This is a genomic window from Vibrio sp. 05-20-BW147 (assembly GCF_013369385.1).
GTDB classification, from domain to species: domain Bacteria; phylum Pseudomonadota; class Gammaproteobacteria; order Enterobacterales; family Vibrionaceae; genus Vibrio; species Vibrio floridensis.
Genome location: NZ_SZTO01000002.1, coordinates 173,014 through 288,356 on the forward strand (window position 1 = coordinate 173,014; position 115,343 = coordinate 288,356).

The following is a 115,343-nucleotide window of genomic DNA, read 5'->3' on the forward strand; positions in this document are numbered from 1 at the left end:
GATTTAAGGTTTTTTAGAACCTAGAACCTAGAACCTAGAACCTAGAACCTAGAACCTAGAACCTAGAACCTAGAACCTAGAACCTAGAACCTAGAACCTAGAACCTAGAACCTAGAACCTAGAACCTAGTTTTTCCCTTGGCTCTTACCCACAACATTTCTTAAATTTCTTACCGCTTCCACAGATACACGGATCGTTGCGGCCCACTTTCAAACTACTGACAGATTGATTTAACCGCGGATCTTGCTCTGGCTCTTCTTCCGGAAAGGTGCCATCAATGTAATACCAAAGCCCGTCTTCTTTCACAAAGCGTGAGCGTTCGGTCATACAGTAGCGTTTGCCGTCTTCATCAAAGTAAGCGTTGAACTCAACAAAGCCTTCATTTTCGTTGCCGCCTGCTTCTGCTTTGACCACTTCAAGCTTGCACCAATCATTCTCAATGGATTCCGCGATGCCTTCGCGCTGTTCTTCGGCATGGCAGCTTGGGTGGTAGGTATTCACCACGTAATCGACCAAGCCCAATACGTGGGCACTGTAACGAGAACGCATCAGTTGTTCCGGTGTGATCACATCGGCGTGGTGCTTATGGGCAATTTCACAACACAAAGCATAGGTACGGTTTGATCCGCAAGGGCAAGAAGCAGCCATAAATTGAAATCTCAGCAAATAAAGCGATAAAACAAACAACCCCACTGTTGTGGGGTTGTTTGTCATTATAACGAGTTACGGTGTCTGCGACAGCAATTCTTGTGTCCAAGCCGTCGCCTCACTGTACGCCTTGCAGATTTGCTCTTCAGAAATCCCTAACAGTCGTTGGTAATCGTTAGCTTTCTCCCAGTCAGCTTGTTCGTAGGCGATAACCATCGAAAGAATCGAACCGAGGTGTCCGTCTCTTTGGCTTAATGCGAGTTTGATTTCTTCATCGACAGGAATATCAATGATGATATCGGCCAACGGTTGATCGAGTAGAGAATCCAAAAGTGAAAACAACCCAGTGAGAAACGCTTGCCCAGGATCATATTTGGTAGAAGTGTAACCGAGAGTCAGTTCACAAGCTCGAGCTCTTTGAACGGCTAACGAATAAAGAGAATCGGGTTTATCTTCATGAACTGACGCTACAGCGACCAGTGAAATAAAGCGTCTTAGCTTCTCTTCCCCCATGTAGATCAATGCTTGGCGGAATGATTTAATTTTGGAAGTTAGCGTGTACCCAGAGTTTACATAGGTCATCAACTTGTAGGATAACGTGACATCAATGGAAAACAAGCGCTCAACTTCATTGAAATCGATTGGCTCGTCGGCAATCTCTTTGCACAGTTGCACGACCGTTAAAAAAGAAGGGTTAATTCTTCTCTTTTGAATCATTTCGGGGCGACTAAAGAAGTACCCTTGAAAGTAATCAAATCCAGCTTTGATCGCCTGCTCAAATTCTTGGTAAGTTTCCACCTTTTCCGCTAAGAACTTGATTTTTAGTTTTTTTAGTGACTGAATGAACAGAGCCGCTTTTTCAATCGGAACGATGCGAATATCAAACTTAATGATATGAATATAGGGCAAAAACCGTTTCCAAGCGCGATTTGGGACAAAGTCGTCTAATGCAATACGATAGCCTGCCTTATGAAGTTTGATGATCGCTTCGTAGAGCTCATCGGTAGGCTCACAATCTTCCAAAATCTCTATGACCAGGCTCTCTTTAGGAAAAAGAATGGGTACTAAATTTATCAAGCTTTGATAAGGAAAATTAACAAACCCGAGCTTGTTACCCAAAGTGCTGTAATGAGTCGAAAGAAAGTGATCTGAAAGTAAACGGCTCGTGGCGAGTTCGGGCTCTACTTCTGGAAAGGTGTTTTTGGGGCCATCGCGAAACAGCAATTCATAACCAATGGTTTTTTTGTTTTGATCAAGAATGGGTTGTCTGGCAACGTAGGAATACTTCAATTTGCTGGACTCTGTTCTGTTAACGTGCTTTAGATTTGATGATAGCGACTTTTTCTAAAATATCTATATCGAATGTGGCGGATTGCTAGTGATGTTGTATTAATAATTTACTCACTAAAAAAAGAACGCTGTTCTAACGAAAAATGATCACTAGTTACTTTTAAAACAGAACCTTGTGAATACCAATCGCCTAAAACGATGCGAGTTTTTTCGCCATCTTCGTTGCGAATTTGATGAATGTTGGGGCGATGAGTGTGTCCATGTATCATCAAGTTGACGCAAAACTGAGACATTACTCGTTCAACTTCTATTGGATTGACATCCATGATCTCGAGAGTTTTGTGCTGCTTGTCATCACGAACACCGGACTGTACTTTGGCAACGATGCGCTTTTTTACAAACCAAGGAATGCGTTTGAAAATCCACTGCAGCCAGGGCTTATGTACGGTCTTGCGAAACTCTTGGTATTTGTGATCATCGATACAGAGTGTGTCGCCATGAAGAATGACGGTTTTTTGCCCGTAGAGTTCGATGGTGCAGACGTCGTCTAGCAGAGTCATCCCTGTTTCTTGGCAAAATCGTTCGCCTAATAAAAAGTCACGATTGCCTTGAATGAAAAAAACTGGAACACCTTTCGCCGTGAGGGCTTTAAACTCGCTGCGAATCTCTTGGGCAAATGGGGTGCTGTCCTCATCGCCAATCCAAAACTCAAAAAGATCGCCTAGCACGTAGAGAGCGTCTGCATATATGGCTTCATCGCGCATAAATCGTACAAAACAATTCGTAATATCAGGGCGAGAAGGTGTTAGGTGTAAATCTGAAATAAAAAGTGTCGTCATAGAAACAAGGGGAGGCACTGCCTCCCCATACCTATTTTAATTAGGATAACGAGTATCAATATTACTCTTCAATAGTCGCGCCAGTAATGACAACGTCTTCAAGTGGTACGTCTTGATGCATACCGTAAGAACCTGTGCTAACACCTTTGATTTTGTTAACCACTTCCATGCCTTCAACAACTTCACCAAACACACAGTAACCCCAGCCATCACGGCTCTCGCTACGGAAGTCAAGGAATGTGTTGTTGTTCACGTTGATGAAAAACTGTGAGCTAGCAGAGTGTGGATCCATAGTACGAGCCATCGCGATAGAACCGACTTTGTTGCTTAGGCCGTTGTTCGCTTCGTTTTTGATTGGCGCGCGAGTTGGTTTCTCACGCAGGCCAGACTCCATACCACCGCCTTGGATCATAAAACCATCGATAACACGGTGGAAAACGGTGTTGTCGTAAAAGCCATCGCGGCAGTATTGAAGAAAGTTTGCGCTCGTTTCTGGTGCTTTTTCTGCATTTAGCTCAATCTTGATGTCACCAAAATTTGTGTGAAGGGTGATCATGCTGTTTTCCTTTGTGCTGTTTTGTTTAAAGTCAGAATTCTAGCCTAAGTTCAGGCTCATGCAAAACGAAGGACTAAGCAAATTACGCTTTTGTGTTGGAAGTTTAGTCGATTATCGTTTTTCAGCGGAATTGTTATTACCTAAAAACATTGTAGTTGGTATACTGCCGTTTCATTTTAGTTCAATCAATATACAGATAGAGATCATGTTGAAGATATATAACACACTGACAAGACAGAAAGAGGAATTCAAACCAATCACAGCCGGTAAAGTCGGTATGTATGTCTGTGGAGTTACCATTTACGATCTCTGTCACATCGGTCATGGCCGTACATTTGTCTCTTTTGACGTCGTATCTCGTTACTTGCGTTATTTAGGCTACGACCTGACGTTTGTGCGCAACATTACCGATATCGATGACAAAATCATCAAACGTGCCGCGGAAAATGGTGAAAGCTGTGAATCACTGACTGAACGTTTGATCGGTGAAATGCACGCTGACTTCGATGCGCTAAACATGAAACGCCCAGATGTGGAACCGCGTGCAACGCAATACATTCAAGAAATCATTGAGTTAGTGGAAAGACTGATTGAACGCGGTTTCGCGTATGTCGCCGACAACGGCGACGTGATGTTTGAAGTCAATAAATTTGACGAATACGGCAAGCTTTCTAAGCAAGACCTTGACCAGCTTCAAGCAGGCGCGCGCGTCGATGTAGAAACAGCAAAACGCTGCCCGCTGGATTTCGTGTTGTGGAAAATGTCCAAGCCGGGTGAGCCTACATGGGAATCACCATGGGGACCTGGTCGTCCTGGTTGGCACATCGAATGTTCGGCAATGAACTCGTCCATTCTTGGTAATCATTTTGATATTCACGGTGGCGGCTCTGATCTTCAGTTCCCGCACCACGAAAACGAAATTGCTCAGTCGTGCTGCGCCCATGACACTCAGTATGTGAATACTTGGATGCACAGCGGTATGGTGATGGTCGACAAAGAGAAGATGTCTAAGTCTCTAGGTAACTTCTTCACTATTCGCGATGTGTTAGGTCACTATGATGCGGAAACCGTACGTTACTTCCTAATGTCAGGTCACTACCGCAGTCAGCTTAACTACAGCGAAGAAAATCTCAACCAAGCTCGCGCGTCACTAGAGCGCTTATACACTTCTCTGCGTGGTTTGGATTTCTCGGCTGCGCCAGCAGGTGGTGAAGAGTATGTGTCACGCTTTACCGCAGCAATGAACGACGATTTCAACACGCCGGAAGCCTATTCCGTGTTGTTTGATATGGCGCGTGAGATCAACCGTTTGAAAACGGAAGATCTGGCCAACGCCAGTGCTTTAGGTGCCTTGATGCGTGAGCTTGCGGACGTGATCGGTATTCTTCATCAAGATCCAGACGCGTTTTTGAAAGGTGACGCGGGCAATGATGATGAAGTGGCAGAAATTGAAGCGTTGATCAAACTGCGTAACGATTCTCGTGCGGCGAAAGATTGGGCAAACGCGGATATGGCGCGCGATAAGCTGAACGAGATGGGTATCGTACTTGAAGATGGCCCTGAAGGAACAACGTGGCGTCGCAAGTAATTGCATCTTTTTAAAGGGCTGTTGATTCAGCCCTTTTCTTTATATTTTTACATTTTCCAATTTTACTTAGGTAGTGCTCTGTGGCTCAGATGTATTTCTATTACTCAGCGATGAACGCGGGTAAATCAACGACTCTTCTTCAGTCTTCTTTCAACTATCAAGAGCGTGGTATGACGCCCGTTATTTTTACCGCGGCTTTAGATGATCGCTATGGTATTGGTAAAGTCAGTTCACGAATTGGTTTGCAAGCCGAAGCGCAATTGTTTAAAGCAGACACCAATCTCTATCAAGAGATCGCTGCTCTGAATGAAGTGGAGAAACGCCATTGCATTTTGGTGGATGAGTGCCAATTCTTATCGAAAGAGCAAGTGTATCAGTTAACGGAAGTGGTCGATAAGCTGCACATTCCTGTATTGTGTTACGGACTTCGTACGGATTTTCTTGGTGAGCTGTTTGAAGGCAGCAAATACCTCCTTTCTTGGGCTGATAAATTGGTCGAGCTAAAAACCATTTGTCATTGTGGACGCAAAGCCAATATGGTTATCCGCACCGACGAGCACGGAAATGCAATTAAAGAAGGCGACCAAGTGGCGATTGGCGGGAACGATCGTTACGTGTCAGTCTGTCGTCAACACTACAAAGAAGCGCTGGGTAAATAACGGGTTCTTTGAGTAACCCTACCGACAAGAATGCAATGAAGCCACTCACATCATGTGCAGTGGCTTTTTTTCGTTGGTTACTGCATTAAACACTGCGTTAAATAAGCAGCGAAGTGAGCTTTTCTCGGATATATTGGTAAGCGGTTTCAACGTCATCGGGCAGCGGTTGTTCGGTTTGGAAGCCTTTTGCTGGATAACGTTTAATGCGCTCAAAGTCCTCGAGAAGCGCTTCAAGCACCAACATTAGAGGCATCTCTTCATTGATGTAATCAAAGAAGGCCTCTCCGGTGGAGCTCACCAACAGGTGTGAGTAAGGCCCCTGCCATTGTTTCTCGAACGTCGCGAGGGCGCGTCTTTCCATAAAGGGTTTTTGGACCAAAATAAACGACTCAAACGCCAATCCCTTTTCGAGCAAAAGTTGCTCGGAAAAACAGACATTTTCGCCACTATTAGAGGATTTTGTTTCGAGTAAGATGACTTCCGCAGGCACGCCTGATGCTTTGGCGAGCTCGGCAAAAATCTCTGCTTCGCTTTTTTCAAATAGCCCTTCAGTGAAACGTCCCTCACCACCAGAAAAAAGGATATAGGGCGCGTACCCTTGTTTGTACAAATTCGCAGCATGTTCAGCCACTCGAAGATCGTTACTGCACATCACGAGCAAGCAATCGACGGGGGTTAAGCGATGCTGCAATTGCATGTATTGCCAGAGCAGTTCAATTTGACGGAAAAGTTTCATAAAGCATCCAGCGTTGATTGATATTGAAATTGAAAACCAGATTGCAGCAACTTATCCACCACAATACGTTTGTCTTCAACGGCGACAACGGGTGGGAAATCAATGTCGAATTGTGCAGATTCAAGCGCCGCTTGATAGAAGGTCGCTTTATCGACCGTCGTTGGCGTTGAGACGTTGAGCACTTGCTGGTCGACAGCACTAAGCGCAAACAAAAGTGCATTGATTGCATCGTCAAGATGAAGCATGTTAGCGGGCGCACGGCTGCTAATTTGTTTTAGATGAGGGACGAAGCGGGCAGGGTGGCGATTAGGCCCAAAGAGTCCGCTCAACCGTAAGATGGTAAAGTTTTTGCCTGAATCTAGCAGTGATTGCTCTGCTTGCAACATCACGCGTGCTTTGTCACTGAATAAGTCGCTCTCGCTGTTTGCCTTAGCGAGTGTTGCGTCGTCTTCCCTCATCTCGACGGATTGATTTGGGTAAACCGTCGTCGAGCTGACCATAATGACTTTTTGTACTGCGCTATCTTTGATGCCGTCGACGATCTTTTGCCACTGATTGGCATATTCTTCACCGCTACCTTTTCGAAAACCGGGAGGGAAACTGCCAACAACAATATCGATGGCATTGTTGTCCACGAGCTCTCGCACCTTCTTTGCGGCATCATCATTGGCGAGATCGAGTACGGCTTTGCTTTCTTGCGCCAAAGGAACTTCACGAAGGCTGTCTGTAGAGCGTCGAGTGACAATCACCTGATGTTTTAACGCGGACAATTGTTGAGCAAAAGGTAAACCCAGCCAACCGGCTCCAATGACCAATATCTTTTTCATCGCTATTTCCCAAATAAGTTACGCAGCAATCTACGCGTTTCTAAATGCACTGGATCAGAGTGCCATTTCTGATGTTGTATCACATCGATATTGGCTTGCCAGCCAAATTGCAACTGAGGATTTTGTATTTTCACCAAGCCGTGTTGTTCTGCGCCAATAAGGTGCTCTGGTAGCAGACACCAGCCGAAGCCAGCTTTTGCCATCTCTAACAGCATAAAATAGTTATCAGCGTACCAAACGTCAGGGCCAAAGGCTTGATTCAGAGAGCTGAACTGAGCGTTCTTAGATCGTATGACCAATTGCCGATGCAGCTTGAGTTGGTCGCTATGCGTTAATGACATCGAAGCCAAAGGATGTTCAGTGGACACGAACACATCAAAAGCAACCGCTCCTAAGCTTGAGAAATCGATGGTCGATGGCAGTACGGTTTCACTCAAAATGATGCCGGTAGTCGCGCGCCCAGATTCCACCAACTCAATAATATCGGGGCTTGAAGCCGTTAAACACTCGATTTGTAGCTCTGGAAATGACGCCTCCAAGGTACGAAAAACGTGTGGCAACGTTAAAAGCGGTACACCTTCGTCGACGGCAAGAATCAGTTGCGACGCGCGCGGTTCAAATAGCGAACTGGCTTTATTAGAGAATCTCTCCAACTGTTCCAGAGTTGCTTTTGCGTAAGGGAGAAGTGCTAAACCTGACGAATTGAGTACAGGGTATCGCCCTGTGCGATCAAAAAGAGCCACCCCGCAATCAAGCTCCATATTCATAATATGTTGGCTGATGACCGATTGCGCTTTACCAAGCGCCCTCGCAGCGGCAGAAAAGGAGCCTTTTTCTGAGGTAGTGACGAATGCTTGTAGTTGCTCAATAGTAAACATATCGCTTTTATAGATGGTATCTAACTTTTGTGTATCTTAATGGTAGATAGAATGTGTGTGATTGAAAAGCATCAGTAAGAGGTTTTGTGATGACACAAGGTGAACGACTTTTTCATGCCGTGGCGTTTGAACTTTTGGCATTGGCGATTATTGTACCAGCGACATCTTTGATGACTGGAAAAGGGGCTTCGGCACTGGCTATTGTAGGGATCGGGCTGAGTATCTTTACCGTCATTTGGAATTACATCTATAACCAATATTTTGATCAATGGTTTGGTGAGAATCGAGCAGAGAGAGGATTAAAAATGCGTCTTTTGCATACGCTCGGATTTGAGGGAGGGCTCATCTTTATTACCATTCCAGTGATCTCTTGGTTCCTCAGCATCTCGATATTACAAGCCTTGCTGCTGGAAGCGGGTTTTTTGCTCTTTTTCCTAGTTTACGCGACGGGGTTTAATTGGTTTTATGACCGCGTTCAACCCTATCAACGGGTGAATGCCTTATTTTCTCGCTAGACAATGCTCTGCGGGGTTCGCAATATTCAACAGTGTGTTGTTAGCACGCTCCGTCACCTAGCTAGAGAAACAAAAAGACTCGCTTTTGAATAAACCAAAAGCGAGTCTTTATTATTCTCAGTCAGTTGCGCTAAAGCATTATGCGCTTAATACTCTCAATGTTTTTTCTGCGTGCTCTGCTACTTCAATACCTTCGTCAGTGAGGTAGCCTCCGTCGATTTGAGTACATAGGCCTTTATCAAATAGACGTTTTACCGCAGCTTGAGTCGATTCCGCCGCATCTTTGTGCACTTTTATCCCTGTTGCTGCGCTGCTCAAATCAAATTGCAGTAATAGGTTCATTTCAGCTAAGTGTTCTTCTGTAAATTTCATACTCATACTCCGACAAATCGTTTTGTTTCAACTTAGTATGCTTACCCAGCAGTTACAATCATAAAGAGTAAGAATTGTTAGCTAGACAATGATTTGCTCTTTTTCTAACCAGATGAATGTGGTTTTTCGATAAGAAACGCTGTTTTATTATTCTCACAATCAATACAAAGTATTAATCTCAAGACATTTGTAATATATTTAGACGTCTATTCAAGATTACAGGGTGTACGAAAACGCCCGTTTACTATCAATTTTTTGCGAGTGCTTCATTTCTTCATGTTTCGCCTGCTGGCTTTAGAAGCATCGAGGGGGAAAAAACACTTGCGCGTCAATGAGCTAGTTTTAGAAGGAAACAAATGATGAACAAATTTAAGATGGCACTGGTTACATCAATGGTGCTTTCGATGGTTGGCTGTCAATCGACTCCTGATGAAAAGGTGAGCGAAGCAACCACCAATGTTGTCGCAGAAAATACAGCCACCCCATTTGCGGGAATCCAAACGTCTTACCAACAGTGGCAAGAAACACTAAAGCAAAGTGCTGAGTTGGCGATCTATGCGCCAGAAAATTTCAAGGACATGAACTCTGCGTGGAAGGAACTGAGTGAAATTTACGCTAAGTTGGAAAAAGAGCCAGAACTTGCTGGTAAAAGTCATTCACTGTTTTCAGGTGAAACTTATGCACAAGCGTATCAAGAGCAACTTAAGCTCGTTGAGCAAAACCATGCTGCCTTGCAGAGCCTGAAGTTGAAAGCAGATGTGATTCTGGCTGACTCGATTGCTCAGATGGACTATCTAAAAGAGATTAATGCGGCGGACCACTACGCCTCCGATTACAACAAGGTGCTACAACAATACAAGAAACTGTTCGCCTATGTTGTGGTTGATGAACTTGATGAAGCGCAAGAAAAACAAGTGGCGTTTTTGAACACGGCGAAACAGCTAGAAGTGAAGGTCATCCATAAAACGCTGATTCTTCCACTGAAGCAAGAACTGACCACGCTAAAGAAAGAAGACTTTAACGAAGTGGCGCCAGTGAGTTTTGCAACGGCAGAAAATGTAGTCAATATCGCCGCCAATATTGCTCAAACGAATCCTCGTGACAAAGCCGCGATTGAGCTGGCTGTTGCAAATGCGAAGTTCGAAATCGAACACGTTAAGCAAGTCACGCATCAGGTGAAGTTGTTGGCTTCTGTTGAAGATGATGCTTTTGAAAACTCAGTTTTAGAAATTGAAAATAAGCTGCTCGCCATCTCTAAAGCAGTTGATGGTTCTGATTACCGTGATGTGATGTTGAGAGAACAAAGCGAGAAGATTCTTGACAGCGTGAAACGCATGCACGAAGCAAACAAAACTACCGATTTGTCTCAGCAGGTGACGGAGCTTAATAGCAAAGTGAAAGTGCTTGAAACCAAGTCGGCGGAGCAGAAAGCAGCATTGGAAAAAGCCAATCAACGTGAGTTGGCGTTAAATGCCCACATTGAACGTGAAGCTGCGCATATCAAGAGCTTGGAAGAGTTGGTCGCGAATCTGAAACTTCAGTTAGCGGCAAAAGATCAGCCTGCGTCTACTGTGGAACAGGCAGAGCCAGTGCAAGAGGGGACAGCATTAGAAGAGCAAGCTCCTCAAGTAGAAGAGGCAGCCCCTAAAGCCGAAGCGATTGAAACTGAAGAAGCAGCAAGCGCCGTTGAGGCGAGTAGCGAAACCGCAGCGCCAGAAACGCAGCCAGAGAATGCAGCAGAATAACCTCAGAGCTTCGCTAACACTAATCCCAAAAATGCCTCAACCATATGAGGCATTTTTGTTTCTATGGTTTGCTAAAATACGTTTGGATATAAGGTGTTGGCGAGCCATTCTTAATGCCAGCACAGAAACTGAAAGCAGAAAATGCGAATAGGTTGTCGCAATCTGGTTTTTTACATCAACTCACTAAAACAACATTTTTTGTAAACATAAAAAATACCCCTTGAAAAACTCTGGAAAAGGAGAGATTATCCGCGCCACTCGAAATTGTTTCCAAATGTTACTTTGCAATGAACTTCAATCAATTTGACTCGCTACTACCACCACAGGCCGCGGAAAGAGCGGCAGAGATCGGTGAAGGGAAAGCGACCAAGGATCCGGTTAAATCATTTTTACTTGCTATTTCGGCAGGTATTCACATTGGTATCGCCTTTGTTTTCTATACCACAGTGACCACTGGCGCAGTGGATCTTCCTTGGGGCATTACGCGCTTAATTGGTGGCTTGGCATTTAGCTTAGGCTTAATCCTTGTTGTTGTGACTGGTGGTGAACTGTTTACGAGTTCAGTGCTGACCTTAGTTGCACGTGCCAGCGGTAAAATCTCTTGGCGTGTTCTGATCAAAAACTGGTTTGTGGTTTATGTCGGTAACTTGGTTGGCGCCATTTTGCTGGTGGTTTGCATGTTGATCACTAAGCAGTACATGTTTGACCATGGACAGGTTGGCCTAAACGCGATGGCGATTTCACAGCATAAGATGCACCACAGCTTTTTCTCTGCTGTAGCTTTAGGCATCATGTGTAATGTGCTGGTTTGTATCGCTGTGTGGATGACGTTTAGCGGTCGTACACTAACGGATAAAATTGCCGTGATGATTCTTCCTGTTGCGATGTTTGTCTCGGCAGGTTTTGAGCACTGTATTGCCAATATGTTCCAAGTGCCGATGGCGATTGGTATCAAAAATTTTGCCCCTGCTGAATTTTGGCAAATGACGGGTGCCAACATTGCCGATTACGCCGACCTGAACATGATGGACTTTCTGCTGAATAACCTATTGCCCGTTACGCTTGGCAATATCATCGGTGGTGGTGTGTTTGTTGGCATGTGGTATTGGTTAATCTACCTGCGCGATTAATCGCTGAGTGACACTATTCACCGCGATTCTTAGATAACTAAAAAGCAGACGTTAAGTCTGCTTTTTTCGCTTTTCATACCATATAGAAATCACTTGAGCTTGATGAGAACTCTGTTGGTTGCGGAGGCAACTCAAAGGGCATATCAATTAGCCACTCTCGACAATCTTGCTGCAGCTCATCGTGGTATTGCGGTGAATAGTCCATATTCTTCCTCTCCGTCGGATGCCTAATAGGTAAGTTACGTCTCAATCATGACGGCCGTGTTACGAACTTCCTGCGTTTTTAAGACACCAACAGATCGGCACCGAACGAGGTTATCCACATTTTCTGTGGATAACCTGTCGTAAAGTTCGTGGGTATCTTATTTCGGCTAAAAATGATTAGAAAAGAGGCGGTTAGAAAAAGAGAGTAAACTGCTCATTTTGTATCCTGAGTGTTTATTTTCACTCGCCCATTTCTATCTAAACAGCGATGTAGCACCAGCTCTAAAGTGATGACAACAGAAAGGGCGAGGGTGACAAAAATCGCGATCATAATGATCAGTTGATATTTAATCGCCACCATCGGACTTGCGCCCCCCAAGATTTGTCCTGTCATCATGCCAGGTAATGTGACCAGCCCTGTCGCCGCCATTGAGGCAAGAATAGGAGCAAAAGATTTTTGCATCGTTTGCCTAACAAACAGAAGTGACGCATAACGTGGCGATGCACCGAGGGCGATCGCAGCTTCGTATTCATTGCTTCGATTGCGATAGCAATCAAACAGATTTTGCAAAGCGACAATATTGCCACTTAAGCTGTTGCCCAGCAGCATACCAGCCAAAGGAATCATATATTGCGTGTGATACCAAGGTGTTGGCACGATGATGCCAACAAGCAACACTGAGAGTATTGGCAACATACCTCCAGCGAGCCCGAATAAGGTAGGAAAGAGTAGCTGACTTTGTGGCAAGTGGGCTTTGCTGACAATAGAAGAAGCGCCAACGGTGAGCATCACCAATAACCAAATTACATTGATGCGCCAGTCATTTAGGGTAAACAGATACTCCAAATAGAAGCCCACTAAAATCAGTTGCAGTGCCATACGGCCAACACTCAGTAGGGCTTCTTTCGCGATCGCCAGCTGATAGAAGTGGCTAATGAATAGCGGGATAACAAGGAGGCTGGAAAACGCCAAGAGTGCCTCCCAAGTGAGATCAATAACCGATTCCATACCCATCTCTTTCCATTGGTCATATCGGGATTGAAACGAATCTGAGGTGATATGGGAAGGCGTCTGATTCGATTTCTTGTCAGAAGTCACACTGCGTAAATCACGAATGGTGAGTCGCAGCGTATGTATTTCTTGAGTTGCTTGTTTGCTTAAATGTTGAACGGTTTTTGCATTAAGAGGGCCACTTTAGACTGCTATTTTGCTCCTTTGGCATTCACATTGTGGTAACAATAAAATCACATAATCATCATGCGGATTGTTTTATTTTTGAGAGAATAAGAATCAGTCCAGCTAAAAAATATCACTTTGCTAGCATTTGTGTTATGTGGTTGTTTTGTTTTTAACAATAATGCAAAGGACTTATTTCTTCACATCTATTCACAAATTTACACATGAAATATCAATCCGACACATCTCTGGATGAGCTCAAAAAAGTGTTGAATAACAAGGGTAGGGCGTCGGGAATTGATTGAACCATACATTGTGTATGGTCTAACATTTTGCATTAGATAGTGTTAAAAGTTTCATCCTGTTGGGGTGAGGCAACTGAAATTACTAAATACAAAATAGGCAAATGTATGAGTGATGTTAACAAAATTGAGAGTACTGAAAAGCGCTCATTGGAGTGGAAATCTTTCCTCTTCATTACCGTCGTCCTCTTTCCAATCTTGAGTGTGGCGTTCGTTGGTGGATATGGCTTCATCGTTTGGATGTTGCAGGTTTTCTTCTTCGGACCTCCAGGTGCTCACGGCATGTAAGCCTGTGAACTTACCTCCACACTTTTGAAAAGATTTTAAGAGAGCAGACAATGAAATCATTGATCATTAAATTGTGGCGTACTGTAACGCGCCCAGCAGTTCATATCAGCCTTGGTGTGCTGACCGTGGGCGGCTTCATTGCCGGTGTGATTTTCTGGGGTGGTTTTAATACCGCGCTCGAAGCAACCAACACCGAAGAGTTTTGTGTTAGTTGTCACACCATGCGTGACAACGTGTACCAAGAATTGCAAGAGACGGTGCACTGGAAAAACCACTCAGGTGTTCGCGCGACCTGTCCTGACTGCCACGTACCCCACAACTGGACGGACAAAATTGCACGTAAAATGCAGGCGTCTAAAGAAGTTTTTGCGCAAGTATTTGGCAACTACGATGAACCGGGCGTTTTCGAAGCTCGCCGTATCGAGCTAGCAAAACACGAATGGGATCGCTTCTCAGCCAACAAATCCCTTGAATGTAAAAACTGTCATAACTACGACTCGATGGATTTCGAGCAAATGTCTCCAACAGCTCGCATCCAAATGAAGCAAGCGGCAGAGAAAGATCAAAGCTGTGTTGACTGTCACAAAGGTATCGCACACAAACTACCAGCAGGTATGGATAGCATTGGCGGCATCGTGGGTGACCTAGAGCAGATGGCATCCAATACCGATTACTCTGTGGGTAAAGAGCTCGTGAGTGTTCGTCACTTACCAATCTACTTTGATGCACAAGGTCAAACCGAAGCGGGTCTATTGAACCCTGCGTCTACCGTAAAAGTATTGGAAGACAAAGGCGATTATGTCGAAATCGAGATCGACGGCTGGCGTAAAGCAAAAGGCTTTGGTCGTGTAATCCAAGAAGATTTCGGCAAGAACATCGCAGTGGCTTCGCTACTAAAAGAAGCGTCTATGGATGACAAGATTGTCACCACTGGTGAAGAGAAAGTGGATGAGCTGACTGGTCTTCCATGGGAAAAAGTGGCCGCGAAAGTGTGGATCAAGAAAGAGTCAATGCTGAACGACATCAACCCAGTGTGGGAAAAATCTCGTGAAGCATACAAAACAAACTGTTCAGTGTGTCACACGCAACCAGCAGAAGCGCACTTCGATGCCAATACTTGGCCAGGTATGTTTGACGGCATGCTAGCGTTCGTGAACCTTGATACGGATAGCGAAGCACTGATCTTGAAATATCTACAGAAGCACTCTTCAGATTATGCTGAAGGTCATCACTAATAAGCATTGGATGGAGTAATTTAAATGGCTATTACAAGAAGAAGTTTTCTTAAGGGCGTAGCAACGACAAGTGCTGCCTCTGTTATCGGTCCTAGCTTATTGGCGTCGGCTTCTGCAAACGCAGTAGAAACAACAGGAACTTGGAAAGTATCTGGTTCTCACTGGGGCGCGTTCCGCGCCCACATCTACGCGGGTAAAGTTCAAGAGATCAAACCGATAGAGCTAGACCAAAACCCAACTGAGATGCTAAACGGCATCAAAGGCATCATCTACAGCCCTTCACGTGTGCGTTACCCAATGGTGCGCCTTGACTGGCTGAAAAAACACAAGTACAGCGCAGATACGCGCGGTAACAACCGTTTTGTACGTGTGACTTGGGATGAAGCGCTGGATCTGTTCTACCGTGAGCTAGAGCGCGTACAAAAAGAGTACGGCCCTTGGGCGCTACACGCAGGCCAAACAGGTTGGAACCAAACCGGTTCATTCAACAACTGTACTGCACATATGCAGCGCGCTGTGGGCATGCACGGTAACTACATCACCAAAGTTGGTGACTACTCAACCGGTGCCGGTCAAACGATTCTGCCATACGTGCTAGGTTCTACCGAAGTATACGCACAAGGCACGTCTTGGTCTGAGATTTTAGAAAACGCAGACAACATTATTCTTTGGGCGAACGACCCAGTGAAAAACCTACAAGTGGGTTGGAACTGTGAAACGCATGAATCTTACGCTTACCTTGCGCAACTAAAAGAGAAAGTGGCCAAAGGCGAGATCAACGTGATTTCGGTTGACCCAGTTAAGAACAAAACACAGCGTTACCTAGAGAACGATCATCTGTATGTCAACCCAATGACAGATGTACCGTTTATGTTGGCGATTGCACACGTTCTCTACACTGAAAACCTATACGATAAGAAGTTCATCGAAACTTACTGTCTTGGCTTTGAAGAGTTCATCAACTACGTTCAAGGCAAAACTAAGGACAAAGTTGAGAAAACACCAGAATGGGCTGCGCCTATTTGTGGCGTGAAAGCGGACAAAATCCGTGAATTTGCCCGCATGCTTGTGAAAGGTCGCACTCAGATCCTGATGGGTTGGTGTATCCAACGTCAAGAGCACGGTGAACAGCCTTACTGGGCAGCAGCGGTTGTTGCGGCAATGATCGGTCAAATCGGCTTGCCTGGCGGTGGTATCTCTTATGGTCACCACTACTCAAGTATCGGTGTGCCTTCAACCGGTTTTGCTGGCCCTGGTGGTTTCCCTCGTAACCTTGATGCAGGCATGAAACCTAAGTGGGACAACAATGACTTCAATGGTTACAGCCGTACTATCCCTGTTGCGCGTTGGATCGACTGTCTGCTAGAGCCAGGCAAAGAGATCAACTACAACGGTGGCAAAGTGAAGCTGCCAGACTTCAAGATGATGGTCATTTCGGGTTGTAACCCATGGCACCACCATCAAGATCGCAACCGCATGAAGCAAGCGTTCCAGAAACTACAAACTGTTGTGACGATCGACTTCGCGTGGACAGCGACGTGTCGCTTCTCAGACATCGTGCTACCAGCATGTACCCAGTGGGAACGCAATGACATCGACGTATACGGTTCATACTCAAGCCGTGGTTTGATTGCGATGCACCGTTTGGTGGATCCACTGTTCCAATCTAAGCCAGACTTCCAAATCATGAAGGAATTGACTGAGCGCTTTGGCCGCAGTGAAGAATACTCTCGCGGTATGAGTGAAATGGATTGGATTCGCAGCCTATACAACGATTGTAAGAAATCGAACGAAGGCAAATTTGAGATGCCAGAGTTTGATGAGTTCTGGGAGAAGAGCGTACTGGACTTCGGCCAAGGTCAACCTTGGGTTCGTCACGCGGACTTCCGTCAAGACCCTGAAATCAACCCACTGGGTACACCTTCAGGTTTTATCGAGATCACGTCTCGTAAGATCGGTCGTTACGGTTATGAACACTGTCAAGAGCACCCAATGTGGTTCGAAAAATCAGAACGTTCACACGGCGGACCAGGTTCAGACAAACATCCGTTCTGGTTGCAATCTTGTCACCCAGACAAACGCCTGCACTCTCAGATGTGTGAATCTGAAGAGTTCCGTGCGACTTACGCAGTAAAAGGTCGTGAGCCAGTCTACATCAACCCACTTGATGCAAGAGCAAAAGGCATCAAAGAGGGTGATTTGGTACGCGTGTTTAATGACCGTGGTCAGCTTCTTGCTGGTGCTGTGCTAACGGACAGCTACCCACGTGGCGTGATTCGTATCGAAGAAGGCGCGTGGTACGGCCCGCTTAACGAGAAAGTGGGCGCAATCGACACATATGGTGATCCAAACACACTGACTCAAGACATCGGCTCTTCTGAATTGGCACAGGCAACTTCTGCGAACACCTGTATCGTAGACTTCGAGAAGTTTACCGGCAAAGTTCCACCAGTCACCTCATTTGGTGGTCCAATCGAAGTCGCGTAATCGCAGCTTGATAATGAACGAGAAAAGGTCTGGCATACATGCCGGACCTTTTTTTTGTTTCGATAACGCAAAAATAGAATTATCCATTACATATTCCTTCGAGCTCCTTCCCACAAATTATTTTCTTCTAGCGAATTACGCTCGCTGTTTTGTCGTTTTCCATATGATCTCAACTGGATGTACTCAATAAAGTGGGGCTATGGCTCAAAGAGTCGCGCTGCTATTGGTTTTGTGCGGTTTTCGTTAGGGTCTTTTTCGTCAGGAGCAAATACCATGTTTTGGCCATTTAAAAAATATGATGTTGAGATGTCTCCAGAAGTGCATGGGGTGATCACGCTTGAAGGAGTGCCACAGGAAGGGATGACGGTTGTTCGAGAGTTGTTTTACGAAGGGTATAGCTAAGGGAGAACGGTTGTTGATGAGACTCAAACCAATGAACAAGCGGGAGTTTTCTTTTCCCTCTATAACCATTCGTTCGAAATTGCCAGGAGATATTTTTGGCGGAAGCTTAAAAGTCTATCAGCAAATTAGTGTTGAATATCAAAGTGAGAAAAAAGAGAGTTGGAGTGCTTGGGCTCCAATAGAAGGAGCCAAGTCACTGCGTTGGATGTTGACTCATTTTCGCTGTGAGCTATCGCATTCGAAGCGCATTCACGAAGTCGATATCTCTCCTATAGAAGAAAGGCGTGTGCCTGTTCACTCCATTGGCGACTGGAACAGTCCGAGCATAAACACATAGGTATATGATCAAAGTACCGATACCTATATACGTTATAAGAAGACGCCGCAGTCCTAGAAACGTATATCTAATGCTAAACAAAGAGTTAAATTAGACGCTGAGTAATTGGTTGGCCTGTATGCTTTGTGAGCGTTTTGGTGCGGTTTTTTTCGCTTGTATTTGGTGGGGTGTCATTGAAAGTGATTAAAACTGAAAATTTATATGCTGATTTTAGATTTATACTTTTTTGTGAATTATTGGCTGTTTTTGTGATTGCGTTCGCTAAAAATACAGTTAATCGATTAAATAGAGCGCGTTTTTCATTGTTTTTTAGAAAAATTTCCTTGCCCTAGTGGTTGTAATTTATATCTATTTGTAATGTTTTATTAGGAAAGTTTTGTCTTTGAGAATAATTTCGCCGCAACGGCTGACGCTTACGGGCTAAGTCGAGTGGTGAAAAAATCTATAAAATTGATAGGACAAAATAAAAATGAAAAAAACAGTATTAGCGGTGGCGCTATCTCTTGTTGCTGGTTCTGCGATCGCAGCAGACGTAAACCAAAACGTTTCTGAGCGTGCTCGTGAGTCAATGATCGACCTAATCCTTTCTGGCGAAGAATTCTCTGTTGGTGGTCAAGTGGCTGTCGGTGGTGAGTACCTAGAAGGTCGTAAAGTAAACGGCGAGAAAAAAGAATTTCACAACTACGATGTAACTGGTTTTGATCTATTCATCAACTACCAAAAAGGCAACGTAATCGGTCAGTTTGCAGGTGAATTCGATCTAGCTGAAAACTACTCTTCAATGGATGCTAAATTCTCTGTGATCGACACTTGGGTTGGTTACAAAACCGGTTTTGGCGTAGCGTCTATCGGTTACGCAAACGACTCTGCTCTTGATGCAGTAGACGGCGCAGCGGATCTAACTATCGAGTACGGTGCATCTGCATCTGACGCTTCTGACGTAAACCAAGTGATCAAATTTGAAGGCATGAAAGAAGGCTTCAAATACGGCATCGCTTACTACGGTGACCGCGAAGCAGACGCATCTGGTCAACGTGGTTTCAACGGCTATGTTGGTTTCAAAAATGAACAGTTCCAAGTTAACGCGGGTTACGAGAAGAACGACGAGAAAGCTGGTGGCACTGACATCGAGCAAATCTACCTAGTGAACGGTGTGGTGACTTTCGGTGATCTAGCGATCGGCGCGAATGTTGCGAACCACGAGCGTTTCAACGGTGATGAGTCTATGCTTTACAGTGCATCTGCAGGCTACACAATCGACAAGCTATACCTAGCTATCGGTTACGCAAATCAAGAAGCATACGAATCAAATGGCGTAGATTCAGAGTGGACTAACTTCGGTGGTTCTTACCAGTTCACTAACAAGCTGTCTGCACTTGTTGACATCAAAGTTGATCTGTCTGATGACAATAACAGCGATGATCTAGCAGCATTCTTCAAAGTTGCTTACGACTTCTAAGAACTTCCTTAGCAATTTATGGCCTGCATTGCGGGCCATTTAAAGCAGGACGCTTTTTTGGCGATAATCCACTGCCTTTTCTTTGACCCTCAGGATTCGAGGGTCTTTTCGTTTTCACACCAAGCGGATACTCTTTTCGCGATACCACTCACTTTTGCTGCTTTGTTTTGATCCCTAATGGGACTGTTTCTCAGTTTGTTGCGCACTCTTTCGCAAGAGGGAAGGTGACAAAAATGCATAATTTGATGGATGATAAACTGCGGATCTCGAACAAAGTCCTCGTAGTGAACCGTCAACGATTTTACTTTTGTTCGTGCGATTTCCTCCTCGGTGGTTTTCAGGATTTTACTCAGTTGAAATGCGGTGCTGCATACCGGGTCGTGACGAATTTGCTGATAGGTTTCGAGTTCGTGGTTGCTGTAGGCACCCCGCCACCACAGCTGATGTAACCCCTGTGCTTGCCAAAATGGCACCTTGAGCAGTGAATTGACGGTGGCGACGGGCTCGCGAACGACATTAATAAACAACGCATCTGGGAATATACTGGACAAATACTCCACACGTCCTGGGCCAGTAAATTTCATTGCTAAACGCGGTTTGCCTTGCGCTCGCAAATGCTGATTTAAATAACGACGAATCCGTTGTTTCTCCTCTGCACTGGCTCTCTGGTGAAGCAAAAATTCCCGGCTAAAATCGATCTCATCACGAGTGATCTTTTGCCACAAAGGCCATGCCTCAGCGGGTCTGGGTAGCAAGTTATTGAGCGGTAACGTGTGATTAAGCTGCGCTTTTTCGCCGGATACGTACCAAAGCGAGTTATTGGTGAGTCGGGTGAGCCAAGCCAGTGATGGTAGAGACGGAAACCACTCGCAGTAGTTGTCTGGCCAGCCTAGGCTATGATGAGCCATGACAAACTCAGAAATAACGGTCGACCCTGAACGGCCGGGACCGATAAAAATGATCGGCGCTGACAATCGTGTGTGATGATTGGGTTTGCTTGTCATCATGCTATCGTCCCATCTTAGTGTCGGTTTTGTGCTTGCTTTTTGGTTGTACGCAAAGCTTGTGCCAAGCAGAATTTTTATAAATAACAATTCGTTAGAGAAAATTGACTCTTCGGCGTTGAGTTATTCTCAATTTGATAGGCAATTTGAAAATCTTTGCCAGCAAATCGTGATGAAGATAACGATTTGTAGTGCTGCTATTGACTGATAATACAAGAAAAACACAGTGAGCAGATTTCATGAAAAGCCCTTATACCTTAGGCAATCACATCCTTTTCGAGGTGAATGATGATGAACTGGAAGTGACGATAAATAACAATGAAGTTCACTTCTGCTATCACGGTATGCACAACCGTATCATCGATGATCGATTTGAACTTTTTCGTACTCCTTTCCATTTTGAAGCTCAGGCTCAGCTCTTGGGGGACGGGTTTCAAATGTTGGCGCAGACCACAGGCACTCGAGACCAAGTGATCGACATCGGTCGTTGTCCTGACAATAACCCACAATATCGCCTTTATTCACAGCATGCGCCTAAGCGTTACTACAATTACTTAGTGATTGAGGAATCACAAGGTTACACCTTGTTTGGTTTTACCTCATGTCGGCGCTTCGCGGGCTATTTTGAGCTGGAACAGGCGGGTAACCACTGGCATGTTGTCGCTTATCTTGATGGCGAACAGACGGAAATCCAAGATTGGGAAACCAATACGCTGGAATCTGTGGTGCTGTTGGAAGGCGCGTCTTTGTCTGAGCTCTATGCTGAGTTTGCGCAACATATTGCGCTTCATCATCCGATCAGAGCAGGGGTGGAGCAGAATTCGCCAGTAGGTTGGTGTTCTTGGTATGCCTATTATGCCGATGTGAGCCAGCAAAATATTTTAGCGAATGTCGAGCAGATGCAGGGCAGCTTAGAGGCGCTGGAGTGGGTCTTACTTGATGATGGCTATCAGGCCTTTATGGGCGATTGGCTGACTCCTTCTGACAAGTTTTCAGGGGGAGTCAAACAACTGATTGCACAGATTCGTGCGAGTGGCAAAAAACCAGCGATTTGGTTGGCGCCTTTTATTGCTCAGCCTGAATCAGAGATCTTTCGTAAGCATCCCGAATGGTTTGTTAAACATCAGGATGGCTCACTGCTAAAAGCAGAGGACATCACTTATGGCGGTTGGCGCTGTACACCTTGGTATATCCTTGATACATCACATCCTGAAGTGCAGGAGCACCTAACTCATGTAGTAAAAACCATGCGAGAAGAGTGGGGTGTAGAGCTCTTTAAATTGGACGCTAACTATTGGGGAGCGCTAAAAGGGCAGCGTTACCAAAAAGGCATAACAGGTGTTGAAGCGTATCGACTCGGGATGGATGCGATCGCTCAAGGAGCGGGCGAAGCGTGGCTACTTGGTTGTAACGCGCCAATGTGGCCCTCTTTAGGATTGGTTGATGCCATGCGCGTTTCGGATGACGTTGAGCGCCACGCACATCGCTTCGAACAAACTGCCAAAGAGACCTTCTACCGCAGTTGGCAGCATCGAAAACTGTGGCAGATTGATCCTGATTGCGCAACGTTCACTTCGCTACCTAACCAAGGTGCGCAAAGGCAAGAATATGAATTTCACCGCAATGTCCTACTTGCGTGTGGCGGGCTGCTGCTGTCGGGCGATCCACTTCCTGAGATCACGCCATTCGCCAAATCTTGTCTTGCCAAATTGATGGTTCGTCAAAAGCACAATCAGAATGCGGCGAAATTTACTGCGTTCAGTCTCAACCACGCCTTCTTGAAACTGACCGAGAAAAACGATCTGCACTGTTTGTTCAATTATGACGGCCAGCAAGACAAAGAGTTTACGTTGATCTCTGATACGCCAGTGCATTGGTACGACTACTGGACACAAGAACGTTTAAGTGATGAGCCTTGCCAGTTGTTTGTGACCCAATTAAATCCGGGCTTGAATTCCAAAGCCATCGTCACAGCGTAAGCGCGCTTAGTCGTAAGCATATCCAGACAAGAGCCTCACTTTATAGAGGCTCTTTTCCGTTGAGATGATGGGGTGTTTGACGGTTGTTTGCTTTGTACAAACTAATATTCAAACAGGAAGAAATAACCATAACCCACAATAAAAGCCGGAATGGCAGAGTAAATCGTCGCGACCAAGGCCGCTTTCGGTGCCATTGCAATGGCAGGGAAGAGCGCGTCACCATCGTTTGAAATCGCGTTGGCGAGCTGCGCGGAGAGCGGAGCAGCACCGGAGAGATATAAGCTGGTCATGAGAATTTGTGGCCCGCATCCGGGCAACATTCCCACGACAACCCCGATGAGTGGCATCCATACGCCCCATCCTGAGAAAGTCGCCTGTAGATTCAGCCCAGAAAAATAGCGAGTCAGTTCAAAGGCGAGAAAGGCCAAAATCACCCAAGCACTGACGAAATTCGTGTCTTGGGCGGCTTTTTGAATCGGATGGGAGTCGATGATCTTTTCGTCTTCAGAGACGGCGGATTGATAGCTGCCGAACTCTTTGGTCAATGCCCAAAGGAACATGCTGGTGACGGCGAAAATCGCGCCCATCCATTCGATGGTGTTTTCCTCAAGACCAAACAGCAAATTCACATCCACTTGAAACGAACCAAGCAGAGCGAGGCCCGCGGCAGGTATCAGAAGCCATTTCCAAAATGCGCCTTGCAAGTTAATGGCTCGCTGTTCAAATGGGGTATGTGCGTCTTGCTTGTTTTGGCAACAATGTGGTCGGTTAGGTTCATCGCTCACTTTGGGCCGTAAAAAATCGTCGCCATGGAGTGCGTTCACCACCATGCCAGAAAGGGTTCCTACCGCAATGCCCAACGCAATAACGCCGAGTCCAGTCACGGGTTTGGCGGCAAGCAGCAGAAAGGCAGCGTCGCCCATGGTTGAGGTTAGCACGGCGACAATCGCTCCAAAGCCAACTCGGCCGCTGATGAATTGCGTTGTGACAACAATGGCGCCGCCACAACCGGGCAGAGCGCCAAGTAAAGCGGCAAAAAAGACTTGGTAGTGGCGTGATGCGCGATAAAGTTGTGTCACTCGATTGGTGCGCGACATAAAGCCAGACAAATAGTGGTAAATGGCAAGCGTGGCCGCGACGTAACAAGAAACCGCCCAGAAAGAGTCAGAGAGAGTCGTCACGGTGATTTGTCGAGTCGTGTCACTAAGCAGCAACACCAAAAGTGCAACAGGCAACACCAACCGTTTATGAGCGAGACGAAACTGCGTCGGTTGCAGCAACGGGTGCGTTGAGCTAAAAAATTTCGTTGCGTTCATTGTTGTCTCTAATGCAAATAAGAATGATTATCATTATATGAAAGTGAGAATTATTCGCAATAGCGAGAGGTCACTTTTCTTGATGTCAAATCCGCTCATTTCAGGTAAAGTATGCCCCTTTGTGAGCAACCCTGCTTTTTGGTTAAGCAGGAATAACGAGACTTGGATAGGAAAGATAATGATTCTAGTTGTAGGTCATAAAAACCCAGACAGTGACAGTATTTGTAGTGCCATCGTAGCCACTGAGCTGCTAAAAGCGCGTGGCGTTGAAGCGATGCCGATTCGTCAAGGCGAAATCAACCGCGAAACACAGCACATTCTTGAAGTGGCTGGTGCAGAGGTTCCTGAGCTACGTACATCAGTAGCCGGTGAAACGGTGTGGTTGGTGGATTACTCAGATCTTGCGCAAGCGCCTGATGATATCGCTGAAGCTGAAGTTGCGGGTATCGTTGACCATCACCGTCTTGGTGACGTCATGACCGTAAACCCAATGGAAGCATGGATCTGGCCTGTTGGTTGTACTAACACCGTTCTGTTCAACATGTTTAAGATTGAAGGTCACGCGATCTCTGAAAAAATCGCTAAGCTAATGATGTCTGCAATCCTGTCTGACACCGTAGGTTTTGCTTCTCCAACTTGTACGCAAAAAGATAAAGATGCAGTAGCAGAGCTTGCGCAAATTGCCGGTGTTACTGATATTGATGCGTTCACTAAAGATCTACTGATCGCGAAAACAAACATTGAAGGTCTGTCTGCTGCACAGCTTGTAGAGAAAGATCTGAAAGGTTACCCATTCAATGGTCGTGACGTGGTTGTAGGCCAAGTTGAACTGGCAACGCTTGAGCAAGTAGATGGCATGATCGAAGCACTAGAAGCAGACCTACAACGTCGTTGTGACGAAGATGGCCTTGCGTTTGCTGCTGTTATGCTCACTGACATCACGACAGCATGGACTCGCTTGATCTACAAAGGTGAGTGGTCAGACAAACTGGCTAAGCATGAAAAAGATGGCCTGCTGATGATGGAAAACACGCTAAGTCGTAAGAAGCAAGGCTGGCCTTGGCTTCAAGTTGAGCTTGCGTAATCAGTCGCACAGAGTGAAAGAGTCTCGCTGGTACTCGATGAGACTTTGCACCATAATGGAAACGCCCATTTGCCACGGCAAGTGGGCGTTTTTAATTAAATGTCGCCAAAAGGCAAAAGTGGAGAGGCGCAATGACCACACCATTATCCCAAGATCAAATTCGTACTATTAATAGTTACGATCAAGAGCAGCGTTTACGTTACTGCGTGAAGGAAATTGTCGCCCAGCGCCAAGTATGGATCCTCACTGATGAGCATGGCTGCGTAATGCTCAACAGCGAAGAGGAAGAGTGCGTACCGGTTTGGCCAAATAAAGAGTTTGCCGAAGAGTGGGCCACGGGCGATTGGCAAGAGTGCCAAGCGGAATCGATCTCGCTAAACAAGTGGCACAGCCGCTGGACTCGTGGCTTAGAAGACGACGAGCTATCGGTTGTCGTGTTTCCGAGCATTAATGAGGAAGGGGTGGTGCTGTTCCCTGATGAGTTTGACTTTGAACTGAAAAAACAGGCGGCGAAGAGATAAAACGCTCTGGTCAATCACAGAACATAACGGTGCGATTCAGCGCCGTTTTTTTATCGCCGTATAGCAATTTAACGGCTTTGAACCGCTTAACGATCAATACCCAATAAACTGAAACAGCTCGGTTTGCGTCGCGACATCGACGGATTGAGATAAGGTGCCGTTGTCGGCGAAACGCGTGAGCAGTGTACTTAGCACTGGTTTGACTTCCGCCTCCGACATACCGGCTTTAATCTCCGGTTGATAAAGCAACTTGAGTAGAACGATATCGAGTGGTGAGAGTAACTCTTCTGGGGAATTGTCATTAAAAATAGAAGGGTAAGCCTGATCTGAATCGTTAGGCAGGCCAAGAACCTGCGTGACTTCTTCCACAATACAAGCGACTAATTTGCCGTGCTCGCGTGCTTTGTCGACAGGAATAACAATCGCAGCGTAATAGATGGCACTTTGGCGAGTTTTAAAACCCGCTTTGCAAACCGCGCTGCCCAGATTGTTGGCAGATTTGCGTCCCATGAGACGTTTGACTTCACTTTGATAGCTCGATTCTTGGGTGAACACCCAAACAACGTTGGCTTGCGCTTTGTCGCTGGTGGTCTCAATTGAGAGGCCTGTGATGGCGGACAAATCACGCAGGTGCATTTTTAATAGCGATGCATGCAGCGCTTTATCTGCGACCTGATGCTCAACGTACACACGTATCGGCGTGTGCCATTTGCGAACTTTTTTTTCCCCTGGGCTATATTCATTGCGCAATGCCACTTGAATGAATGCGTTGCTGACGAAGGCGGGTTGAAGCCACGTTTTCTCCACTGCATGAGTGCCCGATGTCAAAAGCAGGAGAGCAATGCCAATCAGTGGTTTCACCCAAATGTTATTCATGCATTGCTCCTTGCTTCGCTGACTATTTTCTCATCACGCTGACAGATGGCTTCTACTAGTAGTGAGAAGGGGTTTTGTAGAAATGGTTTTCGACCAAGCGTTGTGTAAGAGGATGCTGTGGATCGCTCAACACGATTTGCGTATCTCCAGATTCCACCACTTCTCCATCATGCATCACCATCACTTTATCGGTGATGTGTTTAACGATACCGATGTGTTGTGATACGTAGACAAACGATACGCCCATCTCTTCTTGCAGTTCTAAAAAGAGGTTGATGATTTGTGAGCGCATTGCCATGTCTAAGCCGTTTAGCGCTTCGTCGGCAACGATGATAGAGGGTTGTAGAATCAAGGCTCGTGCTAAGCAGACACGCTGTTTTTGCCCGGTTGCCAGCATTTGCGGATAAAAATAGGCGTGTTCGGGTAACAGGCCAACCCGCAATAGCGTGTCTTTAACCCGTTTTAGACGTGCTTCTGGTGGCATATTGGTGTTTCGCTTGAGTGGACCTTCCAAAATACGCCCGATTTGAATACGTGGATTCAACGAGGTGTTGGGATCTTGGAAAATCATCCGAATCAGTTTGCAGCGCGTGGCGTAATCTCGGTGCTCGAGTCGCTCGCCGTTGACACGAATTTCGCCAGAAGTCGGTTCCACCATGCCCGCCAGCATACGGGCTAGTGTTGATTTCCCTGAACCATTTTGGCCAATAAAACCAATGGTTTGACCCGCTTCGAGCGTAAAGCTGACCGGTTTGACCGCTTGTTGTACTCTGCGTTTAAACAAGCCCGAACGCGTGACAAAGTTCTTGGATAGGTTCTCTACCTCTAACAAGGCACTCATGAATCTTTCTCCGTGTTAAGAGGGAAATGACAGCTAAACTTATGATTTTTAATGCGGCGTGCATAAGGGATCTCCACACACTGGCGCTGTGCATAAGGGCAGCGTGGCCCCAAACGGCAGCCAATAGGCAAATGCTGCAATGGCGGGATCGACCCCGGTAGAGACTGCAACTTTTGTTTGTGAGGAATCCAGTGGCTAAAATCAGGCATCGCTTTCAATAGCGCAGCGGTGTATGGGTGCTTTGGCGCCTCCAAAATACTATCTGTATCAGCAGACTCTACTGATTGCCCACAGTACATTACCGTAATACGGTTAGCCCATTGGGTAATATTGGTTAAGTCGTGGCCGATGAGCAGAATCGTGGTGTTGTTCAACTGATTCATGCGACTTAGCAAACGCAGAATCTGGTTCTGAGTGATTGGATCTAAGTCATTAGTGGGTTCATCGGCAATCAAGAGCTTAGGTGCGGTGGCTATTGCCATCGCAATCATCACTTTTTGACATTCACCATCTGTAAGCTCATAAGGATAGCTCTTCATTAAGCGTACATGGTCTTTAATCCCAACTTTGTGGAGAAGGGCAATGGCGCGTTTCTTACGCCATTTGAAACGTTCCCACCATTTTCCGTCAAAAGTGCGTGATGGAATCGATTCAATCAACTGCTTACCCACTTCTTCAGACGGGTCAAGACAGGTGGATGGCTCTTGGAAAATCATTGCGATGTCGCGAGCAATGACTCGTCGACGCTCACTTGGCGTGAGTTGCAGCAGATCAATGTTGCCCAATCGCATACGGTCGGCGGTGACTTTCCAGTTGTCTTTACATACCCCAACGATGGCTTTGGCGACTAAGCTTTTACCCGAGCCTGATTCGCCAACGAGACCGCGAATTTCACCTTCATTTAGCGTGAGGCTCATGCGGTCAACGGCTTTTACTAAGCCTTGCGGTGTCTCAATTTCGATCGTCAAATGACGAATATCCAATAACGGCATTATTCAATCCCCGCATTGAGTGCTCGGCGTACGCCATCACCGACAAGGTTGATAACGATAACGGTAAACATAATGGATAAACCAGGCAGTGTTACGGTCCAAGGCGCGAGATAGATCAGCTCCACGGAATCGCCAAGAATTGCGCCCCATTCGGTGCTTGGTGCTTGTGCCCCCAACCCCAGAAAGCCAAGCGCGGTGATGTCTAATATGGCCACAGAAAGGGCTAAAGTAATCTCAGTGGCAATGACAATCAGCACATTGGGTAAAATCGAGTTCCAAAGCAGGTAAAAGTTGTTGGCGCCATCAAGGCGTGCCGCCATCACGTAGTCTTTCTCAACTTCAGTATGCACTGCAATATAAACCGAACGAATAAAACGCGGAATAAGCGCAAGCCCAACGGCCAACAACACGGTGAATTCACCCACACCAAAGAACGCGACAAAGATGATCGCCAAAAGCAGTGATGGAATGGACATGACCGTATCCAGTAAGTGGTTCAACGTACTGGAAAGAAGTCCGCGTGTCATCCCGGCAAGAACACCGATAAAGCAGCCAATGATGGCGGCAATGGCGGTGATGATGATCGCGGCGCCTAAAGTGGGTTGAGCTCCCATAATCAGTCGCGAGAGGATGTCTCGGCCCAAATCATCAGTACCAAGAAAGTACTCAACTGTTCCTGCAGGGCTCCATGATGGCGGTACCAGCAATTGCGCGGTTTGCTGCTGAGGATCATGTGGAACCAACCAAGGTGCGCTGATGGTAACCAGCAACAACAAGATCAAACACCACAATCCAAACATGGCGAGATTATTATTGCGGAAACTACGCCAAAAGCGCTCAAATTGAGTCGGAATATGCTCTTCCTGGTAAACACTATCGGTTAGCATACCATTCCTTCCTTACCAGTGGATTGATGATTGCGCCAATCAGATCCGACAAAATGTTGGCTGTGAGTACTAACGTCGCTACGACCATCACTCCCGCTTGAATCGACACGTAATCGCGATTAGAGAGCGCATCTAATAGCCAACGACCAATACCCGGCCAGTTAAAAATCGATTCTGTGATGATAGCCAGTGTTAACATGCTAGAAAGCTGTACGCCAACTTTAGGGATAATAGGTGGGATGGCGTTACGTAACACATGCTGAGTGACAATTTCACGGGTAGTCAAACCTTTAATTCGAGCGGCGCGAATATAGTTTTTGCTCATCACATCTGCGACCGAGGCTCTCATCAATCCGATCACTTGTGTGGTTGGCGCCAGCGCCAAGACCAAACAGGGCAGCACCATATGCTCAATGACGCTCTGCAGTGCATGAGCTTTGTAAGGCCCTTTAGCAAGAAACGCATCGATGATGGCAAAACCAGTTACGTGTTTGATTTCATAAAGTAGGTCATAGCGCCCAGAGACAGGAAATATCTCGAAATGGAGAGAGAACACCATCAGCATCAATAGTGCGACCCAAAAGAGCGGGGCTGAGTAGCCAGACATGGAGACAAAAGAGATGGTGGTATCGACCCACTTGCCTTGCTTCATGCCCGCAATCGTGCCAAAGGGGATACCAATAAGCAGCGCGACCAAAAAGGCAAAGAAACACAACTCTAGGGTGGCAGGGAAAACAACGGCGAGTTCATCATAGATTGCAACGCCATTTTTACTCACGCCAAAGTTTAACTGTGCCAGCTCAGAAAGATAGATAGACCAACCATGCCAATAATCTGCTTGAGCCCATACCGATTCTGGGTCTAAGCGTAAGATCGAAAAACCAACCATGGTTAAAATGGCCAGTGTAATTACAAATAGATTTAAGCGTCGTACTGTATACCAAAACATCAGTAAACTCTCTCTACACTGTCAAATGGTTGGGAGTTAAATGGGCTGGATTTAAAGCCAATCAACGATTTGTCGTGAGCTCTGAACTGAACGCCGTGTGCCAATGGAATCACTGGAAATTCTTCATTGAGAATGTTCTGTGCTTGGCGATATAAGTTTAGGCGATATCGACTTTTCTCTGTTTCCAACGCCAAATCGAGTAAGAAATCGAAGTCGCTGTTGCACCACATGGCTACGTTAATCCCCGCTCTTTCAGAGCTGCAAGAAAGCAGTGGGCGTAAGAAGTTATCCGGATCGCCTGTGTCGCCAACCCACCCAGTGAGAGACAAATCACCTTGAGAATGATCAACGGTTACGCGCTCGGTTCGTTCATCAGTGATCAGAATCAGTTCAATGCCGATATCAGCCAAGTTAGACTGAATCAGTTCGGCGGTTTTACGTGGACTTGGATTATAAACACGTGGTTCGAGTGGTACCCACATAGTAAGTGATAAGCCTTGCTCGTACCCAGCTTCACGCATTAGCGCAAGTGCATAGTTACGATCAAAGCGCACTTTGACACTGTCTTTTTGGTATGCCCAAGAGTTCGGTGGCAGCAAGGTGTACGCCTTTGTTCCTGTTCCATAGTAGACGGAGTCGAGGATATTTTGTCGGTTGATCGCGAGGTTCAACGCTTGGCGCACACGCACATCTTTTAGTGCAGAATGGCTGGTATTGATGGCGATAAACGCCACATTCATCGCCGGCGTTGCCGTCAGTTCCATATTGGGGTTGTTTTCAATAATCGGGATCTGGCTGGAGATGGGTGAGCGCAACACATCGCACTCGTTACGCAGTAGTTTGGCAAGCGTGCCCGTACCACGTTGTGAAATATCGAAAACCACTTGTTCCATTTTTACCGGGTTCCGCCAATAGCCTTCGTGGCGACGCAAACGAACCAAATCGTTGATCTGATATTCCTCCAATAAAAATGGGCCACTGCCAACGGGATACATATCGATACGCTCTTTTGTATCGGCAGCCGCCAACTGATTCGCATACTCCGCAGAAAGAATGACCGAATGGGTGGTAGCGAGGTTGGATAAGAAAGCAAAATTGGGACGGCTGAGCGTAAATTTTACTTGGCGATCGGAGATCGCGACAACATCCACAAGTAAGTTGGCTAAATCGATGCCCGCAAACCAAGGGTAGTGACCACCACCGACGAGGTGGAAAGGATGAGATGGGTCGATAATTCGACGAAAACTGAAAACAACATCTTCTGCGTTTAACTGACGGGTCGGGGCGAACCATGCTGTGGTTTGAAAAGTGACATTTTTGCGTAGGGTAAACGTGTATTCTGTACCTGTTTTATTGACCTTCCAACTTTCAGCAAGGCTCGGAATGGGCTGATGTGTTTGTGGATCAAGCGTTAAAAGGGTATCGAAAATCTGCGGGCTCAGTGTATCTGCCGTAATACCGCTATCAATCAACTGAGGGTTGAAGGTTTTAAGATTGCTTTGCCCACAAAAAACAAAGCCAGTTTGGCGTACTTCTTTGTGGTCAATGTCTTTGCCACACCCGGTTAATAAGCTAAAGCCTAATAATCCCAATGTGAGTTGTATTAGTGTTTTCATAAAATGAAACGTATCGTATGAATGTACGCCTTTGTCAGCGCCAAAAGATCCGGCTAATTTACCATTTAATTTACCTTGCTCCAAACAGAAATTCGTTTTTCAGCAAAGCGTTAAGTAAGCGTATTTTCTTTGAATTAAGTGTAACACCTTGCCGACAAATTGCTGGTGGACCTAGGTCTAGTTTTGTCCGACCAAAGCGTATTTTCTCACCATACCTCGGAACTGGTGATAGCTGAGCCCTAAAAGATCGGCGGCTTGGCGCTGGTTGAATTTACTGGCTTCCAAGGCTTGATTGAGTAGCTTGATGTCTTGCTCTTCCTGCCACTGTTTGTAATCAATGGGAAACGAAATCTCGGTCGTTGCTGGCGGAGAGACTTGATCGTTGCTTGTTGAACTTGAAGCAGTACTTGATGCATTCGGTTGCTCTTGTTCGGCCTTTTCGCTCTCCCATCCGGTAGCGAAGGGATTAAAAATCAATTCATCAATCGGATCTGGGTTCAGGCCGTGACGATAAATGGCACGTTCCACCACGTTTTTCAGCTCTCGAACGTTGCCCGGCCAGCGATACGCAATCAGTTGTGAACTCGCATGGGACGTGAAGCCAACAAAGTAATCGAGTTTGAGTTCGCGGCACATTTTTATCGCGTAGTGCTCGGCGAGCAACAAAATGTCCTCTTGGCGCTCTCGTAATGGCGGTAGCGTAATGACATCAAACGCGAGTCGGTCGAGCAAGTCAGCGCGAAACTGACCTTCTTCGGCCATTTTTACCAGATCCGCATTGGTCGCACACACCAAGCGAACGTCCGCGGTCAGTGGCTGATGGCCACCCACGCGCTCATACTCACCGTATTCGATCACTCGTAACAATTTTTCTTGTACCATCAAAGGCGCAGTGGCCAGCTCATCAAGAAACAGGGTACCGCCTTCTGCACGTTCAAATCGCCCCTTATGTTTCCCCTTTGAGCCCGTAAAAGAACCGGATTCATGGCCAAACAACTCGGAGTCGATTAAACCTTCAGACAAGGTGGCACAGTTGAGAGAGAGTAGGGGCTTATCCCAACGTTTAGACAGGTAATGCAAGCGCTGAGCGATCAGTTCTTTACCTGTGCCTCGCTCACCAATGATCAAGATTGGACGCTCAATCGGTGCCAGTTTTGACACTTTGTCGAGGACAGACAGAAAGGCAGGTGATTCTCCGATCAAGTTTTGCTTCATAAGTTCCTTCTTAGTGAGCGTTTGGGAAACAAAATTGGTTAAATTCACCAATATTTGGTGAAAATCATCATAGCATAGGCTCGGTGAGAGACAAGTTGAATTCTATTTTATTGAAAAATAAAGAAAATCAACTTTGGCATGCTTCTTGTTATAACGTTAATAACTAGAACACTGACTGAGTGCATTTTTAGACAAAAGCACGATATCGAGACTAATAGAGGAGTTCCATCATGGGTATTTTTTCTCGTTTTGCAGACATCATCAATTCCAATATCAGTGCGCTGCTGGATAAAGCAGAAGATCCGGAAAAAATGATTCGTCTCATCATTCAAGAAATGGAAGACACGCTGGTCGAAGTGCGTACCAACTCGGCGAAAGCCATTGCGGATAAAAAAGAGCTCGCTCGTAAAGTGGAAGCAATGGAAAGCCAAATTTCGGATTGGCAACAGAAAGCGACATTGGCGCTGACTAAGCAACGTGAAGATTTGGCGCGTGCAGCATTAATTGAAAAGCAAAAGCTACAAGACTTGATCAAAGGTTTGCATACAGAGCAAACTCTTGTGGAAGAAACCATTGAGAAACTGACTGGCGAAATTGGCAAATTGGAAACCAAAATTGCCGAAACGCGCGCGAAGCAGCAAGCTTTGATGATCCGCAATCAAACGGCTTCCAATCGTCGTGATGTTCAGCGTCATTTGAGTTCCGGCCGCACGCATGAAGCGATGGCAAAGTTTGAGCAATACGCTCGTAAAGTGGATGAGCTGGAAGCCGAAGCGGATCTCTACGCCAACTCAGGTTCATCAAAATCATTGGAACAGGAATTTGCTGAGCTTCAAGCTCAGGATGAAATTGAAAAAGAGTTGGCAAAGTTAAAAGAACAAGTGAACTCACAACAAAAATAAGCAAAGGAGCCATCTATGACGACATTTATGATTGCAGGGCCATTAATCGTATTTCTGATTTTTGTCGCACCACTGTGGCTATTTCTTCACTATCGCAGTCAGCGCAAAGTAGGTAGCGGTTTGTCGGACATAGATTTGCAGAAGTTGGAGTCTTTGTCCGGTCAAGCGGAAAAGCTTCAATCACGCATAGACACCTTGGAACGTATCCTCGATGCGGAAAACCCAAATTGGAGACGTCGCTATGAATAGTCGAGAGCTCTACCGTGACCCAGTCAACGGCAAATTGAGTGGTGTCTGCGCGGGTATTGCAAACTACTTGGCCATTGAAGTTTGGTTGATTCGAATCCTAGTGATTTCTGCGGCGCTGTTAGGCGGAAGTTTTCTGGTTATTCTGGCGTACGTTGCCCTGACATTTATGTTGGAAAAGCAACCAATCCAGTACCAAGAGGATTTAAAAATGCGTCATGACCATAAGCTCAAAGCCAAACCTTGGCAGCAAGGGCAAACGGCGGAATCCTTGTTGGCGATCCTTGAAGCGGATTTCAATCGAATTGAAAACAAAGTGCGTGATATGGAAGCGTATGTCACTTCCGATACCTTCAAAGTGAACCGTGAATTTAACAAACTTTAAGTTTGTTTTAGTAAAAATAACCCTTCTTGGGCAATTTTCATGAGAGCAAGGTTTAACCTTGCTCTCATTTTATTAAATTTCAGATATTTACAAAGCTGTTAACTGGAACAAAATCATAGTTTCATCTAAGGTATAGAGAACATTTTCTAACAGGATGATAACCATGAGAAAAGCATTGGTTTTTCTTGCTGTCGCCACAGCATTGGGAGGATGTGGTCGAGAGCTTCCTCCTATTCCCGAACCCGATTCGCGGCCTGCCAAGTTGTTCACGGTGTCGGTGGGTGACGCCAAATTTGAACGAACTTTTCCTGCTGTTTCTGAAGCGGGTGATAAGGCAGTTTTAACATTTCGTGTCCCTGGACAATTGCAGACCATTGATGTTACTGCAGGTCAAAGAGTGACAAAAGGGCAGGTTTTAGCCACCTTGAACCCAGATGAGTACGCTTTGCTGGCAAAACAAGCGAGAGCGAATTTTAAACTGGCGGATGTGCAATATGAGCGCTACAAAAAGCTTCGCGCCGATAAGGTGGTCTCTGAGCAAGACTTCGATCAAGCACAAGCCAACCACAACTCTGCGCGCGCTACGTTAGAGCAAGCTGAGGCCAACCTTCGTTACACTAAGCTGATTGCACCTTATGATGGCACCATTTCTCTTATTCCAGCTGAAAATCACGAATACGTTGCGGCCAAACAAGGTGTAATGAATATCCAAACCAATCAATTGATGAAGGTGATTTTCCAGTTGCCAGATCATCTATTGGGCCGTTTCTCTCAGGGTGTTGAGCCGAACGCGGTGATGCGTTTTGATGCATTCCCAGGGAGTGAATTCCCACTGCGCTTCCAAGAAATCGATACCGAAGCGGATACCAAAACCGGCAGTTATAAAGTCACTATGATCATGGAGCGTCCTGCCGATCTTGGAGTGCTCCCCGGTATGGCTGGTAGTGTCCACGTGAGTGCCAAATCTCAATCTGCCACACAAATCCCTACCTCTGCCATCTTTAAGCAAGATGAGAAAAAGTATGTTTGGCGAGTGAATGATCAGAGCATTGTTGAGCTCGCGGAAGTGGAGCTTAACGACAAGCGCGAAGTGGTTAATGGTCTCAATGATGGTGACCAAATCATTATTTCTGGTGTCAGTGGTATCGAGTCAGGGATAAAAGTTCGTGAATGGGTTAAAGAGCGAGGGCTATAACGTGAATAAATGGATTGGTTTAACCGCGTTGTCCGCCGCTTTACTGTTAGCCGGATGTGGGCAACAAAATCAGCCAGCCGCTTTGGCTGACCCAAATGTCAAAATTGTCTCGTTGACTGACGAAGAGATGATCGACAGCCTCTATTTCCCTGCTGTAGCAAACGCTGCAGAACGTTCTCACCTCAGTTTTCGAGTCGCCGGAGAAGTCAGGAGCTTATACGTCAAAGAAGGGGATAGGATAAAAAAAGGCGATGTGATTGCTGAACTTGACCCCACTGATTACCGCTTGGACGTGGATAACGCGCAAGCAAGGTTCTCGGTAGTGGATAGCCAGTTTAAGCGCTCGGAGCCGCTGGTGAAAAAAGGGTTACTGGCAAAATCTCAGTTTGATGAGATCGCTGCGCAGCGCCAAATTGCACTGGCTGAACTTGAATTGGCAAAACTGCGCCTCTCGTTTACACAGTTAAAAGCACCTGTTGACGGCATCATTTCACGAGTCAGTGTTGATCAATTTGAAAACGTTCAAGTTGGGCAGCAAGTGGTCAACATTCACAGTGTTGATGAAGTCGAAATCTTAATTCAGCTTCCCGATCAGCTGTATGTCAATCAGCCCACCAGAGAAAAGCTTGAGCAAGTTGATGCCCTAGTTCGTGTTCGCAGTGGAAATGAGTACTCGGCAAAAATCAAAGAGTTCACCACAGAGCCCGATCCAAAAACAGGCACCTTTACGGTCACGCTGACCATGCCGATGCCGGAAAAAGAGTACATCTTAGACGGCATGGCCGTTGAGGTGACTTCACGAGGAGAAGGTGTCGGGCTGGAGCTGAACTCGGGTATTCGTGTACCGATTGAGGCCATTTTTAATGCTGATGGGGATGAGCTGAATCGAGAGAAAAAATTTGTTTGGGTGTTAAACGCGGACAATAGCGTTAGCAAACGTCAAGTCGTTGTAGGTAAAGCGTCGAAAGAGAGTGCGCAAATTATTGAGGGGCTAACGCATTCAGAGCAAGTGGTGGTGGCGGGTATCGCACGACTGCGCGACGGCATTAAAGTGAATGTGATTTCTCAGGAGGCGAACAATGAGTGATAAACCAGTAGTGTCGCCTCAAAGCGATGATGAAGTAACGGGCGTCGCAGCGTATTTTATTCGAAATCGTGTGATTAGTTGGATGATTTCGCTGATCTTTTTGATTGGTGGGGTGGCTGCGTTTTTTGGTTTAGGTCGTTTAGAAGATCCGGCCTTTACCATCAAAGACGCAATGGTGGTGACCTCCTATCCGGGCGCTACGCCTCAGCAGGTTGAAGAAGAGGTAACTTATCCACTTGAGAAAGCGATTCAGCAATTAACTTATGTGGATGAGGTTAACTCCATTTCCAGCCGCGGGTTATCTCAAATCACTGTGACCATGAAAAATAATTATGGTCCGGATGATCTGCCACAAATCTGGGATGAACTGCGTCGTAAAGTCAACGACCTTAAAGGTCAGCTTCCTCCCGGAGTGAATGATCCGCAAGTGATTGATGACTTTGGTGATGTGTACGGGATTTTACTTGCAGTCACAGGCGATGGTTACAGTTATAAAGAACTGCTGGATTATGTCGATTATTTAAGGCGTGAGCTTGAACTGGTCGATGGGGTCAGCAAAGTTTCCGTCACTGGACAACAGCAAGAGCAAGTGTTTATCGAGATATCGATGAAGCGTTTAAGTAGCTTAGGTATTTCACCAAACACGGTCTTTAACCTGCTTTCGACGCAAAACGTGGTGTCTGACGCTGGTGCGATCCGAATTGGCGATGAATACATCCGTATCCATCCTACGGGTGAGTTCCAAAACGTCGATCAGTTGGGCGATCTCATCATCACCGAGAGCGGAGCTCAGGGATTGATCTATCTTCGCGACGTGGCCGATATCAAGCGTGGCTACGTTGAAGTGCCGAACAACATCATCAACTTCAATGGCAAACTGGCGTTGAACGTCGGCGTTTCTTTTGCACAAGGTGTCAACGTGGTGGAAGTGGGTAAATCCTTCGACCGTCGCCTAGCAGAACTGAAATACCAGCAACCGGTTGGCATTGATATCTCCGAGATTTATAGCCAACCGAAGGAGGTGGATAAGTCGGTCAGCGGGTTCGTGGTGAGTTTGGGGCAAGCAGTTGCGATTGTTATTATCGTCCTGTTGTTCTTTATGGGCTTGCGATCTGGCCTGTTAATTGGTTTGATTTTGCTGCTCACGGTACTGGGTACCTTCATCTTCATGCAGTATTTCAAGATCGACTTGCAACGTATCTCTCTCGGCGCGTTGGTTATCGCACTGGGGATGCTGGTGGATAACGCCATTGTGGTGGTTGAAGGGATATTGATTGGCACGCAAAAAGGCCGAACGCGTCTGCAAGCCGCGACCGACATTGTCACGCAAACCAAGTGGCCGCTCCTTGGGGCAACGGTCATTGCGGTGACCGCGTTTGCGCCTATCGGTCTATCTGAAGATGCAACAGGTGAATACTGTGGCACGCTCTTTACCGTGTTGCTGATTTCTCTGATGCTGAGTTGGTTCACTGCGATTTCTTTAACGCCTTTCTTCGCCGATATTTTCTTTAAAGGCCAGAAAGTGAATGTGTCAGAATCGGGCGAAGAAGTGGACCCGTATAACGGCATGATCTTCGTGGTATACAAGAACTTCTTAGAGTTCTGTATGAAGCGAGCTTGGCTGACCATGATCGTGTTGGTGCTGGGTTTAGGCGTCAGTTTGTACGGCTTTACATTGGTTAAGCAGGCATTCTTTCCATCGTCGACCACGCCAATGTTCCAAGCCGATATCTGGCTGCCGGAAGGGACGGACATTCGAGCGACTAACACCAAGCTTAAAGCGTTGGAAAGCTGGTTAGCCGAACAAGACAATGTCGAGCACATCACGACTACAGCGGGTAAGGGTTTGCAGCGTTTCATGCTGACCTACGCACCAGAGAAGAGCTATGCCGCGTATGGTGAAATTACTACGCGTGTCACCAGCTATGAAGCCCTTGATCCTTTGATGGCGAAATTCCGCCAGCATGTCAAAGAGAACTTCCCAGAGATCAACTACAAATTGAAGCAAATTGAGTTAGGTCCAGGCGGTGGTGCGAAGATCGAAGCGCGCATCATCGGTTCGGATCCAACGGTATTGCGTTCAATTGCCGCTCAGGTGATGGATATCATGTATGCCGATGCAGGGGCTACCAACGTTCGCCACGACTGGCGTGAACGTACCAAAGTGCTTGAGCCACAGTTTAACGAAAGCCAAGCTAGACGTTACGGCATCACAAAGTCGGATGTGGACGATTTCCTCGCGATGTCGTTTTCGGGAATGGCGATTGGTATTTATCGTGATGGTACGACGTTAATGCCGATTGTTGCCCGTTTACCTGATGAAGAACGTGTGGACATTCGTAACATCGAAGGAATGAAAATTTGGAGCCCGGCGTTAAGCGAGTTCATCCCTCTTCAACAGGTGACGTTAGGCTATGAATTGCTTTGGGAAGACCCAATTATTGTGCGCAAGAACCGCAAACGCGTGCTAACGGTGATGGCTGACCCTGACATTCTTGGTGAAGAGACCGCGTCAACGTTACAGAAACGTTTGATGCCACAAATCGAAGCCATTCAACTGCCACCAGGTTACTCTCTGGAATGGGGGGGGGAATATGAATCCTCTCGTGATGCACAAGCGTCGCTCTTTACCACCATGCCAATGGGTTACCTGTTTATGTTCTTGATCACTGTGTTCTTGTTTAACTCAGTGAAAGAGCCATTGATCGTTTGGCTGACGGTGCCTCTGGCGGTGATTGGGGTAACAACTGGCTTGTTAGCGCTCAATACGCCATTTGGTTTTATGGCGTTACTCGGCTTCTTAAGCTTGTCTGGCATGCTGTTGAAAAACGGTATCGTATTGCTTGATCAAATCGAAATAGAGATGAAGTCAGGCAAAGATCCGTATGTTGCGGTTGTGGATGCGGCGTTGAGCCGTGTTCGCCCAGTCTGTATGGCGGCGATCACCACGATTCTGGGCATGGTGCCTCTGTTACCCGACATTTTCTTTAAACCGATGGCAGTCACCATCATGTTTGGTCTGGGTTTTGCGACAATCCTGACACTGATTGTCGTGCCAGTGTTGTATCGTCTCTTCCACAAAGTGGCGGTGCCGAAATAAGTAATCGGCCTAGGAATCTAAACGCCTTCACCTTGTGAGGGCGTTTTTATAAGGAGTTAGATGATGGCAGAACAAAAAACATGTGCGTGGGCGATGAATCACCCTTTAGAACGTGAATATCATGATTCGGAATGGGGTAAGCCTGTTTACGACGACACCATACTTTTTGAGTTCATGACGCTCGAAGGTGCACAGGCAGGATTGAGTTGGATTACGATTCTGAAAAAGCGTCAAGGTTATCGAGAGGCATTTGAAGGCTATGACCTCAAACGACTCGCGCAACAGGGAGAGCAAAGGGTTGAGGAGGTCATCGCTCAGTACGATGTGGTGAAACATCGTGGGAAAATTGCGTCGGTGTTTAGTAATGCACGCGCTGCATTGGCGCTTCAAGAAGAGTTTGGTTCACTGTCTAACGCTTTGTGGTCGTTTGTCGACCATCAGCCGATTGTTAACCAATGGCAATCGATGGATGAAGTGCCCGCGGTCACGGAGCAATCCAAGGCGCTCAGTAAGTTTCTTAAAAAGCGTGGCTTCAAGTTTGTTGGAGAAACCATTTGCTATGCCTTCATGCAGGCAGTCGGGATGGTCGATGACCATTTAATTGATTGCCCCTGTAAAGCACACCGATAAAAAACAACCCCGCAGAGATGAGGGGCTGTTTGATGTACATCAGCGGGTGGGTCGCCTGATGAGGTAAACCGCCGTTAGCTGAGAGAGGTTTCTCTTTCAAGAATCAATGCGTTATAACGTTCAAACCCCGCTTCGAGATCGGCAATTAGGTCTTCGACATTTTCTAAACCAATATGCAGGCGGATCAAGGTACCTTCAAAGTTCGGATTGGCGACAGTACGTAAGCTTGAGAAACTCTTTGGTTCATTGGCTAAAATTAAGCTTTCAAATCCACCCCACGAATAGCCCATGCTGAAGTGTTTCATTCCATCGAGCAGCGCTGTGGTTGCGCGAGGGTATGAGGTCTTCAATACAAAAGAAAACAGGCCATTACCGCCAGTGAAATCACGGTTAAAAAACTCGTGACCAGGGCAGCTCTCCAATGCTGGGTGGCGAACATGGTCCACTTCTGGTCGGGTTGCGAGCCATTGCGCTACTTTTAGGCTGGCTTGTTCGTGTTGACGCAAACGTACATCAATCGTTCTCAGACCACGCAGACCAAGGTAGGCGTCATCCGGTGAGACGCACTGTCCCATCAAATAACTTTGCTCACGCAACTGATCCCAATAGGGCTCGCTTGCGACAGCGGTTCCCAGCATCACATCCGAATGGCCAACAATGTACTTCGTTGCTGCTTGAATCGAGATGTCTACACCATGCTCGAAAGGTGAGAAGTTGACACCTGCTCCCCACGTGTTATCCAGCATCACGATGATAGCGTGCTCATGCGCAATACGTGCGAGAGTTGGGACATCTTGCACTTCCATGGTAATAGAGCCGGGAGATTCCAAAAACAGCACTTTGGTATTGGGTTTAATGAGCTCACGAATGCCTTCTCCAACCATCGGATCGTAATAGGTGGTTTCTACCCCCATTTTTTTCATGATCTTATCGCAGAAATCGCGAGTCGGTTCGTAGCAGGTATCGACCATCAGAATATGATCGCCGGTTTCGACGAAGGAAAGAATCGCGTTGGAAATGGCGGCGGTGCCACATGGGTAAAGTGCGCAACCGGCACCGCCCTCAATCTGTGTCATCGCTTCTTGAAAGGCGAAGTGGGTATGAGTGCCACGACGGCCGTAAAAAAGTGTTTTGTTGGCTCGATTGACGGTCGCGTGGTGTTTGTCTGCCACTGTGTCAAAAACCACCGTCGACGCACGTTGAATTGGCGGGTTTACCACGCCATTTGTCCATTTTTTATCGCGTCCAGCGGTGACCAGCTTGGTTTGTTTGCCTTCCGACATGTTAATTCCTTGTCTATGAGAGAATGCCCTATTTAAAACATGGAGCGTATAGGCTTGGCAAGGGTTGCAAAGCAAAAACATCCCCGACAAGGGGATGTTTTCAAGTTGTCACTGTGGGTGAGTTTCACAGCAAAGGATTAAAGAGGTAGTAGAGTCGCTCAAAAAAGCGCGAGTAAAGTGAGCGTTTGTCCCAATCACTCGGGATCACCGAGTGAGACTGAGATTTATAGTTTTGTTGTAATTGGTGCATTTGCTGGGTGAAATGCTCATCGTCCACCGCCAGTGTGACTTCAAAATTAAGCCACAAACTGCGCATGTCGATGTTGACCGTCCCAACGAGACAAAACTCTTGGTCTATCACAACTGACTTGGTGTGCAGCAGCCCACCGTAAAATTCGAAGATCTTCACACCCGCTTCCATAAGCTCGCTGTAAAAGGAGCGAGAAGCCCATTGCACCATGAGGGAGTCATTTTTGTGTGGAATGATCAGTTGCACATCAATACCACGCTGTGCGGTCATTTTTAATGTGTCGAGCAAATTGATGCTTGGCACAAAGTAAGGTGTGGTAATCGTGACTGAGTGGTTCGCTTGGTTGATGGCGAGAATCAACACTTGAGAAATCAAGTTCTCTGGCATGCCTGGGCCCGATGGAACCACTTGAATGGGGTTTTGGTATTGTGTTGAGTCTAACGGGCATTCAGGCAGTCTGGGTAATTGGCGATGTCCAGTTTCTACTTCCCAATCCCAGCAATGAATGGCGGAAAGAACGTTCACCGTTGGGCCTGTCAAACGCACCATGATATCCACCCATTGCCCAACGCCGCTGCTTTGTTTGAAGTAGGCAGGGTCGACCAAATTCATTGACCCGGTGTAGGCAATCTCATCGTCGATAACGATGATTTTTCGGTGTTGCCTCAGATCAAGACGACGCAAGAATATACGCCACGGGCTCACTTCTAATGCTTGTACCACGTGAACACCTGCACTCACCATCATCTGATGCCAATGGCTGCGGAAAAATCGCGGGCTCCCCGCAGAATCCAGTAGTAGTTTGACATCCACACCTCGTTTGGCGGCTTGGATAAGCGCTGAAGCAACAGAGTCCGCTAAGCCTCCGGGATGCCAGATGTAAAACACCATGCGAATGGAGTTTTGTGCGTTTTCAATATCACGAATTATAGAGCGAAGAATTTCTTCAGGCGAACGTTGCAAAGAGAGCGTGTTGCCACTGAGTGCAGGCAAACCTAGTCGAGTATTGCACAGTTCGTCAATACGATAGATGTGTCGTCCCATCGACTCTGGCGTGTGAGCTTGACAATCATTTAGCTGAGAAAACCAGGTTGCGAAGGGCGAGAACATCGATTTTGCACGTTCAGCACGCGTTCTACCCAGATTTAGCTCGCCAAATAAGAAATAACAAGCGACCCCTAAGACCGGAAGAATATAGATGATCATCAGCCATGCGAGCGAAACGCTCACGGCGCGACGTTTTAATACCACTCGGAACGTCACACCAGCAATTAACACCCAGTAAAGGCCGAACCCCGCAAGAGTGAGGAAATGGTAGAACTTATCCATCACAATCCCATAAAAACCATCAGACAATTCAGATAGTAAGCTGAAACAGCAAAATTAGGAATAGCTCACGTCATAGCGAACGATGTTCATATAGGTGTTAGTTGTAAATATTTTGTAAAATTTAGCTTGAAGGGGAGTTGTTGGTGAAAAAATCAGCACTTAATCGCGTTAATTAAATGTTATGCGGAAAAATAGACTGTTCGGGCTTCCAATTTTATTCTTAAACTGTTTTACTTGCTAGTGAGATGACGTCAAGCAAACATAGTTTGCGTGTAAAAAATTTTGTACATAATCAATTTCGACGTTCATCTAAGATGCAAACACAACATTTTATTTGGAGATAGAGCGTGGATACGAGTAATAAAAGTGCAGCGCCACGTGACACGTGGGGGTCTAAGCTAGGCTTCGTAATGGCAGCCGCAGGTTCTGCGGTCGGTTTAGGCAATATATGGAAATTCCCTTACACAGCAGGTGAGAGCGGCGGTGGTGCGTTCGTTGCAATCTACCTATTTTTTGTAATTTTTATCGGCTTTAGCGTAATGCTCACTGAGTTTGCGATTGGTCGTAAGACAGGTCTTTCTGCGGTTGGCGCATTTAAATCAACGGATCGTCGTTGGACGTTCACAGGCGTATTGGGTGTATTCAGTGGTCTATTGATCATGGGTTTCTACCCAGTGGTTGGTGGCTGGGCACTGGCTTATATTTTCAAAGTCGGTGGTGGTCTTTTAAGCACCCCTGAAAACATTGGCTCAAGCTTTGGAGCATTTATTTCTGATCCAGTTCAACCGCTGATGTGGATGGGCATTTACCTAGTGCTTAACGTCTTGATTGTTATGCGTGGTGTTTCAGGCGGTATCGAGAAAGCGGGCAAGGTCTTAATGCCACTGCTATTTATCATCCTCATCATCGTATCGGTGAAAGGTTTGATGTTGCCAGGCGCGATGGCAGGTCTTGAGTTCCTGTTTATGCCGGACTTCTCGAAAGTGAACAGTAACGTTGTCCTTGCAGCACTGGGTCAGGCGTTCTTCTCACTGAGCTTAGGTATGGGTTGTATGATGACTTACGGCTCTTACTTGAAGAAGAAAGAAAACCTTGTACAAACCACAGGCATGGTAACGGCTATGGATACGGGCGTTGCTATCCTAGCGGGTATTGCAATGTTCCCAGCGATGTTTGCTTTTGGCATGGAGCCAGCAGCAGGCCCTGGCTTGGTATTCGTTGTTGTCCCTCAGTTGTTCTCTGAAATGGGTGGTGTCATTGGCCTAGTTCTAGCACTTCTGTTCTTTATCGGTTTGACTGTAGCAGCACTGACTTCTTCCGTTTCGCTTCTAGAAGTGGTGGTTTCTTACCTCATCGATGAGAAAGGCATGAAGCGTTCAACAGCGGTTGTATCGTCAAGTGTTGTGATGGCCTCTTTGTGTGTCTTTGCTTCACTATCACTAGGTGGTGTAGGTCCAAAACTATTTGATACTGGTGCATTTGATATCTTCGACTTGCTAACCGATAAGATCTTCCTTGCGGTGGGTGGTATGTTGGTGTGTATTTTCGCAGGCTGGCGTTTAAGTCGCGAAGAGCTTGAAAAAGAAGTAACCAACAATGGTGAAGTCTCCTTCCCTCTATTTGGTGTTTGGTACAACTTAGTCAAATACATCATTCCAGTGGCAATCGCGATTGTTGCGGTAATGGGGATTAAGTCCGGTTTTGAAAGCGGTAAAGGTGAAATTATGGTGTTAGGTATTTCTATCTTTGTCTTTGCTGGATTGCTCTCCAAGAAGCTGTAAAGCAACTGCGTCAACTTGTAAAACCTCCCTTGCGGGAGGTTTTTTTTTTGCGATGCATAATGCTCAATTTATTGACAACATGGTCGATACTGTTGTTAAGAGAACAACTACGTAAGGACGTACAAAGTGAAGATGTCAGTAAGAAAAAAATTATACGCTGGCTTTGGCAGTGTATTGGCCATTATGCTCGTGATGGTGACGACGATTTGGATAGAAGTGACTCAGTCTCATCAGATTGCCAATGAAGTACAAAATGATGATGTTCCCGAGGTGATCACTTATTTAATCATGATTGATGAAGCCGGGGATGTTTACCGTGGAGCGCTCGGAACCGTAACCGGTGTTCAAGGGGCTCAAGAGGATTATTTTGCAAACAAGCAAGAGTTTGCTGAGGTGGTTGCTCAAGCGAAAAAGTTTGAGTCTTCAGGCACAGCCGATTTTAGGGAAGTAGAGAAAATTGCAGCGCTCATGGCGCAGTTTACTCAGCAGTTTGAATCGCAAATCCTTCCAACACTGGGTAGTGATACGGACAATGATAGTTTGCAGAGATTGCGCTCGCTCTATCAGAGCAACCTAGTTCCGATAGAAGATATGCTTGATAGGGTTTCAGAAAAAGAGCTCGCTGGCGCTGATGTCGCCATGGAGGAACTATCAAGTTCATTGGGGAACATCGAACGCACCATCATGATACTCACCGCGATTGGTATCGTCCTTACGTGTACCATTGCTTATCTGCTTTCGAATTCGATTACCGTCCGTTTGAGTAAGCTAGATGAAGTGGCTCAACGTGTTGCTGGTGGCGATCTCACCGCAGAAGATATTGAAGATCGTTCAGGCGATGAGTTGGCTAACCTCGCCGCGTCCGTCAATAAAATGCAGCATTCGCTTGTGAGTCTCATTGGCTCAATCTCTTCGGTCACCCGTGAAGTGCAAGTGGTGACTGGCGATCTCAATAATGTGAGCCGAGACATTGTTCAGGGCGCATCCGCGCAAGCTGACAAAGCGAATTTGATTGCCACCGCGGCCGAAGAGCTTAGCCTCACCATCTCTGAAGTCGCGCAACAAGGCACCTCAACGTTTGAGGAAGCCAAACGTTCAGAGTCTTCAGCCGAAGAAGGGCGAAAAGTGATCGTCGATATGGTGGCGAGCATTCAGCAAGTCTCTCAGCAAATGAGTGATATGTCGGTGCAAATGAACGCACTAGGAACACATAGCGAACAAATTGGTAGCGTGATTAAGGTGATTGAAGATATTGCAGCGCAAACCAACCTACTGGCGTTGAATGCGGCGATTGAAGCGGCCCGCGCTGGTGAGTTTGGCCGTGGTTTTGCGGTGGTAGCAGATGAGGTTAGAGCGTTAGCTGAAAGAACCACCAAAGCGACCAAGGAAGTCGCAGATATTATTCAAGCCATTCAATCAGGGACGCATGATGCGGTGACTTACACTCAAGACAACTGCCGTTTGGTTGAAATTGGTGTTGAGCAAAGCCAAGGTGCAGTCGCGTCACTGGAGGCGATCGTGGCTGGAGCGGCGAACGTGCAAAGCATGGTGAATTCAATCGCGACCGCCGCAGAGGAACAGACCGCCGTGACCAAAGAAATCGCCTCTGACATCACGGCCATCAGTGACATCTCAGAGCAATCTCTTGCACTTGCCAATCGCAGCTCAGCCAGCGTGGCTGGGCTGGGAAGCAAAGTGGCACAGCTTGAACAGTTGATTGGTAAGTTCCGTATCGCGTAACACCGACGCACTCTGGCTCTTTGGCTGGTATTCATGGTGATAAAGGGTATACTTCGCCCTTATTCTTGAAACCAGCCATTGACGCTTCATTGGGCTTAAACGCTTTTTACGCCATGTTTGACATACTCTTCACCCATCCCGATTTTTTAATCATCAACAAATACCCGCATGTTTCGGTACATAAGGACGATGGCGACACCATGTTGCTCCAAGAAGTCGCGAAAGTGAGTGGAGATGAGCAGCTTTACCTCATTCATCGTTTGGACAAAATGACTTCTGGTATTTTGCTGCTGGGAAGAAACAGCACGGCGGCCAGCGCGCTGTCACAACGCTTTGCGCAACGAGAGGTGGAGAAGTTCTATCTCGCCATTGGTGCGAAGAAGCCAAAGAAAAAACAAGGTACCGTTATTGGCGATATGGAACGCTCACGACGGGCCAGCTGGAAGCTGGTCAACAGTAAGCAAAATCCCGCCATCACGCAGTTCTTTTCCCTTGCCGGAGAACCGGGAGAACGTGCCTTTCTGTGTAAACCCTACACGGGCAAAACCCACCAGATCCGCGTGGCGTTAAAATCGGTAGGCTCAAGCATTATTGGCGATCCCATCTACAATGCGGGCAGCGATTCCGATCGTGGTTACTTGCACGCGTTTTGTCTTGGTTTCCAATACCAAGGTGAGCAATACCACTTCGTGTGCGACCCGAGAAATCAACCCGCCTTGGGTGAGAAATGGAACAGCGAGGCGCTTAACCAGGCGATTGAACAATGGTTAACACCTTGGCAACTCAACTGGCCAACCATCAATAAATAAACGAATGAGTAGAGACAGAGATGCAAGCATCACACCTAACGACATTTTTCCAGCATGTCGAATCGCAGTTACAGCAAGCTCCCGATGAGATTCGCCGTCTTTTTCATGGGCGTGGCCGACGTTTTGAAGGGCTAGAACAAATTACCTGTGATTGGCTGCACGGCCAGTTGATCGTCAATCTCTTCAAACAAGTGGATGAGGCGTTCTTGCAATGCCTCAGAGAAGGTTTGTTAGCCCTAACGCACACACCATTGTGGCAAGAGAAGCTTGGTCGTTGCGTGGTGATTCAGCACCGCTATGCCGATGGTGATCCAGCCGAAGTGTTGGTTGGCGAGTTGGAAGCACGTCCTGTGGTTGTCGAAAGTGGCCTGAAATATCAATTAGATATTGGCCGAAATCAGAACTTTGGTCTCTTTTTGGATATGCGCTATGGTCGCGATTGGGTACGCGAAAATGCCAAACACAAAAATGTACTCAACTTGTTTGCCTACACCTGTGGTTTCTCTGTTGCGGCGATCGCGGGTGGAGCGGACAAAGTGGTGAACGTCGATATGGCCAAATCGTCATTGTCGAAAGGGCGTGACAACCACAAGTTAAATGAGCACAACATCAATCAGGTAAGCTTCTTGGGATACGACATCTTTAAATCTTGGGGAAAAATCAAAAAAGCGGGCCCTTATGATTTGGTGATTATTGATCCGCCGTCGTTTCAAAAGGGCAGTTTTGCACTAACCAAGGATTACCAGAAGATTCTTCGCCGTCTGCCAGAGTTATTGACAGAACAAGGTGAGGTGTTGGCATGCGTTAACTCTCCCGCAGTGAGCAGTGATTTCTTGATTGAAAGCATGAAAGAAGAAGCGCCTCAGTTGACCTTCCGTGAGCGTTTGGACAATCCCCCTGAGTTTATGGATATCGACAGTGAAGCCGCGCTGAAAGTGCTGCGCTTCAATTAACAGCGTATCCACCGCACGTGAAAACGCCCTCAATCGTGAGGGCGTTTGTTTATCAAATGCATAGCTTGTTAGTGCAAGCTCACGTCCAGATCCGATTCGATGTGCGATGAGCAAGCCAGAACATAACCTTGCGCAATTTCGTCGGCGGTGAGCGTTTCTTGGCTGATGGAACGCACTTGGCCACTCGCCACTTTGCACTTACATGAGCCACAAATGCCACTGCGACAAGCGACAATCAACGGCAGACCCGCATTTTCAAGTACATCTGCCAACAACTGACCTTTCTTGGCGTTGATGGTTTGGGCGAAGTCAGGCACCGAAATACAAACCTCTTCATCGCTCGCTTCCATAGCTTCGACTTTCTCTGGGGTAAAACTTTCGTGATAAAAGTGGTTCATATCAAACCCTAAGGCTTGCAAATAGTCTTGCGTGTCTTGCATAAACTGATTTGGCCCACAGAGATAGATGGTACGAGTGGCAAAGTCTGGCACCAAATCTTGCAGCCATTGCGCATTGAATCGCCCTTGTGGGTGCGTTGTACCTTGGGCATCTTTGAGCAGCAGCTTTAAATGGAAATGAGCATAGGCCGACTGGCAGGTGGATAGGTGATCAAAATAGATCGTTTCTTGGGCTGAGCGGGCAATATGAAGAAACTCAATATCGACATTCATCTCGTTACTCAGCCAATGTTTGGCCATGGCAAAAACGGGAGTGACACCACATCCAGCGCTGATCAAGAGTGCTTTCCCTTGTCCATCTAATTCACGTGGTGGGTGATCAACACAATTAAACTCACCCGCAGGGGCGAGGGCTTGAACCGTATCTCCGATAAGCAGAGAGTCGATGATGAAGTTCGACACTTTGCCCCCCTCAACTCGTTTGATGGTGAACTGAAGGTATTCTTCACCAGCCAGCGAACTGATTGAGTAGGCACGAAATTCCATCTTGCCGTCGATCTCTACACCAAGGTTAACGAACTGGCCTGGCTTAAATTGAAAAAGCAGCGATTCAGTGAGATCAGCGAGACGGATGGAAACCGTGTCATCGGTTTCAAAAAACTTGTCTACGCATTGCAACGTTGCGGGTTCGTTGCCTTGCCATTCAAAAAACATAGAGCACTCTTTGTTGGGATAGAAGGAAGATAAGTGCCCTCACGAAGGAGGGCACGAGTGATTAAGCGGCAAGAATGGTGTTCAGATCGTCCTGAACATTACCGATGCTGCGCATATCAAACTTCTCTTGAATGATGGCAATCAGGTTAGGGGTCAAAAACGCAGGTGCCGTTGGACCGGTGTAAATGCCTTTCACACCCAGTGCGAACAAGGTGAGTAGGATAACAATCGCTTTTTGCTCAAACCATGAGAGGACAAGCGTTAGTGGCAGTTCGTTGATACCACAGTCAAACTCTTGCGCCAGCGCCAACGCCAATTGAATCGCGGAGTACGCGTCGTTACACTGGCCAACATCGAGTAGGCGAGGGATGCCGTTGATGTCACCGAAGGTGTTTTTGTTGAAACGGAACTTACCGCAAGCAAGCGTTAAGATCAGCGTATCTTCTGGTGCGGCTTCGGTGAAGTCGGTGTAGTAGCTGCGCTCGACCTTGTCACCGTCACATCCCCCCACAAGGAAGAAATGTTTGATGTTGCCTTGCTTCACTTGATCGATCACCGCAGGGGCGGCATTCATCAGTGCGTTACGGCCAAAGCCGACGGTGATCATGTGCTCGATCTCATCGTGTTGGAAGCCCGGTTGTGCCAACGCAGATTCAATCACGGCACTGAAATCGTCACCTTCAATATGAGCGACACCCGGCCAGCCTACGATGCTACGCGTGAACAAACGGTCTGCGTATTGGCCCACGTTGGGGTTCAGCAGGCAGTTTGAGGTCATCACAATGGCACCCGGGAAGTTCGCAAATTCTTTTTGTTGGTTTTGCCAAGCACTGCCATAGTTACCAACTAGGTGTGGATATTTGTTCAGTTCTGGATAGCCGTGTGCTGGTAACATTTCACCGTTAGTGTAGACGTTGATGCCTTTGCCTTCGGTCTGTTGCAAGATTTTTTCTAAATCGTGTAAGTCATGGCCGGAAACCAAGATGCATTTGCCTTTGACTGGTTTGACGTTGACCGCAGTAGGAACCGGGTGGCCGAAGGTCGCGGTTTCGCCATGATCGAGCATTTCCATCACTTTGTAGTTCATTAGGCCAATGCGCATTGAACAGTCTAGCAGCTCGCCAAGATCTTCAGGATCGGTGCCTAACCAAGCCATGATTTCGTGGTATTCCGCATAAATGTCGTTGTTGGTTTGTTCCAACACGCGTGCGTGTTCCATATAGGCGGCGGCCCCTTTTAAGCCGTACAGGCAGAGTAAGCGCAGGCCAATGACGTCTTCATGAACACTTTCTTTGCCACGATTGACCGCAACTTGTGGGGCGAAGGCGAGAATGGCTTGTGCGTTTTCTGGCAGTTCAAACTCGGCAACCGCAGGAACCTCTGACAGTGGCGAGTTTGCCAATGAAGAGGCAGTGAGAACTTGGTCTTTTAGCTGTGCTTTAAATTGAGCGGCTTGAGAGGTTAATTGCAGAATACGTTCAGGATCGAAGTTAACGTTGGTCAGTGTGGAGAAAAACGCTTTTGGCGCCCATTGATTTATTTCATCGTTAATGATGCCGTATCGATGTGCTTGAGTCGCCCAGTAGGAAACCCCTTGTAATGAGTAGACAAGGACGTCTTGTAAATCGGACACTTCTGCGGTTTTCCCGCACATACCTTGAGCAAAAGAGCAGCCTTTTACGGCTGGGGTTTGAATCGTCTGTTCACATTGAATACAGAACATAGTTGGCGTCTCCGGTGTCGTTACCCCTAAACGAAATGGGTTTAGGTTGTTGTTATTAGATTAAAAACGTTCACCTAAGAGCAGATTGCGTGCCAACTATTATCTATATGAAATTAAAGAATTTATTTTTAAATCGCTCATGCCTGTGATGTAAAAAAGACACGCTGCCCGTGTCTTTTTTACATCAAGAAATACTCAGCTGCTTACGCTTTAACCCCTAATTTTTTCCCCATCCGGTACAAATTGCCTCTGTCCATCTGTAGAAACTCTGCGGCTTTCGCCCAAATTCCATCCGATTGGGATAAAGCGTGTTCAATTAATTGTTTTTGATAGGATTCGACCAACTCTCTCATCCCTTGAGCTTGTTCAGGAAAGAGGGTGGATGTGTTTTTGACATCAAGTTGATTTGTCAGTGTCCCAATATGGTCGCTTTTGATGGTGGTCTGCCCTTGTTGAATGGCATGCAAAGCGGCGCGGGTGAGGGTGTGTTCTAGTTCACGAACGTTACCATACCAAGGTAGATGCTCTAATTGGTTCAAAAGTTTTGGGTGAACATGCAAGTTAGGCTCATTGAATTGATGGCGAACTTTTTCAAGCAGATAACCGGCTAATACTGGGATATCGCCTTCTCGCTCACGCAAGGCTGGAACCTTGATTGGGAAAACATTCAGACGATGGAAAAGGTCGGCGCGAAAATGGCCTGTTTCGACTTCTTTCTCCAAATCTCGGTTGGTGGCAGCAATGATGCGCACATTCACCAATAGGTGTTTATCACTGCCGACTCGCTGTAATTCGCCTTGCTGAATCACGCGCAGCAATTTGGCTTGCAGTACCAGAGGCAGCTCGCCCACTTCATCAAGAAAAATAGTGCCCCCATCAGCCAGCTCGAATTTCCCTGCACGATGCTGATTGGCGCCGGTAAAGGCGCCCTTTACATGCCCAAACAGCTCACTCTCGGCCAATCCTTCTGGGAGCGCCGCACAGTTCACGTAAATCATCGGCTTGTCACTGCGATGTGATTGCGCATGAATGTTATGCGCCACCAGCTCTTTGCCCGTGCCCGTTTCTCCCATGATCAATACTGCGTAATCTGAAGGGGCAACGGTGGTGATTTGTTTGCGTAGCTGATTGATTTGCGGGCTAAATCCCACCATTTCTCCTTGCTGAGATCGCGCTTGCTGGATCAGCGTTTGCGTGACGCTTTTTTGCTTTTTGTTTTGCGCTTTCAAGGCTTTGAACTGGGCAATATTGCGCAAGGTGGCCGCAGTTAAGGCGGTAAAGGTTTCCACCATCACGGGGTCGAGATAATCAAAGGCGCCGACGGTCAGTGCATCCATTGTTAGTACACCAACCAATTGGCTGTCGACATAAAGGCTGCTGCCAAGACAATCGTGCACATCGATACATTGATCTTCGGTGAGCAGCGAACCATCAAAGGGATCGGGTAGGGCGCAATCGGCATCAAAGCGCACCGTGTGGCGACTTTGTAAAATACGCTCCAAACGGGGATGAGTGGCGGGAAAATAACGCCGGCCTAATACCGCTGGGGATAAGCCCTTCACCGCAACGGGCGTAAGAAAACCGTCTTGGTCAAACACAAATAACGCGGCGGCATCACAAGGAAATACTGAAGCGATGCCATCAATCAAGTGTTGGTACTGTTGTTCGCTTGATAGGGTTGAACTTAAATTCAGTGCGATTTTCAACACCGCTTGGTCAATCGTTTGGGACATAACCGCCTCTTATGGGATTTTGAGCGGTTATGCTACCAAGCTGATGTCATTTGAACATCGCATTCAGGCAAAAGTTGATGTTCTATTGACGTCGATCAATTTGTCTTATTCCTCTTCATCAACCTGATTGAGGGTATGAAAGCCAGAGTAGATACGTGTCCCTGTCGTGAACCAACATGCCGCACCGAAGAGGTAAGCAAGTGTCGCGAAAGAGTGTGGGAAGAGGCAGAACAACACAAAACAGGCAATGGTTTCTGTGCCTTCGGTCAGACCACTCATGTAATAAAGTGATTTGTTCTGATAAACCGGGTTATCAATGCCCCGTTTACCCGCCATCACCGCGAAAGCGAGAAAACTGCTGCCTGTTCCAATGAAAGAGAAAATCAAAAACGCGCCAGCAATGGCGTTTTGTTCTGGGTTGGCCAAGACAAAACCAAAAGGAACGAGCGAGTAGAAGAGAAAGTCCAAGCTGATGTCGAGAAAACCACCGGCGTCGGTGATCCCTTGGAGGCGTGCTAACGCCCCATCAAGCCCATCGCAGACTCGATTTAAAACAATAAAAGCCAATGCCAGCAGGTATTGCTCTGCCATTAGGGCGGGAAGGGCAAAACAGCCTAAGACAAAACCGAGTACGGTGATCTGATTAGCGGTGACACCATAATGGTTGAGCACTTGGGCACTTTGCGTCAGCGGCCAACGTATCACTTTAATGCTAAATCTATCTAACATGGCACTGCTCCCAAGGCCAATGCAGCACTCGACTTCCCGGCGGCACGTCATCAATATCGTGGGTCACCATCAGTGCTGGGATATTGGCCTGTTGCAGTTGGCTGATTACCCAGTCGCGAAATTGCACTCTCAGTTCCTTATCCAGTTTACTAAATGGCTCGTCGAGCAGCGCCATTTGTGGTTTGGCTAATAGCATTCGTATCAAGCTGACCCGCGCCCGTTGTCCCCCGGAAATTTGCTCTGGATAAGAGTCGGCTAACTCAGACAACGCGATTTTGTCGAGAGCATTGATAGCCTGTGCTTTTCGCTCCGTCCCTTTGATGTCGTTGGGCAGTGCAAACGCTAAATTTTGCCAAATATTCAAATGAGGAAAGAGCATATCATCTTGAAACAAAATACCCACCTGACGCTGGTGGGGGGCCAAAGGTGCGAGATCACGCTGGTTAAGCGAAAGCGTGCCTGAGTATTCAAATTCGTCACTCAAATGACCAGCGATAAGGCTCAATAATGTGGATTTTCCGCAGCCACTTGGGCCCATTAAGCTAACAATCTCACCGGCGTCAATCGTTAAATTGATGTCGGAAAACAGCGTCTCGCCCGAGCGTTTATGGATGGCGAGGTTTTCGAGACAAAACGTCATGAGTTTTAGTATCCTTAACGCTAGCGTGATGGCGGCGCGTTTGCAAATGTCCAATAAAGAGGGCAATAGAAAAGAAAACGAATGGCAGTATCGCTTGCCACAATGCATAAATGGCAGTCACGCGACGATCTGAGCCGCTCGAGAGCGCCACCGCTTCGGTGGTAATGGTGGTGATGCGGCCCGCACCGAGGATCAGCGTTGGTAAATATTGTGCAAGACTCACGCTTGCCCCGACTGCCCAAGCATACAAAATAGCCGGCATCAGAATGGGCATCTTGATGCGAATAAAGACCCAAATCGGTGCTTTACCAAGACTGAGCGCGGCGCGCGTGTAGTTGTGGTTGTAGCTGCGCCAAGGGCCATCCAAAGCCAAATAAACAAGCGGAAACGCAAAAAACACGTGTGACCACAATACCCAAAGCGAATAGGCATCGGACGAGAGATAAAGCGTCGCAATTTGCAAGCCAAATAAGATTGAAAGCTGCGGGATCAACATCGGCAAGGTAATCACATAACCTGGAAGATGAATGCGATGCTTATCGCGGTATTCATGTGCCATCAAGGCTAAAAGCACAGTCACGCATGCTGTAGCGAGGGCAAAAAGCAAACTCTGTTCTACGGTTGGCAGTACGTTTTGCCATTCGGCCTGCCAAAAGCGATCACTATAACGGCTGGGTAGAAGATCGGGGAATCGCCAGCGGTGGGCAAAGCTCCAGAGCAACATCAAAGGAAACATGGTCAGTGCCAGTAACGCTGAAAAAGCAAAGAGTGTTTTTCCTGGCAGCGAAAAACCAAATCGACCGGAATACTGCCAGCGACCAAAATAACCCGTGATACTCTTTTCAAACAGTACGATCGCTGCCATAAGCAGACTGGCGACAACAAACAGAACCATCGCAGCTGCGGCAGCTCTTGGTAATAACTCCAACTCAGGATCACTAAACCACTGCCACACCAATACGGCAAACGTGGCAGGATTCGTTGGGCCGAGGATCAAGCTGAGATCAACCACCGCAACGCCATACGCCATTACAGCAAACAGTGGAAAACGCATTTTTTGTAGCCACTGAGGCAGGACTGTTTTCCACCAGAATTGTGCTGGTGAATAGCCCATGGAGGCGGAGACTTGACTGAGCTGAGCCACGTTTAACTGTTGCAAAACCGGCACGCTCATGAGCAACAAAAATGGGATTTCTTTCAGAGCGAGGGCAATGGTCAACCCCAACGCATACGGATCGTTGACAAACCAAGCACTATCGTCCGTTGATAGGCCCACATCCAACGTTTGCGCAGCGACTCGCGCAACCAACCCTGTGGGAGAGAAGAGAAAGGCGAAACCGATAGCAAACGCCACGTGGGGCATCGCAAGCAGCGGAGAGAGTAATGACTCCACTTTTTTCCAATGGCGGTTTTGCCACAAGGCTTGCAAGATTGCGAAAGTAAACAAGCAAGCCAAGTAGGTACTGAAAAGAGCGCTAAACACCGTCAAAGCGATGGATTTTTCCACGCCAGTCCAAGTGAATACCGCCTCAAATCCGACCGAAGACAATTGGTGCAAGCCAACGGGAGGAATATAACCAAAAGACGAGAGCAACACGCCGAATAAGCCCGGAATAACGGGGGCAATGCATACTAAAATCAGTATCAAATAAGCGGCTCTAAACATCGTGCTCTCGTTTGCCTTTGCTCTTGGTTGTGGTCGAATTAATTGCCGTAACGCTTTTGCCATTCGGCTTCAAGCGCGGTTTGCCAGCTTGGATGTGGCTCAGCAACCGATTTAAATAGGCGCGTATTTTTAGCGCTGCCGGTGAGATACTGATTCTCCAATACAGAGGGATCACCCCAAATCGACAGATCGCCTTTGCGTGACTGCGCTTCTGGACTGAGCAGGAAGTTGATGGTGACCAGCGCCCCTTCCGTTGCGTTTGCATTCCAAGGAATGGCGAGGAAATGAATGTTCGATAGCGCACCTTTGCTCATGGCAAATGTCTTGGTTGATTCAGCTAGCGTGCCATTCGCTTGAGCGGAGTAAACCGCATTTGGGTTAAAGGTGATGGCTAAATCCAACTGGCCGTCATCCAATAGTTGAAAAGACTCAGCGCTGTCCGTTGGGAATTGTTTTCCCTGACGCCAAGCAACACGGTGAAACTCATCCAAATATTGCCAAAGTGGCTTAGTGATGAGTTGAAACTCTTGCTCGTTGACCGGTTTCGCTAATGCTGGGTCGTTATCCGTTAGCTCAATGAGCACCGCTTTCAAAAAACTGGTGCCGTGAAACTGAGGAGGGCGTGGGTAGCTGACGCGATTCGGGTACGCCTTTGCATAGCTCAGCATTTCTGAAAACGAACTGGGCGGATTGTTAAGTGTTTTTTCATCATGAATAAACACCAATTGGCCCACGCCCCATGGCGCTTCGAGCCCCAGAGTGGGTTCTGAAAAGTCGCTGTCTACTGGCAGCGCCTTATTGACGTATTGCCAGCTTGGAAGCTGTTCAACAAAAGGTCCGTAAAGTAGGTCATTGTTCTTCATGGACTTGAAGTTTTCACCGTTGATCCAAACCATATCAACACTTCCGCCTTGGTTTTTCCCCGCTGCTTTTTCTGCGATGAGTCGAGTGGTGGTTTCAGCAATATCGGTGACTTTGACGTGCTTAAGCGTGACACCATAGCGAGTTTTCAGTTCGCCTCCAGCCCAACGAAGATAGTCATTGATCTCTTGGCTACCGCCCCATGCATGGAAAAAGACCGTTTGTCCTTGTGCTTTTTCTTCGATTTGTTGCCAAGAGGGTGTGGTAGCAAAAACGCTGGCAGAGAGTAGCGCGCCAGTCAGTAGTGTTGTCAGCCGTTTCATAACATTCCTTTCATGTTGAGCTTTATGTGTTGCAACCAGAGACCGTGCTTGTCTCGGTTTTCTTTCATTATGAATGAAAAAATTGAATTTATTGAAATGTTTACGAGTTTTGTGTGCAAGTTGTTCAGTTTTTGATGGTTCTATGAACAGGTGCGGAGAAAGAAAGTGAAAGCCCCATGATGCAAGACGAGAGAATACAGGAGGGGAAGTGAGGTATAGAGTCGCGAGATAATAAAAAGGACCGCGAAAAGCGGCCCTAAAAAATCGATCAAACTGGACTAGTTTTTCCAATCTTTTAATGTGAATGTGAGCGTGTGGTTACTGTTTTTCAACACTAGGCTGTCTTTAGTAAGGGTGATATCACTCCAGTCAGACAAGGTTTGAGAAACGGCTTGCTCAGTGTTCATCGCGTCATCGATACACATCTTCATGGTCATGCCCATTTTTTCAATGCGGAACTGGTTATCTTTCAGCTCGGCTTGGCCAAAGAAGTTATTACAACCCGCGTTACCATTGGCCATCATGTTTTCACCCACTTCAAGACGAGGGGCTTGCTGATGTTCGTTGATTGTAATGGCATTGCCATCAATGCTGACGAGTTCCCAATTATGGTGCTGTAAATCTTGAGCTGTTAATTGTTTCACGTTGTCACCATTACTTACACACGCAGTTACTAGGATAGGCATTGAGATAGCAGCAAGTAGTGTTTTTGAACTAAGCTTCATTATATTAACTCCGAATTTAGGGAACGTGGGAAGTATAGTTAATCGAACACTGTATTTGTCAGAATACGGTCATAGTTTCGTATGAAAATTTGTCGTTTAAAGCAACCATGGTCATGTTTTTATTAGAGAATGCTTTCTTAGCTCATGGAGATACGATTAGAGTGAACAGTGAAAGCGATAAGCAGCAGGAGGCGGTATGGAACAATTGGAGTTTTTCACTGTACCCAGCCCTTGTGTGGGGGTTTGCAGTGTGGATGACAAAGGTTATTGCAATGGATGCATGCGTAAACGTGAAGAGCGTTTTAACTGGCTAAACATGACACCAAGTGAACAGCTGCACGTGATTAAACTCTGTCGTCAGCGTTATCGTCGTAAGCTTGCACAAGGTAAAGATCCATCAAGCACAAAAGAAGAAGTACAAAGCCCACAGCAAGATTTATTTTAACTCTCCCTAGCACACATTTGAGATGTGTTGACTAAGGAGAGCCAAATGCATTCGTTGATGACTATTTTAGCCCCCACTTATCGTTTACCCACCCCCCGGCATGCTCATCAAAATGGCAACCGACAAATTTATGATTTTGTTCAACGTCATGCGTTGAATGCGTTTTGTCTGTCATCAGTTGATAGATGTAATTCGCCATAGGGTCGTTACTGGTTTGCAGCTCTCGTCTTGTCACCACTTCTCTTATGAGCTGTAGACGATAGGATTTGCTGGCTCGTTTCATATTTCTAACCTCCGTGAATACATAGCAGCAGTGTTTAAGACGTAACACCTGCTCCCATTCGTGCTCAAGTGGCACAAAACCTCTGGAGGCTATTCACCACAATAGCCAAGCGATTAACACATTTTTTCAGAGCAGATAGACACGCCATCGGTCTCTTTGCTGACATCGAAGAGACTGTAACGTTACCGAGTTACCCAACGATCATATTATGGCGTAGGCATCAGCGGCATTGATCAAATTTAGAAGTGGAGTGTAGGCGCGTCAATACTGATTTGGTTATTTTTTGTTCATTTTTTGGTTTTGAGTTTTTCTAACATTTTGCAAGGAAAAAAGAGTCTTAAGACTTGTTTGTAAACAGAAAAATTCCTACCAAAGAGAATGCAAAAACCTGACACATCACGATAGGGCATTGATTAACAAGGTTAGGCTGCTAACTCACTTATCATGAAATAACATTGAGTTTCTAGTGGCACATTCATTACCAAGAAGTAAGATTTCGGTATCAAACACAACGAAATATGGGACGTAGTACTAGGAGTATCGACGTTTTGTTTTCCAGGGCGAATTAAATCATTTATCTTATAAATGGATAGGGAATCTATAGAAGTTGGTTGGCGCAGTTGAGAGCAAGTTTTGTTGCTAAGCGTTGGTGGCAACAGGCTTGTTGGTATTCTTGCTTTTGATATGGATTGATTATGTTTGTGCTGCAACCTTCTCTACGTTCCATCTTATTATCGGTGATGCTGCTTGTTTCTGTGGTGCCGATTGTTTTTTTTTCTTACTGGGCGGTTGATCGTGCGCTGGATAGAGAGTATCAAGCCGTCAATGAAAAGCATTTGTTGCTCGCTAAAAACCTGAGCGCCGCTTTGGAGCGCTACAGCGTAGACGTACTTGCGGTGTTTAATGCTGTCACTGAAGAGCTTGAGAGTGGAGCGATCACCGTTCAACAGATAAAACTGCTCAAACAACTCAACTTACATACTTTAGGGCAGTACAAAAAAGAGGCAGCAAATCCGGAAATCATTTTTGGTGATGCTGCTTTTTTACCGGAACGTCTCGAATTCCGAGCCAGCCTATTCACTCAGGTCTCATCGGTTTTTTCTCAAAGTCTACCCATGCCCACCCTCTATCTCTACCGCGAAGATAAATACGGTCGAGTTTGGGTGGCGGCGATGGCGAATGAGTATGTTGCTCAGCTTCAAGAGGCGGTGAGTTTTGGCGAGAAAGGGCATGCCGCTATTGTCGATAGCACCGGAAGCGTCTTGGCTCATCCGAGCAAAGAGTGGCAAGCTCAGGCGAAAAATATTGCCAAAATCAGTGTGGTAAAACGGATGTTAAGAGGTGAAACCGGCGTGGAGCGCTTTTATTCACCGGCAATGAAGGCAGATATGATTGCTGGGTTTACTGTGACGCCGACGTTAGGCTGGGGCATTATGATCCCTCAACCCGTGAGTGAATTAGATGCTGCAATCAACGATTTTAAAAAAGTGACGTTGGTGGTGGCCATCGCCTGTTTTGTCATCTGCTTTATCTTAAGTTGGCAGCTCTCGGGTCTGCTAATGCGGCCAATAAGAAAACTCACCAAACAAATTCAAGGAATGACGGTGAGCCACATCTCTCATTTGGAAACCATCGAAGGTTTTACTGGAATTAAAGAGACTCAAGCGTTGGTGGAAAGCTTCAATCTCATGGCTAATGAAGTGAATCGCGGCCGAAAAGAGCTCGAATTTAGAGTCTTAGAAAGAACCAAAGAGCTGAAATCGGCAGAGCGTTTCGCGCGTCATCTCGCATCACATGATGCTGTCACGGATTTGCCGAATCGTACTGCCGTGACACAAGCGATAGCAAAATTCTTGGAGCGTAAGCAGCCGTTTTCACTGTTATTTATTGACCTTGATGGCTTCAAAGCTGTCAATGATGAGTATGGTCACCAAACAGGCGATCTTCTTTTGAAAGCGGTCGCTCAGCGGTTACTGGATACTTTGGGTCAGGAGGATATGGCGGCTCGTTATGCCGGAGATGAGTTTATCGTTTTGTTGAAGAATCAATCGACGCAAGAAGCGACCCAAATCGCTCAAGCACTGCTTGAGACGATTGCGATACCAGTGATTGTTGAGCGCAAAGCCCTCGTCATTGGCGCAAGTATTGGATTAGTGACGGTTGACGTCGAGACGACGTCAACCAATGTGGATAGCCTCATTCACGAGGCGGATATCGCCATGTACCAAGCAAAATCCGCAGGCAAGGGAAGAGTTGTCCAAGTGCAAAAAGCCAATGAAAGCAACTGATCATCCGCAAGACATCATCCAGCAAGGAATCCTAAATCTTTTTGCGCAAAATGCTTGAGGTTGGGGAATACGTCGAGCAATTGCTGCTCAGTTTGAATACCCATCCACTTTGCCACCGTTGCACCGATTTGTTCGACGGAGGTGGTTGGAATCATTCGGCCGCGATTAAAATCGTTTTCCCCATCAAGGATGAGGGAAGGCCATTGGCCATAAATCCGACCAGATTGCAGAGCGCCACCCATGACCCAGTGATTGCTTGCCCAACCGTGATCCGTTCCCGAGCCATTGCTGGCAAGCCTTCGGCCAAAATCGGACATTGTCATGGTAGTGACTTGATTGGCGATCCCGGCGTTTTCAAGCGAAGTGTTAAAGGCGTCGAGGGATTGGCTTAGCTCAGCCAACAAGGTTTGATGGGCGACCAATTGGTTAGCATGGGTGTCGTATCCACCCATGCCAACGAAATACACTTGTCTTTGATGCCCCAGTTGTTCACTGGATTTGATCAATCTTGCCACGGTATGAAGCTGTTGGCTCAATCGGTTATCTGGGAAGTGTGGCTCCTCAGGAGAGGACTCTAGCGCGGCTGAAAGCTGATCTCGAATAGTAATAGAATCGCTCTTCACCTGATCAAAAGCTTGTGCAAATAGGCTGTCGGGTTGCAGCGCCAAAACTTGGTTAAAGCTTTGTTTCCTCAACGTATTGTTGTTTGCCCATAAAGTGGGCATGCCATCTGGGTTGATCAGGTTCGCGCGCTGCTTCTCACCATTCAGCCACTGCACATAGCCGTTGATGCTGAACGTTGGGCTCACTTCTAACTGCCCATTGGAAAGCACATCCATCATTCTGCCTGCCCAACCTAACGTGGAGGAACTGCCCGCCCAACCCCTTTGCCATTCAGCTTGTTGCGAGTTGTGTGAAAAAAGAAAAGGCGGTAGAGCGCGAGTGCCATTGAGAAGCTCTGCTTTGGTTGTGGGTTCTACGAGTACCCCACTGTTGACAATGGGAATCGCTTTACCGCGGTTAACTAATGCTTGCAGTTCACTCATGGCAGGGTGAAGCCCCAAAGAGAGCGTTGAACCTGTGGCCAATGTCAGCGGCAACAGCGATTCTTTAGCTAACGCAATGTCAGGCCGAGCGCGGGCATATTCATCGTAATGGGCATCACTGGTCGGAACCAACATATTAAAGCCATCATTGCCACCAAATAAAAACACGCACACAAGCGCTTTATAATCATTGGTGGGTAGAGCGAAGCTGGGTTTGCTGCCCATCATCGATACCAAAGGTGTGGCGGCGAGAGCAGAGATAAATTGTCGACGAGTCACCATGCGTTGCTTACCTCGGTGTGAAATTCCTGACTGTTCAAAATGATATGCAGCGCATTACGCACTTTGGTGTTTTGTTGGTGCTCTTTGAGCTGATTTAAGTTCTGCTCAATGATGAGCGCAAGTTCTGGGCTGATTTGCTCGGAGAGAAAGCGTCGGCTCAGCTCGGCAATCAGCGCGGGATGATCATTCGCGAGCGCTTCTAACGGGGCGAGATTAACGACAATTTTCTTTGGGTTTTCTTCTGAATCGTATTGACTGTTTCCAGTAGCAGACCACATCTGGTTACTGATATTAATGAAGTTGTTCCAGCTTAGAATCTGAAATTCTGGCGCTACTAGGCCTTTTTCCTTCATTTGCGCATTTGGCGCGTAGTCCGGCGAGAAGAAATTGAACACACTCGGAGAAGAGAGAGGCGCTTGGCCAAAGGCGAAAAACGTACCATTGCTGTTGTGGTAACGTCCGGTTGGGTCGGCACTTTTGGCTTCGAGCGCACGGTAAAGATTGGCCATTGAAATCAGCGGCTCTTTCAAGCGCTCTGTTGGGCCATTGAGTGCTTCTGGGTCGAGCAAAATAGCTTGGATGACGGCTTTGAGATCGCCTCGTATGCCGTTGCCATTGTCATTAAAGGCCAAAGCCACACGTTCAACATACCGAGGGGACGGGTTGGACGTGACTAGCCTTTGGATAAGTAGGCGAGCGATGAATGGACCGGTATTGGGGTGGTTGGTCAACATTGCCATCGCTTGAGCCATATCTTGTTCAATGCTTTGCCCAGCAGGGAAGCGCTCACCCATGACGAACTTCTCATCGCTATCGTGTTTGTCCGCATAAGGTGCCATGGCTTGAAACCAATCTCCCTGCTTACTGGTCCAACTGCCATTACTTTTGTCCGCCAAGTGCCAACCGGTAAAGACTCGCGCTAAGTTTTCGATGTCATCTTGTGAATAAGTCGGGAGCAGGGCCCCGTTATTGAGTAAAGGGGTGCCATCTTGGTTGAGTTGGTACAGACCTATGCTAAATAGCTGCATCACTTCGCGCGCGTAGTTCTCATCGGGGAAGCGGTTCTTTTGTGGATCGGCGTGCTGGTTTGCCATCATCGAAAGGTAGTCGCCCATTACGGGATGGCGAGTTACCGCTTCCAGCAGATCACGATAATTGCCAAAAGCGTGTTCCAACAGCATATCGTAATAGTGTGTGAGCTCTTGCGCACGGCCATTGAGGCTGGCGCCATAACGTGACACAACAAAGATCTCACTCAAGGCAAAAGCGACTCGCTGGCGCAGTTGATCAGGAGCATGATTCACCTGATGCCACCAGACTGCAACGCGATCTGATTGAGTGGGCGTGTCGCTCTCAATCACATAACTTTGTAAGAGCGGAAGATGGAATGAGGGAGGCATAGAAAATTGCTGATCCAACCAAGCTTGGTAGCCAACTGACGCCATTTGTTGATAACTATTTGGGGTTGGGCCAAAGGTCGCTCGATAAAGCAAATCGTAGCGTTGGTTCGGTTCTAGACGGCTGGGTTCTGCCGGGGATGAGTTGCTGCTGTCACTGCCGCATCCCGATAACAGAGCACCCAAAAGAGTGACGGGTAGAATGCGTATTTGCCAAAAATTCATAGATTCCTTTCCTACTTGCTGGCGCAGTGCTATCGGCCCAAAAAGCTCACCCTCGAAAGCGTTTCTCGTGATGTTTGTCGAGGGAGGATTATTGGCTGCCGAACTGTCACACCAAGTAGTTTGTATATAAACGGTGATAGAGTAAAAAATTGAGCGGAAAGTAGCAGAAAGCGTGCGGTAATTAAAAGCGTCGATCAGGATTAATGTGCTGTTGCTTCAAGTTGCGTCGAAGCTGATTACAGAGAATGCGAGAGAAAATGCAAAGGCAGTGCAAATTATAGAATGAAAAGGAGTAAGCCTTTTGGATGGTTTGCGTTTTGACGGTGCTTCTTAAAGAAGGCAGCGATGTGGGAGAGAGTATAAACGTAGGAAAGGGCATAAAACGGTGAAACCCCAGAGGTGGTAAGTCTCTGGGGTTTCGAATTTTTTAGATTGTTCGGATGGTAAGGCCGAGAATCTTATATATGCAAAAGGTTGGATTAAATCCGATTAATTCCCTGGTAAGGAATTAGATACGGATGAAGTCCATGTGCTCAACTTTTGGCTTGAACGCGTGACGTTGAACGTCTTGTGGCTTAACCTTAACTTCTTCGCCGCCGATCACTAGAGTGATTGCTTCGTAGAATTCAGGCTTGTCCATTTGGTTTACGATGTCATCGTGGTTTAGTGCTACTGCAACTGGTGCTGCTTCACCACCGTAAACAACTGCTGGGAATTGGCCAGCAAGACGTAGGCGGCGGCTCGCACCTTTACCTAGTTCAGTACGTACTACTGCTTCAAATTTCATAGTTTTACTCTCAAATTAGTAAAAGTTAATTTCATACTCTGTAATGCGACCTTACAGAAGTAAGTATGGCTTCAACGGGAAGTTTCCTGTCAAAGCGAGCGCGGATACTACCACTCAACCGTGCTTTGAGCAACTGATATTCCGCCAAAAGCGCTGTTTTATAGTGGTTTCTTATCGTCGCTAACCCTTTGCTGCCAGCTTAAGGGTTAAATTGGCGCGTAAACCGCCAAGTTGGCTGCGTTCTAGCGTAAGATCGCCGCGATAGCTGTAGGCCATTTCCGCCACAATATTCAGTCCTAGGCCGGTACCTGGCGTGGTCTCATCAAGGCGAACACCCCGTTTCAGCACCTGAGTAAGGTGTTCCTCAGCGATTCCTGGCCCGTTATCTTCGATGATGAGCGTAAGCTGGTCGTCGCTTGTTAGTGTGCTATGGACTCGAATTTGGCTGCGTGCCCATTTGTAGCTGTTTTCAAGTAAGTTACCCAGCATCTCGTCAAGATCGCTTTGATCGACGGCTACCTCCAGTTCACTGTCCAGTTCGTTGATAAGCAATAGATCTCGCTCGGCATAGACTTTATCGAACGCTATGGAAATGGCATCGACACGCTCAGAAGGGTTGGATTTCACCGAAAGAATATTCATCGAGCCGGCCATTCGAGCACGACCAAGATGGTAATCAATATGCTGCTGAATCTGTTCAACCGGTGGTAAGAGCTTGTGGCTTGATTCGATATCCAATTGGCTGATTTCGTTACGCAAAACAGATAGCGGTGTTTTTAAGGAGTGAGATAAGTTGCCCGCATGGTTACGAGCACGTTGCAACAACTCTTGATAATGGAAGAGCAGGGCATTGAGATCATCGATCAGCGGCGATACTTCCGCTGGATAACTGGCTTCGAGCTGTTGTTGGCTACCGGCTCTTAGCGCTTTGAGCTCGCGTTGTAATTTCCCTAATGGTCGGAATGACCAAGCGATTTGCAAACCAATCACGGTCATGACGCCAACAAAGAGCAGACCGAGAATCATCCACAGTTGTCCAGTTAAATGGTCCAAGGTGGATTTCATCGGCGCTTCATCCATGCCAATCACAATGTGGACGGGTTTCACGTACTCAGGGAGAAATACATCCTGCTCTAACACAATTAAACGTTCATTTTTCGCCCCAAGCACCGTTTTTCGTATGGGACCTTGCTTGATTTGAATCGTGCGATCCCAAAGAGAGCGAGAGCGCAGAGTTTGGTTGTTGATGGTTGCCGTCCAATATAGGCCGCTGTATGGCTGACTGAAACGAGGGTCAGAAAGTCGTGATGAAAGAACAATGCTACCATTCTTACCGGCTTCGAGGTTGGCCGAAATTTCATCTAGCGCCAAGCGCAGTTGGCTTTCCACATCAGTGACTAAATACTCTTTAACCAGCTTGGGAATCCCGACACCGGCAGCGATGATCATTGCGGTCACCCACAGGCAAGCCGCCAAAAACAGGCGGCTTTTTAAGCTGAGGTGCTTGAACAGCGGTCGCTTAGTTGGCATTGAGCTGATATCCAAGGCCGCGAACGGTTTTAATGATATTGGGTGCGATCTTCTTACGAATGCGTCCAATGAAGACTTCAATGGTATTGGAATCACGGTCGAAGTCTTGCTTGTAGATGTGTTCCACCAGCTCAGTACGTGAAATCACTTTATCGGCGTTATGCACAAAATAGGCAACCACTTTGTATTCCAGTGCGGTCAAACTCACCGCCTGACCCTGCCACATCACTTTTGACGTACGTGTGTCCAAGCTCAGGTCTCCGATTTGCATTACCGGTGACGCGTTACCGGAGGCTCGGCGCAATTGGGCGCGAATACGAGCGATCAGTTCAACCATTTCAAACGGTTTGGTTAAGTAATCATCGGCACCTGCGTTTAAGCCTTCCACGCGTTGAGTAAGGGTATCTCGCGCACTTAAAATAACCACTGGTGTGTTGATGTTTTCGTCACGAATGCCTTTTAGTACGGTTAATCCGTCTAGCTTCGGTAGGCCCAGATCCAGCACTATTGCATCCCACTCTTCTGACGTCGCACGGTACAAAGCATCGATTCCATCTTGAGAAAGCTCAGGCACCCAGCCCGTTTTTTCGAGGGATTCAATAATCTGTTCGCCCAAACGAGGGTCATCTTCCACTACCAAAATTTTCATATGATCTTTCTCTATTTCTTGATGACGTCGTGTAAATTTCGACCTTTTATCTCAATGAGTTCCAAGGTGGTGGCGTTGTACTCCACTTTGATGATGTGATTATCATGGACCAATTTTAACTCATAGATCCATTCGTCATCATCTTCTTCTAACTCGACTTTGATCAGGCGACCATTGAGTTGTTTGTCGACGGTAGAATAAAGTTCAGAAAAAGGCTTGATCAACCCTTGCTGCACAGCTTGGTATACTTCGTTCTGATCTTCATCAAACTCGATTGCCGTGCCTTCTTTGTAGACGTCCTGTACAAGTCTGTGGCCATCTTGCTCAAGGTTTTGCGCTATGGCGGGCGCAACAAGGAGAGAAGAGAATAAAAGAGCGCAAGTGAGCTTACTATTTAACATGTTCTTACCTTGGTAAAGAGTGTGAGCCGAGTATAAATGAATAAAGATGAATCGAAAGTGAACCTTGTCTCTCCGAATCAGGCTAGCGCTCTTGCAGTTCATCTTCGAAAATTTTATCGCGCATCTTCCAAAAACGGCCACTTTTACGGGCGATGACAAATTGTGGCGGTCGGAATCGATGCTGGTGAGCCACAACTTTGGTTGGCGAGGCCTCTTCGAAAGGACGATGTTTGTCTGCCAAGTGAGGTCGCACAAACTGATTCTTAAACAGCAATTTCTGTTTGGCGGTGGTTAAAGGCCAAAATTCATGCACTTGGGCTTGATTATCGCCGAGATAGCTGACTTTTAGCTGCGATTTGCCTTCAGGATTTTTATGCACACTCAACACCATCTCAAGGCATTCAAACACTAACGCATCTTTGAGATTTAACGCCTCTTTGAGCTTTTTATCTGGGTCCACTAAAGTGGCATCGCATTCGTGGCAGATGCGCGCTGCAATGTCATTATCAGCGCCACATTCACCGCAATATTTAGCGCGAAAGCGATAACCACAATGCTCTCGCTCTCCACTCTCTTCGTCAGTGAAATACCCTTGGCAGCGTCGGCCAAAGTGCTCTAACAAAAAGCCATTGCTGTCGAGCTTGCCCCAAAAGTTGTTATTAAAGCCGCAAGCAGGGCAGGGAATGGTGATGATCTCACTGTTTGAGTCTGGTTTGGGATCGCCGACTTCTGGTTGATAAAGGTCATAGCTGTTGCCCGCGTAGTCGAGCACTAAACATTCTTCTTTGCCGGGGGAGAGCCTCAAACCACGCCCTACAATTTGTTGATAAAGGCTGATGGACTCGGTAGGGCGCAGAATCGCAATCAGATCAACATGGGGCGCATCAAAACCGGTTGTGAGCACCGAGACGTTGACCAAAAACTTGATTTCACGCGCTTTGAAGCGACGGATGATCTCATCTCGTTCTGGTGTCGGCGTGTCACCAATGACGATAGCGCTGTCATCTACGGGCAATAAGCCGTGGATCTCTTGGGCATGACGCACCGTGGCTGCAAAAATCATCACACCCTGCTTGGTTTGGGCGAGATGAAGGATTTGCTCAACGATCTGCGGTGTCGCACGCTTGGCTTTATCGATCACCATATCCAGCTCTGCTTCTTTATAGCGGCCTGTGTTAGCGGGTTTCAACTGTGAAAAATCATACGCCAAGACGGGGGCGTCCATCATTCTGGCTGGGGTAAGAAAGCCTTCATCGAGCAAATAGCGAATGGGTAATTCAAAAATACAATCGCGGAAAAATCGCGCGTCTTCACTGCGAACTTGGCCGCGAGTGTGATACTGGTAAATCCAGCCGATGCCTAAGCGATAAGGCGTGGCCGTTAGGCCGAGGATTTTGATCCCCGGATTGAGTTCCGTTAAATGGCTAATGACTTTTTGATAGCTGCTGCTTTTTTCTTCCGGTACTCGGTGGCATTCATCGATTACCAGCAGAGAGAATTGATTACGAAACTGCTCTAAGTTTCGGACGACCGATTGGACAGAGGCGAAAACCACCTGATGTTGGGTTTCCTTTCGTCCTAATCCTGCCGAAAAAATCGAACCTTGTAAGCCATATCCCTCATATTTCGCGTGATTTTGTTCAACCAGCTCTTTTACATGTGCCAGCACCAATACGCGTCCTTTCGCCAATCGTGCCAATTCGGCAATCACTAAACTTTTGCCCGCCCCAGTTGGCAGTACAATGACTGCCGGCGTGGAATGGCGGCGAAAATAATGCACAACGGCTTTGACTGAGTCGGCTTGATAAGGTCTGAGGGTGTACATGGAAACGATGAAATCACTCAACTATTCTTTGTGAGCTCGCTATAATACCCGACCTTAACCAGATGAGGTATTCATGCGTTTAGATAAATTTCTTTGCGATGCGCTTGGCGCGACGCGAAAAGAGGCCACTAAGATTCTAAAAAGTGGTGAAGTGACTGTTAACGAACAAGTGCAAAAAAGCGGTGCGGTAAAAGTAACGGAAGAGTGTGTGGTTGAATGGCAAGGGCGCGAGCTGGCTATGCAAGGACCGCGTTACATTATGCTTTACAAGCCTGAAGGTTTTGTCTGCTCGCATGAAGATGGTTTTAACCACACTGCGTTTGTTTTATTAGACGAAGTAAAAATGGATGAGCTTCATTTTGCAGGTCGTTTGGATGTGGATACCACGGGCTTGGTGTTGATCACCGACGACGGTAAGTGGTCACACCGTATTACTTCGCCTAAGCATAAATGCGACAAAACTTACCGTGTTTGGTTGGCGGACCCGATTGGCAGTGATTATGCAGAAAAACTGGCCGAAGGCGTACAATTGCGTAACGAAAAGGAGCTAACGCTTCCAGCGCAGATGACCATCGTCAATGCGGATGAAAACGAAGTGCTGCTGACTATCCATGAGGGCAAATACCATCAAGTGAAACGCATGTTCGCGGCATTGGGTAACAAAGTTGAGCAATTACATCGTGAGCGTATTGGCGCGATCGAACTGGATGAAAGTCTTGAGCCGGGAGAATACCGTTACCTCACTCAGGAAGAAATAGACTCTGTTTGGAAATGATTTAGTTCCTATACGGAACTAGTGTTTCTGCCTAATCTGTATCACAATAGTTCAGCCTGCTGACATTTCTTTAACCTCTTCACGCAGGCTGCTATGGCATCACGCCATCATTTCCCTCCCAGAATTTCTAGCAGAAAGGACAACGGCCAACGTTTGGCAAACTGTTGTGGAACATGGGCAACGAGATTGTATTGCGACCGGAGTGTTGCGACGCAATCGCAACCAAAACGGAGCATTAATGACCAATCAATCTCAAGCCGTTAGCCAATCACAAATTAGTCTCTTTTTGTTTGCTGTACTCGGTGCCATCGGTGCGTTGACACCCTTGGCCATCGACATGTATCTACCAGCGATGCCGACCATAGCACGCGATTTGGGCGTCGATGCCGGTGCGGTGCAGTTTACTTTAACCGCTTATACCGCAGGTTTTGCGCTCGGCCAGCTGATTCATGGTCCACTGGCAGACAGTTTTGGTCGACGTCCGGTTTTGTTGCTTGGGGTGCTCTTTTTTGGCCTAGCGGCGGTGGTCAGTGCCACGACCAATGGCATTGATGCGTTAACGTATGTACGCACCGCGCAAGGCTTTGCGGGTGCCGCGGCTGCGGTGATCATTCAAGCCGTGGTTCGCGATATGTTTGATCGCGAGGACTTTGCGCGTGCGATGTCGTTCGTCACATTGGTGATCACTATTGCACCCCTTGTCGCGCCAATGATCGGTGGGCACCTAGCCATTTGGTTTGGCTGGCGTTCAATTTTCTGGGTGCTGGCGTTTTTTGCCGTTATCGTGATCGCCCTTGTCTGGTGGCAAATACCAGAAACACTCAAGGTAGAAAACCGACAGCCACTGCGCTTCAAAACGACCATGCGTAACTACTTAAAGTTATGCTGTAACAAAACAGCGATGGGGTTGATTCTGTCTGGCGCGTTCTCTTTCTCCGGAATGTTTGCTTTTTTAACCGCAGGCTCGTTTGTCTATATTGATATTTATGGTATTTCACCCGATCAGTTTGGCTATTTGTTTGGCTTGAACATCGTTGCGATGATCATCATGACCAGCCTAAATGGCCGAATGGTGAAGAAAGTGGGGTCGCATTTCATGTTGCGTTTGGGTTTGACTGTTCAATTGATCGCCGGTCTTGGTCTATTTGTCAGTTGGCTACTAGACCTTGGGCTATGGGGCACGGTACCATTCGTGGTTCTATTTATCGGCACACTTTCTACCATCGGCAGTAACGCAATGGCGCTATTGCTTTCTGGCTACCCTAATATGGCAGGGACGGCGTCTTCTCTGGCGGGTACATTGCGTTTTGGCACTGGCTCTCTAGTTGGTGCTTTGGTTGCGATACTGCCATCAGGAGTGACTTGGCCTATGGTGCTAGTGATGTCTGCGTGCTCTGTGCTTTCAGCACTGTTTTATTGGATTTTCGGACGAAAAGCATAATGTCGAACTACACAAGTGAAATTCAGCGCTTAGTGAATACCGCACTCGCTGAGCTGGCTGCGGAACATCAATCGGGCAAATTGGTCGACGCACCGATTGCCAACAACCACTTTTTGGTACGTTGGGTGACCAAAGCGCTGAAAGGTCAGCGTTTCGACCGTTGTGTTGTCGCGGACTTAACTCGCTGGCAAAAAGCAGGACGATCGAAAGGAAATGACGCGGCGCTGTTGCCAACGTTCCAACGTATTTCTGCGTTTTATGCTTCGTTCTTTGCCCAAGAGGGCGCACCAAAAGCGATTACCGACAAACAGATCGAAGCTTTTCTCGATGAAATGGAAAACGCGGGCTGGGAAGTGTCGACTTCAGATCCGATTGTCGGCTGTGGCAAAGTGCAGATTTTCACGGAAGGACAGAACTCTTTGGCACTGTGCGCGCAGCAGTGCGAAAACTGTTTTGACGGCGAGCTATTAGTGAAACCGATGAGCTGGTTTGTTCGCGGTCACCATGCCGGTTTCGTTGAGAAAGCGAGCGCGGCTGGGTTTATGGTTCACAAGGTGACGGACTATAAATCTAACGTCAAATATCATGGTGAATATTTGGTGTTCCCGAGCAACCTCGGTAACCAATTGGCGGAGATCCCGCTGAGCTTTACTTGCTAGTGGTTAGGCAGACACTTCAGAGAAGGCGCTAATGGTTTAGCGCCTTTTTTACGATCGCTTTCACCATGCCATTAAAAATAAACAGGTGAGCAGGCATCATGGCGAACCAGTAAAGTAGGCCCGGAAAACCTTGTGGATGCCACCACGCGGTGACATTGAGCTCCCGATAATGGCCATGATCGTGGATGGTAAACTCGAGTCGACCTAAGCCTGGCCCCTTCATGCCGAAAAACAGCGAAAGAAATTGCTGCTTTTCACAGCGAATCACTTTCCAAGAATCGATATAGTCGCCCACTTTTAGCTCAGGGCCGGCTGGAGAGCGGCGAACAGGCCGAGAGCCGCCAAATAGCACATCGAGCCATTCGCGGGTGCGCCATAAGATATCGGCGAAAAAGTACCCCTCTTCACGGCTGCCAATTTTTTGCACCCATGTCCAAAGTGACTCTGTGCTTGCTTGGGTGCGAATGCTTGCTCCTGCCTGTTTGGCGTAGTAACCGTAGCCTGGCTGCCAACGTTGAAGTGCGGTTGGATCAAATCCCCAAACATTGCTCCTCACGAAAGTACCTTCATTTTCAACCGCTTGAGCCACAGCCTCTTGGTAACGAATCAGTGGTTGAGGGTATTTTTCTCGTATTGCTTGGGAGTTAGCAATGTAGTCGTGCTCTAAGCCTGCCAAAAGGGCTTTGCCGATATTGGAGGGCACCGAAGTGATTAGCCCAAGCCAATGAGAGGCAAGCCTCGGCGTGAGTAACGCAGAGCTGACCAAGCGGAACGGGATCTTGGTGACTTGGCAAATGGTGCGAAATTGATCTCGGTAGGAGAGGGTATCGGGTCCACCGACTTCGTAAGTGTGATGCTGCTCTGGTGTTTCCTCCGCTAGACGCAACAAGTAATGATTCAAATTGTCGAGTGCTATCGGATTGGCTTTTGAGTCGACCCATTTGGGCGTGATCAGAATGGGTAAGTGGTAAACAAAATCGCGCATAATTTCGAAAGCCGCAGAGCCGGGGCCGATAATGACGCCCGCGCGTAGCTCGGTGACGGGGATATTGGCTTTACGAATCACATCCCCAGTCATTTTTCTCGCCAGTAAATGCTGCGAGCAGCCCGATTGCGGTTGGATGGCACTGAGATAAATAACGTGCTTAACATCGCTGTCCACAAGTGCTTGATAGAAATGATCGGCAAGCGATAACTCGTAGTCGACAAAGTCGTGTCCATGGGCCATGCCGTGGACAAGGAAGTAAATGAGCTCAAATTGGGGGATCAGTGCCTGGGTTTGTTCTTGATCGGCCAGATCCAGGTAGTGAAAGTTCAGAGAAGGGTGGGGCAGCACTCGCGCTCGCAAATGATCTATGTGCCTTGCCGCCGCCGTGACCTGATAACCTTGCTCAAGAAGCTGCGGGATCAACTGTGAACCCACGTAGCCAGAGGCCCCTAACACCAGCACTTTTTTCATTCCGTTTTCCTTAACGAGTAATGCTCCTGTCTGAATATTTTCATGTTGTCGCATTTTCATTGTCGACTCAAGCGCTTGCTGTCTATTTTGTCGGTAAGTGATTTAAAAAGGAGAGCTTTTGATTCAAGGCAAAGGAAACCCGAAATAGCGTGATGTAGGGCTCAAAATACTTCCGGTTATCAGGTTTTTAGTGTAGATTCTTGTTCCAATTTCTCAAAGCAACAAAGTGATTCGATCAATGCTACAACTTTCAGACCTATGTAAAGGCTATGTGGATGGAGGCGAGTTTCATCCCGTACTACAAGGTGCTGAATTGTCCCTAAAGCAAGGGGAACAACTTGCTTTGATGGGGGAAAGTGGCTCTGGCAAAAGCACTTTGTTGAACTTGATTTCCGGCCTCGACATTGTTGATTCTGGCGAAATCATGTTTCCGGGATTTGCTATGAACGATGCTCCAGAGCATCTTCGAACTGCCTACCGCCGAAATAATATTGGCCATATCTTCCAGCAATTCAACCTGTTACCTACACTCAATATTGCCGACAATATTCGTTTTTGCCGCCAATTAAAGGGCCTTCCTGATGATAAGGGATTGTGGCGTCAAATTTTATCGGCTTTGGATCTCATGCCGCTTCTTGGGCGTTATCCGGAAGAAGTGTCTGGGGGACAACAGCAGAGAGCGGCCATTGCTCGAGCGTTGTATATGGAACCCAAATTGCTGTTGGCGGATGAACCCACTGGTAGCCTTGATGAACGCAATGCCGAAGCAGTGATGCGCTTACTCACCTCGCTTACCCGTCAGCTAGACTGCACCTTGTTGTTGGTAACACACAGTGAAAAAGTGGCCAAACACATGGAAGGGATGATTCGCCTGCAAGGGGGGCAACTGCATGTTATGGCCCGTAGTTAAGGCGCTACTTGGTCACTACAGACGTTACCCGCTACAAATATTATTGGTGTGGCTTGGCCTCACGTTAGGCGTGTCTTTATTGGTTGGTGTGACAGCCATCAATCATCATGCGCAAGAAAGCTATCAAAACGGTGAAAAACTCTTCAATAACCCTTTGCCGTACCGCATCCGCCCAAAGCACAGCGCCAATAAAATTCCACAAGGTTTCTATATTCAATTACGCCGAGCTGGCTTCCAGCAATGCACACCTTTCGACATGCACCAGATCAAAACGGCAGATGGGATGGGTCTAACGTTGATAGGTATGGATCCTGTTGCCATGTTGCAGTTGGAGAAAGAAACCTCTTTAAATCGCGCCACCTCACTGGCGTTAATGAATCCGCCATACCCGATTTTGATCAGCCAAGATTTAGCGAAACATATGGCTTGGCAAGATGGCGACTTTATTGCGTTAGACGATGGAAGCCAATTGGGGCCATTGAAGGTCGATCGAGATCAGCGTCTAAATGGCAGTCGTATGGTTGCAGATATCTCATTGCTGAGGATGCTAAAGCGTAGCTCCGGCCTCTCTGTCATCGCTTGCGCAGAAATGCCGCCAGAGAAGCTAGAACATTTGAAACGCTACCTGCCGAATGGCTTGACCTTAGTACGCAACAGCCAAGATGAATTGGAGTCGTTAACCAAAGCGTTTCACCTAAACCTCACGGCAATGGGCATGTTGTCATTTCTGGTCGGGCTATTTATCTTCTATCAAGCCATGTCTTTGTCATTGATCCAACGCCAGCCGCTTGTGGGAATTTTGCGCCAAACGGGTGTGACAGGTATGCAGTTGGCAAAAGCACTGTTGCTTGAACTCGCCATTCTCGTTTTAGTCGCGTGGGGATGTGGCAATTTATTGGGTCTCGTCCTCGCCAATGAACTGATTCCGGCTGTATCGGCTAGTTTAGGGGATTTGTACGATGCCAACGTTGGCCTTTCGATCGGTTGGAGTTGGGAATCGAGTTTATACAGCTTGTTGCTGGCGGTTTTGGGAGCGTTAATTTCCTGCCTTTGGCCGTTAATTCGCCTGCTAAAATCGCCACCGATACGACTCTCTTCCAAGCTTTCTCTGGTGAGATTTGCTGGTCGTGAATTTGCCTGGCAGGCGCTCGCTGCCTGTGGATTCAGTGTGGCAGCCATTGCGGTGTATCAGGCGCCTAAAACACCAGAATCAGGTTTTACAATCATTGCACTAATGCTGATGAGTGTGGCGTTGTTCACGCCTTTTTTAATGTGGAAGGTATTTAACAGCTTTTCTTATACTTTGCGCTGGGTGAATTTACGTTGGTTTTTCGCCGATATGGCTGCCAGTATGAGTTATCGTGGGGTCGCTATGATGGCATTCATGTTGGCGTTGGCTGCCAATATTGGTGTTGAAACCATGGTGGGCAGCTTCCGAGATACCACGGACAAATGGTTAACACAGCGTCTCGCAGCTGATCTCTATATTTACCCCACTAACAATTCCGCCGCACGTTTAAGTCATTGGTTGGAAGCTCAGCCAGAAGTGGATGAAGTGTGGTGGCGCTGGGAGAAAGAGCTGGCAGGGGAGCGTAACGTTGTTCAAGTGGTCAGCACAGGACCAAGTGATGGCGAGTTGGAAGCGCTTACGGTGAAGCTGGGCGTACCCAACTATTGGTATCACTTACATCATAGTAAAAGCGTCATGATCAGTGAATCGATGGCTTTAAAACTCGATATCCGACCCGGCGATTATCTTGATCTTGCTGCCCCTCTTGGGGGAGGCTGGCATGTGGTTGGCGTTTATTACGACTATGGTAACCCCTACAATCAAGTGCTTTTATCTCATCGGAACTGGCTTTATGCCTTTGCTGGTACGGGCAACGTTGGTTTAGGTGTGTTGTTAAAAGAAAACGTGAATGGTGAAGGTCTCAAGCATCGTCTAGAAAACATCTTTAGACTGACGTCTGAACGAGTGTTTGATAATAACAATATCTATAGTCAAGCGATGAGAGTCTTTGATCACACGTTCGCGATTGCCGACACCTTGGGCAACATTACACTCGTGATTGCGGTCTTTGGCCTCTTCTTTGCTACACTAGCTGGCGAAATGAGCCGTCAGAAAAATATTTCAATTTTACGTTGCTTGGGTGTATCGGGCAAAGAACTGATCGTTTTGGGTGGCCTACAGTTGTTTGTTTTTGGTGTAATTTCTGCTTTGATTGCGGTGCCTCTAGGCATGGCTTTAGCGACGTTAGTGGTTGATATTGTCATCAAGCAATCTTTTGGTTGGTCTTTGCAACTGCAGATCGATGTGTTTGAATACGGCCAAACCATTCTGTGGGCAATGATTGCGATTATGCTGGCAGGTGCGTTACCCGTGTTGCGCTTAATCAAAAACACACCAATGAAATCGCTAAGGGATTCGTTTTAAATGAAATCACATGCCGTGCAATCAAAGAATGCAGTACTGATTGCCATCTTCATCGTGGTGGCAATCAGTACGGCCTTTCTAGGCTGGTATTGGTCAAAACCTGGCGACAATAAGGGTCAAGATTATCATTTGAAAACCTCATTAGGCATTCAAGACAAAACCATATTTGAGCCAGTTTTGCCGAATAAAAAAGTGACTTTGCCGGATGATTTTAAGTTTCACGAGCAGTACCAACATGAATGGTGGCACTATTTCGCTACGCTAAAAGACGCACAAGAACAAGTTTATACTGTTCAGTTCAGCATGTTCCGTATTGCTACCGATGAAAGAGAAGTCAGTGGTTGGCAAAACCCACAACTTTATCTCGCAAACATTGTTCTTACCGACCCCAAAAATATTGTGTTTGAGCAAAGAGTGGCTCGCGGTGGTATTGGACAAGCGGGTTCCACGAATAAACCTTTCCGAATGTGGATCGATAACTGGTCGTGGAGAGCGTTGGGGAGCACTCCATTTCCGGGAAGCTTAAGTGTGGATACCGATGATTTTTCAATTGAGTTAGCAACAAGGACCGGTGGACCATTTGTGTTAAATGGTGATAAAGGCTACCAGATTAAACATGACTTAGAATCCGTTGCCTCTTTTAGTGTGAGTGCTCCCTTCTTGGATGTGAAAGGGATACTTTCTCTTGATGGACGCAGAATTGAGGTTGCTGGGCAAGCATGGCTGCAAAAAGAGTGGGGCAGTAACTTGTTCGGTGAAGGGCAGCAAGGCTGGGACTGGTTCACGTTGCAACTGGACAACGATAAAGCGTTAAGTGTGAGCCGTTACCGCCATCGAAGTAGGCTACCCTATATTTTTGGCACATTATCTACTACGTCTGGAAAAGTGATTCCTTTGACGGAAAAAGAAGTAACCATTTATCCGATTTTATACACCACGTTGACAGATGGTAGACGCGTGCCTTTGCAGTGGGCAATAGAAGTCCCTAGTCAGGATATTTACGTGCAGACGAAAGCGCTCTACGCAGAAATGTGGCTTCCATTCTTGATTCCATATTGGGAAGGGCCGATAGAAGTGTCGGGGAGCAAATCGGGTCACGGTTTCATGCAATTAACTGGTTATTAAAACAAAAGGTCCGATTGGGCCTTTTGTTTTATCTGTTACGATTTGTGAATAATAACGCGTTTGGCTAACATGTGTGCAACGTTGCCGCTATAATCTTTTCAATGGCTTGAAACATAAAACATCTGTAATACAACGACGTGATAATAGGTTTTTGTCGGAAAAACCGAAGTTAAACATCTAAACAAGCGATTATTCCTACAAAATGGTTATCTATACACTGCTGACATTCTTTGAAGTTCGTTGATTACGATTATAAATAAAAGGGTGAAATCATGAACGATGTCCTTCGTGACTTTTTTAAAATGGAATCTGCTGGCGGTATTTTGCTTGTGATCGCTGCCGCGATCGCAATGGTGATTGCAAACTCGCCTCTCAATGAAAGTTATCAAGCGATTTTGCATACTTATGTATTTGGCATGTCAGTATCTCACTGGATAAATGATGGCCTAATGGCAATTTTCTTCTTGCTTATCGGCTTGGAAGTTAAGCGTGAATTATTAGAAGGTGCATTGAAATCGCGTGAAACTGCGATCTTCCCAGCGATTGCCGCCGTGGGTGGTATGTTGGCACCAGCGCTTATCTATGTTGCGTTTAATGGCAATGATCCGGAAGCGATTAAAGGTTGGGCAATTCCAGCAGCGACCGATATTGCATTTGCTTTGGGTATCATGGCGCTGCTAGGTAAGCGCGTTCCTGTCAGTCTTAAAGTGTTCCTTTTGGCATTAGCGATCATCGATGACTTGGGCGTCGTTGTGATTATTGCACTCTTCTACAGTGGCGATTTGTCGACACTGGCGTTGACGATTGGATTCGCGATGACGGGTGTCTTGTTCATGCTAAACGCTAAGAATGTGACAAAGTTAATTTGGTATATCGTTGTCGGCTTTATCTTGTGGGTAGCGGTACTGAAATCGGGTGTCCATGCGACCTTGGCCGGTGTAGTGATTGGTTTCTCTATCCCATTACAAGGCAAAAAAGGTGAACACTCTCCGTTGAAACACATGGAACATGCGCTTCACCCATATGTTGCTTTTGCTATCTTGCCTGTCTTTGCTTTTGCTAACGCTGGTATCTCGCTTGAAGGGGTTTCTCTTTCTGGCTTGACTTCGATGTTGCCGCTCGGTATCGCACTAGGACTGTTGGTTGGTAAACCACTGGGTATATTCACCTTTAGCTGGGCAGCGGTGAAGTTTGGTGTGGCTAAATTGCCTGAAGGTGTGAACTTCAAGCACATTTTTGCCGTGTCGGTGCTCTGTGGTATCGGTTTTACCATGTCGATCTTTATTTCATCGCTGGCGTTTGGTGGTGCAAATCCAGAGTTTGATACTTACTCTCGCTTGGGCATTTTGATGGGTTCAACGACAGCAGCATTGCTAGGTTATTTCTTACTACACACATCACTGCCAAAAACGGCAGTTGAGAGCAAGAAAGCTGTAAGCTAACGGCTCCCCAACTTTCTTCCTTAAGCCCCTGCTAGAATGCAGGGGCTTTTTCTTGGTCGCTCTAAAGGCTGAAGATAAATCTGTACATAGAGAAGGATTACAACCACTTGGCATCGTAGTTGCGAGAAGAGCAAAAAAAAAGCCCAGTACCAATTGGGTCTGGGCAGATACAAACATAGGAGTTAATAAGATAAAGCAGCAACGTAACAGAAAGTAAGAAACAAGTTTGACGGCCAGTAGAACTTTAAATTGCCCTTTTTGTTACATCTATTCAGACCGCCTCAATTCTAAACAGTTCCAAAAAATTTTAAAAAAATTATTCATATTTTAAAAATCATTAAATTCAATCACATAACAAATAAAACCATCATCTGGTCGGACCAATGTTGAAAAGTGTGATGTTAATTGCTTGTTAATTTATGGTGTCAAACGTATATTTCAAACAGTTGTTTGATACGGGTGATTAAAATGGCTCCAAGAAGCAGTACAAAAGAAAAAATCCTTGATGTAGCCGAAGGTTTATTTGCGGAATACGGTTTTAATGACACGTCATTGCGCACCATAACGGGTAAAGCAGGCGTTAATCTTGCGTCCGTGAACTACCATTTTGGCGATAAGAAAACCTTAGTTCGTGCAGTACTTAACCGTTACTTAGAGGCACTGATGCCTGCGGTAAAGCAATCTCTGACTCAGCTCAATAGTCAAGAGAGCTATACGATGGATGAAGTGTTTGAGTCGCTTCGATTGCCGCTAAGAGAGCTCAATGATGTCAGGCCCAATGGTACCAGCCTTTTTATGCTTCTCATCGGTCGAGGCTATACCGACGTGCAGGGCCATCTAAGATGGTTTATCACGACACGTTATGCCGAAGTGCTGGAGCTTTTTATCGCCTCCATCCTAAAAGCCAACCCAGCGTTGACGGAAGAAAAACTATTCTGGCGTTTGCACTTCACTTTAGGTACGTGTGTTTTCACCATGGCTTCTAGCCAAGCGTTAGTGGAAATTGCAGACAGTAAATTTAATCAACAGACCGACGTGAAATCTGTCGTTGATCTATTGATTCCCTATCTCTCAGCCGGCATGTCCGCTGAGTAGCTATTATTAAAATACAAACAAGGACCAACAGGTTCCACCAAGTGAACAAAAGGATCTGAACTATGTGCTCTCTAAGAAAAAAATGGGTCAGCGACCCAGCATTTAAAATGTTCAAAAAAGTACTTCCTCCTTTGTCTGAAACAGAGAAGGAAGCAATGGAAGCGGGAAGTGTTTGGTGGGACGCGGAGCTGTTTTCTGGGAAGCCAGATTTCTCCAAACTGCATCATTATCCAAAACCGACCTTGTCGGCTGAAGAGCAAGCTTTCATTGATAACGAGCTAGAAACACTGCTTGCAATGCTCGATGATCATAAGATTGTGAAAGAAGATCGTGATCTACCGAAAGAGGTGTGGGAATACCTACGTAAAGAACGTTTTTTCTCACTGATCATTTCGAAGAAATATGGTGGCCGTCAGTTTTCTGCACTGGCGAACTCAACCATAGTAACCAAAATTGCGACACGCAGTATCAGTACCGCCGTGACGGTTATGGTACCGAACTCATTAGGCCCAGGTGAGCTCCTTTCTCACTATGGTACACAGGCACAAAAAGATTACTGGTTACCTCGTCTTGCCGATGGTACAGACATCCCTTGTTTTGCGTTGACGGGTCCAGAAGCTGGCTCGGATGCCGGTGGTATTCCCGATCAAGGCGTAGTCTGCTATGGCATGCATGAAGGCAAAGAAGTTCTTGGTATTCGTTTGAGTTGGAACAAGCGTTACATCACTCTTGCGCCTGTCGCAACCGTACTTGGTCTCGCATTTAAACTTCAAGACCCTGATCATCTGCTAGGTGATAAAACCGATGTTGGCATCACTTGTGCTTTGATTCCAGCTAATCATGAAGGTGTGGTGATTGGTGAACGTCATGATCCTCTAGGTCTGGCGTTCATGAACGGCCCAACTCGTGGCCACGATGTGTTCATCCCGATGGACTGGCTGATTGGTGGTGCGGATTATGCTGGTAAAGGCTGGCGCATGCTGGTGGAGTGTTTATCGGCTGGGCGTGGTATTTCACTGCCTGCGCTCGGCACAGCCATTGGTCATTTGACCACGCGCACAACGGGGGCATACGCCTATGTGCGCAAACAATTTGGCATGTCGATCGGTAAGTTTGAAGGTGTTGCAGAAGCGATGGGACGAATTGGCGGTTTGACCTACTTATTGGAAGCCACTCGTACTTTGACCACAACATCGCTCGATCTGAAGGAAAAACCTGGCATTGTAACCGCTATTGCTAAGTATCACATGACGGAGATGGCGAGAACGATTCTTGATGACTCGATGGATATTCACTCTGGTCGTGCGATTCAAGATGGTCCGATGAACTACCTAGCGACCCATTATCTTGGTATCCCCGTAGCGATTACGGTTGAAGGTGCCAATATTCTCACTCGTAACCTAATGATTTTTGGCCAAGGCGCAACGCGATGCCATCCTTACGTTTTGAAAGAAATGGAAGCAGCAGCGAACCCAGATGCCAAAGAAGGTGCGAAACAATTCGACGATTTGCTGTTTAAGCACATTAAACATGCCACGTTCAATACGCTCGGTGCCTTAGGTGCAGCGCTCACCGGCTCACGCTTTGTAAAAGCGCAAATGAGCGGCCCAACGCAACGTTACTATAAAGACATGACTCGTCTGAGTCGCGCCTTGGCGGTCAGTGCCGATTTTGCCATGTTAACGCTAGGCGGTGAACTGAAACGTAAAGAGATGATTTCTGCACGTTTGGGTGATGGCCTTAGCTATCTCTACATGGCCTCTGCGGCATTGAAAAAATATGAAGATGAAGGTCGTCAACAATCGGATCTCAACTTCGTCCATTACGCAGTGCAGCACTGCTTGCATCACGCAGCGAAGTCGTTGAACGAAGCCTATGCTAACTTCCCGGTGAAATATGTCGGTGGCGTGCTCAAAGGGCTACTATTCCCACTTGGCAATCACTTTGCTAAACCAAGTGATGAACTCTGTGTGGATATTGCGGAAGCGATGATGACCCCAGGCGTGCAGCGCGACCGACTGACCAATCTCTGCTATATCGGCAAAGAGAAAGAGGACAGTGTTGGTTTAATGGAACAAGCGTTTCTTGCGATGTATGACATCAAACCGCTGGAGCGTAAGCTGATGAAAGCGGCAAAAGATGGCAAAGTGGCTCGTAAAGGCTTGCTGGCTGAGCGTCTGCAACAAGCGCTAGACGCCGATGTGCTAACGCAAAGTGAAGTGGATAAAATCTTGGCCGCCGATAAACTGCGTTACCAAGCAATCCAAGTGGATCACTTCAGCTTTGACTTCTCAAAGACGCTTACCAATGCGCCTGAGAAAAAAAAGAAGTTAACTAGCGCGGCGTAGCACCATCGCAGTGAAGAGACGAACCAAGCACCTCAAATGAGGTGCTTTTTCGTATGGTTAGCAATAGAAATCGGTGCATAGAGCTCCAACCACTTGCATTTTCAGCGCATTTTTACAGAAATTAGATGCGAATAGGCGACGAACCTTTTATCCTTACACAGTTTTTTAAAGGAAGTTGAATATGATCATCAAACCTAAAATTCGTGGATTTATCTGTACTACAACGCACCCAGTGGGTTGTGAAGCTAATGTAAAAGAACAAATTGCTTACACCAAAGCACAAGGCCCTATCAAAAACGCACCAAAACGCGTACTTGTTGTGGGTGCATCCAGTGGCTACGGCTTATCTTCTCGTATTGCAGCTGCTTTCGGTGGTGGTGCCGCCACTATCGGTGTTTTCTTCGAAAAAGAAGGCTCAGAGAAGAAACCAGGCACCGCAGGTTTTTACAATGCCGCAGCATTTGAGAAACTGGCTCGTGAAGAAGGTTTGTACGCAAAAAGCTTAAACGGCGATGCGTTTTCTAACGAAGCAAAACAAAAAACAATCGACCTAATCAAAGAAGATTTGGGTCAAGTGGATATGGTTGTTTACTCTTTGGCTTCGCCTGTTCGTAAGTTACCAGAAACGGGCGAACTTATTCGTTCAGCGCTAAAACCTATTGGCCAAACTTACACCTCAACGGCGGTTGATACCAACAAAGACATCATTATTGAAGCCAGTGTGGAACCTGCAACTGAGCAGGAAATCCAAGACACGGTAACGGTTATGGGTGGTGAAGACTGGGAACTTTGGATCAATGCGCTAGCAGAAGCGGGTGTGCTGGCAGACGGTTGCAAAACCGTTGCTTACAGCTACATCGGTACTGAATTAACCTGGCCTATCTACTGGGATGGTGCGCTGGGTAAAGCGAAAATGGATCTCGATCGCGCAGCGTCTGCACTGAACGATAAACTCTCTGCCACTGGCGGTAGTGCAAATGTTGCAGTGCTTAAATCTGTTGTGACTCAAGCAAGTTCAGCGATTCCAGTGATGCCTCTGTATATCGCGATGGTCTTCAAAAAGATGCGTGAAGAAGGCGTTCACGAAGGTTGTATGGAACAGATCTACCGCATGTTTAGCCAGCGTCTGTATAAAGAAGATGGCAGTGCGGCAGAAGTGGACGAGAAAAACCGTCTTCGCCTCGACGATTGGGAATTGCGCGATGATATTCAAGAGCATTGCCGTAACCTATGGCCACAAATCACCACTGAGAATCTAAAAGAGCTGACTGACTACGTTGAGTACAAAGAAGAGTTCTTGAAGCTATTTGGTTTCGGCATTGATGGCGTAGATTACGAAGCAGACGTTAACCCAGACGTTGCAACGGATTTTATTGCTATCTAGTTTCTATACCGTAGCACAGCATCAAACTGGGTTGTGCTACCGTCAACGAAACAGACAAATAGAATGAAAAAGGCGCTTGTAAGCGCCTTTTTTGTATCCAAAGAGTGTGTTTGGTTAGCTGAGTATGATCAAAATGGTGCCTGCTAAGGTCATTAAGATATTGGCAATCGCGTAAGTGCCGGCATAACCTAATGCTGGAATCGTTGATTTGGCGTACTCGTTAACAATGTCCATTGCGGGTGCACATGTCCTCGCACCGATGATGGCGCCAAATAGCAGTGCTCGGTTCATTTTCAGCACATAAGCCCCAACCAAATAAGCAAAAAAGACCGGGACGACACTGACCAAAAACGCAATACCAATGATTTGTGGGCCAACTTGCGTCAGATGCTCTGCCATTTTTCCACCTGCACTTAAACCGATACCGACCATAAAGATCATCAGCCCTAGATCTTTGACCATGTTGAGTGCCCCTTGAGGCACGTAACCGAATGTTGGGTGATTCGCTCGCAAAAATCCTAAGGTAATACCTGAAAGCAGCAGGCCGACAGCGTTACCTAAGCTAAAAGAGACTTGACCAAATGTCATGGTCACCAAACCAAACATAATGCCTAAGATAAAGAAACTACAGAAGGCAAGTAGGTCTGCAATTTGACTGTGAATCGAGATAAAGCCGATTCGTTCTGCAAGACCATGCACACGGCTTTTTTCTCCACTGACCTGTAAAATATCACCTTTCGCAAGCACGATATCGAGATCCATCGGCATCTCAATTTGCGCACGGATGACTCGGTTTAGGAAACAGCCGTACTCAGAAAGATTGAGTTCTGACAGTCGTTTGCCGGCGATGGCATCACTTTTAACGACTATCTGCTCTTCAACGATGCGAAGGTCAAGAAGATTGCGGTCAAACACTTCTTTGCCGTTACGAAAGCTTGGATCGAGTCGCGCATGGCTGTCGGGAAAACCTACCAAAGCGATTTCATCACCTTCTTGCAAAATGGCATCCCCGTCTGGATGTGCCAAGATGCCATGGCGACGAATTCGTTCAATATAACAACCCGTCTGACGATAGATGCCCAGCTCACGCAGGTTTTTCCCGTCGGTCCAGTTGATTAGCTCTGGACCCACTCGGTAAGCTCGAATAATCGGTAGATAAACCTTACGTTGTCCAGAGCCTCCCAAGCCACGTTCTTGGGCAATTTGCTGCGCTGAATCAGAGAGGTTTTGCTTTTGTAAACGAGGTAGCAGTTTGGCAAACATAATCATACTGATTAAACCAACCAAATAAGCCATAGCATAGCCAACTGAAAGATTCTCGAGCACCAGAGAAAACTCCATGTTTCTCGGAATCGTTGCTAACCCTGAATTTAGTGCATCTTGAGCACCTACCAGCACGGGAGTGGCAGTGAGTGCGCCTGCCATCATTCCAGCAGATAGGCCGAAATCTAACCCCATAAAGTGGCTAGCGAAGTAGGAGATAGACACCGCTGTCACCAGTACAACCATGCTGAGTGTGAAGTAGTGTTTTCCATCGCGGAAAAAGATGCCAAAAAAATTGGGTCCAGCTTCAATACCAACACAGTAAATAAACAGCATAAAGCCTATGGTTAAGGCTTCCGCGTTAAATGAGAAACCGAGATGCCCCATGATCAATGAGGTGATCAATACGCCAATGGAGTTGCCGAGTTGCATGTTGGCTATACGCATTTTTCCAATGGCTAAGCCAATGGCCAATACCACAAAAATCAGTAGTATTGGATTTTGCTGAAGAAGAAGTACGACGTCTATGTTCACGTTGTCGCTCAAACAGTTTGGTTCAGGAACAGGGTTAGAGTCGGATTGTAACTAAATATCAATAAAAGATAAGTGAAATTTTTTAAGATCTCTAATTAGTTAGATTGTTTTGAACAAACCCAATAAAAAACCCGCTGATTCAGCGGGTTTTTTACGAAACTTGCTAGTCAAACAGACCAAGATGCTCTTTAGCGTATGCTTCGAAATCGTCACAACCACCTATGTGTTGTTGATCGATAAAGATTTGTGGCACTGTTTCTACAGGTTTACCTACGGTTTTCTCTAGGTCGGCTTTAGAAATGCCTTCTGCTTGAATATCAACGTAACGGTAATTGAAATCATCACGTTTAGCTTTAAGAGTTTCTGCGTGTTCTTTTGCACGAACACAGTAAGGGCATGCCGGACGACCAAAGATAACTACGAACATGTTCTTTCTCCTTTATTTTGATACCGCAACTATGCCCGATCCTTTGTCGGAAATAAAGAGACAAATGCCTGTTGTTTCAATAGGGAAAAGCTATCGAATAAGAGTTAGTCAGTTTGCTTATAGAAGCAGTGTGAAGCAGGTTATAAACCACCACAAAAAAAAAGGTCATTTGCGACAAGTTGCACTGGGTCAATTTTTTTACGTACAAAGCAAGGCAGAGTGAAATAATGCTTGAGACTAGCGACGAATTTCGATTCAAGAGAGGCAAGTTAGTATGTTCCAATTTATGACCGCGACAAGAATTATTTTTGGCGAAGGGGCCTTACACTCCTCGCTGTCAATATTAAGTCAGTTTGGGTACAGCGCATTGTTGGTGACCGGTAAGGATCTGGCCAGGGCAATGCCCATCGTGAGTTATTTCAAATCGCAGAACATTCGCTATCAACATGTCGCGATCAGTGGCGAGCCAAACATCACTATGGTTGAAGAAACGGCTGTATTAGGACGGAAGTTTAAGCCAGATATGGTCGTCGCCATTGGTGGAGGGAGTGTCATTGACATGGGGAAAGCGCTGGCAGCGATCATTCCAAATCAAGGTGACGTGTACGACTACGTCGAAGTGGTGGGCAGAAATGTGCCATTAAAAACACAACCCATACATTTTATTGCCATTCCGACGACGGCCAGCACGGGATCGGAAGTGACGCGAAATGCGGTATTAAAATCGGGCCAGGATAAAGTGAAAGTGAGTCTGCGCAGTCCAGATATGCTGGCTGATGTGGCGATTGTCGACCCGACACTCACCTATGGTACTGATGCCTATACATCCGGTCGTGGCGCGATGGATGCCTTTACCCATTTAATGGAAGCTTATGTATGCGGGGAGCCAAATCCGCTGACCGATATGATTTGCGAAGAGGGTTTGCGCCGATTGAGCAGCTCAATCTTGCCAGGATGTTTACAAGATGATTACAAGGCTCGCTCTGATCTGTCTTTTTCCGCCATGCTCGGTGGAATGGCGATTACTAATGCGAAGTTAGGTGCGGCTCATGGTTTGGCTTCGGCTTTGGGAGGGAAACTGGATGCTCCTCATAGTGTGATTACGGCTCAACTGGCGCCCCACGTCATGAATGAGAACATTATGGCCGCGCGCGAAGCAGGCAGGGCTGATGTATTGTCGCGCTATAAATCGTTATCAAGATTGGTCACTAATAACCCTAATGCGTCAGAGTTGGATGGGGTTGAATGGGTCAGAAATGTATTAGCGAAATTACAGCTTCCAGAGCTCGGGCAGTTTGGTGTTTGTGCTACGTCTTTTGATGTTGTCGCAGAAGATGCATTACGCTCCGTGGCGATCAAAGGCAATCCACTACCGTTAACCAAAGCGCGTTTGATCTATATTTTGGATCAGGTGTGTCAGTGCGGTTTGAATGTCGAACAACCTGAGCAAGGGGCAGCAACATCTGCTGAAATAATTTGTAACGAAGTACTGAATTCTCAGCAAAAAGAGGGCATGGGTACAAAGTGACAAGTGGTTTGGACATCTGCAGTGCTAGCGGCTTTACTGATTAAAATGAAAACGGAACCGTTAGGTTCCGTTTTCATTATTGAGCACTAGAAGTGAGAAAGTTTGTCATAACGACTATCTTTCAGCGCCTCTTTCACGCGTTTCAAATTTTCTCTAAAACCAGAACCGCGTCTTAAGGTAAAGCCAGTTGCGAGCACGTCGATGACCGTCATTTGCACAACGCGACTTGCCATTGGCATATAGACATCAGTATCTTCAGGAACGTCGAGGGAGATGGCTAATGAGGCCGCTTTTTCTAGAGGTGAGTCTTTGGCTGTAACTGCGATAACCGTTGCGCCATTTTCTCGTGCTAGGTTGGCAATTTCGACCAAACTCTTGGTACGGCCAGTATGCGAAATCAATACGAAGACATCATTGTCACTGCAATTGATGCAGCTCATACGTTGCATCACGACATCTTCAAAACAAGTAATTGGAATATTAAAACGAATGAACTTGTTTTGTGCGTCTTTTGCAACAGCAGACGATGCTCCTAGGCCAAAAAATGAGATACGTTTTGCTTGCGTCAGCAAATCAACAGCTCTGTTAACCTGCATTGGATCGAGGCTATTTTTAGCGACATCTAAGCACGCCATTGTCGATTCGAAAATCTTGTGGGTGTACGCATCTGGGCCGTCATCTTCTTCGACATTACGGTTTACATATGGCGTACCATTGGCCAGGCTCTGCGCTAAGTGGAGTTTAAAGTCAGGAAAGCCTTTCGTGTCCAATCGGCGACAAAAACGGTTAACCGTAGGCTCACTGACGTCAGCCATCTTAGCCAGTGTAGCAATGCTAGAGTGAATTGCAGTTTGTGGAGACGCCATGATTACTTCCGCAACCTTACGTTCAGATTTACTGAAATTCTCCAAATTTTTTTGAATTTTTTCTAATGTGTTCATAGTGTTCACGAGGGCATAGAGAACAACTCGCTGACTCTATCGCGATGACTGAAACTGCTCTTGGGCAAAGTGCAAATCACCAACGATAAACCGCTATCAGCGCCATAAAATGAGTATAAACCGATTAATCAGTGTGACTAAACCAAATAGCCATACTATTTGGTGAGAATTTGACAAGCCTCAAACAAAATTTTGTTTAAACTACAAAACTGAATGTTTGAACGTTTTACCGGGGTTTATCTGGCACGATATTGATGTTGAAATTACAGCAAAACGAAAGAAAATTTCATTTTGCTGTACTGACAAAGAAATCGTCATTTTGTCAAATTCGACAAAATTTCATCCGAAAACTGATGGATTTTAGCCAAAAGGTTTGGCGCTTCGTGGGTAATAATTTGCCTTTGCTCTTGCAAAACGCTTGAGAGTATATCAACGCTCGTAAGTGGGTTTGCCAACACAACGCGAAAAACAATCGTATTCATCCGAGACCACTGTGCTGGGTTTAAACGAGTACGCGACACAAATGAACGGCCTGTTTCGCGTTGGCGTTTTTGCGTGAACTTGGTTAGTTCATTGAGCATGTCATTCAGCTTTGCTTGCTGTTCAATATCTGCGCACAGCAGTGCTTTTTTAACGTTTTCTGGAATGTAGCGATAGGTGAGTAAGCAGAGTTCTGGTTCGGAGATCAGTTCGAAATCGTTTTGCTGCTTAATCAAATTAGCAAAATACTTCGCTTTTTCTATGCTTTGGTTAATCAAGAGCTCATAGCCCGGGCGGCTAATAATATGCATACTCGCGTAGACAAGCATCGCCATTCCAGAGCGTGAACCCTCCAGAGTGTGGCTGCCAAGGTCTTTTGAACCTTTGCGCAGAATATACTGTGCATGGTGCTCGATCGATTTCATCGCACTGGGATCTTTGAACAGCACCATCCCGGCTCCCATAGGTATATAAAGCTGCTTATGTGCGTCAATGGTGACAGAGTCAGCCAGTTCAACACCGTCCAACAGATAGCGATATTTATTCGACATCAAGGTCGCTCCGCCCCATGCGGCATCCACGTGGAAGTGACATTGATGTTTGTGACATACTTTTGCGATAGCGGCCAATGGGTCAACACTACCGGTTTCGGTGGTTCCCGCCACGCCAACTACAGCAAACACTTTAATTCTCTCAGCTTCAAGCTTCCGAATTTTCGCGTCTAATGCTTCTGGGCAAATACGATTATTCTCATCGGTTTTGATCGCAATTAGGCCTGCTTGACCAATGCCAAGAACATCGGCCGCTTTTTTAAGAGAGTAGTGTCCACGCTCTGAGACCAATACAGCTAATCCTTCATAGCCATAATGTTTCATGGCTTGGAAAAGCCCTTCCTTCTCGACGCCTTTAAAAGCACCATCAGCCCGTAGGGCATTATTACGCGCTACCCAAAGAGCGGTGATGTTAGCAATGGTTCCACCGGAGCAAAATGCACCGAGTGAATGCTCAGCACTGTGCATCCAACGAGAGTAGAAATGCTCGTCTTGCGAATAGATAAGGCGATGAAGCATACCCAGCACTTGGCGTTCTAACGGCGTAAAGGCTTTAGACGTTTCAATTTTTACCAAGTTTTGGTTTAGTGCGATCATAATTTTTGATAAAGGCATCAAAAAATAGGGGAGTGCGGAGGTCATATGACCAATAAAACTTGGCGACGAGGTATGCACAGAGTGTGAAACCAAAGTATTTAGCAAATGCTCGGTGTGATCAGAAACAAACGACGGTCTTTCCGGGATCTGAGCAGAAGAAAAGTCTTTCTCGATTTCACGCAAAGGCTTTTCTTCTGCAACGATGTGCTCACCGAGAAATTTATTTAAGTTTTGTGATAGCTTAGCTTCGATTTGAGTCAGGGTTGAGTCTGGACCTTCAGGAATAGTGAAGATCTTAAGTAGGCTTTCAAAGCTGACATCAGCGATTTTTTGTTCCATTGCCATATAACAAATCGATTTAATTATACTAGTAGTTCGAGCCAGACAATCTAAACCAAAACGGGAACAAAGTCCCGTTTTAATTAACAAATCATCGTTTACTGAAATGATAGGGAGAGCTTAGTGACACTTGGCTTCAGCCACTTTTGCAATGGCTTGGTTGTATTTCACCAGGGCAGTATCGATTTGTTGAGGATGGCTCAATAAATCGGCAAAAGCAGAACGGAGTTCATAGTTTTTTTCGTGGTTTGCTGCTTGGCGATCATTGAAAGTGCGCTTAGCTATTTCACCCAAATCATCACTGCGGCTAGCGAGCTGTTTAATGTCGTTTTGTTCGAGTTGTAGCCAACTTTCGACCGGCTTTTCGACCGAAACTCGGCTTGGGTCATGTTGCAAGTAATAGTGAACAGCAGCGCGATTCAGTTCGAAGTGGTGTTTGCGCCCTTCAAGGAACCAACTACTTACTTCGGTTAACTCAGGGTATTTAGCCGAAGTGAGATCGGCAAGGTCTGCGTACCAGTTCAATGATGCATCGATATAAGCATCGTACTTTTGGGCCAAGCATTGCTCATTGGCGGCCAAGGAGAATGTAGATGTCGAAGCTAGCATCAGCGCCACAACGAAGCGTTTCATAGAGATTCCTTTTTGAAAGCGGTTATTATTTTTTAACGCGTAGTTTATACGATGTTACACGCCTATCCTGAGATCTAGCTAGCAAGTGAAACAAAGAATAGCATCAGCACGGGCACGAGCAGACTCAGGATAAAACCACTTACAATCGCGATGGGCACACATCTTACCCCTCCCGTAGTTTGAATAACGGGTAGGGTGAAATCCATTGCCGTGGCGCCGGCGTAGCCGATTGCCGTGCAAGGGCGGGTTCGAATCAAAAGTGGAATAACAACCAAAGCGAGCAGTTCCCGCAGTAGCTCGATCATGAAAGAAGCTCCACCAAATATTGGGCCGAATGCGTCGCCCATCAAAATTCCAGCCAATGAATACCAGCCAAATCCTGACGCCATTGCTAGTGCTTGATAGACAGGAATATCCAGTATTTCCCCTGCAATCAAACCACCAATTAGCGACGTAACGATGATAACCAGCGCAATCACCATCCCTTGCTTATTAAGTAGGATTTGCTTTAGCGTTAAGCCACTATTGCGCAGTTGAATCCCGATGAAGAACAACAATACGAATAGGATCCATTCACTAGCCGTGTCTACCCACTCCAAGCCAATCGGTAGGATCAAACCAGCAAGCAATCCACCACCTACGACGAAAATCAGTTTCAGTGATTCCAGCGCCATCGCGGATAGTGGTGGTTTTTTCTGTGAAGTGTCCGTTACAACAGGAAGAAGACGATCAATCAAGGGTAAGACCGCTAAATTACATAGACCCAAGCAAAGAAAAAATGTGCCAGTATAGGTCAAAATAACCTGCAAATTTGCGCTTAGGTTATCTAAAGCAGCTAAGCTCAAGCCCATCAGTGACAAAATCACGTAGATAAGATGAGAGGTGGTTTTATTAATCCGAGCGAGTGTTGAAGTGCTAGCGATTGGAATTAAGTACCCTACTACAAGAGGGGCGAAGATAAATAGCATCCCTGAAAGCATGAAAGCTCCTGATAATAAGTCGTCGAAGATAAAGCGTAATTATCTTCGGACGTAGAGTCCGTCCATAGGGACAATCACTATATTTTGGCGGTTTTCGCATTGATATAGAGTTAAATGTATTGATTCATGCCGGTTCTGTATCATTGGATTAACGCATACTAAAAACCACTGGAATTCAATACGTGTTGCGTCATCTCTTGGAATCTTTCTTCGGATAGATTGCTTAATTCAAACAACACTTCCGCACCATCTAGATTGAACTCAACTTCATGTTCATCTATGCGTTCATCTTGGTTTCTGTACATTAAGAGGTGATTGGCGATGCGAGCGATATCGAGATAGCTTACTTCTGGCCGGTGGCTGTTTAACACTTGATTCGATGACACTTCTATAAAATCGTCGTCAAACTCCCATGTTTTCAAAACCAGTCTACTCGTTGCGGAACAACGGGTTTGGAATATTTGTAACGCAATTTGATGATCGAGATAATTACCTTTATCGAGGTAAAAATGATATTCGTTCACTAAACAAAAAAGGCCGATATCAGCAAGCAAACCAACGAGTAACGCTTTTTCTGCTTCTAAATAGTGATACCTATCAGGAGCTCTTTGCTTGAAGGCATTAACGACCATCACCATGACTGCGCCTAACTGCCGCGAGACTGCAGCACTGTTCATTAGTACGGCGTTACACTCTTTACTCAGATTAACGGAATGTTTCAGCTGCTCAATTGCTTGAGCGGTAACAATGTCTCTTACTCGTAGAATACCCAAGCGTGACACAGCGGTTGTTAAATCTGTGCAGGTAATGTTTCTGCGGTTAAAAATGACGGAATTTGCAACGCGAATAACAATAGCCGCTAGACTTGGGTCTTCTAGAAGACAGTCCGCTATATCGTTTATGCCGGTGGTTTCCTGAGTGCAGAGTTGCTGAATTTTCAAGACCGCTTCAGGTATGGGTGGCAAGGTTACCTTACCAGTAGAAAGTGAATGTTCAACAAGTTGAGCGAACTCACTCTCCAAGGCTTGTATTAACAAGTCTTTATTATTGGGTAGCCAAAAAAACGATAGATGTTCCATAACTTAGATAGTTAATTTGTTTTGGTACAGTGTACTAGTTACGGGTGAGTAAGTGCAACAGAATGCTACAGGTGTCGAGACTTGTTTGGCGAATATTTGTACGACTCGTTCGTGGCGATATGATTATTCATCAGTTGGGTTTTGTTTATTTATGTGAAATAGCTCACGATGGTTGAGTGCTCAAAACTTTCTTTGTGACGCGAATCTCGAACTATTTTTTTTTGTTCAGTATGATTCTGGTTGCTAATTTCAATAATCAATAAACAAATAATTACTTTTCTATATATTTTCTTCGCTTATTACAAAATGCTGCTATCTGGTGACAAAACTAATCGGGGTAATCTTTGATTTAGGAGTCAATGGATATGACAGAACAAGCTTTTTTTGACTACATCAATAAGTTTGGTGAATTCCAGAAACGATCTATGTTTGGTGGTGTTGGCCTTTTTGCTGACGATGCTATGTTTGCATTGGTGAGCGAGGGTGCTTACTACTTGCGTGGTGGTGACAATTTAGATGAGGAGTTTACTCAGTTAGGTTGTGAGAAATATCGTCATGTTAAGAGACAAACTACTGCAACAGTTAATTATTATGAAATCTCGAATTTATTCGGCAAGCACAGTGTTGAGCTTGATCGTTTGGTAAAACAATCTATCGAATGTTCCGTAAAGCAGCGTAATTTTCAGAAATCTTCTGCCAGTCGTCGGCTGAGGGACTTGCCTAATATGCAGTTAACGCTGGAGCGCATGGTTAAGAAGGCGGGCATAGAGGATGTTGAAACCTTTATGGAGCTGGGAGCAATTGAAGTCTTCAATCGAGTTAAGCAAGCCTATGGTAATGATGTGGACGTTAAGTTGCTGTGGAAATTTGCCGGTGCGGTAGAGGGTATCCATTGGAAACTATTGCAAGAGCCTCGTCGTAAGCAGTTGTTGGCGGCTTGTTGTTAGTTGCTGTGTCCCTTCTTACCTTTTTCTTTTGCAGAGCAATAGCGCCCTCACGCCATGTGAGGGCAAATGAAAGTGACATGCGTTGAGCAAAAGGCAAATCCATCCGTGTGCACGTCAAGCAGTGGTTTATTCAGGTCGTTTGATTATGCAGTGAGTGATGCTAGGTGGTTGCTTGCATACGCCAAACCTTTCTCCGCAGACTCTGCACCCATGTTCAGTGCTTCTGCATAGACAAACTCAACTTCGGTAATGCCGACAAAGCCCAGCACGGTTTTTAGGTATGGTGTGATAATGTCATTTGCGCTGTCTTTGTGCACCCCACCGCGAGTGGTTACAATCACCGCTTTCTTGCCGTCAATTAGGCCTTTCGGGCCTTGCTCGGTGTAGGTAAAAGTAACGCCGGCACGTGCAATCAAGTCAATCCAGTTTTTTAGTTGTGTCGGAACAGTGAAGTTGTACATCGGTGCTGCAATGACAAGAATGTCAGCGGCGTTCACTTCGCGAATCAGAGTATCTGATAGATCAACGATGGCTTGTTGCTCTGCAGTCAGAGCCTCTGTGGCACGCAGTGCTGTGGCTACCTGAAAATCTAGCATTGGCAGCGGCTGCTGAGCGAGGTCGCGGACGACAACATTCTGTTGGTCGAATTTATTGATGAACTCGTCAACCAGTTTGTTGGATTGAGAGTAATCACCAAGGATGCTTGATTTTAGTACCAGTAAACGAGACATAATGAGTTCCTTCAATGAGTGTTCAAACTATGGAGCCATTCTACCCATCACGCTCAGGTGATGAAGTGTTGAAATTTGCTCATCTCATTCAAAAAAATTGAATAAACCAAGTTAGGGTCAATTGCTTAACGCTATGCTACAATCCGCGCAGTTTTATCCCATGAAATGAATAGGAAATGCTTTGACTTCGTCACAGCCAAATACAGAATCCCATGCTTCTGAGCAAAAGGCTCAAGCAAACAGCGCCGCGTCATTACGCAAGGCGCTCAGTCAGTGTTTGATCAAAGATCGCTTTCGTCTGAGTAAGCGCATTGCAGGTGCCAGTAAAATTAATAAAGAATCGGCACGCAACGCGGTGTTTGATGAGATCGCACTGGACATCGCCAAATCCATGATGGAAGTGGAACAGCGCAGCCGCTATCAACCGAAAATTGAGTACCCAGAAATCCTGCCTGTTAGTCAGAAGAAAGATGACATTGCAGACGCCATTGCTCGTCACCAAGTGGTGATTGTGGCGGGTGAAACGGGCTCAGGTAAAACCACTCAGCTACCAAAAATCTGCGCCGAATTAGGCCGTGGTAAGTTTGGTTTGATTGGCCATACTCAGCCACGCCGCTTAGCGGCACGCTCGGTGGCCAATCGCATTGCCGAAGAGATGGAAACGCAACTGGGTGATTTTGTCGGCTATAAAGTTCGATTTAACGACCAAATCTCTGAAAATACTCAAATTAAATTGATGACAGACGGTATCTTGCTGGCCGAGATCCAACACGACCGTTTCCTCAATCAATATGACACCATCATCATTGATGAAGCGCACGAACGCAGCCTGAATATCGATTTTATCTTGGGTTATTTGAAAGAGTTGCTGCCACGTCGTCCTGATCTGAAAGTCATCATCACGTCGGCAACCATTGACCCAGAGCGATTCTCCAACCACTTTGGCGGCGCGCCGATCATTGAAGTGTCAGGACGGACTTATCCTGTGGAAACGCGCTACCGTCCGTTAGGTGGCGAAACCGAAGACGATCGTGACCAACTTGAAGGCATCTTTGACGCGGTTGACGAGCTGTGCGACGAAGGCTTGGGTGACATTCTTATCTTCATGAATGGTGAGCGTGAAATTCGCGATACCGCAGATGCGCTGGCCAAACGTAAGCTCAAAGATACTGAGATTGTGCCGCTTTACGCGCGTCTTTCTGCGGGCGAGCAAAATAAAATCTTCCAGCCGCATACTGGCCGCCGCATTGTCTTAGCGACCAACGTTGCTGAAACCTCGTTAACCGTGCCGGGCATCAAATACGTGATTGACCCTGGTACCGCGCGTATTAGCCGTTACAGCTATCGCACCAAAGTACAGCGACTGCCCATTGAGCCGGTTTCTCAAGCCAGTGCCAACCAGCGAAAAGGTCGTTGTGGTCGTGTGCAAGAAGGTATCTGTATTCGTCTCTACTCTGAGGACGATTTCAATTCGCGTCCGGAGTTTACCGATCCTGAAATTCTGCGCACCAACTTAGCGTCGGTTATCTTGCAGATGACCGCGTTGGGCCTTGGCGACATTGAAGCGTTCCCATTTGTTGAAGCGCCAGATAAACGCAATATTCTTGATGGTGTACGCTTGCTTGAAGAGTTGGGCGCCATCAACAGCAACGCCAAAGATCCGAAAAAACGCCTCACCGCGGTGGGCAAGCAGTTGGCTCGTTTGCCGATTGACCCTCGCTTAGCGCGCATGGTGTTGGAAGCGCCAAGATTTGGTTGTTTGAAAGAAGTCATGATCATTGCAGCGGCCTTGTCGATTCAAGACCCGCGTGAGCGACCTTCAGACAAACAGCAATCGGCAGATGATAAGCATCGTCGCTTCTACCATGAAGATTCTGATTTCCTCACCTTTGTGAATGTGTGGAATCACATTCAGAAGCAACAAAAAGCGTTGTCGGGCAACCAGTTCCGTCGTCAGTGCAAAGACGATTACCTCAACTACTTGCGTGTGCGTGAGTGGCAAGATGTTTACTTCCAAATCCATCAATCGATGCGTGAGATGGAGTTCAAGCTCAATAGTGAACCCGGTTCTTACGATGCGGTGCACAGCGCGATTTTGACTGGCCTGTTATCGCATATTGGGATGAAAGATCAGGAGAAAAATGAGTATCACGGCGCACGCAATGCCCGTTTCCATATTTTCCCTGGCTCTGGTCTGTTTAAGAAACAGCCAAAGTGGGTGATGTCGGCAGAGCTGGTCGAAACCTCGAAACTGTGGGGCCGAATTATTGCCAAGATTCAACCAGAATGGATTGAACCACTGGCGAAGCATTTGATTAAACGTAGCCACAGCGAGCCCCATTGGTCGAAGAAGCAAGCGGCCGTGATGGCGTACGAAAAAGTGATGCTCTATGGTATTCCGATTGTGCCTAAGCGCTTGGTGAATTATGGCAATATCGATGCGTCAGTGAGCCGTGAGATCTTCATTCGCAGTGCGCTGGTGGAAGGAGATTGGGAGACCAAACACGCTTTCTTCAAACAAAACCGTAAATTGCTGCTCGAAGTGGAAGAGCTGGAGCACAAATCTCGTCGTCGCGATATTTTGGTCGACGACGAAGAGCTGTTCCAATTTTACGATCAACGCGTCGGTACGGAAGTGGTCTCTGGACGCCATTTCGACACCTGGTGGAAGCAAGCATCGAAGAAAGAGCCTGAGCTGCTGAACTTTGAAAAAGAGATGCTGTTCAAAGGCGATGCAAGCCACGTGACGGATTTGGATTACCCGAATTTCTGGCATCAGAATGGCTTGAAACTCAAGTTGAGCTACCAGTTTGAGCCGGGTGACGACAGCGACGGCGTCACGGTACACATTCCATTGCCGATTTTGAACCAAATCGATCCGGCAGGTTTCGACTGGCAAATCCCGGGCTTGCGTCATGAATTGGTGGTGAGCTTGATTAAGTCGCTACCGAAGACGCTGCGCAAAAACTTTGTGCCTGCGCCAAATTATGCCGATGCATTTTTATCGCGCGTTACTGCAATGGAAATGCCGTTGCTCGATGCTTTAGAGAAAGAGCTACGTCGCATGACCGGGGCGACGGTGCTGCGTGAAGATTGGAAACTGGATCAAGTTCCTGACCATCTGAAAGTCACTTTCCGTGCGGTTGATGAAAGAAATCGTAAACTGAAAGAACACAAAGATCTTCATGAGTTAAAAGAAAGCTTAAAAGAGAAGGTGCAAGAAACCTTATCGAAAGTGGCGGATGACGACATCGAGCAACAAGGCTTACACACATGGAGCTTTGGTGAGTTGCCACAGGTATATCAGCAGAAACGTGGCGGTTATCAGGTTAAGGCGTTCCCTGCGCTGGTTGACAACAAAGACAGCGTAGAAATCAAGCTCTACGAAACCGAGCAAGAGCAAATCAGTGCGATGCAAGCCGGTCAACGCCGTTTGATCTTGTTGAATGTGCCATCGCCGATTAAGTATCTGCATGCGAACTTGCCGAACAAATCGAAGCTGGGCCTATACTTTAACCCCTATGGCAAAGTGCTTGATTTGATCGACGACTGCATTGCTTGTGGCGTTGACAAGCTGATTGAAGAGCAGGGTGGCTTAGTTTGGGAGCCAGAAAAATTTGAAGCGTTGAAGGAACACGTGCGCGCAGAATTGGGCGACACGGTGGTGGATATCGCCAAGCAAGTGGAAACGATTTTGACCACGGCCTTCAACATCAACAAAAAGCTCAAAGGTAAGATTGATTTCACCATGGCATTTGCTCTGTCGGACATCAAAGCGCAAATCGAAGGTCTGATCTTCAAAGGCTTTGCCACGGAATGTGGTTGGAAACGACTGCCAGACATCTTGCGTTACATGAAAGCGATTGAGCGTCGAATGGAAAAACTGCCTATCGACCCGAACAAAGATCGCTTACATATGTTGAAGATTGAGTCGGTAGTCAAAGACTACAAAGAGCTATTGAACAAGATTCCGAAAGGATTAGCGGTACCGGAAAATGTGAAAGAGATTCGCTGGATGATCGAGGAGCTGCGAGTCAGTTTCTTTGCTCAGCAGCTCGGAACACCTTATCCGGTCTCCGATAAACGGGTAAAAAACGCTATAGAAGCTTGCTAATTCGTTGTTTGCGGTAGGCATATAAATTGCAGACGCTATAATAACGGATATTGATATGTCGGTCAGGTGGCAAAACCATGCCACCTGAATGACTGACTAGTAAACAAGAGAAGGTTAACAATGAAAAAGACTCTTTTAGCACTAGCGCTTATCGGCGCGTCATCAACTGCGATGGCAGATTCATGGATTTACGGCGGTGCGAGTGTAGGTCAGTCTGACTACAAAGGCGAAAGCGACACGTCTTACTCACTGCATGTAGGTACAGGTATTCTACCTATCATCGGTATTGAAGGTGGTATCACTCAACACGGTACATTTGAGATTAACAATCGTGATACAAAACTAAGCTCTTTTTATGCAGCGCTAAAACCAAGCATCGATTTTGGTCCACTGCACATTTGGGCAAAAGGTGGTTTGCACTCATGGGACAAAGAAGTAACGGGTCTTTCTTCTGCAAACGATGACGGTGTTGATGTGATGTTTGGTGTGGGCGCTGAATACTTTATCTTTGGTCCACTTTCTGTCGGCGCAAGCTACATGAACTACACCATGGACAAAGACGATGTGGGTACTTTCTCACTGAACGCGACGCTACACTTCCTATAAGCTGACGCGAAATTGTTCCTATAAACCGCTACCTTGTTAGCGGTTTATTTTTATCCCCACTTTCTCAAAACGTGCTTCCACCAAGGGTTGTTCATCCTGATACCACTCCTTTGGCATGGCGTTTTCTAACCCCGCTTTTTTCAGAATCGCGTGTTCATCTTTGGTGATCACAGTGTAGTGCAGCCATTGCTCAAACAGCGACTTCAGCGATAGCAAAGAGATCTGCTCATGGTCTTTCCAGTGGGCTTTCAGCAAACCGACGATGCTCTGCTCAGGCACGAGTGGCTCAATAACACATTGCTTAGTGGTGACAACTGAAACCGAACGAGGCAACTTTTCTCTTGCTAAGTGCCAATCTGGCTTGCCTTGACGCGTGAGCAACTGGTGCTGATAGCAATAATAAGGGAAAAGGAAGCGTTCGATGGCGTGCCAACGTTCCGCTTTCACTTCTAACAAGATGTGCTGCAGTTCTATATCGGTGTCGTACATAAGTGCGATGTGGCTTAATAGTAAACTCGGATTGGATGGGCTTATTGTAACGCAGATTTGAGCATCGAATAGGCATGGTGGACAAAAAGAAAAGTTGCAACTGTACGTTGCCCTAGAGTAGGGTCTCACTCAAATTGGATTAAAAAGCAATACAAGCTGTGGAGGGAAGATGGCAGAGTACAAAGCAAAAATCGTGTGGCAGCGTCAGGGAAGCGAAGTGTTCTCAGACAATCAATACAGCCGAGGTCACATGTGGGAATTCGATGGTGGTGTGCAGGTACCTGCGTCGGCATCGCCACATGTGGTGCCACTGCCGCTTTCTGTGGCAGAAAATGTCGATCCTGAAGAAGCGTTTGTTGCTGCTCTTTCAAGTTGCCACATGCTAACGTTCCTTGGTATTGCCGCAAAACAGCGCTACGTGATTGATGAGTACGTTGACGATGCGGTGGGATTCATGCAAGAAAATGAGCAGGGTAAAATGTGGGTAGCCAAAGTCACTTTGCGGCCTCAAATTCGTTTTTCCGGTGACAAGCAGCCTGATCGGCAAGCGTTGGAAAAACTGCATCATTTAGCGCATCAGCATTGCTTTATTGCCAATTCAGTGAAAAGTGAAGTAGTGACAGAGTTTTAGTGATCACAATTGAGTTTCGTGGCTACAGTGAAAAGAGTTGACGGAACTTACTCAGTTGGCGTCGAGAAACTTCCACTTTATCCCCACTATGTAACGTTAAGACTAAGGCACCGGAGCTGCAGAGCTCGGTCGCGATGATGTGGGAAAGCTGCACAATTTCGCTGCGGTTTGCTCTAAAGAAAGCCTCTTCGGGTAAGCGTAATTCAATGTTTGCCAGTGTTTTGGATAGCATGGGGCGATTTTGTCCAAAGTGGACTTGAGTGTAGTTACCTTGTGCTGAAAATTTTTCAATATTGGCCAATGGGACGAACCAACAACGAGTGCCATCTTTGACAAAAATTTTTTGCTCGATACTTAAGATGGTTTCTTTGTTATTAACACATTGAGGAAGGCGAGCACACGCCTTCTTTAATCTCTCAACAGAAAAAGGCTTGAGTAAGTAGTCAACAGCATCTCTTTCAAAAGCATCGACCGCATACTGGTTGTATGCGGTGGTAAAGACAACATGGGGTGTCGACGTTAACTCGTAAAGCAATTCAAAACCGTTGCCATCGGGTAAATCGATATCCAGAAACAACACATCTATCTCTTGTTCACTCAAGATCACTCTTGCTTCGTTCAGACAACTGGCTTCATACATAACACTAATTGGCATCACTTCCACAAGCTGAGTTCGCAACTCAAGGCGAGCTAGGCGAGAATCTTCGACGATGAGTACGCGATACATGTTTATTCCTTGTTCGTGATACGAATGGTAGCGACTACCATAGAATCGACTTGTTTAAGCTGGATAACGTGCCGACTTGGATAGAGCAGTGCCAGGCGAGTTCGAATATTTCTCAATCCAACACCACCTCGTAAATCATTTAGTACACCAGGGTTGGTTACTTCTATTAGTAAGCTATCCGTTTGAGCTTCGATGTGGATTTGGATGTTTCCGCCAGAAGGGTGCTGAGCAATACCGTGTTTAATGGCGTTCTCGATGATCAACTGAAGAAGCATTCTCGGCACAATCCAAGATTGAGTGTCTCCTCGAATGTTTTCTTCAACTTGCAGGCGTTGTTCATACTGCAATTTACAAAGATTGATAAAACCATGGCAGAGTGAAAGTTCTTCATCAAGTGTCCATTCAGACTCTGCCTCCACGGCCAATAAAGAACGTAGTACTTCAGAAAGCGAAGTGAGGCTGTCTCGTGCTTTGTTTGGGTTTTCAAGGATCAAAGCACGTATGTTGTTAATGGCATTGAAAACAAAGTGAGGGTTTAATTGATTGAGCATCAACTCCATTTGAGCATGGTGTAACTGAGTATCAAGCTCTGCTTTCTCAAGCTGTATTTGCTTTAGCGTGCGATGACGTTTGATCAGCAAATAGGTCATTGACCAACAAAATGTAAAGAGAAAAAGCGTTGGCCATACCGCCAAAATTTGCAGATGACTCTGCGGTAATATTTGCTCAAACAGAAGCATTTGCGCCGGATAAAGGATGAGTGCAATGACGATGTTAGCCATAATAGACGCAGCTACCGAACCAGATAGCGCGTAAAGAAACGAGCTGCCGATCTTGGTCTCGTTTTTGTTTTGGTAAAAAGAACGCATCCATCCAGAGGCAACCAGCAAAGCAAGCAGCAGGGCGAGGGCATTCGCCAACTCAAAAGGTTGAAAGCCAAGCAGAGCACTTCTTGTAATGATGTTAATGAAACTAAAGCCACCCCAAATACTGAGTTGGATAAACCAAAATTTTTGGTTATTGGTTAACGACATGGCAGAACTCCTTTTTCGCCACCACTCACTTCCCCCATTTGAGTCGTGAGGGTGATTTTATAAACTTTGATGATGCAAGCAACGTTACATGTGTAAATCTATGTTATGCATCAATAATTCTTGGTGAAGGCTACATAGCTGATGGGGTTACTCTCCCCGAGACCAACTCGGTCTTTCACCTTTCCAATAACAAAAAGCAATCAGTAGGGCTGTTTGAATCAATATGCACAATGCCCAAGTAAAGGGCTCACTTTGCGGATGAAAGTAGGATGAAGTGATGTAGAGCGCGACACAATAGCTTCCCAATACCATCCAACCTTGCCAAGTCGTCGGAACACCCCAACCCCAGCCATAGCGTCTTTTCGGAAACCAAACGGTTTTGTTCTTCATGTGTTGACCTCACAAAATGGGTTTGTGGTGACAACATAGCAGCAGCGGTATTTAGGTTGCGAAGAAAAGGGACGAGCGGTAAAAAAACTGAGTAAACGGCAAAAGAGAACCATGCTTAATGATGAGCATAGGGGAGATAAAAAAAGAGGCGATGAAATCGCCTCTTAGAAAGATCAGATTGCCAGCGGCATTTCATTGGAAGAATCAGGTTTACGATAAACCAAACGCAGTCCTAACATCGCAAGGATGGACATTGCGAGCATGAGGCAGCCAAGAGGCAGTTGATCTTGGGCTGGGAACAAGGAGGCGATTAATGTCGCGATACCGGCTCCTAGATTTTGCATACCGCCCAAAATAGCGCCACCGGTTCCCGCGTGATAAGGGAAAGGAGCCAGTGCTCCCGTGGTCGCCGCTGGGAACAAAATGCCTGCGCCAAGGAAGTAAATCGTCGCACCACCGACCAACGTCAGTGCCGTTGTTTGACCAAACAGACCTGGAATCAGCACCACGGCTGCGCCGATCAGTATTGCGACCAAGCCAACGTTCAGAGCACGCTTTTCTGAGCGACGCTGAGCAATGTAGCTAGATAAGCCCGCACCAATCAGATAGCCCGGGATCGGCAATACAAATAAAATGCTGACGATAGTCGCAGGCAGCCCTAGCACACCGCCTAATAGCACGCCAGCCGCTGCCTCAAAAACCGCCACACCGGCAAAGGTGGCGACTAAGCAAAGTAAATAACCTTGGAAACGTTTGTTGGATAAAACGTAGTGGTAGCTGCGAGCAACAGACTCGTGTTTACGTTTTTCTTTTGGCAACGTCTCCATCATGCTGGTCATCATGGTAATAATGACCGCAATAGCAAATAGTGCCAAAAACAAATAGCTTGAACGCCAGCCAAAGGTTTCCGTCAGCACGCCACCCAATACAGGAGCCATCAGCGGTGAAAAGATCACGCACATGCTGATCAAACTGTTGGCACGATGTAATTCTGCGCCTTCAAAACAGTCACGAGTCAGGGTACGAGACATCGCACCACCACAACCGATCCCCAAGCCTTGAACGAAGCTACCGACAAGGAACCAAGTGTACTCGTGTGCAAACAGTGACAGCATAGTGCCGGCAATGTAAACCAGCAGACCGGCGATGATGATCGGCTTACGGCCAAGGCGATCCGACAGTGGACCATAGACAAATTGCGACAATCCGTAAGGGATCAAATAGCACGCCATGACAGCCTGCAGTGCAGCAGGCGATACCAAAAACTCACTGGCCATGTGACCGATTGATGGCACGTACATGGTTTGAGTCATTTGACCCACAGCGGTCAAAATAGCGATCAAAAAGGTAAGCTTGGCTAATGGAAATGACGCGGACATCTGCGCAAATTCTCCGGCTAAATTAAAAACGAAAAAGACCATGACAGATCGGTAAAGACTGCCAAATAATGAGTTTTATAGGGATTTACGGCGCGAGATATTAGTCGTTGATGGCATTGTGATCAATCTGAAAATGTGATCTTAAGCAAGATAAAAATCTATCATTTGCATTAGAAAAATTAATGATTATTTTTTATTTAACGACCCGTTCATTAGTGATTCCTTGGTTTGAGATAACAAAGAGACGGGGTGAGGAGCAGGTAGAATAGCCTTAGGGTTGTTAGTGGGGTACATGGAAAGTAAGCATAAAAAAATCCGATAAACAGGGTTTATCGGATTTCGTTATTTTGCGTTAGAGTGTTTGCTTAGAACTCTGAATCAAACTCTTTATTCGCCGCCCAAGCGTACATCAGTTCCAACGCGATGGTTGCGCCAGCCAGTGCGGTCAAATCGCTTTGATCGTACGGAGGAGAGACCTCCACCACATCCATACCAACGATGTTAACGTCTTTCAAGCCACGGATGATTTTCAAAATCTTGTCCGAGTTCAAGCCACCGCACACAGGCGTACCGGTGCCAGGGGCAAAAGCAGGATCCAGACAGTCGATATCAAACGTCACATACACTGGCTTGTCTGCCACGATGCGACGGATATCCGCAAGGATCTCATCCACGCTCATGTCGTTTGCTTGCATCGCATTGATAACGTTAAAGCCATGACCTTGTTGCTTGTACTCAGTACGAATACCCACTTGTACCGAATGCTTAGGAGAGATCAACCCTTCTTTGGGCGCATGGTAGAACATGGTGCCGTGGTCATAGCTGCTGCCGTTTGCGTACGTGTCGGTGTGCGCATCGAAGTGGATCAATGCCATTTCACCGTAGTGTTTTGCATAAGCGCGCAGAATAGGCAGCGTGATGAAGTGATCACCACCTAGGCCAAGCATTGTTTTGCCGCTTTTTAGAATCGCAGAGGTGGCTGCTTCCATACGGTAAGTGAAGTCTTCTGCATCACCACAATCGAAGACAAGATCGCCACCGTCAATCACCTTCACCTTTTTAAATAGGTTGAAATCCCATGGGAATTTCTTACCTTCCCATGCAAGATTCACCGATGCACGACGGATCGCATCTGGGCCCATACGCGCACCAGGACGACCAGAGGTTGCCATGTCTAGCGGTGCGCCAAACACAACGAGGTCTGCATCAGCCGCAACAGGATCTTTTACATACGGGCGACGCACAAAACTCATTGAGTTGGAGTAAAGCGAATAATCAGTTTTAGTAAACAAATCATTCATTTAGAAGTCCTCTAAATAGGTGTAACCAGACAAGCCTTGCTCAAGCTCTGCCAGGATTTGTTGTTGTTCGTTTTCGTCTACTCGTTGTGATACGAGCGACTGATAGTTTTTGCGGATTTGATCGACGTCGATATGTACGTAGCGCATCATATCTTCCACGGTATCGCCTTCATTGATGAAATCGATATTGATCTCACCTTGGTCACCGACATTGACAACCGCACTGTGTGTGTCGCCAAACAGGTTGTGCATATCACCCAAGATTTCTTGATACGCACCCACTAGGAAGAAACCCATTAAATATGGTTCATCTGCATTCCAAGCGGGTACTGGAAGGGTACTTTCAATACCTTGTCCATCTACATAAGCGTCAATCGCACCATCAGAGTCACAGGTGATGTCGAGCATCACTGCACGACGATCCGCCGCGTTTTGTAAGCCAGAAAGTGGCAGAACAGGGAAGACCTGCTCAATACCCCAAGCGTCTGGTAATGATTGGAACAGAGAGAAATTGACGAAAAACTTATCGGCCAAACGCTCTGTCAGCTCATCAAGAATTGGGCGATGGAAGCGGTTTTTCGTGCTCATCAAGCGGTTCAATTCATAGTAGATACGCAGCGATGTTTGTTCTGCCCACGCGCGATGCTCAAGGGTTAGTACCCCAGTGGCAAACTGTGAGTGCACTTCTGCCAAGTCACTTTGCGTGTCGTTGTAAATCTCAATCAACGCTCGGTCGTCAGTACCGTTGTGCAAGTTCAACCAGCTGCGCCACATGTTGTTCAGTAGAAGAGGGAAGTCTTCTTCTGGCTCGGTGACGGTTTCTGGTTTGTAAGCTTCAGTACCAATCACGTTTGAAATCAACACTGCGTGGTGCGCTGTTAGTGAACGGCCAGACTCAGAAATGATCACTGGCATTGGTTGCTTGTAATCTTTACACACGTCACCCACGGTATTGACGATATTGCGCGCGTACTCCACCAACCCATAGTTCATCGAGTTAGAAGATTGGCTGCGAGTACCATCGTAGTCAATCGCCAAACCGCCACCCACGTCGAAGTACGCGATGTTGGCACCCAACGTGCGCAGCTCACAATAGAAACGCGCTGATTCATTCACGCCATTACGCACATCGCGAATGTTGGCCATTTGTGAGCCAAGGTGGAAGTGAACGAGCTGCAGTGTGTCTAATTGGTTTTCTTGCTTCAAACGGCTGATCACATTCAGCACTTGTGATGCTGAGAGGCCGAACTTCGACTTCTCGCCACCACTGGCTTGCCATTTACCGGCGCCTTGTGAAGCCAGGCGAATACGGATGCCAAGACGTGGTGATACGCCTAAGCTTTTCGCTTCACGTAGCACGAGATCAAGTTCCGACATTTTCTCTAGAACGATGAACACCTTGTGGCCAAGTTTTTCACCGATCAATGCTAAACGGATGTACTCACGGTCTTTATAGCCGTTACAAACAATAACAGAGCTTGCGTGCTGTGCCATCGCCAGTACCGCTAGAAGTTCAGGTTTACTGCCTGCTTCTAGGCCTAGCTGTTTGGTTTCAAGTTGTGCCTGGCTGGCAAGAATCTCGTCTACCACTTCACGCTGCTGGTTTACTTTGATTGGGTAAACAAGCAGGTATTTATTTGGGTATTGATATTCATCAATTGCCTGGTTAAACGCGTCACAGATCGAATGCACACGTTGATGCAGAATTTGCGGAAATCGAACCAAAACAGGTAGATTGAGCTGACGCTCTTCTAATTGTTTAACGATTTGGCTTAACTGCACTTGGTGGGCGTTGTCACTACGTGGTGAAACGTACATCTCACCTTGGTCATCAATGCCATAGAAGCCTTGGCTCCAGTAGTGAACGTTGTAGTCGGCGCGAACGCGGTCTAATTTGGATGTTTGTTCCACATCTAATCTCACAGAGTCTATCCGCAATACTGCTACGGATATTAAGAACAAAACATGAGTGGAAAGTCCCTCTCATGGCCTGGCACGCAACGCGTGTTGCGCGAATTAACGGACAATTTACCACTTGAGTCTAATGAATAAAATCTATTATTACGACAATAGCTGCTTATTGAGACATAGGTAAAAATGGTAGCGAATTTTCATGGAGGAACAATGCATAAAGCGATCTTGTTTGATTGGGGGAATACCTTAATGAAAGACGATGCCAGCCAAACTGGAAAGATGAGGTATTGGGAACAAATTCAATTGATTAACGGAGCTAAAGAGGTGCTAGAGGCACTGAGTGAGCGCTACGATATCTACATCGCAACCGGAGCGGCTGATTCAACAATTGAAGATATTCATGCAACGTTTCAGCGAGGCGAAATCGATGTTTTTATCAAAGGATATTTTAATCGAGAAAACATTCCTTTTGCGAAAGGTTCAAGTGATTTTTATCTCGCCATTTCAGCCTCCCTTGGGCTAAAACCCAATCAGCTTTGCATGATCGGTGATAGCTTGCAAAAAGACATTCTACCAGCGAAAAAGGCTGGGTTAACCGCTGTTTGGCTGCAGGAGGAAGTGGGGCCGCACCCTTCAGGTATAGTGACGATTCAACACTTGCATCAACTTTGTGCGATTTTGCTGTAGCGCTTTGCTTGAGTCGGTGAATGAATCCAGTAAGTGGGCTGAAACACCACTTACTGGAGGATGGTGACGCCGTTTCTCTTAAGCGGCGACCATCTGCATTGCGAGGTCGCGACCGTTTCCTCGGATTCTGTCTATTTGGTCAACAAATGTCGCCGAAATGCACAGCAGTCTTGAATCGGGATGGTTAGCGAGAAAATGAGCTTTTTCATTCGAGTCTTTGAAATCGTCCCAGCTGCTGTTGATGGCTCTGGCAAAATGGATAATGCTGGCCAGTTTGGGTGAAACATCGGCTTCTCTCGGCTCATGGAAATGTTCAATGGCATCCGCCATCTCTTCTGGGAAGTTCCAACTGCGCGCAAGTTTTGCTCCAAGTGTGGGAGAAGAGACATTCAACAACTCCTCTTGGACGGTAATGGGGTCGGCCCCCTTGGCCACTCTTTGATTAATGACTAAAGCTTGTTCGGGGACCAGCGTGTGAATCATCAATTCGCCAATATTATGCAATACGCCAGTGGTGAAGGTCTCATTCACATCCATACCAGCTTCGGCCGCCAATTTGGACGAGATAACAGAGACTTCAAACGTGTCGGTCCAATATTGCTCCATGTCTAACGTGCTCACCTTTGGAAACGCGCTGGAGAGGACTGATGCCACGACTAACGTTCGTACCGGTCCAGTACCAACACGAATAAGCGCATCGTTGATTGTCGCAATCGTTTTTTTTCCGCCAAAGTGGGCAGAGTTGGCCATTCGCAATAGCCGTGCGCTGAGCACTTGATCCATCGATATCTTTTTGGCGAGCGCACCAAAGTTAACGTCTTCTTGGTTAACCATCTCCAGTAATTCTTGCAGAAGACTTTGAATACGTGGTAATTCATTTAATCGAGTTATTAATGCAGCCTGACTCATGTTCTGTCTCCTCAGTGCTCAGCGTAATGAGCGTTAGTCATTTGAATATAGGTCAGGTCATTTGATGTTTACAAAAAAGTAGATAATTCCGATGGTGGCCTTTGATACCTGTATGGGCAAGGTAATCAGAGCAGTGAATCTGCAGCGTTAAGCGCGCTTAGAAAAGCGCTTAAATCCCTTGGAAGTCAAACAATGAATAATCAGTGAGGCAAGGATGAACATTGGAATTTATATTTATGATGAGGCGGAGGTTCTCGATTTTGCAGGGCCGTTTGAAGTGTTTTCAACCGCCAACCGTTTTGGTGAACACCATTGGCAAGTCGCATTGATTGGCGAAACAGGTAAGCCGGTAAAAGGGCGAGGTGGCTTCTCTGTTCAGCCTCATTATTCCATTGACAATCACCCTCACTTAGATTTGCTTTTGGTTGTAGGGGGTGTTCATCGTGATGAAATCAAGAAGCTCAATGTTATCAACTGGATAGGTACAACAGCAATACGGGCGAATTTAGTCGCCTCCGTGTGTACCGGAAGCTTTCTGTTAGCGGAAACCGGCTTACTGGATGGCTTGGAAGTCACGACGCATTGGGAAGACATCGAAGATTTAAAACAACGTTACCCCAAGCTGACTGTTTTGTCGCAACGACGTTGGGTAGATAGCGGGAAATACACCACCAGTGGTGGCATTTCTGCTGGTATAGATATGAGCCTCTATTTGGTCGCCAAGTTGAAAGGCGAGGATTTGGCTCGTCAGACAGCCAAGCAAATGGAGTATCAGTGGAATCAAGAATGAGACAATACGTGACGAGTGTGGATGAAGCGCGTTTGCATTTGAGAATGCTTCACGGCAGCGATGATGCGCCATTGTTGGCCTTTGAATACGAAAATCGCTATTGGTTTGAGCGATTTATTACACCGAGAGAACCGTCGATATTTTCCGAGAAGGGGATACGAAAACACATTGACTACTGTTTGTCAGAGTATGGACATAAGCGAATGTTGCCGATGATTGTTGAATCGGATGAGGGTGCGATCGTGGGACGGGTCAACTTTCACGATATCAAGTTCAACCGTGGCGTTGCGACACTAGGTTATCGATTTGCTGAGAACGTGGCGGGCAAAGGCATTGCTACGCAAATGGTCAGCAAAGCGATGTCTGTATTGCAACGGCTCGGTTTTAGACGTGTGTTGGCGGTTGTTGCTTCAGACAACATTGCATCGCAAAGAGTGCTGGAAAAGTGTGGTTTTAGGCAAATGAACCTCATTGCAAACTATGTCATTTTGCATGGCCAGTCGGTCGACTGTTATCGGTATGAACACCAGTTTAAAGTGAGATAATTGCTCGCGTGATTAGATGAAATTTGATGAGATTGGGAACGATTGAATCGGTAAGGCAACAAAGAGGTCGCTTGTGCATGAAGGTAAAAATAGGTTATTGAGCACATTATTTATTACTAAATTAATATAAACAGTTGCGAAAGATTTTGAACTGGTTACAAATGTAGCCCAGAAATACTGACAATAGGGAAAGAAAAAATGCAAGATACCACTCCCGAGTATCTGTTGGCTGCTTTAAGACAGGCGATTAAAAGCAAGGGGCTGACATATCGAGAGTTGTCTGACAGGTTAGGAATACCTCTTTCTACGTTTAAAAGACACCTTTACAGCTCGAACATTTCGCTGGATAAATTGCTGGAATATTGCCGTGAGACAGATACTTCTTTAGAAGAGTTACAAAAGCTGGCAAATCAGTTAAAAGAAAACGATCAAAACTACTTTAGTCAAACCCAAGATGATGTGTTTTTTGAGTATCCCGAAATCTATGACTTTTATAGAGAGTTAAGACACTTACGTGATAAAAATGGCTTCAACTGGATGAGGGAAAAGCACGGTCTAGATGAAGCGACCACGCGTTCTTATTTTCATGCTTTAGAACTGCTGGGACTCATCAAGTTAGACGAGAAGTATGGCTTTAGCTTAGTCGGGCCGATGTACTACAGTTTTGCCGAAGAATCCAAGCTCAACAAAAAATACACCCAAATACTGATTGAGCAGACCATCGCGTTTCCTGATTGTGTCAAGGTTGGTTTATCGCGAATGAATCTGACCGATGACCAATTAAAAGCGGTGGGCAAAATAGTGGCGACAGAAGTGCTACGCTACCACAGCGAGAATATGGCGGATGGCAACTTCTCGGTGACAGATTTCAAAAATGTCATGTTGATCAGCAGTCCTCATGGCTCTTTGATGTTTTCAGACGGCATCGGCTCACTACCGCAAGATGTGCTAGAACAGATCAAAGATCGCATCGAGCAAGCAGGGGATAAACCTAGTTTGGCCCTCTAGTTACTCGCAAAAAATTACCCTTTCTTGGCCGATGCAAAATAGCCTTATTTTGCGTCGGCTTTTTATTGCGTCTTTGTATTGATGCTATGAATTTCATTTTGGTTTTATATTGATGAAGAGTGTTGACATGGATAAATTTAAAGCTATTATGACGAAGTGTCATTTGTGACGATTCGTCAAAAATGAGTGAGATTCCTTTAATAGGGATTCGTGTTACAATCGCAGCGGGAGTACGTCGATACGGAAGAGTGAATGATGTTTAGCTTTGGTTGTAAGAAAAGTGATGAGCAAAAAGGGTGTGGATTTTCGGCTGGAAAGACGAAAAAACAGCAAGCTATCGCTGATCGAGAAGTTGAATTAATTCTGTTAGCAAAAGCCATTGTACAGAAGGAAGGATTTGCCAACCTTACGATGGACAAACTAACAGCGGCCAGTCCGTACTCAAAAGGGACGATATACAATCATTTTTGCAGCAAAGAGGATGTGATTTTAGCGCTGTGTATTCATTCGCTAAAAAATGAAGCGCTTCTCTTTAATCGTACTGCAGCGTTTGAAGGTACGACGCGAGAAAAAATGATCGCTATGCATGTAGGTTACCGTATCTACTCGCGTCTAGAGCCTGTGTTATCGACCTGCGCCATCATGGCCAAAACACCATGGGTGCTAGAGAAAGCGTCGCCTGCGAGGGTGAATGAGTTAAATGAGCTTGAAGAGAAAGTGATTTCAGGTGCGGATGCTCTCGTGAGCTACGCGGCCGAAGTCGGCGATGTGAAGTTTTCACCCGCAGTGGGTTCTGATGCCATTGTATTTGCTAACTGGTCAATTGCATTTGGTTCGAATGCCTTGACGCAAAACGCATCAAACAGTCACTGTATCAGCCGCCTTCAAGATCCATTTACGGTGCTACATAACGCGAATTTGCTACTTGATGGACTCGGATGGAAGCCGCTTTCGAGCGAATGGGATTATCGCAAAACCTGGCGACGGGTAGAGCAAGAACTGTTTGCTGAAGAGATCGCTTATCTCGAATCTGTTGGTCGTTAAGGGGACCAAGCCAATCTTAGGATTGGTTTTTAAATCACACTAAGTGACGAATCGTCAAAAAATGAACTTGGAAAAACAAAACATAGGTTGTTCTTTGTTGATTCCAAAATTCTTCCTCTCTTAACCAGCATTTGCTGGTTTTTAAAGAGAGATTATTGACGAAACGTCACAAATGGAGAGTGTGATGAACCATCTTCAGCAGTCAACCAATGAACGCACTTCACTGCTCGCGTTCTCAACGCGGTTCAGTTTTTGGACCCTTATCATCAGCCTGATTGCCATTGTCGCGACTGCGATGGGGGCAAAAAATCTCTATTTTCGTGGGGATTACAATATCTTTTTTGATGGCAGTAATGCTCAACTACAAGCCTTTGATGAGATTCAAACCACCTTCGCGAAAACCGACAACATCGCGTTAGTCTTAGCGCCTAAAAGTGGCGATGTGTTTGACCAGCGCACACTGACTCAAATCCAAGAAATGACGGAACAAGCGTGGCAAGTCCCTTATTCAAGCCGTGTCGACTCGCTTGCCAACTACCAACATACCGAAGCGATAGACGATGATCTGCTGGTGGAAGATCTTCTTTATCAATCGTATCCACTTACAGCAGAACGCATTGCCAAGGTTCGCACGATTGCGATGTCAGAACCGCTACTGGTCAACGCTTTGGTCTCCGAAAAAGGCGATGTTGCGGTTATCAATATCACCATGCAAATGCCAGGGGTGAATGAAACTGCTGAAGTGAATGAGGTGGTCGCGTATGTCGAACAAATGCTCAGCCATTATCGCGCACAGTATCCTGATGTCACTATCTACAAAGCGGGTATTATCGCGATGAACCATTCGTTTGCGATGGCGGCGCAAAACGACAGCGCGACGTTAGTTCCGACAATGTTGTTGGTGATTTTGGTTTTTCTCACCCTCATGCTGCGTTCGTTTCTCAGTGTTTTGGCGACATTAGTGGTGATTATTGGCGCCATTGTTGCGACGTTAGGCATTGTCGGCTGGGCGGGGATGTTTTTGCATGTGGCCTCTGTGAATGTGCCGACACTGATCATGACATTAGCGGTGGCAGACTGTGTTCATGTCATTGCCAGCATGCGCCATTTTATGCGCCAGGGCATGCCGAAATCACAAGCGATTCATCGTAGTGTGACGCTCAATTTTGTGCCTATCATCATTACTTCAGTGACCACCGCGATTGGTTTCTTGATGATGAACATGTCTGATTCACCCGTGCTACGAGACTTTGGTAATTTGTCTGCGCTAGGGGTAATGATCGCGTGTGTGTTGTCCGTGAGTTTACTGCCCGCCTTGCTTAACCTGCTGCCAGTGCGTTTTAGTGCCAAACAAGCGGGTCAATCGTCATCGTCGGATATTATGGATAAGTTGGCGGATATTGTGGTGCACAGACGTAACGTTTTACTGCCACTTTCCATCGTGGTGATTGCAGGCAGTGCCGCTTTGATTCCTTACAACAAAGTCAACGATGAATCGGTCAAGTATTTCGATACCAGTAGCGAATTTCGACAAGCGGCCGATTTTATGGAGCAACGAATTAGTGGCATGACCACGATGAGCATTGCCATTAAAACGCATCAATCACAAGGGATTGCCAGTCCGGAATTCTTAGCGGCTTTGGGCGAGTTCACCCAATGGCTACGCGAGCAGCCTGAAACGGACCACGTGGCATCGCTGTCGGACATCTATAAGCGCCTAAACAAAAACATGCACGGTGATGATAATGCCTATTACGCATTGCCGGCAGAGCGTGAGTTGGCCGCGCAGTACTTGCTTCTCTACGAAATGTCATTGCCATTTGGCCTAGATCTGAATAACCAAGTCAATGTCGACAAGTCTTCCGTCAAACTGCAATTGACTGTGAAAAACTTAGGCAGCGTCGAGTTGGTGGCCTTGGAAGAGCGCATCTACCAATGGTTTGCCAGCCATGCGCCGCGATATCAAGTGGTGGCATCAAGCCCATCGCTGATGTTTGCTCATATCGGTGAAACGAATATGGCCAGCATGCTGTCTACCTTGCCGATTACCTTAATCCTCATCTCAGCATTGATGATTTTTGCTCTGCGCTCATGGCGACTTGGGGTAATCAGCTTGGTTCCGAATATTGCCCCAGCGGTGATTGGTTTTGGTCTTTGGGCGTTGATCTCCGGTGAAATCAATTTAGGTCTGTCGGTTGTGGTGACTCTGACGCTTGGCATTGTCGTCGATGATGCAGTCCACTTCCTTGCCAAGTATCAGCACGCACGCAAAGCAGGGCAAAACTCAGAGCAGGCAGTGCGATATGCCTTTCATACTGTCGGGCGTGCTTTGTGGATCACCACCGTCGTGTTAGTGGCC

The 115,343-nt window shown here is 46.6% G+C and carries 102 protein-coding genes (1 of these 102 running past the window's edge); 48 read left to right on the forward strand and 54 right to left on the reverse strand.

What is annotated here, in order from left to right; genetic code table 11:
- Window positions 1–144: 144 nt before the first annotated feature.
- The 4 genes from FC652_RS02115 to FC652_RS02130 all read right to left on the reverse strand — a co-directional run bounded on the left by FC652_RS02115 (window position 145) and on the right by FC652_RS02130 (window position 3,333).
- A complete protein-coding gene (locus tag FC652_RS02115; protein WP_176297310.1) occupies window positions 145–648 on the reverse strand; it encodes a YchJ family protein in 504 nt (167 codons plus the stop codon).
- A 75-nt stretch (window positions 649–723) separates the two neighbouring features.
- Window positions 724–1,938, reverse strand: coding sequence for an EAL and HDOD domain-containing protein (locus tag FC652_RS02120; protein WP_176297311.1), 1,215 nt, complete (start codon window positions 1,936–1,938; stop codon window positions 724–726).
- Between the two features lie 107 nt (window positions 1,939–2,045).
- Window positions 2,046–2,777 (reverse strand): UDP-2,3-diacylglucosamine diphosphatase, encoded by a 732-nt coding sequence (lpxH, locus tag FC652_RS02125; protein WP_176297398.1) that lies wholly within the window; start codon window positions 2,775–2,777, stop codon window positions 2,046–2,048.
- 61 nt (window positions 2,778–2,838) lie between these two features.
- Window positions 2,839–3,333, reverse strand: a complete 495-nt coding sequence (locus FC652_RS02130) for a peptidylprolyl isomerase (RefSeq protein WP_176297312.1) — start codon at window positions 3,331–3,333, stop codon at window positions 2,839–2,841.
- A gap of 205 nt (window positions 3,334–3,538) precedes the next feature.
- Between FC652_RS02130 and cysS the strand changes: the two genes are divergently transcribed.
- Window positions 3,539–4,921: a cysteine--tRNA ligase gene (gene cysS, locus FC652_RS02135; protein ID WP_176297313.1), complete on the forward strand. Its 1,383-nt coding sequence runs from the start codon at window positions 3,539–3,541 to the stop codon at window positions 4,919–4,921.
- Window positions 4,922–5,001: 80 nt separating this feature from the next.
- The gene (locus FC652_RS02140) at window positions 5,002–5,580 is read left to right on the forward strand and encodes a thymidine kinase (protein ID WP_011150030.1); all 579 of its coding nucleotides are present in this window, start codon (window positions 5,002–5,004) and stop codon (window positions 5,578–5,580) included.
- Window positions 5,581–5,677: 97 nt separating this feature from the next.
- Here FC652_RS02140 and FC652_RS02145 read toward each other — a convergent pair whose 3' ends face one another.
- The 3 genes from FC652_RS02145 to FC652_RS02155 are packed head-to-tail and all read right to left on the reverse strand — an operon-like array spanning window position 5,678 to window position 8,021.
- Entirely contained in the window at window positions 5,678–6,316 is a 639-nt protein-coding gene (locus tag FC652_RS02145; protein ID WP_176297314.1) for a YdcF family protein, read from the reverse strand.
- Complete coding sequence (locus FC652_RS02150; protein WP_176297315.1) at window positions 6,313–7,143, reverse strand: SDR family oxidoreductase; 831 nt, start codon at window positions 7,141–7,143, stop codon at window positions 6,313–6,315. Before FC652_RS02150 ends, FC652_RS02145 begins: the two co-directional genes overlap by 4 nt.
- A 2-nt stretch (window positions 7,144–7,145) precedes the next feature.
- On the reverse strand, window positions 7,146–8,021 hold the full coding sequence (locus tag FC652_RS02155) for a LysR family transcriptional regulator (RefSeq protein ID WP_045620164.1): 876 nt from the start codon (window positions 8,019–8,021) through the stop codon (window positions 7,146–7,148).
- Window positions 8,022–8,110: 89 nt separating this feature from the next.
- On the opposite strand from FC652_RS02155, the gene FC652_RS02160 reads away from it, so the two are divergent.
- Entirely contained in the window at window positions 8,111–8,536 is a 426-nt protein-coding gene (locus FC652_RS02160) for a PACE efflux transporter (RefSeq protein ID WP_130192819.1), read from the forward strand.
- Window positions 8,537–8,674: 138 nt separating this feature from the next.
- Here the strand turns inward: FC652_RS02160 and FC652_RS02165 are convergent, their stop codons facing one another.
- Complete coding sequence (locus FC652_RS02165; RefSeq protein ID WP_176297316.1) at window positions 8,675–8,908, reverse strand: TIGR02647 family protein; 234 nt, start codon at window positions 8,906–8,908, stop codon at window positions 8,675–8,677.
- A gap of 359 nt (window positions 8,909–9,267) precedes the next feature.
- Here FC652_RS02165 and FC652_RS02170 point away from each other — a divergent pair, with 359 nt between their 5' ends.
- Window positions 9,268–10,653, forward strand: a complete 1,386-nt coding sequence (locus tag FC652_RS02170; protein ID WP_176297317.1) for a DNA repair protein — start codon at window positions 9,268–9,270, stop codon at window positions 10,651–10,653.
- Window positions 10,654–10,940: 287 nt separating this feature from the next.
- Window positions 10,941–11,783 carry a formate transporter FocA gene (focA, locus tag FC652_RS02175; RefSeq protein ID WP_176297318.1) on the forward strand — a complete coding sequence of 281 codons (843 nt, stop codon included), beginning with the start codon at window positions 10,941–10,943 and terminating at the stop codon, window positions 11,781–11,783.
- A 73-nt stretch (window positions 11,784–11,856) separates the two neighbouring features.
- On the opposite strand, the gene FC652_RS20520 is transcribed toward focA, so the two are convergent.
- Both FC652_RS20520 and FC652_RS02180 read right to left on the reverse strand, forming a co-directional pair.
- A complete protein-coding gene (locus FC652_RS20520; RefSeq protein WP_255199118.1) occupies window positions 11,857–11,988 on the reverse strand; it encodes a hypothetical protein in 132 nt (43 codons plus the stop codon).
- A gap of 213 nt (window positions 11,989–12,201) precedes the next feature.
- The gene (locus FC652_RS02180; RefSeq protein WP_255199119.1) at window positions 12,202–12,996 is read right to left on the reverse strand and encodes an ABC transporter permease; all 795 of its coding nucleotides are present in this window, start codon (window positions 12,994–12,996) and stop codon (window positions 12,202–12,204) included.
- A gap of 578 nt (window positions 12,997–13,574) precedes the next feature.
- On the opposite strand from FC652_RS02180, the gene torE reads away from it, so the two are divergent.
- The 6 genes from torE (at window position 13,575) to FC652_RS02205 (ending at window position 19,674) form a co-directional block, all read left to right on the forward strand.
- On the forward strand, window positions 13,575–13,754 hold the full coding sequence (gene torE / locus FC652_RS02185) for a trimethylamine N-oxide reductase system protein TorE (RefSeq protein ID WP_017790594.1): 180 nt from the start codon (window positions 13,575–13,577) through the stop codon (window positions 13,752–13,754).
- Between the two features lie 50 nt (window positions 13,755–13,804).
- The gene (gene torC / locus FC652_RS02190) at window positions 13,805–14,989 is read left to right on the forward strand and encodes a pentaheme c-type cytochrome TorC (RefSeq protein ID WP_176297320.1); all 1,185 of its coding nucleotides are present in this window, start codon (window positions 13,805–13,807) and stop codon (window positions 14,987–14,989) included.
- A gap of 24 nt (window positions 14,990–15,013) precedes the next feature.
- Window positions 15,014–17,476 carry a trimethylamine-N-oxide reductase TorA gene (torA, locus tag FC652_RS02195; RefSeq protein ID WP_176297321.1) on the forward strand — a complete coding sequence of 821 codons (2,463 nt, stop codon included), beginning with the start codon at window positions 15,014–15,016 and terminating at the stop codon, window positions 17,474–17,476.
- Window positions 17,477–17,749: 273 nt separating this feature from the next.
- On the forward strand, window positions 17,750–17,878 hold the full coding sequence (locus tag FC652_RS20810; RefSeq protein ID WP_332214734.1) for a hypothetical protein: 129 nt from the start codon (window positions 17,750–17,752) through the stop codon (window positions 17,876–17,878).
- A gap of 16 nt (window positions 17,879–17,894) precedes the next feature.
- Window positions 17,895–18,215, forward strand: a complete 321-nt coding sequence (locus FC652_RS02200) for a hypothetical protein (RefSeq protein ID WP_336886289.1) — start codon at window positions 17,895–17,897, stop codon at window positions 18,213–18,215.
- Window positions 18,216–18,684: 469 nt separating this feature from the next.
- A complete protein-coding gene (locus tag FC652_RS02205) occupies window positions 18,685–19,674 on the forward strand; it encodes a porin (protein WP_011080714.1) in 990 nt (329 codons plus the stop codon).
- 89 nt (window positions 19,675–19,763) lie between these two features.
- On the opposite strand, the gene FC652_RS02210 is transcribed toward FC652_RS02205, so the two are convergent.
- Window positions 19,764–20,681, reverse strand: a complete 918-nt coding sequence (locus tag FC652_RS02210; RefSeq protein ID WP_176297322.1) for a sulfotransferase — start codon at window positions 20,679–20,681, stop codon at window positions 19,764–19,766.
- A 236-nt stretch (window positions 20,682–20,917) separates the two neighbouring features.
- Here FC652_RS02210 and FC652_RS02215 point away from each other — a divergent pair, with 236 nt between their 5' ends.
- Window positions 20,918–22,657, forward strand: coding sequence for a glycoside hydrolase family 36 protein (locus FC652_RS02215; RefSeq protein WP_176297323.1), 1,740 nt, complete (start codon window positions 20,918–20,920; stop codon window positions 22,655–22,657).
- Between the two features lie 101 nt (window positions 22,658–22,758).
- Here the strand turns inward: FC652_RS02215 and FC652_RS02220 are convergent, their stop codons facing one another.
- Window positions 22,759–23,973, reverse strand: a complete 1,215-nt coding sequence (locus FC652_RS02220; protein WP_176297324.1) for a putative manganese transporter — start codon at window positions 23,971–23,973, stop codon at window positions 22,759–22,761.
- Window positions 23,974–24,151: 178 nt separating this feature from the next.
- Here FC652_RS02220 and FC652_RS02225 point away from each other — a divergent pair, with 178 nt between their 5' ends.
- Both FC652_RS02225 and FC652_RS02230 read left to right on the forward strand, forming a co-directional pair.
- Window positions 24,152–25,057, forward strand: a complete 906-nt coding sequence (locus FC652_RS02225) for a manganese-dependent inorganic pyrophosphatase (protein ID WP_026130783.1) — start codon at window positions 24,152–24,154, stop codon at window positions 25,055–25,057.
- Between the two features lie 131 nt (window positions 25,058–25,188).
- Window positions 25,189–25,578: a DUF2750 domain-containing protein gene (locus FC652_RS02230; protein WP_103193155.1), complete on the forward strand. Its 390-nt coding sequence runs from the start codon at window positions 25,189–25,191 to the stop codon at window positions 25,576–25,578.
- Between the two features lie 93 nt (window positions 25,579–25,671).
- On the opposite strand, the gene FC652_RS02235 is transcribed toward FC652_RS02230, so the two are convergent.
- The 7 genes from FC652_RS02235 to pspF all read right to left on the reverse strand — a co-directional run bounded on the left by FC652_RS02235 (window position 25,672) and on the right by pspF (window position 32,954).
- Window positions 25,672–26,454 carry a DUF2927 domain-containing protein gene (locus FC652_RS02235; RefSeq protein ID WP_176297325.1) on the reverse strand — a complete coding sequence of 261 codons (783 nt, stop codon included), beginning with the start codon at window positions 26,452–26,454 and terminating at the stop codon, window positions 25,672–25,674.
- A gap of 55 nt (window positions 26,455–26,509) precedes the next feature.
- Window positions 26,510–27,295 carry an ATP-binding cassette domain-containing protein gene (locus FC652_RS02240; RefSeq protein ID WP_017422227.1) on the reverse strand — a complete coding sequence of 262 codons (786 nt, stop codon included), beginning with the start codon at window positions 27,293–27,295 and terminating at the stop codon, window positions 26,510–26,512.
- A complete protein-coding gene (locus FC652_RS02245) occupies window positions 27,292–28,287 on the reverse strand; it encodes an oligopeptide/dipeptide ABC transporter ATP-binding protein (RefSeq protein ID WP_080535974.1) in 996 nt (331 codons plus the stop codon). The genes FC652_RS02240 and FC652_RS02245 overlap by 4 nt, the downstream gene beginning before the upstream one ends.
- Window positions 28,287–29,174 carry a putrescine export ABC transporter permease SapC gene (gene sapC, locus FC652_RS02250; protein ID WP_176297326.1) on the reverse strand — a complete coding sequence of 296 codons (888 nt, stop codon included), beginning with the start codon at window positions 29,172–29,174 and terminating at the stop codon, window positions 28,287–28,289. Before sapC ends, FC652_RS02245 begins: the two co-directional genes overlap by 1 nt.
- Window positions 29,161–30,123: an ABC transporter permease subunit gene (locus tag FC652_RS02255; RefSeq protein ID WP_176297327.1), complete on the reverse strand. Its 963-nt coding sequence runs from the start codon at window positions 30,121–30,123 to the stop codon at window positions 29,161–29,163. The genes sapC and FC652_RS02255 overlap by 14 nt, the downstream gene beginning before the upstream one ends.
- Window positions 30,123–31,739 carry an ABC transporter substrate-binding protein gene (locus FC652_RS02260; protein ID WP_176297328.1) on the reverse strand — a complete coding sequence of 539 codons (1,617 nt, stop codon included), beginning with the start codon at window positions 31,737–31,739 and terminating at the stop codon, window positions 30,123–30,125. The genes FC652_RS02255 and FC652_RS02260 overlap by 1 nt, the downstream gene beginning before the upstream one ends.
- A 177-nt stretch (window positions 31,740–31,916) precedes the next feature.
- The gene (gene pspF, locus FC652_RS02265) at window positions 31,917–32,954 is read right to left on the reverse strand and encodes a phage shock protein operon transcriptional activator (protein WP_176297329.1); all 1,038 of its coding nucleotides are present in this window, start codon (window positions 32,952–32,954) and stop codon (window positions 31,917–31,919) included.
- Window positions 32,955–33,184: 230 nt separating this feature from the next.
- Between pspF and pspA the strand changes: the two genes are divergently transcribed.
- The 7 genes from pspA (at window position 33,185) to FC652_RS02300 (ending at window position 40,499) form a co-directional block, all read left to right on the forward strand.
- Window positions 33,185–33,856, forward strand: coding sequence for a phage shock protein PspA (gene pspA, locus FC652_RS02270; RefSeq protein ID WP_011080701.1), 672 nt, complete (start codon window positions 33,185–33,187; stop codon window positions 33,854–33,856).
- Between the two features lie 15 nt (window positions 33,857–33,871).
- The gene (pspB, locus tag FC652_RS02275) at window positions 33,872–34,105 is read left to right on the forward strand and encodes an envelope stress response membrane protein PspB (RefSeq protein WP_011080700.1); all 234 of its coding nucleotides are present in this window, start codon (window positions 33,872–33,874) and stop codon (window positions 34,103–34,105) included.
- Window positions 34,068–34,487 carry an envelope stress response membrane protein PspC gene (gene pspC / locus FC652_RS02280; RefSeq protein ID WP_080933266.1) on the forward strand — a complete coding sequence of 140 codons (420 nt, stop codon included), beginning with the start codon at window positions 34,068–34,070 and terminating at the stop codon, window positions 34,485–34,487. Before pspB ends, pspC begins: the two co-directional genes overlap by 38 nt.
- A gap of 163 nt (window positions 34,488–34,650) precedes the next feature.
- Window positions 34,651–35,682 (forward strand): efflux RND transporter periplasmic adaptor subunit, encoded by a 1,032-nt coding sequence (locus FC652_RS02285; protein ID WP_011080698.1) that lies wholly within the window; start codon window positions 34,651–34,653, stop codon window positions 35,680–35,682.
- A gap of 1 nt (window position 35,683) precedes the next feature.
- Window positions 35,684–36,769: an efflux RND transporter periplasmic adaptor subunit gene (locus FC652_RS02290; protein ID WP_045620156.1), complete on the forward strand. Its 1,086-nt coding sequence runs from the start codon at window positions 35,684–35,686 to the stop codon at window positions 36,767–36,769.
- Window positions 36,762–39,869, forward strand: coding sequence for an efflux RND transporter permease subunit VmeI (vmeI, locus tag FC652_RS02295; protein WP_011080696.1), 3,108 nt, complete (start codon window positions 36,762–36,764; stop codon window positions 39,867–39,869). The genes FC652_RS02290 and vmeI overlap by 8 nt, the downstream gene beginning before the upstream one ends.
- A 60-nt stretch (window positions 39,870–39,929) precedes the next feature.
- On the forward strand, window positions 39,930–40,499 hold the full coding sequence (locus tag FC652_RS02300) for a DNA-3-methyladenine glycosylase I (RefSeq protein WP_176297330.1): 570 nt from the start codon (window positions 39,930–39,932) through the stop codon (window positions 40,497–40,499).
- Window positions 40,500–40,573: 74 nt separating this feature from the next.
- Here the strand turns inward: FC652_RS02300 and FC652_RS02305 are convergent, their stop codons facing one another.
- Window positions 40,574–41,782: a cystathionine beta-lyase gene (locus FC652_RS02305; protein ID WP_176297331.1), complete on the reverse strand. Its 1,209-nt coding sequence runs from the start codon at window positions 41,780–41,782 to the stop codon at window positions 40,574–40,576.
- A 124-nt stretch (window positions 41,783–41,906) separates the two neighbouring features.
- A complete protein-coding gene (gene cls, locus FC652_RS02310; protein WP_176297332.1) occupies window positions 41,907–43,361 on the reverse strand; it encodes a cardiolipin synthase in 1,455 nt (484 codons plus the stop codon).
- A gap of 347 nt (window positions 43,362–43,708) precedes the next feature.
- Here cls and FC652_RS02315 point away from each other — a divergent pair, with 347 nt between their 5' ends.
- The 4 genes from FC652_RS02315 to FC652_RS02330 all read left to right on the forward strand — a co-directional run bounded on the left by FC652_RS02315 (window position 43,709) and on the right by FC652_RS02330 (window position 48,644).
- Window positions 43,709–45,142 carry a sodium-dependent transporter gene (locus tag FC652_RS02315; protein WP_176297333.1) on the forward strand — a complete coding sequence of 478 codons (1,434 nt, stop codon included), beginning with the start codon at window positions 43,709–43,711 and terminating at the stop codon, window positions 45,140–45,142.
- A 126-nt stretch (window positions 45,143–45,268) separates the two neighbouring features.
- Entirely contained in the window at window positions 45,269–46,882 is a 1,614-nt protein-coding gene (locus tag FC652_RS02320; protein WP_176297334.1) for a methyl-accepting chemotaxis protein, read from the forward strand.
- A 113-nt stretch (window positions 46,883–46,995) separates the two neighbouring features.
- The gene (locus FC652_RS02325; RefSeq protein ID WP_011150063.1) at window positions 46,996–47,691 is read left to right on the forward strand and encodes a TIGR01621 family pseudouridine synthase; all 696 of its coding nucleotides are present in this window, start codon (window positions 46,996–46,998) and stop codon (window positions 47,689–47,691) included.
- A 20-nt stretch (window positions 47,692–47,711) separates the two neighbouring features.
- Entirely contained in the window at window positions 47,712–48,644 is a 933-nt protein-coding gene (locus FC652_RS02330; RefSeq protein ID WP_080535985.1) for a class I SAM-dependent methyltransferase, read from the forward strand.
- Between the two features lie 68 nt (window positions 48,645–48,712).
- On the opposite strand, the gene FC652_RS02335 is transcribed toward FC652_RS02330, so the two are convergent.
- The 8 genes from FC652_RS02335 to FC652_RS02370 all read right to left on the reverse strand — a co-directional run bounded on the left by FC652_RS02335 (window position 48,713) and on the right by FC652_RS02370 (window position 58,156).
- Complete coding sequence (locus FC652_RS02335; protein ID WP_176297335.1) at window positions 48,713–49,756, reverse strand: hybrid-cluster NAD(P)-dependent oxidoreductase; 1,044 nt, start codon at window positions 49,754–49,756, stop codon at window positions 48,713–48,715.
- 61 nt (window positions 49,757–49,817) lie between these two features.
- The gene (gene hcp / locus FC652_RS02340; RefSeq protein WP_176297336.1) at window positions 49,818–51,479 is read right to left on the reverse strand and encodes a hydroxylamine reductase; all 1,662 of its coding nucleotides are present in this window, start codon (window positions 51,477–51,479) and stop codon (window positions 49,818–49,820) included.
- Between the two features lie 203 nt (window positions 51,480–51,682).
- Window positions 51,683–53,212, reverse strand: coding sequence for a nitric oxide reductase transcriptional regulator NorR (gene norR / locus FC652_RS02345; protein WP_176297337.1), 1,530 nt, complete (start codon window positions 53,210–53,212; stop codon window positions 51,683–51,685).
- A gap of 105 nt (window positions 53,213–53,317) precedes the next feature.
- Window positions 53,318–53,941: a CDP-alcohol phosphatidyltransferase family protein gene (locus tag FC652_RS02350; protein ID WP_011080685.1), complete on the reverse strand. Its 624-nt coding sequence runs from the start codon at window positions 53,939–53,941 to the stop codon at window positions 53,318–53,320.
- Window positions 53,931–54,581, reverse strand: coding sequence for an ATP-binding cassette domain-containing protein (locus tag FC652_RS02355; protein WP_072603047.1), 651 nt, complete (start codon window positions 54,579–54,581; stop codon window positions 53,931–53,933). Before FC652_RS02355 ends, FC652_RS02350 begins: the two co-directional genes overlap by 11 nt.
- Window positions 54,547–56,247 (reverse strand): ABC transporter permease, encoded by a 1,701-nt coding sequence (locus FC652_RS02360; RefSeq protein WP_176297338.1) that lies wholly within the window; start codon window positions 56,245–56,247, stop codon window positions 54,547–54,549. Before FC652_RS02360 ends, FC652_RS02355 begins: the two co-directional genes overlap by 35 nt.
- Before the next feature lie 38 nt (window positions 56,248–56,285).
- Entirely contained in the window at window positions 56,286–57,431 is a 1,146-nt protein-coding gene (locus tag FC652_RS02365; protein ID WP_045620140.1) for an ABC transporter substrate-binding protein, read from the reverse strand.
- A 278-nt stretch (window positions 57,432–57,709) separates the two neighbouring features.
- Window positions 57,710–58,156, reverse strand: coding sequence for an META domain-containing protein (locus FC652_RS02370; protein WP_011080681.1), 447 nt, complete (start codon window positions 58,154–58,156; stop codon window positions 57,710–57,712).
- A gap of 196 nt (window positions 58,157–58,352) precedes the next feature.
- Between FC652_RS02370 and FC652_RS02375 the strand changes: the two genes are divergently transcribed.
- Window positions 58,353–58,601, forward strand: a complete 249-nt coding sequence (locus tag FC652_RS02375; RefSeq protein ID WP_011080680.1) for a DUF1289 domain-containing protein — start codon at window positions 58,353–58,355, stop codon at window positions 58,599–58,601.
- A gap of 61 nt (window positions 58,602–58,662) precedes the next feature.
- Here the strand turns inward: FC652_RS02375 and FC652_RS02380 are convergent, their stop codons facing one another.
- Window positions 58,663–58,884, reverse strand: coding sequence for a hypothetical protein (locus FC652_RS02380; protein ID WP_013571984.1), 222 nt, complete (start codon window positions 58,882–58,884; stop codon window positions 58,663–58,665).
- A gap of 695 nt (window positions 58,885–59,579) precedes the next feature.
- On the opposite strand from FC652_RS02380, the gene FC652_RS02385 reads away from it, so the two are divergent.
- On the forward strand, window positions 59,580–61,172 hold the full coding sequence (locus FC652_RS02385; protein WP_176297339.1) for a diguanylate cyclase: 1,593 nt from the start codon (window positions 59,580–59,582) through the stop codon (window positions 61,170–61,172).
- A gap of 14 nt (window positions 61,173–61,186) precedes the next feature.
- On the opposite strand, the gene FC652_RS02390 is transcribed toward FC652_RS02385, so the two are convergent.
- The 7 genes from FC652_RS02390 to FC652_RS02420 all read right to left on the reverse strand — a co-directional run bounded on the left by FC652_RS02390 (window position 61,187) and on the right by FC652_RS02420 (window position 69,314).
- Window positions 61,187–62,500 carry a DUF1501 domain-containing protein gene (locus FC652_RS02390; protein WP_176297340.1) on the reverse strand — a complete coding sequence of 438 codons (1,314 nt, stop codon included), beginning with the start codon at window positions 62,498–62,500 and terminating at the stop codon, window positions 61,187–61,189.
- On the reverse strand, window positions 62,494–64,122 hold the full coding sequence (locus tag FC652_RS02395; protein ID WP_176297341.1) for a DUF1800 family protein: 1,629 nt from the start codon (window positions 64,120–64,122) through the stop codon (window positions 62,494–62,496). The genes FC652_RS02390 and FC652_RS02395 overlap by 7 nt, the downstream gene beginning before the upstream one ends.
- A 508-nt stretch (window positions 64,123–64,630) precedes the next feature.
- Window positions 64,631–64,909 carry a 50S ribosomal protein L25 gene (rplY, locus tag FC652_RS02400; protein WP_011080674.1) on the reverse strand — a complete coding sequence of 93 codons (279 nt, stop codon included), beginning with the start codon at window positions 64,907–64,909 and terminating at the stop codon, window positions 64,631–64,633.
- Between the two features lie 180 nt (window positions 64,910–65,089).
- The gene (locus tag FC652_RS02405; protein WP_039553386.1) at window positions 65,090–66,439 is read right to left on the reverse strand and encodes an ATP-binding protein; all 1,350 of its coding nucleotides are present in this window, start codon (window positions 66,437–66,439) and stop codon (window positions 65,090–65,092) included.
- Window positions 66,429–67,088 (reverse strand): response regulator transcription factor, encoded by a 660-nt coding sequence (locus FC652_RS02410; protein WP_011080672.1) that lies wholly within the window; start codon window positions 67,086–67,088, stop codon window positions 66,429–66,431. The genes FC652_RS02405 and FC652_RS02410 overlap by 11 nt, the downstream gene beginning before the upstream one ends.
- Window positions 67,089–67,099: 11 nt before the next feature.
- Window positions 67,100–67,489: a PepSY domain-containing protein gene (locus FC652_RS02415; RefSeq protein ID WP_176297342.1), complete on the reverse strand. Its 390-nt coding sequence runs from the start codon at window positions 67,487–67,489 to the stop codon at window positions 67,100–67,102.
- Between the two features lie 82 nt (window positions 67,490–67,571).
- Entirely contained in the window at window positions 67,572–69,314 is a 1,743-nt protein-coding gene (locus FC652_RS02420) for a DEAD/DEAH box helicase (protein ID WP_045597821.1), read from the reverse strand.
- A gap of 73 nt (window positions 69,315–69,387) precedes the next feature.
- On the opposite strand from FC652_RS02420, the gene rsuA reads away from it, so the two are divergent.
- From rsuA to FC652_RS02435, 3 genes are all read left to right on the forward strand, one after another.
- Window positions 69,388–70,089: a 16S rRNA pseudouridine(516) synthase RsuA gene (gene rsuA / locus FC652_RS02425; RefSeq protein ID WP_011080669.1), complete on the forward strand. Its 702-nt coding sequence runs from the start codon at window positions 69,388–69,390 to the stop codon at window positions 70,087–70,089.
- Window positions 70,090–70,327: 238 nt separating this feature from the next.
- A complete protein-coding gene (locus FC652_RS02430; protein WP_013571975.1) occupies window positions 70,328–71,530 on the forward strand; it encodes a Bcr/CflA family multidrug efflux MFS transporter in 1,203 nt (400 codons plus the stop codon).
- The gene (locus FC652_RS02435) at window positions 71,530–72,189 is read left to right on the forward strand and encodes a DUF2913 family protein (protein WP_017422197.1); all 660 of its coding nucleotides are present in this window, start codon (window positions 71,530–71,532) and stop codon (window positions 72,187–72,189) included. Before FC652_RS02430 ends, FC652_RS02435 begins: the two co-directional genes overlap by 1 nt.
- A gap of 28 nt (window positions 72,190–72,217) precedes the next feature.
- Here the strand turns inward: FC652_RS02435 and FC652_RS02440 are convergent, their stop codons facing one another.
- Window positions 72,218–73,708, reverse strand: coding sequence for a DUF2867 domain-containing protein (locus tag FC652_RS02440; RefSeq protein ID WP_176297343.1), 1,491 nt, complete (start codon window positions 73,706–73,708; stop codon window positions 72,218–72,220).
- A gap of 178 nt (window positions 73,709–73,886) precedes the next feature.
- On the opposite strand from FC652_RS02440, the gene FC652_RS02445 reads away from it, so the two are divergent.
- The 7 genes from FC652_RS02445 to fabV all read left to right on the forward strand — a co-directional run bounded on the left by FC652_RS02445 (window position 73,887) and on the right by fabV (window position 84,386).
- A complete protein-coding gene (locus tag FC652_RS02445) occupies window positions 73,887–74,558 on the forward strand; it encodes an ABC transporter ATP-binding protein (protein ID WP_013571971.1) in 672 nt (223 codons plus the stop codon).
- The gene (locus FC652_RS02450) at window positions 74,539–76,992 is read left to right on the forward strand and encodes an ABC transporter permease (protein WP_176297344.1); all 2,454 of its coding nucleotides are present in this window, start codon (window positions 74,539–74,541) and stop codon (window positions 76,990–76,992) included. Before FC652_RS02445 ends, FC652_RS02450 begins: the two co-directional genes overlap by 20 nt.
- Window positions 76,993–78,117 (forward strand): lipocalin-like domain-containing protein, encoded by a 1,125-nt coding sequence (locus FC652_RS02455; RefSeq protein WP_176297345.1) that lies wholly within the window; start codon window positions 76,993–76,995, stop codon window positions 78,115–78,117.
- 272 nt (window positions 78,118–78,389) lie between these two features.
- A complete protein-coding gene (nhaA, locus tag FC652_RS02460) occupies window positions 78,390–79,559 on the forward strand; it encodes a Na+/H+ antiporter NhaA (protein WP_176297346.1) in 1,170 nt (389 codons plus the stop codon).
- A 468-nt stretch (window positions 79,560–80,027) separates the two neighbouring features.
- Window positions 80,028–80,654, forward strand: a complete 627-nt coding sequence (locus FC652_RS02465) for a TetR/AcrR family transcriptional regulator (RefSeq protein WP_011080660.1) — start codon at window positions 80,028–80,030, stop codon at window positions 80,652–80,654.
- 62 nt (window positions 80,655–80,716) lie between these two features.
- Entirely contained in the window at window positions 80,717–83,002 is a 2,286-nt protein-coding gene (locus FC652_RS02470) for an acyl-CoA dehydrogenase (RefSeq protein WP_176297347.1), read from the forward strand.
- 181 nt (window positions 83,003–83,183) lie between these two features.
- Entirely contained in the window at window positions 83,184–84,386 is a 1,203-nt protein-coding gene (gene fabV / locus FC652_RS02475) for an enoyl-ACP reductase FabV (protein WP_011080658.1), read from the forward strand.
- A 114-nt stretch (window positions 84,387–84,500) separates the two neighbouring features.
- On the opposite strand, the gene FC652_RS02480 is transcribed toward fabV, so the two are convergent.
- Both FC652_RS02480 and FC652_RS02485 read right to left on the reverse strand, forming a co-directional pair.
- Window positions 84,501–86,183, reverse strand: coding sequence for an aspartate:alanine antiporter (locus FC652_RS02480; protein ID WP_176297348.1), 1,683 nt, complete (start codon window positions 86,181–86,183; stop codon window positions 84,501–84,503).
- Between the two features lie 163 nt (window positions 86,184–86,346).
- Window positions 86,347–86,610 carry a GrxA family glutaredoxin gene (locus FC652_RS02485; RefSeq protein ID WP_011080656.1) on the reverse strand — a complete coding sequence of 88 codons (264 nt, stop codon included), beginning with the start codon at window positions 86,608–86,610 and terminating at the stop codon, window positions 86,347–86,349.
- A gap of 274 nt (window positions 86,611–86,884) precedes the next feature.
- On the opposite strand from FC652_RS02485, the gene FC652_RS02490 reads away from it, so the two are divergent.
- Window positions 86,885–88,138: an iron-containing alcohol dehydrogenase gene (locus tag FC652_RS02490; RefSeq protein WP_336886288.1), complete on the forward strand. Its 1,254-nt coding sequence runs from the start codon at window positions 86,885–86,887 to the stop codon at window positions 88,136–88,138.
- Window positions 88,139–88,224: 86 nt separating this feature from the next.
- Here the strand turns inward: FC652_RS02490 and FC652_RS02495 are convergent, their stop codons facing one another.
- From FC652_RS02495 to FC652_RS02515, 5 genes are all read right to left on the reverse strand, one after another.
- Window positions 88,225–89,079, reverse strand: coding sequence for a MurR/RpiR family transcriptional regulator (locus FC652_RS02495; protein ID WP_176297349.1), 855 nt, complete (start codon window positions 89,077–89,079; stop codon window positions 88,225–88,227).
- 314 nt (window positions 89,080–89,393) lie between these two features.
- A complete protein-coding gene (panP, locus tag FC652_RS02500; RefSeq protein WP_176297350.1) occupies window positions 89,394–91,052 on the reverse strand; it encodes a pyridoxal-dependent aspartate 1-decarboxylase PanP in 1,659 nt (552 codons plus the stop codon).
- Between the two features lie 114 nt (window positions 91,053–91,166).
- Window positions 91,167–91,679: a hypothetical protein gene (locus FC652_RS02505; protein WP_176297351.1), complete on the reverse strand. Its 513-nt coding sequence runs from the start codon at window positions 91,677–91,679 to the stop codon at window positions 91,167–91,169.
- A gap of 74 nt (window positions 91,680–91,753) precedes the next feature.
- Window positions 91,754–92,659 carry a lysine exporter LysO family protein gene (locus tag FC652_RS02510; protein ID WP_176297352.1) on the reverse strand — a complete coding sequence of 302 codons (906 nt, stop codon included), beginning with the start codon at window positions 92,657–92,659 and terminating at the stop codon, window positions 91,754–91,756.
- Window positions 92,660–92,817: 158 nt separating this feature from the next.
- Window positions 92,818–93,738 (reverse strand): HDOD domain-containing protein, encoded by a 921-nt coding sequence (locus FC652_RS02515; protein ID WP_176297353.1) that lies wholly within the window; start codon window positions 93,736–93,738, stop codon window positions 92,818–92,820.
- A gap of 359 nt (window positions 93,739–94,097) precedes the next feature.
- On the opposite strand from FC652_RS02515, the gene FC652_RS02520 reads away from it, so the two are divergent.
- A complete protein-coding gene (locus FC652_RS02520; RefSeq protein WP_176297354.1) occupies window positions 94,098–94,685 on the forward strand; it encodes a TfoX/Sxy family DNA transformation protein in 588 nt (195 codons plus the stop codon).
- A 143-nt stretch (window positions 94,686–94,828) separates the two neighbouring features.
- Here the strand turns inward: FC652_RS02520 and FC652_RS02525 are convergent, their stop codons facing one another.
- Window positions 94,829–95,416, reverse strand: coding sequence for an FMN-dependent NADH-azoreductase (locus FC652_RS02525; protein WP_176297355.1), 588 nt, complete (start codon window positions 95,414–95,416; stop codon window positions 94,829–94,831).
- A gap of 181 nt (window positions 95,417–95,597) precedes the next feature.
- On the opposite strand from FC652_RS02525, the gene hrpA reads away from it, so the two are divergent.
- Together hrpA and FC652_RS02535 are read left to right on the forward strand one after the other, a co-directional pair.
- A complete protein-coding gene (gene hrpA / locus FC652_RS02530; protein ID WP_176297356.1) occupies window positions 95,598–99,530 on the forward strand; it encodes an ATP-dependent RNA helicase HrpA in 3,933 nt (1,310 codons plus the stop codon).
- Between the two features lie 120 nt (window positions 99,531–99,650).
- Entirely contained in the window at window positions 99,651–100,136 is a 486-nt protein-coding gene (locus FC652_RS02535) for an outer membrane beta-barrel protein (protein WP_131069763.1), read from the forward strand.
- A 36-nt stretch (window positions 100,137–100,172) separates the two neighbouring features.
- Here FC652_RS02535 and FC652_RS02540 read toward each other — a convergent pair whose 3' ends face one another.
- The gene (locus FC652_RS02540) at window positions 100,173–100,625 is read right to left on the reverse strand and encodes a hypothetical protein (RefSeq protein ID WP_131069764.1); all 453 of its coding nucleotides are present in this window, start codon (window positions 100,623–100,625) and stop codon (window positions 100,173–100,175) included.
- Between the two features lie 169 nt (window positions 100,626–100,794).
- Here FC652_RS02540 and FC652_RS02545 point away from each other — a divergent pair, with 169 nt between their 5' ends.
- Window positions 100,795–101,256 (forward strand): OsmC family protein, encoded by a 462-nt coding sequence (locus tag FC652_RS02545; RefSeq protein WP_176297357.1) that lies wholly within the window; start codon window positions 100,795–100,797, stop codon window positions 101,254–101,256.
- 22 nt (window positions 101,257–101,278) lie between these two features.
- Here FC652_RS02545 and FC652_RS02550 read toward each other — a convergent pair whose 3' ends face one another.
- From FC652_RS02550 to speA, 6 genes are all read right to left on the reverse strand, one after another.
- A complete protein-coding gene (locus FC652_RS02550; protein WP_176297358.1) occupies window positions 101,279–101,983 on the reverse strand; it encodes a LytTR family DNA-binding domain-containing protein in 705 nt (234 codons plus the stop codon).
- Between the two features lie 2 nt (window positions 101,984–101,985).
- A complete protein-coding gene (locus FC652_RS02555) occupies window positions 101,986–103,017 on the reverse strand; it encodes a sensor histidine kinase (RefSeq protein ID WP_176297359.1) in 1,032 nt (343 codons plus the stop codon).
- 147 nt (window positions 103,018–103,164) lie between these two features.
- On the reverse strand, window positions 103,165–103,407 hold the full coding sequence (locus tag FC652_RS02560; RefSeq protein ID WP_176297360.1) for a hypothetical protein: 243 nt from the start codon (window positions 103,405–103,407) through the stop codon (window positions 103,165–103,167).
- A 173-nt stretch (window positions 103,408–103,580) separates the two neighbouring features.
- Window positions 103,581–104,786: a multidrug efflux MFS transporter EmrD gene (emrD, locus tag FC652_RS02565; protein ID WP_176297361.1), complete on the reverse strand. Its 1,206-nt coding sequence runs from the start codon at window positions 104,784–104,786 to the stop codon at window positions 103,581–103,583.
- Window positions 104,787–105,151: 365 nt separating this feature from the next.
- A complete protein-coding gene (speB, locus tag FC652_RS02570; protein WP_176297362.1) occupies window positions 105,152–106,087 on the reverse strand; it encodes an agmatinase in 936 nt (311 codons plus the stop codon).
- The gene (gene speA / locus FC652_RS02575) at window positions 106,088–107,998 is read right to left on the reverse strand and encodes an arginine decarboxylase (RefSeq protein WP_176297363.1); all 1,911 of its coding nucleotides are present in this window, start codon (window positions 107,996–107,998) and stop codon (window positions 106,088–106,090) included. It lies immediately after the preceding gene.
- A gap of 213 nt (window positions 107,999–108,211) precedes the next feature.
- On the opposite strand from speA, the gene FC652_RS02580 reads away from it, so the two are divergent.
- A complete protein-coding gene (locus FC652_RS02580; RefSeq protein ID WP_176297364.1) occupies window positions 108,212–108,688 on the forward strand; it encodes an HAD family hydrolase in 477 nt (158 codons plus the stop codon).
- 78 nt (window positions 108,689–108,766) lie between these two features.
- Here the strand turns inward: FC652_RS02580 and FC652_RS02585 are convergent, their stop codons facing one another.
- On the reverse strand, window positions 108,767–109,597 hold the full coding sequence (locus FC652_RS02585) for an HDOD domain-containing protein (protein ID WP_176297365.1): 831 nt from the start codon (window positions 109,595–109,597) through the stop codon (window positions 108,767–108,769).
- A 214-nt stretch (window positions 109,598–109,811) separates the two neighbouring features.
- On the opposite strand from FC652_RS02585, the gene FC652_RS02590 reads away from it, so the two are divergent.
- The 5 genes from FC652_RS02590 to FC652_RS02610 form a co-directional block, all read left to right on the forward strand.
- On the forward strand, window positions 109,812–110,387 hold the full coding sequence (locus FC652_RS02590) for a DJ-1/PfpI family protein (RefSeq protein ID WP_176297366.1): 576 nt from the start codon (window positions 109,812–109,814) through the stop codon (window positions 110,385–110,387).
- Window positions 110,384–110,932 carry a GNAT family N-acetyltransferase gene (locus FC652_RS02595; RefSeq protein ID WP_217904491.1) on the forward strand — a complete coding sequence of 183 codons (549 nt, stop codon included), beginning with the start codon at window positions 110,384–110,386 and terminating at the stop codon, window positions 110,930–110,932. Before FC652_RS02590 ends, FC652_RS02595 begins: the two co-directional genes overlap by 4 nt.
- Window positions 110,933–111,130: 198 nt before the next feature.
- Window positions 111,131–111,940 (forward strand): helix-turn-helix transcriptional regulator, encoded by an 810-nt coding sequence (locus FC652_RS02600; RefSeq protein WP_176297367.1) that lies wholly within the window; start codon window positions 111,131–111,133, stop codon window positions 111,938–111,940.
- 255 nt (window positions 111,941–112,195) lie between these two features.
- Window positions 112,196–112,984 carry a TetR/AcrR family transcriptional regulator gene (locus FC652_RS02605; RefSeq protein WP_172572628.1) on the forward strand — a complete coding sequence of 263 codons (789 nt, stop codon included), beginning with the start codon at window positions 112,196–112,198 and terminating at the stop codon, window positions 112,982–112,984.
- A 184-nt stretch (window positions 112,985–113,168) separates the two neighbouring features.
- Window positions 113,169–115,343, forward strand: partial view of an RND family transporter gene (locus FC652_RS02610; protein WP_176297368.1) — the 5' portion only. It continues 201 nt past the right edge of the window; 2,175 of the gene's 2,376 nt are visible here — the first part of the coding sequence; the start codon lies at window positions 113,169–113,171; its stop codon lies off the right edge, out of view.

What these genes read in the sequence shown, in the direction of transcription:
- FC652_RS02115 (WP_176297310.1), bottom strand. Translation starts at nt 648, where the DNA reads ATGGCTGCTTCTTGCCCTTGCGGATCAAACCGTACCTATGCTTTGTGT.
- lpxH (WP_176297398.1), bottom strand. Translation starts at nt 2,777, where the DNA reads ATGACGACACTTTTTATTTCAGATTTACACCTAACACCTTCTCGCCCT.
- FC652_RS02130 (WP_176297312.1), bottom strand. Translation starts at nt 3,333, where the DNA reads ATGATCACCCTTCACACAAATTTTGGTGACATCAAGATTGAGCTAAAT.
- cysS (WP_176297313.1), top strand. Translation starts at nt 3,539, where the DNA reads ATGTTGAAGATATATAACACACTGACAAGACAGAAAGAGGAATTCAAA.
- FC652_RS02145 (WP_176297314.1), bottom strand. Translation starts at nt 6,316, where the DNA reads ATGAAACTTTTCCGTCAAATTGAACTGCTCTGGCAATACATGCAATTG.
- FC652_RS02150 (WP_176297315.1), bottom strand. Translation starts at nt 7,143, where the DNA reads ATGAAAAAGATATTGGTCATTGGAGCCGGTTGGCTGGGTTTACCTTTT.
- FC652_RS02155 (WP_045620164.1), bottom strand. Translation starts at nt 8,021, where the DNA reads ATGTTTACTATTGAGCAACTACAAGCATTCGTCACTACCTCAGAAAAA.
- FC652_RS02160 (WP_130192819.1), top strand. Translation starts at nt 8,111, where the DNA reads ATGACACAAGGTGAACGACTTTTTCATGCCGTGGCGTTTGAACTTTTG.
- FC652_RS02165 (WP_176297316.1), bottom strand. Translation starts at nt 8,908, where the DNA reads ATGAAATTTACAGAAGAACACTTAGCTGAAATGAACCTATTACTGCAA.
- FC652_RS02170 (WP_176297317.1), top strand. Translation starts at nt 9,268, where the DNA reads ATGAACAAATTTAAGATGGCACTGGTTACATCAATGGTGCTTTCGATG.
- focA (WP_176297318.1), top strand. Translation starts at nt 10,941, where the DNA reads ATGAACTTCAATCAATTTGACTCGCTACTACCACCACAGGCCGCGGAA.
- FC652_RS20520 (WP_255199118.1), bottom strand. Translation starts at nt 11,988, where the DNA reads ATGGACTATTCACCGCAATACCACGATGAGCTGCAGCAAGATTGTCGA.
- FC652_RS02180 (WP_255199119.1), bottom strand. Translation starts at nt 12,996, where the DNA reads ATGGAATCGGTTATTGATCTCACTTGGGAGGCACTCTTGGCGTTTTCC.
- torE (WP_017790594.1), top strand. Translation starts at nt 13,575, where the DNA reads ATGAGTGATGTTAACAAAATTGAGAGTACTGAAAAGCGCTCATTGGAG.
- torC (WP_176297320.1), top strand. Translation starts at nt 13,805, where the DNA reads ATGAAATCATTGATCATTAAATTGTGGCGTACTGTAACGCGCCCAGCA.
- torA (WP_176297321.1), top strand. Translation starts at nt 15,014, where the DNA reads ATGGCTATTACAAGAAGAAGTTTTCTTAAGGGCGTAGCAACGACAAGT.
- FC652_RS20810 (WP_332214734.1), top strand. Translation starts at nt 17,750, where the DNA reads ATGTTTTGGCCATTTAAAAAATATGATGTTGAGATGTCTCCAGAAGTG.
- FC652_RS02200 (WP_336886289.1), top strand. Translation starts at nt 17,895, where the DNA reads ATGAGACTCAAACCAATGAACAAGCGGGAGTTTTCTTTTCCCTCTATA.
- FC652_RS02205 (WP_011080714.1), top strand. Translation starts at nt 18,685, where the DNA reads ATGAAAAAAACAGTATTAGCGGTGGCGCTATCTCTTGTTGCTGGTTCT.
- FC652_RS02210 (WP_176297322.1), bottom strand. Translation starts at nt 20,681, where the DNA reads ATGATGACAAGCAAACCCAATCATCACACACGATTGTCAGCGCCGATC.
- FC652_RS02215 (WP_176297323.1), top strand. Translation starts at nt 20,918, where the DNA reads ATGAAAAGCCCTTATACCTTAGGCAATCACATCCTTTTCGAGGTGAAT.
- FC652_RS02220 (WP_176297324.1), bottom strand. Translation starts at nt 23,973, where the DNA reads ATGAACGCAACGAAATTTTTTAGCTCAACGCACCCGTTGCTGCAACCG.
- FC652_RS02225 (WP_026130783.1), top strand. Translation starts at nt 24,152, where the DNA reads ATGATTCTAGTTGTAGGTCATAAAAACCCAGACAGTGACAGTATTTGT.
- FC652_RS02230 (WP_103193155.1), top strand. Translation starts at nt 25,189, where the DNA reads ATGACCACACCATTATCCCAAGATCAAATTCGTACTATTAATAGTTAC.
- FC652_RS02235 (WP_176297325.1), bottom strand. Translation starts at nt 26,454, where the DNA reads ATGAATAACATTTGGGTGAAACCACTGATTGGCATTGCTCTCCTGCTT.
- FC652_RS02240 (WP_017422227.1), bottom strand. Translation starts at nt 27,295, where the DNA reads ATGAGTGCCTTGTTAGAGGTAGAGAACCTATCCAAGAACTTTGTCACG.
- FC652_RS02245 (WP_080535974.1), bottom strand. Translation starts at nt 28,287, where the DNA reads ATGCCGTTATTGGATATTCGTCATTTGACGATCGAAATTGAGACACCG.
- sapC (WP_176297326.1), bottom strand. Translation starts at nt 29,174, where the DNA reads ATGCTAACCGATAGTGTTTACCAGGAAGAGCATATTCCGACTCAATTT.
- FC652_RS02255 (WP_176297327.1), bottom strand. Translation starts at nt 30,123, where the DNA reads ATGTTTTGGTATACAGTACGACGCTTAAATCTATTTGTAATTACACTG.
- FC652_RS02260 (WP_176297328.1), bottom strand. Translation starts at nt 31,739, where the DNA reads ATGAAAACACTAATACAACTCACATTGGGATTATTAGGCTTTAGCTTA.
- pspF (WP_176297329.1), bottom strand. Translation starts at nt 32,954, where the DNA reads ATGAAGCAAAACTTGATCGGAGAATCACCTGCCTTTCTGTCTGTCCTC.
- pspA (WP_011080701.1), top strand. Translation starts at nt 33,185, where the DNA reads ATGGGTATTTTTTCTCGTTTTGCAGACATCATCAATTCCAATATCAGT.
- pspB (WP_011080700.1), top strand. Translation starts at nt 33,872, where the DNA reads ATGACGACATTTATGATTGCAGGGCCATTAATCGTATTTCTGATTTTT.
- pspC (WP_080933266.1), top strand. Translation starts at nt 34,068, where the DNA reads ATGCGGAAAACCCAAATTGGAGACGTCGCTATGAATAGTCGAGAGCTC.
- FC652_RS02285 (WP_011080698.1), top strand. Translation starts at nt 34,651, where the DNA reads ATGAGAAAAGCATTGGTTTTTCTTGCTGTCGCCACAGCATTGGGAGGA.
- vmeI (WP_011080696.1), top strand. Translation starts at nt 36,762, where the DNA reads ATGAGTGATAAACCAGTAGTGTCGCCTCAAAGCGATGATGAAGTAACG.
- FC652_RS02300 (WP_176297330.1), top strand. Translation starts at nt 39,930, where the DNA reads ATGATGGCAGAACAAAAAACATGTGCGTGGGCGATGAATCACCCTTTA.
- FC652_RS02305 (WP_176297331.1), bottom strand. Translation starts at nt 41,782, where the DNA reads ATGTCGGAAGGCAAACAAACCAAGCTGGTCACCGCTGGACGCGATAAA.
- cls (WP_176297332.1), bottom strand. Translation starts at nt 43,361, where the DNA reads ATGGATAAGTTCTACCATTTCCTCACTCTTGCGGGGTTCGGCCTTTAC.
- FC652_RS02325 (WP_011150063.1), top strand. Translation starts at nt 46,996, where the DNA reads ATGTTTGACATACTCTTCACCCATCCCGATTTTTTAATCATCAACAAA.
- FC652_RS02330 (WP_080535985.1), top strand. Translation starts at nt 47,712, where the DNA reads ATGCAAGCATCACACCTAACGACATTTTTCCAGCATGTCGAATCGCAG.
- FC652_RS02335 (WP_176297335.1), bottom strand. Translation starts at nt 49,756, where the DNA reads ATGTTTTTTGAATGGCAAGGCAACGAACCCGCAACGTTGCAATGCGTA.
- hcp (WP_176297336.1), bottom strand. Translation starts at nt 51,479, where the DNA reads ATGTTCTGTATTCAATGTGAACAGACGATTCAAACCCCAGCCGTAAAA.
- norR (WP_176297337.1), bottom strand. Translation starts at nt 53,212, where the DNA reads ATGTCCCAAACGATTGACCAAGCGGTGTTGAAAATCGCACTGAATTTA.
- FC652_RS02350 (WP_011080685.1), bottom strand. Translation starts at nt 53,941, where the DNA reads ATGTTAGATAGATTTAGCATTAAAGTGATACGTTGGCCGCTGACGCAA.
- FC652_RS02355 (WP_072603047.1), bottom strand. Translation starts at nt 54,581, where the DNA reads ATGACGTTTTGTCTCGAAAACCTCGCCATCCATAAACGCTCGGGCGAG.
- FC652_RS02360 (WP_176297338.1), bottom strand. Translation starts at nt 56,247, where the DNA reads ATGTTTAGAGCCGCTTATTTGATACTGATTTTAGTATGCATTGCCCCC.
- FC652_RS02365 (WP_045620140.1), bottom strand. Translation starts at nt 57,431, where the DNA reads ATGAAACGGCTGACAACACTACTGACTGGCGCGCTACTCTCTGCCAGC.
- FC652_RS02370 (WP_011080681.1), bottom strand. Translation starts at nt 58,156, where the DNA reads ATGAAGCTTAGTTCAAAAACACTACTTGCTGCTATCTCAATGCCTATC.
- FC652_RS02375 (WP_011080680.1), top strand. Translation starts at nt 58,353, where the DNA reads ATGGAACAATTGGAGTTTTTCACTGTACCCAGCCCTTGTGTGGGGGTT.
- FC652_RS02380 (WP_013571984.1), bottom strand. Translation starts at nt 58,884, where the DNA reads ATGAAACGAGCCAGCAAATCCTATCGTCTACAGCTCATAAGAGAAGTG.
- FC652_RS02385 (WP_176297339.1), top strand. Translation starts at nt 59,580, where the DNA reads ATGTTTGTGCTGCAACCTTCTCTACGTTCCATCTTATTATCGGTGATG.
- FC652_RS02390 (WP_176297340.1), bottom strand. Translation starts at nt 62,500, where the DNA reads ATGGTGACTCGTCGACAATTTATCTCTGCTCTCGCCGCCACACCTTTG.
- FC652_RS02395 (WP_176297341.1), bottom strand. Translation starts at nt 64,122, where the DNA reads ATGAATTTTTGGCAAATACGCATTCTACCCGTCACTCTTTTGGGTGCT.
- rplY (WP_011080674.1), bottom strand. Translation starts at nt 64,909, where the DNA reads ATGAAATTTGAAGCAGTAGTACGTACTGAACTAGGTAAAGGTGCGAGC.
- FC652_RS02405 (WP_039553386.1), bottom strand. Translation starts at nt 66,439, where the DNA reads ATGCCAACTAAGCGACCGCTGTTCAAGCACCTCAGCTTAAAAAGCCGC.
- FC652_RS02410 (WP_011080672.1), bottom strand. Translation starts at nt 67,088, where the DNA reads ATGAAAATTTTGGTAGTGGAAGATGACCCTCGTTTGGGCGAACAGATT.
- FC652_RS02415 (WP_176297342.1), bottom strand. Translation starts at nt 67,489, where the DNA reads ATGTTAAATAGTAAGCTCACTTGCGCTCTTTTATTCTCTTCTCTCCTT.
- FC652_RS02420 (WP_045597821.1), bottom strand. Translation starts at nt 69,314, where the DNA reads ATGTACACCCTCAGACCTTATCAAGCCGACTCAGTCAAAGCCGTTGTG.
- rsuA (WP_011080669.1), top strand. Translation starts at nt 69,388, where the DNA reads ATGCGTTTAGATAAATTTCTTTGCGATGCGCTTGGCGCGACGCGAAAA.
- FC652_RS02430 (WP_013571975.1), top strand. Translation starts at nt 70,328, where the DNA reads ATGACCAATCAATCTCAAGCCGTTAGCCAATCACAAATTAGTCTCTTT.
- FC652_RS02435 (WP_017422197.1), top strand. Translation starts at nt 71,530, where the DNA reads ATGTCGAACTACACAAGTGAAATTCAGCGCTTAGTGAATACCGCACTC.
- FC652_RS02440 (WP_176297343.1), bottom strand. Translation starts at nt 73,708, where the DNA reads ATGAAAATGCGACAACATGAAAATATTCAGACAGGAGCATTACTCGTT.
- FC652_RS02445 (WP_013571971.1), top strand. Translation starts at nt 73,887, where the DNA reads ATGCTACAACTTTCAGACCTATGTAAAGGCTATGTGGATGGAGGCGAG.
- FC652_RS02450 (WP_176297344.1), top strand. Translation starts at nt 74,539, where the DNA reads ATGTTATGGCCCGTAGTTAAGGCGCTACTTGGTCACTACAGACGTTAC.
- FC652_RS02455 (WP_176297345.1), top strand. Translation starts at nt 76,993, where the DNA reads ATGAAATCACATGCCGTGCAATCAAAGAATGCAGTACTGATTGCCATC.
- nhaA (WP_176297346.1), top strand. Translation starts at nt 78,390, where the DNA reads ATGAACGATGTCCTTCGTGACTTTTTTAAAATGGAATCTGCTGGCGGT.
- FC652_RS02465 (WP_011080660.1), top strand. Translation starts at nt 80,028, where the DNA reads ATGGCTCCAAGAAGCAGTACAAAAGAAAAAATCCTTGATGTAGCCGAA.
- FC652_RS02470 (WP_176297347.1), top strand. Translation starts at nt 80,717, where the DNA reads ATGTGCTCTCTAAGAAAAAAATGGGTCAGCGACCCAGCATTTAAAATG.
- fabV (WP_011080658.1), top strand. Translation starts at nt 83,184, where the DNA reads ATGATCATCAAACCTAAAATTCGTGGATTTATCTGTACTACAACGCAC.
- FC652_RS02485 (WP_011080656.1), bottom strand. Translation starts at nt 86,610, where the DNA reads ATGTTCGTAGTTATCTTTGGTCGTCCGGCATGCCCTTACTGTGTTCGT.
- FC652_RS02490 (WP_336886288.1), top strand. Translation starts at nt 86,885, where the DNA reads ATGTTCCAATTTATGACCGCGACAAGAATTATTTTTGGCGAAGGGGCC.
- FC652_RS02495 (WP_176297349.1), bottom strand. Translation starts at nt 89,079, where the DNA reads ATGAACACATTAGAAAAAATTCAAAAAAATTTGGAGAATTTCAGTAAA.
- panP (WP_176297350.1), bottom strand. Translation starts at nt 91,052, where the DNA reads ATGGCAATGGAACAAAAAATCGCTGATGTCAGCTTTGAAAGCCTACTT.
- FC652_RS02505 (WP_176297351.1), bottom strand. Translation starts at nt 91,679, where the DNA reads ATGAAACGCTTCGTTGTGGCGCTGATGCTAGCTTCGACATCTACATTC.
- FC652_RS02510 (WP_176297352.1), bottom strand. Translation starts at nt 92,659, where the DNA reads ATGCTTTCAGGGATGCTATTTATCTTCGCCCCTCTTGTAGTAGGGTAC.
- FC652_RS02515 (WP_176297353.1), bottom strand. Translation starts at nt 93,738, where the DNA reads ATGGAACATCTATCGTTTTTTTGGCTACCCAATAATAAAGACTTGTTA.
- FC652_RS02520 (WP_176297354.1), top strand. Translation starts at nt 94,098, where the DNA reads ATGGATATGACAGAACAAGCTTTTTTTGACTACATCAATAAGTTTGGT.
- FC652_RS02525 (WP_176297355.1), bottom strand. Translation starts at nt 95,416, where the DNA reads ATGTCTCGTTTACTGGTACTAAAATCAAGCATCCTTGGTGATTACTCT.
- FC652_RS02535 (WP_131069763.1), top strand. Translation starts at nt 99,651, where the DNA reads ATGAAAAAGACTCTTTTAGCACTAGCGCTTATCGGCGCGTCATCAACT.
- FC652_RS02540 (WP_131069764.1), bottom strand. Translation starts at nt 100,625, where the DNA reads ATGTACGACACCGATATAGAACTGCAGCACATCTTGTTAGAAGTGAAA.
- FC652_RS02545 (WP_176297357.1), top strand. Translation starts at nt 100,795, where the DNA reads ATGGCAGAGTACAAAGCAAAAATCGTGTGGCAGCGTCAGGGAAGCGAA.
- FC652_RS02550 (WP_176297358.1), bottom strand. Translation starts at nt 101,983, where the DNA reads ATGTATCGCGTACTCATCGTCGAAGATTCTCGCCTAGCTCGCCTTGAG.
- FC652_RS02555 (WP_176297359.1), bottom strand. Translation starts at nt 103,017, where the DNA reads ATGTCGTTAACCAATAACCAAAAATTTTGGTTTATCCAACTCAGTATT.
- FC652_RS02560 (WP_176297360.1), bottom strand. Translation starts at nt 103,407, where the DNA reads ATGAAGAACAAAACCGTTTGGTTTCCGAAAAGACGCTATGGCTGGGGT.
- emrD (WP_176297361.1), bottom strand. Translation starts at nt 104,786, where the DNA reads ATGTCCGCGTCATTTCCATTAGCCAAGCTTACCTTTTTGATCGCTATT.
- speB (WP_176297362.1), bottom strand. Translation starts at nt 106,087, where the DNA reads ATGAATGATTTGTTTACTAAAACTGATTATTCGCTTTACTCCAACTCA.
- FC652_RS02580 (WP_176297364.1), top strand. Translation starts at nt 108,212, where the DNA reads ATGCATAAAGCGATCTTGTTTGATTGGGGGAATACCTTAATGAAAGAC.
- FC652_RS02585 (WP_176297365.1), bottom strand. Translation starts at nt 109,597, where the DNA reads ATGAGTCAGGCTGCATTAATAACTCGATTAAATGAATTACCACGTATT.
- FC652_RS02590 (WP_176297366.1), top strand. Translation starts at nt 109,812, where the DNA reads ATGAACATTGGAATTTATATTTATGATGAGGCGGAGGTTCTCGATTTT.
- FC652_RS02595 (WP_217904491.1), top strand. Translation starts at nt 110,384, where the DNA reads ATGAGACAATACGTGACGAGTGTGGATGAAGCGCGTTTGCATTTGAGA.
- FC652_RS02600 (WP_176297367.1), top strand. Translation starts at nt 111,131, where the DNA reads ATGCAAGATACCACTCCCGAGTATCTGTTGGCTGCTTTAAGACAGGCG.
- FC652_RS02605 (WP_172572628.1), top strand. Translation starts at nt 112,196, where the DNA reads ATGTTTAGCTTTGGTTGTAAGAAAAGTGATGAGCAAAAAGGGTGTGGA.